We start from the raw sequence: 115,343 nt of genomic DNA, 5'->3' as shown, positions 1-115,343 counted from the left end.
GAATTTCAGCGAACGCGAGAAAGTCCTGCCCCGTGCCGGACACATCGAACGCGGCGAGTTTTTGTCCCGCCTCTTCAGTGGATTGCCCGAAATCATTAATCGCGTTGGCAGTCTCTTCCGCAGCGGCGCGCGCCTGGTCCAGCGCATACTCAGCCTGAGAGAGATGCTCTTCGGCCATCTCCTGGACCTCATCACCGGCACCAGCGACACTCTCCTGAACGGCTTCGAACGCAGCTTCGGCAGCGTCCAGGTCGGTTGCTGCCAGGCGAACGATCCCGTCGTTGATGTCGCCCAGGACTGTTTCGAGATTTCCGCCCTGGTCTGTCCACCCCGAGAAGGGATCATCGTTCCAGCGTACGAACAGGATTTTCGAAGAGTCGTCAACCGCGTTGATCCGGTCATCTAGCCTTCCCATCAGGTCGGTGGCAGCCTGACCGCCCGTACCTGCGATCTCTGACAGGGCGCGGTCTACCTCGTGCATCTCGGCGGATGCATCCGAGCCCAGCTTGCTGATCGCGCCGAGTCCGAGAGCGATCGCCGACAACGCCGCGATGGCCGGGTGTGCTCGCAGCAGATTCAATGCACCCGCCGCGCCACGAGCGGCGCGTTGTAGTGCGACAAAACCGGCCGCTGCGGCCAGTACCTCTGATGGGATATGCCCGATCACATCAGCTACTGCCTCGATCGCGGGAGCCAGAGCGAGAAACGCCTGGAGGGAGACTCCGGCTACTTCGCCCAGTGTCTCTGCCAATGGTGAGGCAGCCGCGATAAGATCCTGGATCTTGTCGATGTTGTCGTCGATGACGCTAACGAGCGGCCCGCCTAGGTCGGTCAGCAGCGCCTGAAACGATTGGCGTATACGATCTGTTGAGTCTGCCGAAGCTGCACCAGCGCCCCCTACACGCTGTTCCAGTGCCTCGAACAACGCGGCTTGTGCACCAGCAGTATCGCCCGCCTCAGCCAGAGACTGAACCAGATCCTTGGTGGCATCATCAAGAAAGATATTCTGCCGCTCTAGTCGCCGGAACGCGGCTTCTGGATCTTCCAGTGCCCTGCCTAAATCACGCGCCGCGTCCGGTATAGACCGACCCATCTCAGCAGCCAGGTCGATGGATAGTTCACGCATCCGGGTGAAGTCGATATCAACGTCGCCAGCGAACGATGCAATAGTTGCTTGCGCATCGATAAGTTCGGAAACGTCGATGCCAAATTCCAGTGATGCGGACTGAGCGAATTGTTCCATTTCGCCAGATACCAGACCAAGCTGGTTTCCCGTATTTTCGAGCTGATTTTCCAGCAGCGCCATCTCGGTATTGATCGCCTCAACAGTAGATACCGCTGAGCGAATCGTCGCCATCGTCGCGAACGCCGCAACGAGACGTGTAACTGACCCCTCTAGGGACCGTGCCCCATCATCGGCCTCATCGAACTCTGATGAGATATCTCCACCGACGCCATCAAAAGCCGCTTGTGTCCCTGCGGCAGCCGATTCCGCACTGGATTGCACACTGGAGAAATCAGCGTCAATTCCGGACAGATCAGACTCAATCGCGCTCGAAACACCAGCAAAAGCATCCTCAGACTGAGATGCAGCCGACTCAGCCCCGCTGGATATACCCGAGAAATCACCATCTATCCCGGAAACGTCTGATTCGACAGCACCCACCATAGAGTCAATGGCTGACTCTGCTTCAGATGCCGCCTGTTCGGCAGAGGCTGAAATACCGGAAAAGTCACCGTCGATGCCGGAAACCTCAGACTCAACCGTGTTCGCTAGGCCACTGACGGCAGCCTCGGCGTCCGATGCGGCTTGCTCGGCAGCATCAGAGATACCCGAGAAATCAGCAGAGCTTCCGATGTTGCTTAGTTCGCTGGCAGCCTGGTCCGATAGGCGAGAAAAAGCGTCGCTGAGTCGACGCGAGAATGCTTGAAGTTCTTGCTGGGCAGCAGAGCTATCGAGCGATACCTCTACGCTCGCGCTACCAACAACTTCGCTCATTTACGCTTAACCTTCTTACCAGCTAGCGGAGCATCCACGCCTGCCATGAACGCCGAAATATCGGCCTTGCTCTGCTTGCGTTTCTGCGGCTTCTGTTTGAGTCCTTTCGGTGGTGCATATAGCTGTTGCTCGAATTTCTTGCGAGCTGCATCATCTTTCCGATTATTCAGCAGGAACTGCTCGAAAAGACTCAGAAGTCTTCCGAGCTGTATTCCTCCTCCTCTTCGTCGTCCTCCGTAGAGGTCGAATCCGTGGCTGACACACCAGTAGTCGAAGCTTTCGAAGCTTTGGATGCAGGCGATACAGAGCCGTTCTGCGACCCACCATCTTTTCCCGACTGTTCCTCGGTCACCCACTGGACCAGTTCGCTGAGTAACGGAATGGGCATGCTCAAAGAGGCAAACTGTTCACGACTCTCTAGAGTCATCATCGATGAGAGTAGGGCTCGGAGTTTGCGCATCAACTCAACACTTGCTTGCGTCTTCTCCGCCTTGGATGATTCTTCATCCTTCTCAAGTTTTGCAGCCTTTTCTCGAGCTTCTTCGAACTCTGCGTAAGACGCGAGAGTCTCGATGCCATCCGGTGTAGGCTGAAAATAGAGTTTGATTCCATCGCCTAACTCAGCACAGATTTCCTCTGTACGGTAAGCGAACTTCTTAGTGGCCATGGACATCCCCTGGTCTCGACAGCGGAGATGCGGCCCAAACGCCAGCCATCCGAACTACAATCATTCTAACCGGAATTACTGGAGGTAGGCATGTCCGCACTACAGGAGATTAGGCATCTCTCCAGAATACGCCTGCGCGAAGAAGAGAAGAGTCTGCGTGAACACCCAAACTCGTTCTTTTCTAGGGTGATCAAGCAGCAGAGAGAAAGACGCAACCGCAAAGTAGAGACGGGGTTGCAGTTCCGTTCATGTGTCAGAAAGTGCGCACGTTAGAAGCGGGTGCTCCTAAGCGCATCAGTCAAAAATGGGCGACCATCGATATATCTCGTTCCATTGTGGATAAAGATCGCATAATCCGTGTTAGCCACAACCTTGTAGGTTATTGAGTCGGTCCCGACATCTGGACCATCAATGGTGATGTCTGAGCGCAATCTTCCAGAATCGACCGGTGCTGATGCGACCGCAGCGGCCTGCACTCGGCGTACATAGGCCAGCAGCCGCTGACCAGCAGGGCCACTCGGGTCGGTAGTCAGGCGACGGAACGCGTCGGCGTTGATGGTTACGGCCATGATTAGCTCTCCGGGCTATCAGACGGGCAGCCACACGGCCGACCGAGATCAACTGTGACGGTTCCGAACACAGCGGAGCAGCCGCCGTTTGGTGGAGCTACCTGTACTCGGCCGATCAGGTGCGGAAAGACGCGTTTGCGGCCTAGCGCTGGCTGTGCCAGGCAACACTGCACAGCCTCGTAAAGCACCTGTGCATCGGTGTGCATGGTCAGCGCGTGCTGGCTGAGCTGCTCACATGTCGGGGCGACACCCTGGCGGCTGACAGTTGGCGCACACCGTGTGAGTCGGTATCCATATACGACAGCCGTGGATTTCGCCGGATCACACCCGGCAGGTTGTCGGACGGTGTTGCTCGGCGTCGGGAACGTGTCCGATGGGTAGAGCGAGTCCACCCATACCCGAAGCTGACCGCCGTCCTTACAACAGTCGTCATCGACCGGTGTCCCGGCTACCACGCACGTACTCGATGGGCACCCTGGATAGTGCTCGATCTGGTCGGCGACCTGATCGAGATATGAGCAGATGCAGCTCAGTAGGTGTTCGGCCAGGAACGCTACGTCGTCGTGGTTTCTCATGGCCACACCTGCTGACGAGATCGGGGCAGGTCAGGCGAGTAGACACGCGCTGGTTGCGAAAGCCGTTCCGGATTCACCAGGTCTAGAAAGAGTGCGTCGATTTCGTAGATCCCGGTGCGGTCATTGGTCGAGTTGCGTTCGCGTTCGACTGTCACGCCCTGCCTGGTGATCCTGACCCAGTTCGACGGCAAGCGACACGAGTCGTCGCCTTCGCAGGCTTTGATCAGCTCGGCCACCAGTATCGACACGGCCATGACGCCATGCACCGGAACTGGCAGACCCAGCTCGTAGCGCACAACAAACGTGCCCGGCTCACCAGCTGGTTTCGTCATGTCCTGACACGCTGGCCAGCAGCGACCGTTCTGAGCGACCAGCAACGCTGGACTGTCGACGCGATAATCAGCCGGATCGACCACGGCACCATCGATGAGGACTTCGGTGATGCTCGCGACTGGTGCCTGTAGCTGGACTTCGCACATGTCCACGCACGAGCAGGAATCACGCGTTTTGCATCCACACGAACCGTAGTCGTTAAACCACTTGCCACCCTGAATATATGGCTGCATCACACCACTGCCGACCCAGATGGGGGTATCACCGCAACGTTTACGGCATGGCCGGACCTCTGCTGGACATGGACCGAACCGACGACCTGACATCTCATAAAGGATTTGAGAGGCGATCCATTCCATACGATCTAGCAGGTCGGGATCAACGTTTTCCGGATCGAGACTCGTGCATGAGTAGTCTGTTGGCCATTTCTGGCAGACATCAGTAGTCAGCATTGGCCTACCTCTCAAACCTACTCGGTTCTGGAAACCGCTGTCTGATAAACACACCAACCTGCCCGCGTTTGAACGAATCGTCACTGGTGGAGATGATTGGCCGTCTACGATCAAACGCACTCTTCGTAGCCACTTTTGGGTCTTGAATCCGCTGACCACCCAGACCAACGAGATTTCCGTAAAGCGACCGCTTATGAAGAGGATTCACATGCTTGCCGATCTCCAGCGCCTTGAGCATCAGCGTTTTGTCTAGGACCATCGGTACGTGAACCTCATAGGAGAGCGGTTGGTGATGTCCCAGCTCGGTGAGCAGTTTCAACGTGTTTTTCGCGCCCCGCAAATACGGACCAGCGAGCCGCCTGTTCTTGGCGAACTCAGACATTAATCCTCGGTGATACACGGGAACGTTATCGAACTCACGCATCAGAAACATGTCGTCGTTCAAATAGATGAACTGCTCAGAGACGCCGTCAGTTTCGCACGCCTTTTTTAACGCCGTGGTGGTGTTTTTGTATTTTGAGCCGGCCTGCGACGTGCGAATGTGATTCACATTTGCTAGCCAAGCCGGTTTTCCACCGATCACCCATACCTTGCTGAATGAAAGGTGGGCATCCCAACTACGCAGCGCGTACCGAAGCTCTTCGTTCTGACCACTGCGTAGCGGGATGACAATATCCACCTGTTTAGCTCTCCGGGCTTTCTGGGCTCTCGCAGGGCACGTCCAGATACGTGCATTCAGCTTCCGGCGGGGCAACAGTCGTCGGGAATCCGCCACGGTGGGCGTCTTCCGGCACCGGCTGAAGCAGCGGGCCGGGGTCGCCGTTCTCGTCGCGATCGACGTCGTTCCAGGGACCAACGCCCCAGCGCGACGCACGCTTGGTGCGACCGGTGTAGGTGAAGGTCACGCCGTCATCGCCCAGAGTCAGGTCACCGAGGCGACCGTTCGTCAGCCACGGCAGCAGGAAGTAAAACCAGACGCCCTCGCCTTCGTCCTCATCGTCTGGGCAGGCGACGTCTTCCGACATGTCGGCCCATGCCTCGATAGCAATACCACCACGGCAACGGATGGTGGTGTCCCACCATCCCTTAACGTTACCTTGTGCATCGAAATAGCCATCGTTGCCTGTCAGCAACTCGACTAGCTCCGGAGATGCGGCAAAAAACGACAGCGTGACGTCGTAGCCTTCGAATTCGACACAGCGTTCCCGAAGACCACACGTCTTACCATTCGCTGCGGTAAGGCGAATTTCACCGGGCTCGTTAATGCGAGCTGTCATACCCAGCTCAGCAACGCACTCCATCACAAACGCGTTGTTCGCGCCACACACTGGCCGACCACAGTTGTCTACCCTGGTGATACGAACCTTATCGAGATTAATAATTGCCGGACAATTGGACATATCCGATCCTTTCTTTCGAAAGGTTCGGCCCATTCGCCAGCAACCTGTTACTTTGCCTTCGTGATTGCAGATCTATCGCTTAAACCGGTCAAACAGCAGCTTGATAGCTGAAGCTGTAGTGAATACTATGCTGGTTTGTGTTAGCTGCCCGGAGCCAGAAGTTCACAACTTGGGGGTCGGTAGGGGTGTAGTTGACAGATCCAACTGTCACTGGTGCATCAACGACATTCTGGACGGCTGTGATGACACCGGTTACCAGATTGTTGCTGCCCGTCGAAGGGACGGGCAGATCTACACTGATAGATGAGAACGCATTCGCAGTGGCCACTGTTGCTCTAATAAAACCGTGCGCAAAGACTCGGTCATACACTCTAATCCACGAATAGTCGTACCCGATAGCCACGGACACGCCATTCTCGTTTGAGAATGTTGGTGCATGACTTCCCGCATCAAATGGTTTAGCCCACTCAACAGTAGTACCGTCGGTAACGAGAACTTCTCCATCAGCTCCAGGAGCTACACTAACAACAGGATCACCCTGAGTCGGTGTCACGTCGATGACTCCTTCTCCGGTGACGCTATCTACGAGTCCTCCACCTGGAGATTCTTCTCCACCGCCGGTATCAATGATGATTGGTGCCTTGCAGCATCCCATCACTCATCCCCCTTCTGGAACGGCTCCGGAAGCTCACCGAATTTCACGCTGACTGTTTCTGTCTCAGGCTTCGGAGCACGTTTGCGAGCAGCCTTTTTCACTGGCTTTGCTGTCAGGTCGTCTCGTACAGCCGGTGGGTCGGTTTCCACCTGAACCGTCTCTGGCTCAGCGGCAGGCTCATCAGGTGTGACGGCCGTTTGAGGCTCAGGCTCCGGATCTAACGACTTCACGACCACTTCGGCCGCACCGTCCTCGGTCTTGCGAAGCCTTACCTGGCCGTTTGTCGCCGGAACAGAGCTTGGCGAAGCTCCCCGATATGGCCTGCTGTCGATAATCGCACCCATTAAGAGATATTCAGGTACGACAGACAGCAGCCCCACAGGCAAACCGAACTCGGTAGAGGAGACGGTTCGCACGTTGTATTTGTTGGCAACCAGCCATCTCGCGAACGCTTGACGATCACGCGGTTTCACTCTCACGATTTGTTTAGCCATTTAGCACCCACAACAAGAGATATCGACTCGGATCGCCTCTACGACACACGCGACCTGGACGACAAAAGACCGCTCAGCCAGAACCATCCGGGCGTTGGTGCGGATGTCGATGGCGGCTGAGTCGTCATCGGGTACCAGGCTGGCTGGCTCGCGACGAACGATCATCGGCCCGGTCGCATAGATCCATGCCTGTCCTGGTGGAGCAGGCTGCCCGTCTGGGCCGATGTTCGCCGAGCCGTACCCAGCGCCGAACGCTACGCGGTGGCCCATCTCGGTGATCTTGCGCTGACCCTCGCGATGTGCCAGATGAAACCGGCTGAAGAACGCGCTCAAACCCGGTGGTACGTGAATCACACCCGTGCCACCGAAATCAATCGCAAGCTGGTTTTCCAGGTAGGCCAGCGCCTGTACCACTCCGAGCGGAGCATCACCGGCCGGAGTCAGGTCGTGTACCGGGATCTGGCCGTCTCCACCTGTTGCCAAAATGTCGACCAGCACTGCTTCTTCCAGCGCGCGTTGTTCACCAAGTAACAGACCCTGACGGGCAGCAGAGCGAGCCTCATTGAATGACTCGCCCATAGTGCTGCATTCGTGTCCGTAGTAGACATTTATTGCATCAGCGCTTCGATCGCTAGGCCGGTTGAACTGCTTGGCCGTGTCGAACGGTGACTCCGGCGCGCCTGGTGACTCGGGCGACTCAGGCGATTCCGGGTACACCGGAGACTCGTCCCCGATGCACTCGTCGTCCCAGGTGAACGCCTGACCACAGGTGGTGTCCATCCACGACACGCCAAGCATCTCGTGTACGTCGTCCACATCGACCACGGTCGCCACCGACAGCAGCCCGAAGGGCAGCGGTGTAGAAACTGGGCCATCGACCAGCTTGGTGATGGTAGGCATAGCTGCCCTCCTATCGAGGTAGTGGAGCTGGACGGTGTCGTGTGCGAGACCAGGGGGGTACGATCAGCGACACCGCCCAGCAGCTCATGGGCTTAGCTCTCTGCGCCGATGGACTCGAAGTCTGGCGCTGGGCAGTCCAGGATCGTCTGACCACCTGTGACGCCATCGGCGCAGACCGGGACTCTGAGCAGGCGAACCTCAGGCGAGCGGTCCACTAGCGCCACGCACTCCTCGGAGAACAGCGCCGTGTGGTCGTTCGTCTTCAGTTTCTCGGAGTCATAGATGACACCGAGCTCGATCTCTTCGCCACGGCCCAGTTGGAGAGATCCAGCGGCGTACATCAGCACATCGACCCCACCTGGCCATTCGGTGGCCGGTTCGTCGCGTCCGAGAGGCGATATGTCGCCGACGTAGAGCCCCTTGGCGAACTGGATGGCAACGCCCAGGCGGGCGAACGCCTGCGTGATCACAGCCGGGTTGACCTCATCAATGGACACACCGTTGCGGCGTGCGATGTCGGCGAGCATCTGGTTACGCAGCCACCAAGGTGCGACGATCTCGACACCGATCGAGTCGCACAGCGAGTACCGCTCGGTGTAGTCGCTGACCTGGAGCGCAACCGCGTTGAAGAACGCCGAGAACGCGCCGAATGTCTGCGGCAGCTCAACGATGGTGGCCTCGGACACAGCCTGGTCGAACAGCAGTTTGCGAAGTCGCAGTTCGTGCGCGACCATCGCGAGTTCGCGGTAGTAGTTGATCCGCTCCGGGAAGAACTTGTCAGACAGGATTCCGGATTCCAGGCACACGCCAACCGCATCACAGCGCACGTGCTCCGGGTCGGGGCACGGGATGTGATAGCAGGGCTTCTCACTACCCGCGATGTCGGCGGTTTCGGTGTGGACGAACACCAGCTCGGATGCGTCCAGAGGCACCGGCTTAAAGAATTGCAGGCCGCCACGGGTGAGCTGAATTTCTGGCAGGTTCCACTGCATATCCGCACAAGCGATCTGCTGGATATCGTAGATCGTCTCGGATGGCGAACACCAGCCGCCGCTGGCCACCAGATCTTTCTGAGGCAGGCGAGACTGGCTGGCAGCGTGGCGCACCAGCTCGGTCCCCTCGGTCACATCCGGGCCAGACGAGATCAGATCAGATGCGAACGGCAGCGCGTAGGTTGCGGCAAGGATTTTATGGCTCGACTTGCCACCTGTGCGCACTGACCTCGCAGCGGTGTGAATGGCCTGGCTGAGCGAATCCAGACCCAGCGCCTGGTTCGGCGCGAAACCATTAACGCTGCTCGATGCAGTGAACTCGACGCCGCGATTCGCGACCGTCAGCGGCCGGTTCTTCAGCGCTGGCGCGATGTTGATGCGCGGCCGACGCTCAACCGCGCCAGCCGAAGCGGTGACGTCGTCGCCATCAGCATCAGCATCAGCATCGCCTGGTTCATCATCGCCAGCATCATCTGCCGGGGCAGTCGCGGCTTTGCCGTGGAACCGGTCGGACAGCTTCGCGATCTGATCGGCTGTCGATTCGGCTAGCTCGACTCGTTTTCCCTGCTCAGCGCGAGCAGCATCAGCGAAATCGGCCAGCGCAGTAAGTCGAGACAGATGCGCATCATCAACGTTGGTTTCCGCAACCTTGGAGTTGAATTCCTCGGTGGCATCGGTGAGCGCCTGCGACAGATCCTCATCAGTCAGGGCGCTGAGATCAGTGGGGATCTCAAAAGACATGGTGCCTACCTCCGTGTAGCTAAAAGGTCGGCCCAATCGCCAGCACCAACAGTGGTGAATTGCTAAGCTGTTTTCTTTCGTACCTTAGAGCCTGCATTACGCTCGGAGATAGTCCGAGCAGTTTTCAGATTCGTTGTTTCGTAAGTTGCGGCGCCGTTAGGGAGAACAACTTCGTAAACGGTCGCCTTAGATTTCTGGCCACACTTACTACATGCCATCAGGCAGCCACCCCGTTCTTCTCGACCTGCCGAAGCTCGCCGGGCTCGAAATTTTTCATTCGAGCCTTCAATTCTTCCACTCTAGCAAGATTCTCAACTTCTATGCGCTTTCGGCTCTCCATCTCATCGACCACCATCGACGCCAGTCGCCGGTAATCGATGACGTTATCGGCTGGTGGTGTTTGAATGGCAGAAGCGGCGAGTTCCATTTCTGGCATCAACGCATGATTCGATCGGTCGATCACGGCAGATGCCGCAACTTCAGGCAAGAATCCAGGTTTCGGAACGCTAAGAAGTCCCTTGAGCTTCCAACGCCCGTTTTGCTCTTTCAGATGCAAAGATGGACGGCAAGACTCGAAAACCTGGCGGTCCCACTCGCTCAACCACGGAGCAGCCGCTCCGGAGAACCACATGCCGTCATCGTTGACGCCGACAGTGACCACTCCGGCCACCGTTCGGGAGTCATCGAACTGGCAGGCAGATGTTTCGCACTCCGCGCCGTCTCGGTGGTGGCCGACGTTCATGGTGAACGTGCCGACCTTGACTGTTGAGCCGTCGTCCAGCTCTTTCGGCGTCATCAGGAACCCGGTCAGGTCAACGTTTCCGAAATCTTCGATGGTGATGCGCCTGGTGTATCCCTCATGAGGCACGCCACTCTGCGCGATCCAGCCGTAGATTCTGCCATCATCGCAGGCCACCAGGCCGTTACTGGCTGCTAGCTGCTCAGCGGTTGGCTCTTTGAACCACGCGGCCGGGAGCGGCGGGGATTTCTTGAACTCTGTCCAGGCGCTGGCAACCAGCTCATCCGCATCTTCCAGGTCGGTGATGCCTGCTGCTGCCTCATCACGCACCCATGGAGCAACGATGGAGTCGTCATCGAAGTGTTCCGCTAGCTTTTCGTACAGGCTGGTCACGCGCGTGCGGATGCGTTCCTGATCAGCCTCGGGAAGATCCACGCCACCCATCGCGCCTTCGAGAACCCCGGCCACAGCGAAAACGCCCCTGGCGATGATCTCCAGGCGATCACCAACCACGTCGGCGTAGCCCAGTCGGTATGCGCCGACCGTTTCCGGGTTAGCGTCATCGTCTCTCCACAGGAACGCCTGTCTCAGGACTGATGCATCAACCTGACCGTCGTCATCGGTGGCGAACGCCAAGACTCGGCTGGCTGCTTCGGAGCCGTTCCACGCCCGTTCCCGGTCGTCGTTGATCGGCAAGTTGATGTCTCCGACCAGCGCGAACTCGTCATCGGCGCTGGCAGCTTGCGCGACAGCATCAGTCGCCGCCACGCTCGCCGGTTCGTGCGCTTCAGGTGCTCCATACTCATCGTCGTGCCACACCACCTGATCAGCGGGAATGTCATCCAGGTCAACGCTGACGCCACCAGCTAGGCCGCGCTCAATCAGTGCTGCCACAGCAGCACCTTCAGCGAAGGTCGTGTCGATCACGCCGGTCGCCAGGATCTGACCGTCTACGCGTTCGATCTCATCGATGCGGCCGACGACAACCGCATCGTCATGCCCGCCACGGTCGAACTTGGTCCAACGCAAGTCGAGAGGCAAGTTTTCCCAGCGCAGAGCGCCAAGTGCGATCTCTCGCCCGTCTCCGGTCGGGTCACCTTCGACGGCCAGCACACCAGACCAGCCCACGAAACCGTCTTTGTCGGGCTGCCCGGTCAGCTCAATTTTCGCTTCGATCAGCGCGGGGATACTCACCAGTGTTGCCGCACGGATTCGGGCACTGCCGATCGTGACCTCGGTTTCGGACATCGCATCCGCAGTCAGCTCTTTCAGGTCGGCCAATGGGCGCCCGAAATGCAAAATCTGATGGCGCTTTCTATCGCGCTCGAACGCGCGAACAGTGAATTTTTCTTTAGTACTCATATTCGCTCCTCCAGAGCTGGCGACGAAAGCATTTCGCGTCACACCCTGCTCTTCGAAATACCGAATCACTTCGTCGATACGTTCATCAGATAGGTATTGGCGTCCCGAGTCAGGTGGCGGCGGTGGAGCATTTCCGTCCACCGAATCGAGAACCACATGAGTGCACCGGCATTGAATAACGTTTTCAGCACTGGCGTTAGGATCACCCGGAAACATCAGAGCTTCGCCACCAACGTCGAAAGGCGCATCGATTTCGACTGTCTGACCGTCAGCTGCGAAATGTTCGGGCCTAGTTCTTTCATCGACAGCCGCAATCCAGCGCTTATATGAAGGTCTCAACTCTTCAGGCAAGTCAAGTTCGGTTTGCAGTTTCGCGTCGTTGGTTGCCGAAATGGTTTCGGTTCTGGCGATTCGTCGTGCCCGGCTACGCGATAGGTCACCGTGTTCGTCTGAGAAAGTGTCTTGGATCGACCGTGCTAGATCTTCGGAGCCCAGGCCCTGCTCAACCCCGGTAACCAGCGTTTCGCGGATCTCTCCCCACAACTCAGCGGCTGCGTCACGTAGGCGGTTGTGCGCTGTGCGTAGGTGTTCCTGCACACGTGAGGAGTCGTAGAGCTGGCCGAGTCCGGTGAGGTAGGACTCCCAGTCAGCGCCGGTCAGGTACCTGGCCGTCGACTCAGCACCAAGCGCATACGGGACCACCAGCGCCGGGATGATGCGGTCGAACAGCTCGGCGAACTCCGTCTCAAGGCTGAGCAGGAAGGTCAGGTCGACCGATGCGGCGGCTGAGACGTCGAAAATCGCTCCATTGACGCGCTTCGTGATCAGCTCTCGCGCCTCGTCAAACAGGTTCTCGACCTGCTCGGTGATCCAATCTTCGGTGCGCTCGTTGGCGCGATCTTCAGCGTTGAGCAGCCGACGCTCGATCAACGACAGGTCATCACGGGCAGCCATCACACACGCACCCGCCCAGAATTGGCAGTGGTGGCACTGGCGGCTGTCTGACCAGCAGCAGCCCTGAGCACCTGTCGCGCCATCACGACGGCGTTGCGCCATGAGTGCGCACGTCCCAATGTCAACAGCGCGCGCGTGTAGTCATCCAGCGTCTTGACCAGCGCGTTCGTGTCGAGTTTGTAGCGCTCGGCCACGTCCGGGACACGACGCCATGCGTGCTCCAACATCCTGAAGTCGCCGATGTGGCGCTCGGTGACACGGCGCTGTGTGTGAAATCCCGCCATGTCCAGCTCGTGTTTGTGTCCGGGGCGAGTGCTACGGTCCAACCGGGACCAGTAACGGTGATTCGCATAGGTGAGTGCTGAGTGGATCAGGGCGTCAATCGCCTCAGCCAGTGCCAGCTCGGCGCACGGGGATCGGCTCATCTGGCCTCCCGAGCAACACGCTCATGCGCCGGAGGTTCGTGCGTCTCAGAGACAGGTAGCTGCGCCGATGGGCCGCGTCTGCGCCCGGTCGGCAGACCCTGCGGGAACAGCAGGTCGGCGTCGTCGTCCGAGAAACCGGACTCGCGACGCAGCGCCTCGTCGTTGATGATCCCGCGATCCCACAACTCAAGGGCTGTCTGCGCCTTGGACGCCCGCGACCGAAGTTTTGACGTGTCATACCAAACGACGAAATTCTTAGCCGTTTCTGAGTCCAGGATTGGCCACAGCACTTCTCGTGTCAGCCCATCACACACAGTCGCCAGGTGCGGCTCAACACCAGCCTTGATCGCTTCTTCCGATAGCGCCCAAAGCGACCAATGGTTCGTGCCACCTAATCCCAGCAGATATTCAGCAGGCAGTTCGATACCAGCGGCGAATCTGCGAATGCATTCCTGCCGCAGGTCCATCAAGAACTTGTCAAATTCGGACTCAAACTTGATGTGTTTGATTTCCGCGATCGCTTCTTTGGGTACCTCGAACATCAACGGAACCGTGGCCGCAGCCGAATCCGGATCCCGGATGGCCGTGCTCATCGCCTCCTGGAGCACCGCCAGCGCGTCATCTTGTGCATCAGACTGGCCAGGTGTGGTCGGTGGCCTGATCCCCTGCGGCACCAGCAAGATGCCTCGCCCAGCAACGCGAGATTTGGCGATGGCTTGTACCGCAGCGCCGAGTAGTCCCAGCTCATCGAGCACACCCAGCGACGCTCTGACCGGCGAGTCGGCCTCGATGCGTCGGCGCGGGTGTGGTTTCCAGATGCGGAAGGCGTCGATGCCTTCGGCCTCGCCCTGGCGGATCGTCATCTCCTGGCCGTCGACTTCGGCGACGATCCGGCCGCGCTCAGCGCGTAGCTCCTGGTTGGACAGCACCCACCACTGTCCATCCACGACTGCTACATAAGCCTCGCCAGCAACAGCGAGTTGCGGTCCGAATGCTTGCAAGAATTGAGAACGCCCAACCGGGCTTTCTGCTATCTGCGCTACGACGTCATGCGCGGGATGCCCATCGGGCGCTTCACCGATGCTGCCGTCAGGTTGGATCTCACCGGCATAGAGGACGCCTTGAGACATTGCTCTGCCGATCCAGTTGGCAGCGAAATGCAACTCCGGAACATCATCGTAGAAATTCCACGCCAGCTCGCTCCAACTGGAATTGGTGTTCTTCTTCCAGCCGATCTTTTGAGCCAGCCTTTGCGAGGCAGCGGTGAAGAAACCCTTTGGTTGTTCGGGCCTTGTAGCCTCAGATAGTGCAACCGCGGACGCGATCAGGTTAGAACTTCTGCGATTGAGAAGTGGAATACTAACCATCACTGCTCCGGCTCGGGTAGACGCTATAACTCCCGATCCGGCCCAACCGCCAGCAATCTGCCACTATCGTAGCAAGGAATCCTGAATTGTGGTGGTGGCGATGGTTGAAATTCAGTTGCGGTTTGGAGAACTTCCAGCGATTGAGAGAGCGAATCGCAAGATCTCTGATGGACAGTTTGAGGAGATTGTCCAGCGATATAAGTCTGGCGTAACGTCAACAGACATAGCAAAAGAGTTCGGCGTGACTGCTGGGACGATTCTTCGATATCTGCATCTGCATGGAGTTTCCGTCCGACAAAGTGGCGGAGGGCCACCCCGTAAGACCATTGATATCGAACAAATCTCACAGATGTACGAATCCGGTCAATCGATATCCGAAATCGCTAGAAACTTCGATGTATGCAAAGACACAGTCAGAAAGCGCCTAATAGAAGCGGGTATTCATTCCAGTGAACCGAGACGGGTATGGCCGAAACCGGAGGCGGGGCCAGAGCAGGAGCAGGAACAGGAACAGGAACAGGAACAGCCAGAGTCCTGTGTCGCCGAGTGCCCGTTCGGAAATCTGAACTGCGCTCTTGTGGTCCATCTCTATATAACTGGCCATCCACTCAGATCGATAGCAAAACGCCTGGATACGGACGTCGGAACAATCAAAACCGTTATTGAACACCAGGAGAGTGCCGAAGAGCTGCACAGCCAGCGGCTTCGTGCCAAGGATCAGAAGTGAGCCGTAGAGTCGAGATCGATATAGACCGGGCCATCGAGCTTTATCAATCCGGGTTGACACTAAAAGAAGTCGGCGAACAGTTGGGGGTCAGTGGCAGTCTGATTCGGTTGCGGTTCAAAGAGCTGGGTGTAGACCGGCGGACCTTCTCAGAGTGCGCGAAGCTGCGGTTCGAGACGAAGCCAGGATCTCACGGTCGTATTCTGCGACATCTCGACACTGACGAGATCGTACGTCGATACCAGGAAGGCGAATCCGTCGATGACATCGCTGAGTCCTGTCAGGTCTCGTGTACGCCGATCAGGGACCGGCTGATATCAGCGGGTGTACAGATGAGGGGACCAGGTGAGCTGGTGGCGCAGCTACCAGTCGAGACCATCATCGCCCAGTATGAGGCCGGGGCTAGCATCTACGCGCTGGCCAGGCAATACGCCACCGGCTGGAACACCATCAAGAACGTGCTCGATGAGCAGGGTTGTCCGCCCCAGCGTGGCCAGCGGCTCATACCCGTGCCAGTACCCGAGTGGTCCAGAGCAGAGGTCGCCGAGCGGATGCGTATCCGCCAGGATCGTAGACGCCGGACCCCAGCGCGGCGGCGGCGCTATGAACGCAGAGTGGCGCGCAATGCTGCAGAGCGAGCAGTCGCGCAGGCACAACGGCAGGCGATAACAACAGCGGCGGCAACAGCCGCGCTGAGCTTGGATGAGCGCTATGAGCGTAGACGTCAGGGGCGAGATGCCAGCGCATATCGCGAGGTCGCCACAGCCGGGGTCGTTCGGGTTCTGTTAGACGCAGGTTTCGATGTACGCCGGGGAACCACCGTTGGCGATTACGTCACCATGTGCACCGTAGACAACCTCGCGATTGAGCTTCACTATGGACTACGTCCAGACATACGCGTCAGGAATGGCCTCGATCAGCGTGCGAAAGTATTCACAAAAGCCGGCTTTGGATTCTTGGTTGTGCTGGCTGTCCAGCGATTGTTGTTGCCAGATAACGACCTGGATCTGATCCGTGCCGTTGAAGAGTACCGGAACTCCGGTCCTGTTCCGGGAGGATTTTTGCTGCTGCGTGGAGAGGGAAACGCGCCCGGCCGCACACCTATTGAGCAGCGGTTTTGTCTGGTTCCCATTAAGTGGTGAGGCCACCGCAGGCGACCTCACCACCGGCGCCATTAGGGGCAAACTAATGGATGGTTTCACTATACCAGTGGCAGAAATGCGAGATGGCCCCAGAAGAACAAGCCAGAAGACTTCTGAGGCCATCTCTACCGAACATGCTCGGATTCCGATCAAGGAAAAATCCGAGATGCGTAGCCTTAACGAAGGACAATCCCGTGTCAAAAACGTTAAGAGCTGCGTCCAGTATATGTAGTGCCTCCGGTCGGGGTCAAGGCATTCCGAAGAATATCCGGTCGTAATAGGCGTTGATCTCTTCGTCCAGTCGTTCAAGTTCTGCTTGTTCCGGAATGTGTTTCCAATTGCTTCGCCTGGATATATGCCCAACGGCTTCTGTATGTACGCCGTAACATTCTGCGATATGTCTATGGTAAACGCCCATATCAGCTAGCGATCTTATGGTATGTACGTCGCTCAATTGTAGTTTTGACGCTGGATTATTTACACCTTTTTGGGAACCATCGTTCACTACATCTAGCATGTTCTGTCTTTGATCACCTAGCTTTAAGTGTCTTCCGTTTACACATCCACTCATTCCATTCCGGCACGTATGTAGTACTGACTGCTTGCCAGGATCGCCCCATCTAGCGAGCCAAACGAACCTTGATGCCAGCATGTTCTTACCTTGAAAGTGCACACTAGGTCGATTTTGGAAACCTTCCAAATAGATACATTTATCTATATCGGCATAAGCTGCTGCTCGTAGCTCTCTTAGCAGATCACCATTAAGACGGAACCGTCTTCTGCCTGATGGGTCTGCCCAATCATGTGTCCTAGACCATCCGTAGCAAGTCTGGCAGTATCCGCGTCCCTCAATGTCTGTTCTACTGCAATCATCAGATTTACACACGCTAGGTTTGGGTTGTAATCCTGGCCTTACAGACGGATCTATCCATCCGTATTTTCTTGAGTATGCACAGCAGGCCATGCACCAGCCATAGCCGTGTATCTTTGTATTATCACAATTAGACGTCTTGCATGTACGTACGTTAGACTCAGACACGTTGGTCTTCCTCTCAAAGATCAACCACAGCCCCGGACAGTTAGCGCTGTCGCGGGGCTTTTTCTTCGGATCTACATTAGCATGGAATCTATGCCCACTCCGCAGCTATCGCCACAAGACCGCAATGTTTTTGCGTTAGCAGCCGACCTTTTTCGACCTAAACCAGAGAACAAGTTCGTCAACGATCCGGTGGGTTTTATAGAGACAGAGCTAGGCGAACATCTCTGGAGTAAGCAAAAAGAGATCTGCGAGTCCATAGTCAGCAATAGAAAAACCGCAGTCCGTAGCTGTCACGACTCGGGAAAATCGTACATTGCAAGCCGTATCGTATCGTGGTGGATCGCGGTGCACGAACCAGGTGAGGCGTTCGTAGTCACAACCGCTCCTACGCATGCGCAAGTGGAGTCCATCCTCTGGCGAGAGATCGGTAAGGCGCACAAGTCCGGCAAGATGATCGGAAACATCGTTCGATCGCCATACCCCAAGTGGTACGTCGATGGTGAGCTAGTGGGGTTCGGACGCAAGCCGTCTGACTATGACGATTCCAGCTTTCAAGGTATACATGCGAGACACGTACTCGTCGTTGTGGATGAGAGTTCGGGTATCTCCAAAAACCTGTGGACAGGTGTTGAGTCGTTACTGACGAACGCTGACGCTAGAGTTTTGGCCATCGGGAACCCTGATGTTCCCAGTTGCGAATTCGAAAACTTCTTCAAGAACCGCTCCGGATGGAACAGCATCCACATCGACGGTTTGAAAACGCCAAACATCGACAAACGGTCTATGGCGCAAGCGTTGGATGATGTCGAATACGGTGTTGATGAAGAGAACCAAGCCGAAGTTGAACAGCGAGAGTTGTTACTCAGTCAGTGCCCGGACTCGCGAGAGTATGTACCAGACAACATCCGTCATCTACTCCTGAGTGCCGATTGGGTAGCTGACAAAGTCAGATCCTGGCAGGTTGACTCGCCTCTGTTCATCTCCAAGGTGCGAGGCAACTTCGCAGACTCCAGCGAGAACAGCGTCATACCGCTGTCGTGGATCAGAGCAGCACAGGCCAGGTGGAGAGAACGCAACAAGCCGGTTGAGGAGCTAAGCGCGCTAGGGCTAGATGTGTCAGGTGAGGGAGCAGACGAGACCGTAGCCGCCTACAAGCACGGTGCTCGTATCGATCGACTGGAAGTCATTTCTGGTGATGAGATGGCCGTAGCTAATCACGTGTCGGCAGTAGCGCCATCGGCAACGATCGTGGTTGATGCGATCGGTATCGGAGGTGGTGTGGCATCGAGACTCCGAGAGCTAGGCCGCGATGCACGCGCTTTCGTAGCGTCCAGAGCCAGCCACGCACGTGACAGATCTGGCGCGATGGGGTTTTCTAACCAGCGGGCGGAGATGTGGTGGTCAGCCAGAGAGGCACTCGACCCTTCCCACGGGTCTACTATCGAGATGCCAGACGATGACGAGTTGGTAGCTGAGCTGGTGGCGCCGAAGTGGAAAGTGCTGGCAGGTGGCAAAATCCAAGTTGAGTCCAAGGACGAAATCCGCAAACGGTTAGGCAGATCCACTGACCGTGCGGATGCTGTGCTGCAGGCGATGTTCACTGAGTCCAGTGGTCAGCGGATGGTCGTGAGGTCTCCAGTGTCAGCAGGGCACGATGGCAGAGGCGAGACGACAGCGGTCGGTAAGCGGTTATCGGCACCTATGCCGAAAATCCGAGACCGTAAGCCGAGCTGGCAACGTCATCAGTCGAGGTAAGAAAACGGCAGGCAAGCTGACCGGCGTGATGTGAGATCCTGGTGCCATGAGCACGCGAGAATCGGATGACGAGAACGTAGTCGTCAGTTCTGATTCGCTCTCGATCTTGCTGAACTTCGCCAAGCACGCGGACAAGCATCTAGCGAAGAAGCGCCTGCGCAACTGGCTACGGCCGTGGTTCTACCGGCAGGACATGGCCATCTGCTCACGAGCGCCGTACAGAGAACCGGAGTGTGCGATCTGCCAGGCGTTCACAGAGGCTGAGCGGCTGCTAGAGCCGTGGGAAGATCCGTACAACGTGTGAAATCAAAAACGCTGGTCAGCCGGGAATCGAAAATAGAAACCTGGCCTGACCAGCGTCTTTAAGTTTTCGATTCAGGCGACTGACAACGCTGGCTCAATCTTCGCGTTGACCAAGCCCAGGTCGTAAGACGCGACACCGATGGCCGCATGCAATCGAGACCATGCGCGCTGTAGTGCATCGGTCTCCGTCTGGCCACTGGCAAACAGGGAGATCGTGAGCTTGGAACCAAACAGCGTCACGGTGGAGTCACGAACCGATGGATCTTGAGCTTCGAGGTCTATCAACTGTTCTTCGATGGCGTCCATGGTGACTACCCGCGTCTCAACGTCGTCAGATGGGATCTCATAACCGGCGTCGATCTGAAGATGGATCATGGTCGTCCTCCCTTGCACTCTTCCATCATAGACATGAGCACCTGGTATCGCCGCTTGGCATAGTTCTGGTTGGGCGTGAGATGGATGCTGCCCTGGTGATCTCGCCTGTCACATGGGCAGTAGGCACGAGGGTAGCCGTTGCGGTCTTCATCGACACGCCAGCCTGCGTCTTTGAGCTTCTGTATCAGGTCGGCTATGTCTGGCCGATAGCGGTTCTTACCTCCCATCAGTCGGCGATATCCTTGCGTCGTCTGCCGCGTCCTGGCCGGTTGGCGTTCCACGCATCGATGGTTTCCGGCATCCAACCGGGTACGTCGCCGATCATCACATCTGGGTCTGGCAACACACCGCGCTTGCGGTAGGTCCGGATGGTACCTGTCTCCATCTCCAGTGCGCGTGCCACCTCAGCCATGCTCAGTGCCCTGATCATCTTTCCTCCATGGTGGTCAGGATAGACAAAACCCCCGTCCGATGACGGGGGTCATACGAGCGGGGATCAGATCCCCAACTCGTGCTCCAGTCGTTGCAGCGAGTACCACAGCCTCTTCTCGACCTCGATCTGCTCCTTGCTCGCAGTGGTCGAGCGCTGCAAGGTTTCGAGGTTGCCCTTGATCATCCGGTAGGTGGTCAGCTTGTGCTGCTGCTTGCGGGTGACGGTGGTGGTGTTGGCGTTCATGGTGGTGGCCCCTTCTCTCGATCGGTTGATGTCTCCATCATAAGCTACGGATCGGGTACATGCAAGTCCGAATCGTAAGTCGTCAACGAACTTGCATACGCTACGCATTGGGGGTATAGTAGGTATCATGATGAACGAAGCAAACGAGAGGGGTCAGACCATGGAGAAGACAGAAGAGACCAAGGTGCCGCGCGGCGTATCCGGCAAGCAGCGAGAGCTGTTCCTAAGCCTGACCGAGGAGCAGCGCCAGGTGTACCTCGAACACTTCGAGTACGGCCGTCTGGCGGCGCACTGCTACCGGATCGCAACCGGTCAGATGAGCGCCTGATCGAACAGCGAGGACCGGGCAAGGGATAGTTGCCCGGTCCTCTCCCCACACCATACGAGGAGAGGACCAAGATCATGAACACAGTCATCAAGCGTGACGGCAAGATCGTGGCGACGCTTAGCGAGGGTGACAGCCTGCTGAGCTGGTTCGTGCGCAATACGTCGCAGAGCATGGACTACGAGCTGAGGTACGGCGGCTACAGCGTTGAGGAGGTCAGCGAAGGCGAGTACCCGCGACGCAACGCCGATGGTGTGACCGTGTGGGCGTGCTGCGAATCGTCCATCGGTTCGAAGTGCGAGCACCAGAGCGAATAGGTAGCGCTTCAAAGGTGGCCCGTCCGGTTGGATGCCGGGCGGGCCATTTGCATGTCACCAATCTTTCTGACGCATCGTTTCTATGACCTCGGACGGATGCAATTGCCGAACGTAGCGGTCGGTGATCGCAAGTGATGTGTGTCGAAGCTGATCGCGGATCTCGTGCGTAGAGTCGCCATCTTGCGCCATCTGGAAAGCCAGCGAGTGCCGCAAGCCATGCGGATGAACGCGCTTTTCGATACCGGCCTTCGCTCCAAGCCTGGCCAGAGCGCTTCGCACGTAGCGCGGATCTAGCGGCTCGCCCACCTTGCCAATGGTGTATTGCGCGAAGATCGGGTGCCGACCGTTGAGCCCTAACGTCTTGCGTCGATCTAACCAACGGTCCAACAAGTCCGCACCACGTGGCGTGATCCCCACAGTTCCGTACTTGCCACCTTTGCCGTCTCGCACGCGCACCGTTCCGGCTTGGGTTTCAACATCCTTGGAGTAGAGGTCTAGGCACTCCTGAAGCCGGACGCCAGCGCCGTACAACACGCCGATGATGGCGCGTAGCCGGATACCCGACGACGAACGGTTAGAAGCGGTCTTGATCAGGACGTCAGTCTCTGACCGACTCAGCGGTTCCGGCACGAATTTGCGTCCGGCGTTCGTGGGTGGCGTGGGCATGGCAGCTCCGTGCAGGGATAGTACCGAAAAGGCTCGCATTCGGTACTATATTGCACGCTGCCAGGCATTGCAAAGCGAGAGCGGTACTATTCCTACTACTCGACAAGATCAACCGGCGCGGCAAACCAGCGCTCGTGCTCTGAGTCATACGCCGAGCGCCAGCGCTGTCCTGTAGCCGCTGATCGAGCCAGAGCGACCACGTACGCGCTGCGGTGGTCGGCACACCACAGGGGAGGCTCGCCAGCGCTCACGGTGCGGTCTACGGCCTGTAGCAGGCTTTGCTGGGCGTCGTCACTCATCAGATGGTGTCCACGCTTTCTAATACCTCGGCCGGAACCTCCGGCACGTTGCCGTTTGCCAGTTTCTCCAACTCCAACACCACAATCTCACCAGCGATAGCTTGCTGATCTGAAGTAAGGTTGAGCTTGCCAAGTACCGATTCAATGGCACCGGCCATCATCTGTGCCTGTTGCTCGGCTAGTTTCACCAGGCGCTCATTGAGGCCAGCTTTTACGCACTTCTCACTGAACTGCATCACCAGTTCACGTTCTTTTTGCTCTAAGCCAACCAGAGCACGTACGGATTCCTCAATCGGGATCGCTTCACCATCTTTCGAAATCCCTTTTTTATGTCCAACCAGTCCGCGAATCTCGTCCACAAAGTCGGCGTCAGGGTTGTCCCAATCCATCTGCTGACTGAGTAGACGCGAATAATAGTGTTGTCGGTAAGCAGTTACAGCGACCATCCGCAACAGTTGCTCACCGGGGTCAACCTCTGGAGTATTCAGTCTCCAGTTTTGAACCTCAGCAATTATGTCAGCGCGTTTGCGAACTTGTGGGCTACGTCCACCGTGATTTGAACAGACCGTGGTACCCGGCGCAACTCTCCGACCACATCTGTCACCCTGACGATTTTTCGCTTTACATCTTTCGTCATCAGCCAGGGGATATCCACCGTGACCCATCAACTACCTCACTATGTCAACACCCTTAAGCTGTCCATCACCCATGGGGTTTATCTTCCATGGGGTCCACTATATCGAGCAGTCTACAAACCTAAATCGAAAAGCGCTCAGCGCCTCTGTAAGCGCCGCTACCCCCGTGCCAAGGGGTGAGTGCCAGTCCGGGGTCCGTTCGCCTGTCAGCGCCCGATTCTGGCTCGCTCAGCCACAAAGCCAGAGAAGGCCGGGACTCCAGTGAGCCCCGACCCGACTAAAAGTTTCAACGCGCCATTAACCCTGCGATATGCACCACAGCTAACACCACCGCTAACGCCAATATTGCAACATCAACCTTTGCTGGCCGGCTTTTGGTTTTCAAGTCCCCTGGTCTCACCTTGGATCATGTCCTTAGCTGCCCCTATAACAAACCGCCTTTATTCAAACGTCCTTTCGACTAGCTCAAAGCCCTCACCCCCTCTCACTATCATGTAGCTGTCCGTCTGGCTGAGGTCTATCGGCTGATACCAGACCTGGACCTCTGATAGATACCCAGGCTGTTCGATCAGTTCTCCGTCCAACCCATGCACGGGCTTCAACACCACACTGCGCACTACCGGAACATCTACCGTGTCCGGTGCATCCAGCATCGCCTGTACATGAGGCATATCAACCGTTGCCAGTAGAACGAACAGACTCGATACCGTATGCCGTTTGATGACACACGAACCGTCATCCGACTGAGCTACCCTGCATAGAGCGTTTTGGTACCGGATCAACTCACCAGTCGTTTCATAATCTTTCTCATACACACCAGCTCCTACCCAGGTTGCTGACAGAGTTGGATTTAGGTTGGAGACTTCTGCTGGACTCTCTTCACTCACTGCTTTGCTCCTCCCATATTCTCAAGCACATCAGCGATTCGTTCTAGCTGTCCTCCGATATGTTGCAAGGCTCCTGCTTGCTCTTCTGATGACTCAGCTAAGGACTTACCGAACTCAGCCTCTCTGCCAACTAAAGCCTTTAGGATGTCATCCAGTCCTACCCCCTTATTGCTGCCATAAGTGATCGTCTTGACTGCTTCAATCAACTCACTTGCGCTCTCAGCTTTCATTTGCTCACTCACTCCCTATACTTACATTTGTAGCCCACTCAATAACAGCTCTATCGAACGCTTCATATGCTTCATCGATAGCAGGATGACAGTCTAGGTCTCTCAACACATACCTAACACCGGCCTTCATCTTGTCAGCGTCCGTATCTACGACATCCCATTCATTAGGCGTCATGAAATCTCTTGCTAGATCACCTACTGCCCAACGCCTACCGGTCTGCCTGGACAACCAATGTCCGAAGGTTTCAATCTGTGCTGTCATTTTCTTGAACACCTTTCTCGCTCACTTTTTACAAACAACACTAGACGTCGATTCGATCAGCAGATTTTCGTCAAAACGCCCTGACCTGCTGTTTTACAAAAATCCGCATAGTTTCGTTTTGCCCCCATAGTTCCAAATCGTAAACTATGCTACCCCTGACCTGCGGTTACATAGTTTCCATAGTTAGCATAGTTGGGTGCGCGGAGGAGCCGGGGGCGTGTGTGAGTGAGTGAGAGAACGGTACACACGGAAAGAAAGCCGTAAAAATATTCTCTCCTGTGTGTAACCTCTCTCCTAACTATGCTAACTATGGTAACTATGCAGATATTTATAAAGTAGCAGGTCACAGTAGATGTTGATCTCGCATAGTTTGGCCATCCTCGCACGTCAGCAAACCATGCGGAACTATGCATCAGCGTCTGTCTCCTGGCTCGACCTGAGAAGATCTTCAAATTCCGGCGAGTCAGTTTTCAAAATTTTGTAAGACTTGGCTCCTCGTCGAACTTTTACGTCTACCATTTGGACAAATGCCAAACCACCGAAGTCCACCTTCGCCCGATCCCTGATCCGGTTGCCGAGTTTCTGACTGACTGACAGCAGGGATTTGTCCAGTGCAAGCTGTTGCAACTCGTCATCAGGTAACAGCTCCTGGGACAGACCACCACTAGAGCCAGGCATCCCCGGCACGAACTCGAACAGGCTCAGGGCATCTTTGACCGTCCATGCCTGACTTCCCAGACGTTCGTAGAGAGCGTGGATGAACGCCGTCCAGCCCTCAGCCTCTGCGTCCTGACCGGAACCGTTGGTGCCGGTCGTCGGCTCCCCATCACCGAACCGGCCTTCGATCCCGCAAGCATCCAGAATCCCCTGCACAGTGCGAATCCAGTTCGTGTAGTCGTCCTGGCTGCCTCGCAGCTCCGCCAGCTCAGCACCACTGACATACCAGTGTCGGACCAGAGTGAGAAGTGCTCGAAGCAGCCCAGCCCTGTTTCGAGCTACCCAAACCGGCAGGTCATGTGTGAACTTTCGATTCTTTTGCTGTACGAGATCCACCCACAGAAGCCGACGTTTGAGGTCGCCTCCATATTTGAGGTTGTTTGCCGTGATCATCCAAAGTCGGTCATTTGCGAAAGACTCGTTTTCCGACACACCCTTTACACGGCCGGAATAGGTTGCCTTGGTTAGGAGTGCTTCGATGACGTGGTTGCTAAGCGGCTTTTCAGACCTGAAGTTGTCAAATAGCACCACAGGAGCGGTAGTCGTTCTGAGAATACTGAACACTGAATCGTCAGACTCTCGATTGTTCGTTAGGACACTTGCAGCCCTGAACACCTGCCCATGCAGGCTTTCTGATATACCAGCGAGGTACCCCTTACCAGAACCTGAGTTACTGGCATGGATTACCGCCAACTTGTATGGCGGAGGTACCAACTCCCGTAGCAGTGGAGTCAGTAGAAGGCCAACTGTGTTGGCGTAGTGATCCTGGCTAACGAACTTGAACTCACCAATAGCTTCATGGATAAGGGCAGCCGACTCCTTTACTTCAACTTTCGTTGGCACTTCGGGAATCTCTTCCATTTGAAGTCCCCTGTTAGGCAGGTATAGCAAGCCTGTAGCGTCGTCATATCCCGGTTCGGACAACACAGTTCCGTTGCTCCGTATGATCGGTGTATGCGTGACGCCTCGGAGGTACCGCAAATTTGGCAATTCTTCCGGAATGCCGATAACGTGAGCAACCGAATCGGCCGGAAACAGTCGAGCTTGGTATATCACCTTGGGTCCATTGGGTTCGCGATCTTCTTTCGGTATCTTCTGTACCGCGAACGTTTTGTATGATCCCCTGATTTTCGATAGTATCGGAGCTGACTTTTCAACTACTTTGAATTGCGCTGGCCCATCGTGCTTCTCATCACTTCGGGGATTCTTATATCCGTTTTCACCTTCCATTGGTGTGTAGGTCAGATCTGAACCTCTTAAGAAAAACCCTGACAGACCGTTCTTGCCGAGCTCATCCGCAAGCCAGTCAGCAGCCTGTTTATGGTTCGTGACGTCGACTTCTGGTTTGGTCGATCTGTCATCTTGGCTTGGCGATGGATTTAGGACACACCCGCACGTTTCCCCTTTGACCAACCATGGATCAACTGTTGGATCATCTCGCCAGACCAGGCATCCGCAGATCAGCGGAATGAGGTATAGACCTTTCATGATGAACTTTTCCTGACGCCCTTGTTCGATGAGCCTTTGCGTATCAGGGTCTAGGACAACATGATCATCATTCTTTTGAAAGCTACCTTTTTCGCGACGTCCGTATCCAGCTGCCTGTGCCGCCTTGACAGCCTCTAGCTCTTCGGCTGTGAACGCGATTTCCTCGAAGCGTCCGGTTGCATCAGGCCTGGGCTTGATGAGCGGATTGCCATAGACGTAGCCGACCTTGGCCAGTGCGGCCTCGATTCTGTGTGGCTTGCCCTCAGGTTGATCAAACTTCTGCCACGCTTGCGTGACCAGCTCTTTCGCGTCATCTTCCGAGATGCCGTTGAGCCGACAACCATGGGCCACCTTGTTCGCAGCCTCATCCCTCAAGCCCACTGGTGCACCGTGGGCGATGATGTCCACCGCTCTGGGAAGTCCTCCTGTGTCGAGATCGCGCAGTCGCCCGCGTCGATGGCTACCGTTGGCGGCTTTCCAGTCTGGTGTTGCGGTCTCTAGCGCCCTAGCCAGCAGCGGACCAGGTGCGGCAGGCGGCTTCGCCCTCTTCCACTGGTACCTCCTGCCGGAGGCGTGCACGCTCGGCGACACGACACCGTACTGGTGCCAGCCCTTCACATCTACGCATCGTTTCCAGCGATTGGCAGTTTTAGCCCGCTCAGATCCGGTGTGCAATATGTAGTAATGAGGGTTACCAGACCCGGATATACCGATCAGCGTATCTGGTGGTGATTCTCCTCTTAGGCCAAGCTGTGCGCAAAAGTTGAGAAATACCAACTCTCCGTCTATGGTCTCTACCTGATCACCATTGATGATTTCTTCAGAATCGCAATCTATCAATTGAAGGATTGCTTCAGATCTCGTTTCACCATCCTCACCTAGCAAGCTAAGTGGCTCACCCATGAGGACGCCAACATTTGGTTCAACACCGTCAACGCTAGCGCGTGTAAACATGTTCATTACGGTTTGAGCATCATCTGAAGCGTCTACGGTGTATTTCACCATCGGACACTTACCGATACTGGTGCATTCACCATCGTTGTCTACACGGCACTGTTTATTCTTGTAGCAAGTGCATCCCACACAGTTGCCGTCATTATCAAATATTGGCGCGCATGTCGGAAAGACTTTAAGGCCAAGTGTTGCATAATACGCCGCTGCGTCGATGCTGCTCATCGAGTCGGTAACGTGGAGATCTTGCCATGTCACAGAAATAGCTTCTTGGTCGGGCATACGATATACTCCAAATAACGGCAAACCCGGCCCAAGCGCCAGCGGTTGTTATCAGATCAGCGGTGGCTACCCGCAGACTTTCAGTCCGGCCCCGGTCCCCAAGACCGGGGTCATCTCATGTTCAGCTTCGCCATACGTTCACTTTCTCTGTACGCAAGACTTCCGCGCCATCAGGCCCCTTAACATATGAAGCAATCCATTGACGTCTGTGTTGTTTACGTCCAGGTCCGTATGGTTGATTGCGCCAATGTCCACGCACAACCCAACGGTGTTTATACTTTCGACCGAACTTAGTTCCCGTATCGGCGTTCTCATCAGTCGGTCTGTACTTCTTTCGTACATCGATGAGAACTACATCGTTACGTCTTTTTCGTGGCGATGCCCCACCCTTAACCTTCCGTCGCGCTTTATGTTGAGTACGTTCGACGATTTCTGGTTGAGACATTAAAAGCCAGGGTGCCTGTAGAGTTTTCAAGACGGTAGTCATGTGCATACTGTCCGGACCATCTACCGGATGGAATACGTCACCTAAAATTGGACGTAGCGTCGATCGATCAAAGGCGTCTCTATATAAATTGCCGCTCACACTCCTCTCATGATTGCCATCTGTGTAGTAGGTCAACTCCACACCTACTGTGTCAGCGGGATTACCGACAAGACGTTCAGATGTACCCCAGCAGATCGCATGAATAGGTATGTCAACCCTACTGAGAGTACCGGGAAACTGGTAATCTAAGCTTCCTATGCCGCCGTCAAAAAAGATGAACCCGTTATCACTAGGCTGAGCTTTGATGTCCCAAAATCCTTCGGTCTCTAGCTCTGACCCGGCCTGTACGGCTAGTGCAGACATTGTTTCTGTCACATAATACATGTCAGCACGTTTAAGTAGATTCACGACACCATGATGACCTTCGTCCATGGTCTGAAACTTTTTATACACATCTAAAACTTCATCACGTAGCTTCGGAAGCTCTCTTGGATACATAGTCTCTCGTATCAGTCGTGTGTCTGTCGGGTCTGCTCTACATTTTCCACCTCACTCATCTGTTGACATCCTCCAGTTCAGCAGACCTGACCGTTGTAACCTCACCCGGCCATATCATCCGCGAGAGTTCCGTTCTCTGCTCAACACTGAGGGCTGGTTCAGCCCGCAGGTAGCGGTTGATGTATCCGGCAAGTTGCAGTGCGTTCAAATCTCGCCTCAGCTCTTTTGCCTCATCGATCCGGCCATCCTTGGTAGCTCTCGCAATCGCGACATTAATCCTGCGCTGGTCTCGGACATGCAGGTCGTCGGCGCTCGGTATCCTGGTAGACATTGTGCCCTTTCCGGGTCTCGTGGTTAATGCCTAGCAATATTCAATATGCGCGCGCGGCAGTTTTCAACCTCAACCAAGGTTAAGGTAGTTCCATTCTGATAACAGCAATTTATGAATCCGCAGCTCAGCCTGTACAGCGGCCCACCAGAAATTCTCGAAAATCGCCTACCCGGTTTCAAATACTCTTCAGAAAATACTCACACAAAATAGAAAACCCCCTTCGGTTTTCACCGAAAGGGGTTCTCGTTTGCTAGCAACCAATGCGTTCGAACTCTTCATCATCACCGAAGTCGTGGCAGATACAGCCACACCGACGTTCGTAACAGTCTTTGTGCAGACTGCCTGCACACAATGCGCTTTTGCTCATACTCGCTCTTAAAAACTTGTCATCAGTTTGCCGGTTGCTGGATCACGTCGAATCGTGGGATCTGCTCTATCTAGGGTCGCGTTGGCGTGCTCCATGAGCCGCTCTAAATGCTGTGCGGCCTCCTGGTCGAAGATCACCACGTAGGTTGCAGTGCCTTGCCCTGTGACGATGCAATGCTGCCACTCACACAGCTCACGATCGCCCAGCGCCGCCTCGGGTATAACCGCCCAGCCCGCGTACCTGCGCGCCTGACTGCCGAACTCGCCACGTCCGAGGAACGCTGGCCAGCCGTCCACGTCGAGCTGCACCCAGTCGGGCGGCAGGTCGCGCGCATCCAGGCATTCGGCCCCCGCCACACTCAGCGGACAGTTAGGCTGCGCGGGCTTGTGCCGCCAGTGCCACTCTCGATGCTGACCACAGAAGGCGCGCACAGAACCTTCACACGATGGGCAAACCCCTTTCGCACCCGGCGTCGGCTCGACACGATATCCATCATGGATGGCGTATCTCATCTGTTTCTCACCTCGATTAAATCGCCGTCATCGTCTACGTGCCCGACGACCGGTTTAACAATGTATAGTCGCGATTTGCGATGGTACCCCTCGATAACCCTATCGCCGTCCCTGACCTCACCAACGACGATGCGTTCCACCACCCGGACAGACCACGGATAGTACCCAGCATCGACAGCGTCGATCAGCATTCCACAAAAAATATGAATATCACTTTCCGGAACTTTAGGCGGATTCTGCCCACCAGATTTCATCCGCCGAATTCGATGCTCGACCGTATACGTCAGAGTGGAAACGTCGTGCTCGACCAGGCAATTGTTATAAATATAGTGCAATCGCCCGTTATGCAGACACACGTCTTCGACGCTAGCTTCCCGTAAAATTGATTCCATCGTGGGAACCTCGTAACTCATCATGCTGCATCCCCTCCCTGATCTGCCTGCGCACGAACTGGCCCCAACAGAGCTGCGAGTTGCTCGCGATGCTCTTGTGTCAACGGGGGCGCACTCTCAACAACCCTGCGAATAGTTTTGTCGAGATTGGCATACGCTAATTCCTCGCGCAGCTTTATGACCTCTGGGTGGCCTTCACCTTTGGCACGAATAGTCGCCGCCAGGCGCCCCTTGATTGATGTCGGACTGCTCACGCGTCATAGATCCTCTACTGCCTCGCGATAGCCGCATCTGTCGCTTCTTGGGCCGGGATCTATGTCAACTCGTGCGGTGGCCTTTCCTCATTAATGCTCGCGCACTGGCACTGGCATTGTCAAGCCGAGCCGAATATTAGGACTACTCTTCAATTGAATTCGGTGAGTTTAATTCGTTGGTTTCTTTTCTCAGCAACACAACTCGTTCTTCGACAGGTGTTCCTCGTCTGCCTGGCACCGGGTTTGGCGTAACACGGAGCTGCCCGACGTATCCAGGTGACAGCACCAGCCGCGCGGCTTCGCGTTTCGCTGACATCGGCATATCCGCCCAGCGAGCAGCGATGTCGGCCCCAGGACCCAACAGCCGCCTGAGCACGCCCGGTGTGCTCAGCTCGATCTCGCGCTGCTGAGCCGTTTCTAGCCGTTTCCGGATGCCGGGCTCAGCGCGAGCGGCAAGCGCTGCCGTCAGATCACCACGCCCGACCTGATCCGCGAGGTCGTCCAGCTCGACCTGGATGGCTGCGATCTGATCACGCAGCGCGGCTAGCTCGGTGTCGGCACCTGGGTCTACGTGGGTGTTTCGCCGATCACGTAAATAGCTGATAATCAGCCTCTCGGCCACGTCATCTAGACCGGCCTTGCTCACCTGGACATGTCCGGCCTGCTGGCACCTATAGAACGGCGCGCGATTCGTGCGGTTCTCGGAGCCGACGATGAGGACGGAGCCGCAGGGGTCGCACACCGCGATCATGCTCAGGAAGTGTCTGCCCGCGCCACGACGGACGTTTCGCCCGTGGTTGGTCCTGCGTGTCGGATCACCGAGCAGCTTCTGGACTGCGTGCCACCGGGACATGCTAACGATCGCGGGCCATTGCCCCTCGGTCAGCGAGCCTTCGCCGGGCTTGACGCGACCGTTGCGGCGACCTGGCACGTGCAGACGCAGCCCGGCATAAGCGGGGTTGGTCGCGAAATGTCGCAGGAACTGCGGCGACATCGTTTTACCGGTGCGAGTCGTGATGCCCCGGCGCTCGTAGTCAGTGGCGATTGCGCGCAGCGAATCGCCAGCCTCCAGGCGGGCGAACAACTCCTCGATGACGGGAGCCTCAGCCGGATCTGGCTCCTCACCTGCGATCCGCCTGGTATCCGGGTCGTAGCGGCGTCGGTAGCCGAACCGCACGGGACCATGTGGGTGACCGGCCGCTGCCAGCGCGGCGGCATCACGGCGGACGCGTGTGCTGATCTTGCTCGATTCGTACTCGGAGTCCACCGCATCCTCGATGAGGCTTTTCCGGTCGCGGCTATTGCTGGGGTCGTAGATCCGGCCGTGCGTGGTGACGGCGATCTTGACCGACCGCTGCTCACACAGCTCCAACAGCTCGACCCACTCACCCACCTTGCGGCTACCCCTGCTGGACTCCCAGAGCACCAGATGCTCTGCCCCGAAGCGGTCGGTTCGGAGATCATCCAGCAGGTCATCAAAGCCGTCTCGCCGCGTTCGGCTGTGACGGCTGGCTGACCCCACATCACGATACGGTTCGCCGAAATCCGTCTCTGACCAGCAGCGACGGTTGTCTTCCTGCTGCTCATCGTTGGACTTCTGGCGCCCGGATCGATCGACGGATACACGCAAGTACTCGCGGCCTGTGGTCATGGTGTGTAGTATAGCGGTTATTAGGGAAGTGGATGGACCCTGCCGCTACTCGCCGGTGAGAACATCGGCAGCAGGTTCGTGGTGCCCACCGTCGCGGGCTGCGTTGACCTCGTCGTCCATGTCGAACTCGATCACGACGGGCACCGGCGGGTCCGGGAAATCGTGGCCGTGCCCGGGCGGGTGGAGGACGAGGTCGTCGAACTCGAGCAGATCTACCTTCGACAGCAGGACCGGCTGGTCCGGGCCGACGGGTACCCACCGCATGCCGAGCGGTTCGAGCGGGCCGGATTCGATCTCGGCACGCTGCTGGGACGTAGCTGATGGGAGCGCTGCTAGGACTCTCCCTCGGCACCGGCCTGCTGTTGATCTGGCAGGGGTGGCAGTACCCGGAGCGCGCACGCCGACGCCGTAGTCTCGGCATCCGACGCCGGCTCACCGACCTGATCGCCGAGGCCGGCCTCGAAGCCGTCACACCACGACAGCTGCTGTTGTCCAGCATCGGCCTGGCCACGATCACCGGCATGGTGTTCCTCGCCGTCTCCGGCACCTGGCCTATCGCTTTCGCGTTTGCCTTCTTCGGCGGATACAGCCCGACGGCGCTCGTCCGGATGCGAGCACGCGCCCGCCGCCGCGAGCTCCAGGACCTCTGGCCGGACGCGATCGACAATCTCGCCTCGGCGGTCCGCGCCGGGCTGGCCCTGCCCGAGGCGCTGACTCAACTAGGCGTGCGCGGCCCGGTACCGTTGCGCCGGCCGTTCCAGCGCTTCGGCGAGGACTACCGTGCGAGCGGCCGTTTCAACGACTGTCTCGACGCTCTGAAGAAGCGGCTGGCAGATCCCACCGGAGACCGCATCGTTGAGTCGTTGCGGATCGCCCGCGATGTGGGCGGCGCGGACCTCGGCCGGCTCTTGCGCACTCTGTCCACATTCCTGCGCGATGATGCCCGAACCAGGTCAGAACTCGAGGGCCGGCAGTCGTGGGTGATCAATGCGGCGCGGCTCGCCGTGGCGGCACCCTGGGTTCTGCTGGCTCTTCTCTCGTTGCGCTCCGCGTCGGTTCAGGCGTTCAACGCACCCACCGGATGGCTGGTACTGGCCGGCGGCGCCCTGCTGTGTCTGCTGGCATACCGGTTGATGATGCGGCTCGGGCAGCTCCCGCGAGAGGAACGGGTACTGCGATGAACCCCACCTGGACCACCGGAACCCTGCTGGGGTTGGCCGCCGGCGCCGGCTTACTGCTGATCTGGGCCCGGCTGCCGGCCCGCAACCGTCCCACCCTCGACGATCGCCTCGCGCCGTACGTCGGTGCACCTACCGACCATCGACTGGAACGCCTTCTGGCTGACCAGGTCGTCACTCCGTTTCCCACCCTTGAGCGGATCGTGCGGCCGTATCTCACCAAAGGCGCCGCCTCACTGGAACGCGTTCTGGGCGGCGGCGCATCGATCAGCCGGCGTCTCGAACAAGCCGGACGCGACCAGACCCTGCATCAGTTCCGCATCGAGCAACTCATATGGGGCGCGGTGGCCGGCACCGGCGCGGTCGCCATGAGCCTGGTGATGCTTCTCCGGGGTTACAGCGGCTCTCCTGTCCTCCTGGTGATCTTCTGCGCGGCCGTGGCCGTCGGCGGCATCGTCGCCTGTGATCATCGGCTCTCCGCTGCTGTTCGGGAACGCGAACGGCGCATGATGGCCGAGTTCCCCACCATCGCCGACCTCCTCGCGCTCTCGGTGGCCGCCGGGGAGGGTGCCGTTGGCGCGCTGGAGCGGGTGGCCAGATCAAGCCGCGGCGAGCTCGCCCGGGAGCTGTACCGGGCACTGGCCGACGCGCGCACCGGTGCCGGGCTGGTCGAGGCTCTAGACCGGATAGCCGACCGGACCAGCCTGACGCCCCTGGCGCGTTTCGTGGACGGCGTCGCCGTGGCGGTGGAACGCGGCACCCCCTTGGCCGATGTGCTGCGTGCCCAAGCCGCCGACGTCCGGGAGCTGCGCAAGCGTTCTCTGATGGAAATCGGCAGCCGCAAGGAACTCGCCATGCTTGTGCCGGTGGTGTTTCTCGTTCTGCCGGTCACCATCATCTTCGCGCTCTACCCCGGCTTCATCGCGATCAGCACCGTCGTCCCGTGACCTCCATGCTGTCGGGGCGAACGGGTCGTCCACACCTACGCGAACAAACGAAAGGAAGTCATCATGTCCATACTCCGAAACCGGGTCCGCGACGAGCGTGGCGACGTACCCGGCTGGGTCCTCATCACGATCATGTCCGCCGGCATCGTCGCCGTTCTGTGGCCTTTCGCCGAGCAGTATCTTCGGCAGGTTCTCGAGACCGCACTGGATCTCGTGCGGCCGTGACCCGCCGCCGGCCACCGGAACGCGGCGCTGCAGTGGTGGAGTTCACTCTCGTTTCGGTCCTGCTGTTGACCCTCTTTCTGGCGATCCTGCAGCTCGGCTTCGTGATCCACGTGCGCAACACTCTGGTGGCCAGCGCCGCGGAAGGTGCCCGATATGCCGCCAACGCCAACCGCGGACCGCACGACGGCACGGCGCGGACGCAGGCGCTGATCGCTGAGTCGTTGTCCCCACGGCTCAGCGGTGACGTTCAGTCACGCGTGATCGATGTCGGCGGAGCCTCCATGGTCGAGATCACCGTCACCACAACACTGCCGCTGGCCGGTCTGCTCGGGGTGGAGCGAGGGCTGAGTGTCTCGGCGCACGCGGTTGCGGAGCCCGGAACGTGAGCCGGGTCCGCGACGAACGTGGTGGCGCGATCGTGGAGTTCCACCTCCTCGGGCTTCTGCTGCTCGTGCCCGTCGTTTACATCCTGCTGACCGTGCTGGACGTACAGCGGTCGTCGTACGGCGTGACCCAGGCAGCTCGGGAAGCCGGCCGGCTCTATGTCACCACTGGCGATCAGCATGCCGCCCGCCTTGCCGCCGAGGTGGCCCTACGTGATCAAGGCCTCGACGCGGACGCCGTTTCAGTGGTCTTCTCCTGCTCGGCCACGCCGTGTTATCAGCCAGGCGCCGAGATCACCGTCGTCGTCGACACGGACGTCGCCCTCCCGCTGGTGCCCGACGTGCTCGCCGGCTCGGCGCACGCGCATGTGCCCGTCAGCGCCACCCACGTGGCAGTCGTCGACCGGTACCGGGCGCTGCAGTGACACCGGACCGCACACCTCCCGGCGTCCTGCAAAGCGAGGGCCATGACGCTCACCTTGCAGGACACAACCTGATGTGGAGCCGCCAGGAGGCCGGCCAGATCACTGTTCTGATCATCGGGTTGGCGATCATCCTGGGACTGGCCGTCGCTGTCATCGTCAACGCTTCGAATGTCTTCCTGGAACGCAGGTCCTTGGCCTCGTGGGCAGACGGCGCGGTCACGGCGGCAGCCCAGCAGGTATCCCACACACACCTCTACGGCGGCGAGTCGGTCCGGACGCTTCCGCTGTCCGAGGCAGCTGCCCGCCAAGCGGTGGCGGACTACGCCGTGCGCACCAACCTGACGTCGAGGCTCGACGACTTCGCCATCGTGGACGTCGCGGTCGAATCAGGCTCTGGGCGGGTCACCGTCGAGCTGGCGGCGTCCACCCCGTTCATGCTCGCCGGAGACCTGACCTCCGGCCTGACGTCGTTCCGGGTCACCGCCCGTTCGACCGCCGTCGTTCCCCTGGAGTAGTGGAGCGACGCCGATCTTCGGACCACGTCAGCCCCGGGCAAATACCCCAAGCCCAGAACTGCGCGACTATTCGGGCTGAATTGTCGCAATCAAGGGTACGTACGTGGCTCCTGACCACTACGTATGTGGGTCTCCACGACGCGGCGAACGCTGACTGACGGGCAAAGTCATGATCGTGATTCAGTGGGGGGACACAGACGAGCCAACAGCATTGCTCACCAAAGCTCGAACCGGTGACGATGCCGCCTTCGAAGTCTTGTACGAAAGCGTTGCACAAAACGCACGACGAGCCGCACATCGCATTGTTCGCGACGCCTATGCGGCCGACGACCTCGTACAGGAAGCTTTTTACCACATTCTCCGGGCCGTACGGTCCGGACACGGGCCGACTGACTCCTTCAGCGCCTACGTCATGGCCACGGTCAAACGCCTCGCCTATCGTTACTCGAAGACGCAAAGCCAGACGATGTGTTCAGATGACAACACCCTGTGGGAGCGGCTCATCGCACCCGTCGCGTTCGAATCGCCGCAGGCTGACGTCGTCGCCGCCGCATGGGAAACCCTCCCGAAACGATGGCAGCAGGTGCTCTGGCTGATCGAGGTCGACCGCTACTCCCCTGCCGAACTCGCCCCCCGGATGTCCATGACGGCGAACGCGGTGTCAAGTCTCGCCACCCGCGCCCGCAGCGCACTGCGCTCGGCCTATCTGGCTCAACTGCAAGAGGCATAGGGAACGCGCACTGAACCCGTGCCGAGCAGCAAGCTCGGGTCGGGTGTGCCGGCGCCAGGCAGGCGGGGAGCTGAGACCGATTCAGAGGCGGCACGGAAAAGCCGCGCCGCCCCTGGACACCACGCAAGTTCTTCACTCCTCGACTGCCTCGCCGGCGACGTCCTGAACCGCGGCGACCAGCCGGGCCAGCTCCGTCCTGGACCGGATCCCCAGCTTGCGGAAGATCTTTCCCAGGTGGGTCTCCACCGTCCGGACCGAAACGAATAGTTCCGCGGCGATCTCCCGGTTGCGCTTTCCGACGGCCACGAGCGCCGAGACCCGGCGCTCGGCTTCAGTGAGTTCCTCGACGCCGACGGCGGCCGATACCGGCGCCCGGCCGGCAGACCGCAGCTCCTCGGCCGCCCGGGAGACGAACACAGCGGCATCACTTTCCTGGGCAAGGACCATGGCACGGTACAGCCAGCGGGCCGCGTCCACCTTGTGCCCGAGCCGCCGTAGCCGTTCGCCGTAGCAGAGCATGGTCCGGGCCAGCTCCAAGGGAGACACGAATTCGTCCTGCTCCTCCACCGCCCGTTCGAAGAGTCCGACCGACTCCGCACCGACAGCGACGAGAGCCTGGCACCTGGCCAGCGTGTGCCGGGCCCAGGCTGTGGGGACCTTCCTGGCCCGCTCGTCGAAGTCCGCCAACGCGGCCTCCGCCCGCGCGGTGTCCCCCGCACGAACGCAGGCTTCGATGTAGTCAGGCTCCACCGGCAAGATGGAAGGATCAGAGTGTTCCAACGCGTACCGGCGGGCGTGCTCGAGTACCGGCACCGCCTCGTCGAGCCGCCCCGACAGGAGGAGGAGGGCGCCGGTCTCCGCTTGCACCAACGCCGTGGCCCACCAGTCCCCGTGGCGACGGGCGTTCTCGACCGCCTGCTGCCGGCATTCCCACGCCAGGTCCGACCTCCCACGCAACGCGTTCACCCTGATCATGTGGGCAGACACGAGAGCCTGCCAGACCCCTCCCGTGGCTGCCCGTTCCCAGGCGGACGCTGCTTCCTCGGCCGCCACCAGACGCCCGGCCAGCATCTCCAGTTTGATGGTCACCGACTGCGCGAGGCTCTGCACCAGAGAGACGCGGCCGAACCGGCCGTCGAGTGTGACATTGCGGACGAGACGGCGCGCCTCGTCGAAGCGCTCAGCGCGCACCAGAACCATGGCCCGCCAGATCGACCATTCGGCATCGGAGAGCACATCGGTCGAGGGCGGACTCTCCTCGATCAGCTTGGCCGCGCTGTGCGGTTCTCCGGAAATCGACGCGATCCACGCCGCTGTGCATCGATACAGGTCACCAGTGGTGTCATCGTAATGATCGGCATACAACTCGGCACGCGTGAGAAGTTGCCTCGCCTCGGCCTGCTCCATCCGCCACGCGAACCCGATGGCTCCGGCCAGGTTGAGCCGAGCGGCCCGGTTCGGGTCGACGTCGGCGATCTCCTCACTGTGCCGCGAGATCAGCCCGGTGGCGACATCACCGTCGAGGAGACTGCGGGCTCGGACCTCCAGCAACACGAGGTCAGCCCGTTGGATGGCGGTCGTGTCCCTGGTGAATCGCTCCCGCGCGATGTCGATGACCTCTTCGAACTTCCCTCCGGCCAGAGCAAGCCCTCCGGCGACGATCATCCGGTCGACACGCACAGCGGAATTGGCAGTCAGCCGGACCGATTCCCGGGCGAAAGCCAAGGCCCGTTCCACCTCACCGCGGTTGCGAGCGCGTTCCACGACCTTCTGGACATCGGCCGCCAGGTCCTCGTCTTCATCCACGGTGGCCAGCGCACGGTGCCACAACCGCTGGTCGTCGTCGTCAGGATACGACGCGGCCAGCCGCTCGTGGGCACGGCGTCGTTCGTTCAGCGACGCCACCTGCCATACGACCGATGCCACGGCGCGCGGGCGCAGCGTAAACGAGCCGTCGGAACGGTCGACGTGTTCGTTGAGCAGCCAAGCTACTGTCGAATCGCCGTGCTCTCGCAGCGCATGCAACACCGGAGCGATCCGGCCGTCGCCGCTGACCGCCGCGGTCAGCAGTGCGGTCCGGCGCGACTTGTCGAGCTCGGCGAGTTCCGGCAGGTACAAAGACTGCAACACCGGCGACCGAGGTAAGTAACGGTCCAGTTCGACCCGACCGGCCAGCTGCCCGTCCGGCACTCGTTCGCGCAGATCGATCAAGACTCCGGGGTTGCCGCCGGCCCGCGCGACGATCTGCTCGGCCACCCGCGGACGCACCGGCCGGCTGCCGGAACGGCAGAACAACCGGACGGCGTCGGGGGCGGACAACTCCTCCAGATGGATCGTGTCCAAACCCTGGAACACCGCCGAGTTCTCCGAGGGGTCGACAGCCAGTGCGACGACGAGGGGCGCTGACCGCAACCGGCGCGCAACGAAACCCACCGCTTCCTTGGAGCCCGAGTCCAGCAGATGGGCATCGTCGACCATGATCAGCATCGGGGTCTTGACATCGCCGATCATCGACTGCAGCCGGATCGCGACATCGTAGGGGGTAGCTGTGGTCTGCAACCCGCCGACGAACGTGCGGACGCGGCGCGCTGCGTCTTCGTAGCAGTGTGGCCGCAGTGAGTCCGCCACGGCGGACAACACAAGATGCAGTCCCGAGAAAGGCCAGTCCCGTTCCGCCTCCGCACCCACCACGTGCGAAACCGCGATCTCCTCACCAGCTGGCCGAACCTCGGACCGCGCGCCGCGTTCGATGTCTCGAAGCAACGCTGTCTTGCCGATACCCGCCGGGCCGGTCACCACGACCGCCCCGCCGGCTCCCGTTGACACCGACGTGAGCAACGCCCGTATTCTCTCCGTTTCCGCGACCCGGCCGATCGAGCCGTCCTTCTGTGTCTCCATCGATGCACCTCATGCGTGTTGGTCCCACCTATACCGACACGTTGCGAGCAGGAGCCCCACTAGCTGACTCGCCACGATACGAATCAAGACGCAGCAGGCGCAGGCAAATGACGAGATCGATGGGGTGGTGCGAGGGGTGATGGAATGGGTGACGATCCGGCCGGCAGCCCGGAGAGGCCAATGTCCGGCAGTTCGGCGCCGCGTGGCACGCCCAGGGGCTCGCACGGTGGCGAAGAGCTCGCTTGGCAATTCGAGGCGGCACAAAATCAGCGCGCAACTGGAAAACGCATCCGGCCCGGCCGCCAAGGGCCGGCCCCTATTCGTCAGAGCGTCGGCAAACAATTCGCCGGAAAGAAGCACAGCCTAAATTCCTGCCGAGTCACGCTGTGTTGCTGGATATCACGTTGCGTTCAAGTTGGCAATATCCAGATCCTCACTAGTCCACATTCGGCGTACGTATTTTCCACACGCATCATTCTGTAGCCCCAGATTCGGACATATCAGACCAAAGTTTCCGACATAGTTGGTTTGCGGCGCGCCACGGGCGGGACCAAAGCGCGCCACCATCCGCGGCAGCGTAGCCGCGGGAAACGGTCAGAGGGCGCGACAAATCACTGCGAGACCCGAATCGGGCTCCGTGGTGAATCACGCCACTGCTATTCGGCGCGATAAAGAGCCTTGCCCACGAGATGGCTGACAGGTGGGCGATATCCACGCCGTTCAGTATGTCTCAGTGATATTACCTCACGCTGCGTGAGATTGCGATATCACATTTCAACAAACCGGGGGGTGAATTGGCATGAGTACGATATCGCCGGCTGCGAAAGTGGACGACGTCCGCATCACCGTGCTGATACCAGCGCACAACGAGGAAGACCGTATCGCGGCGGCCCTGGAATCCGTGAATCACCAAAGCCGGCCGGCCGATCGGGTCATCGTGGTCGCCGACAATTGCACGGACGGCACCGCGACAACCGCTCAGCGCTTGGGCGCCGACGTCGTCGAGACGGTCGGCAACACACACAAGAAGGCCGGGGCGCTCAATCAGACTCTCGCCGCACTCCTGCCGGCGATGGCCGCGCACCACGTCGTTCTGGTCATGGACGCCGACTCCGCCATCGTGCCCAGGTTCCTCGAGACCGCGACGGAGACGCTGCACCGCGACCAGAAGATCGGCGCGGTGGGCGGCATCTTCCTCGGCGAGCCGGGTGGAGGGCTGCTCGGCGAACTGCAGCGCAACGAGTACGCGCGTTACCAGCGCCAGATCGCCCGCCGCCACGGCGACGCCCTGGTACTGACCGGCACTGCCACGTTGCACCGGGTCGACGTCCTGACCCGGCTGCTCGAAAGCCGCGGCCAGGTCTATGACACGTCGGCGTTGACCGAGGACAACGAGATCACGCTGGCCATCAAGAGCATGGGGCTGCGATGCGTGTCGCCGCCGGAATGCATCGTGGTGACCGAGGTGATGCCCGGCTGGCGTGACCTATGGAGGCAACGGCTGCGCTGGCAACGGGGAGCACTGGAGAACCTGCGGGCCTACGGCCTGACTCGGGTGACCCGGCCGTACGCGGTGCAGCAGGCCGGCATGGCCTTCGGCGTGCTCGCGATGTGGCTGTACCTCGCCTACACCGCCTACATCGTGACGTCTGGACAGTTCGGCCTGCAACCGATCTGGACACCACTGGGTCTGATCTTCGTGGCCGAACGCGTTGTCACGGTCTGGCATCGTGGCCCGAGGGCGCGCCTGCTGGCCGCACCGCTGGTCGTGGAGTGGGTCTACGACCTCTTCCTCCAGGGCGTACTCATGCGGTCGGCGCTGGACATCGCCCTGCGCAAGCCTGCCACCTGGCACCACGTCAAGGTGGCCGCGTGAACACGTCGTGAACGCTGGCCTCACCCCGGACCCAAGAACTCCCATGAACAACGGCACACACCAATAGTCCCCTCAACAGGGATCATCCGCAGAAAGGGAATCATGTATCAAGGCAACCCGTTGAACGCCTCGCCCGCGGTACTCGGCGTAGGAGGGGCCGCGGCGCTCCCGGACACCGGAGTGCCGGCTGTCTGGGCCATCGTGGCCCTCGCGGTCGGCCTCAACACACTCGGCTACCTACTCCTGGCGTCGCGCAATCTGCTGCCCACGCGCCGCCGGCAGTCGGCCTGAACCACGACGCCGCGCAACCCACGTGGCCGCAGCTCTCACCACCGGGGGGTGGTGGTGAGAGCTGCGGCCCAAGTCCTCACCCGCGACGGCTTGCCACCCTAGGCACCGTGGTAGAGGCGTTCCAGGTCTATCAGCTCGACGTCTGTCCGCTTGCTGGCTTCATTGCGCAGCTCGTCGCTGAAACCGGATCGTGAAAACAGGAGCAGGCGCGGCAACTCGGCGACCTTGGAGCTGGGCAACAACCCACGGAGATGATCGAGGCGTTGCAGCTGCGGCATCTCCACCGGCCGCTGCCGGTATTTCGCCTCGCCGATTGCCGTGACCCGATCTGACCCGAACGCTTGCGAATCGGTCACCACGATGTCCAGCTCGTGACCTCGCTGATGCTCCCGGCATGACAACGCGGTCGGCTGCACCCTGCTCGCCAGCCCGCCGAGCGAGCTCGGGTCGGCGTGGTCGAAGCACCAGCGACGGGCCAGGTCCTCGAAGTGAGGACCGTAGATCTTGGAAGCGACAGTGTCGCTCGATTGATCCCAGACACGAGCGGCTCGACCCGCGATCAGCTGGGGCTCGTGACGCCGGACAAGAAGCTGGTGAAACCGCACGACCGGCTCGGCGATCCGGTATACGCTTCGCTTTTCTCGCAAGGCATCGTCGACCTGTTCAACCAAACCCACGTCCTTCAACCCAGAGAGCAAGTGGTTGATCGCGGTAGCCGGGCGACCCAGTGCCGCCGCGATTTCAGAACGACGATGATTACCAGCACTCAACGCGGCGAGAGTTGCCGAATAGGACGTCGGGTCGGAGATCGATGGCTCTTCCCTCAGGACAAACCAGCCCTCTCGGAACATCGCTGAGGCCGGATTGAGCAAGCGGTGGCGGACCCAATCCGCGAGCGCATCGGAGGTGTCAGGACCGGAACCGCCGCACATCTCCAGATAAGCCGGCGTACCCCCCACCAGCGCATGCAGCTGGAACGCAAGTTCTGAATCGTGGCCCGCGTTCCAGAACTCGGCAGCCTCACGATACGAGAAGGGCCGAACCACAAGCTCGAGCGACGCCCGCCCGCGCAACGGAGCACCGCTGCCGAGAAGTTGGGTCATTGTCGTGAGTGCACTGCCACACAAGATCATCCTGGTCTTGGTCTGCTGCTTGGCGAATCCCATCGGGCTCAGTACCTGCTGCACGTACGAGGGCAGTGCCGGGGTGGTCGCTACGAGATAAGGAAACTCATCGATGATGACCGTCTTCGGCCCAGACTCGCCCACCCGCACGATTTCCTGCAGGGCTTCTGGCCATGAGTTGAACGTGATCGGCTGCCGCAACCCGAGGTAGGCGGCATAGGCCGCTCCGAGATCAGCCAGGTTCTGCCGCTCGGTCTGCTGGGTGGCGGCGAACAACAAACCATCGGTTGCCCGAGCAAGAAGCTCCAACAACATCGTCTTGCCCTGTCGACGCCGACCATAAACAAGACCAAGCGCCGCGCCCACCTGGGACGATGCGGCGAACTCATCTAGCTCCCGCCATTCCCGATCCCGCGCGAACAGTTCCTGCGGCTTCGCTACCATCTGCGTCCAATCTGGCCCTGAATTTCTCTGGGTTTATTATAGCTCTAACTATAATAAACCCAGCACTCATCCGGTGATACATTGCGCTGGACTTGACCGTCGCACCGGGGGCAAGGGCACGGCCTGGCTCCGCCTCCTGGACATGGCGGTGCCCCCACCCCTGGAGAGGGGTGAGGGCACCGCGGTTGTGGATCAGACGAGCGTGTCGGTCGGACCTCCCGTCACGGTCGTGCGGCGGCGAGTGGTGGCCGCCAACGAGAGCCCGGCGAACAGCAGCACCAAGCCAGCGATCAGCACCCAGCCGGCTAGCCCAGACCCGGTGTCCGGCAGCGTCGGCTGCCGCGGCGGCTCCTTACCTGGCGGCTCCTCGCCCTCCGGCGTGTTGTGCTCGGTGGTGCAGTCGGCGTTACCGTCCTCTGCTGGAACGCACGCTGCGCGGTCGTCGTCACTGGTCACGACGTTGCGCATCGTGGCATTCGGGCTGTCGCCCACCGTGACGGAGTAGGTCAACGTGACGACCTCTCCGACCTCGAGGTCGCCCGTCCAGGTCAACGTGGTGCCCTCGCGAGTGATCTCTCCGGACGACGCCTTCGCGTCGTCGTTCCACTTCGCGACATTGCTCACCTCGGACAGGTCGTCCGTCACAGTGGCGCCCTCCACGGGTGCCTCACCGATGTGCTCGATGAGGACCGTGTAGGTGACCACGTCGCCCTCCTTGACTTCGGACCCGGATTCTGGGTCAGAAGTCTTGGAGTAGGTGTACGCGGCGTTGAAGTGCTCAGTGGTGCAGTCCGGGTTCTCATCCGGCGCCGGCACACACACGCCCCGCCCATCCGGAGACGTCACCACGTTGAGCAGGCTTGCGCCCATCTCGTCGCCCACCGTCACCGAATAGGTCACCGTCACCACCTGGCCGACGTCCAGATCACCCGTCCAGGTGAGCGTTGTGTCGTCCAGGGAGACGTCGCCCGACGACGCCTCGGCGTCATCGTTCCAGGTGGCGTCGTCGAGGACGTCGGACAGGTCGTCCTCGACGATCGCCCCCTCCACTGGCGCCGTACCGATGTGGTTGATCTCCACGGTGTACGTGACCACTTCACCGGCCTCGACCAGCGAACCCGGCTCCGGGTCCGCGGTCTTGGAGAACGTGTACGCACCGTTGATGTGCTCAGTGGTGCACGCCTCATCTTGACCCTCGGCAGGAACGCACTGACCGTCGGTGGTCACCACGTTCTTCAGGAACCGGTCACCTTCAGCGGTCACCGTCACCGAGTAGGTCACCGTCACCACGTCGTCGACCTCGAGGTCCCCGACCCAGCTCAGAACCGGCTCGTCGTACGAGATCCCACCCGCCGACGCCTCGGCGTCGTCGTTGTAGACCGCGTCGTCGAGGACCTGAGACATGTCGTCCTCGAACGAGCCCGTGAGAGGCCCGAGACCGACGTGGCGGACCTCGACGGTGTAGGTGATCACGTCACCCGGCTCCACCGCCGAACCCGACTCCGGGTCCGAGGTCTTCTCCACCTCGTAGTCGCCGAAGATGTGCGTGGTGGTGCAGTCCGGGTTCTCATCCGGTGCCGGCACACACCGCGACCGCTCCTCGTCCGGGCTGGAGACGACGTTGGTCAGCTCGTAGTCGCCCACGTCATCCACCGTCACCGTGTAGGTGAGAGTGACGACGTCGCCGACGTCGAGATCACCAGTCCAGGTCAGGATCGGTTCCTCGTAAGACACCTCACCGGACGAGACTTCGACATTGTCGTCCCAGACGGCGTCGTCGAGCACCTCGGTGAGGTCGTCAGTGACGATCGCACCCTCGATGGCACCCTCACCGCGCTGAGTGATCTCCACGTTATAGGTGATCACGTCACCCAACTGCACCGTGGAGCCCGGCGTCGGGACCGCAGTCTTGGAGTAGTCATACCAGCCGACATACACCGGAGGCGGGTTGCAGGGATCGTCCTCGCCCTCCTCGACCACCGGGCATCCAGGCGACCACACGACGTTGTCCACGATGGTGTCGCCATCGGCCTCAAGGCCTTCGATGTCCTTGATCGTCACCGAGTAGGTGATGGTCGCGGTACCACCGACAGGGATATCCCCCTCCCAGTACAGGATGCCGTCCTCGAACGTCGCATCGCCGATATCAGCGGCGACGTCGTCGTTGTAGATCGCATCATCCAGCACATCGGAGAGGTCGTCCCGGAAGACCGCGCCCGCAGGAACCTCACCCTGCTGGGTCACTGTCACCGTGTACGTCACCACGTCACCTGGCGCCACCACCGAACCCGGCTCGGGGTCCGAGGTCTTCTCCACCAGGTAATCGGTCACGATCAGCACGGCCGACGTGCGCATCACCAGTTCGGTGTGCTCGGCCCGTGCCTGCGCCCGGTTCACATACACATCCTGCGGCTCCGCGCCATCAGTAGTGATCACCACCTGGAAGGAGAACGTCCCACCAGACAGCAGCTCACCACCGATCACCCGGACAGCGGTCGGGTTCTCCGGACGATCCGTGGTCCACAACGCCGACGGCGCATTCGGAGCACCATTGTCCGGATGCTCCGGGTCGTCAGACAACGTGGCCGGGTCCGCATCGGTGTAATACACCGTCCCACCGTCGTTCAGCACCACATCGTCCAGCGTGTACGTTCCGTTGAACGACGTCCCCCGCTGGTCACCGTTATAAGGAAGGATGTCGATCGTGTCCGTGAACGCCTGCGCAATCGGGTCATTCGACTCGATCGCCACCGTCCACGAACCCGTACCCACACCATCACCCTCACGGTTCGGGATGTACTCCACATCCGCCGTCTTCAAGATGATCGTGTACCCGTTGGTGGTAGTGGTCACCGTCTCGGTGACCTCCCGCGACGACTCACCATCGTAGCTGGACACAGCCGTGTTCGTCAGCTGCGTACCCGGCTCGATGCTGGTATCCGCCACTGCCTGGTACGTGAGCGTGTTCTCCGTGTTCGTCGCCACGCCGTCCAGCGTCCATGTCAAAACCTGACGACCCTGAGCATCCGTCGTCACCACCGGCTCCGGATCAGCCGAACCCGGCTCGTACGTCATGCCCAACGGCAGCGTATCCACGATCTCGTAGCCGTCCACGGTGTCCGGGATCGCGCCCGCGCCGGTAGCCATGTACATCAACGTGAACTCCGACGGCACGCCCGGCGTCACCGTCGCCTGCGCCGAGTCCTTCTCGATGTACGGCACAGCTCCGATGATCCGCAGCATATCCCGCGAGCTGGTCGTGTACGGATAGCGGGCACCAGGCGTCTCGATCCTGGGGCCTTCCTGCACGGCCCACACGCCGTCGCGCAGTGTCGAGCCGAACATCCACACGTCCTGCCCCACCGGCACGTCATCGTTGATCGTCGGGAAGGCAAACAGCTGGATCGTTTCGGCGTTCTCGTCGGCGTACTGCTGGTGCGGGTAGAGGATCCGCACTGCCTTGATCGCCGAGGGGTCCTGTGGCGTCGTGATCCAGTTGGCGGCATCGCCACCGCAATTGAACAGGTGCGGATTGTACTGCCCGCTGTTCGGGTCCAGACGCGGGTCGTTGCCCACGTAGTACTCCACCGGGATCGTGTCGATGTCCCGGCCCCCCGCCACATTGGACGCGACAACTCGGGTGGTACTGGGGTCCTCGAGCGTCACGAACCGGGTGTCGAACGGAAGACAGCTGCCGTACTCGCTGTCCGGCGGAACGTCATCCGCAAACCAGCGGCTGCTAATACGGTTCATCACCGTCGTCCCGGCTGACACCCGGTACGTGTCGTCCCAGGGGGTCCCGCCCGAGCCGGTGTAGCTCCGCTGGTAGTACGCAGACCAGTTACCCGGCAACGTGTACACCTTGTTGGTGGTGTTGTTGTCGGCCGGGTCGTCGTACTCCTGCCCGGTGGGCGCCTCGTACGTCGGTGCGGAGGACTCGAGGGTGATCGAACCGGCTTCGGTGGTGTGCACCCGGAACCACAGCGTGCCGCTGGCGACGTAGTCCCACTCGGGGGGCAACAGGCGATTGGTCGAGTCGTGGGTGGGCACGTTGAGCAGGTCGTAGTTGATCCCCCGAAGCGTCAGGTCAAACTCACCGGGCTGGCCGGCAACCGGGGTGAGGATGCACTCGTCGACGAACGAGGTGTTCTGTCGATGCTCCGGCGGAATGTCGGACCTGGACCATGGATGCCCGTCGGCCAGCTGGGTGAGGTCGTACGGCGAGCACCCAAGCTCCCCCGAGACCGGGTGCGGTCCCAGCTCGATGGTGCCCCCATTCAAGTCGGCGACAGTGAGCCGATAGGTCACCTCGTCCGGGCCGGGGTCCGAGCCGTTTCCGAGCCGCAGCGACCACTGCACGTCAACGTCCACGTGAGTGAAGTCGTCGTTCCACTTACCAGTGAATCCGGTGTTCGTCCCGTAGTGGATATCCATAATAAAGGGGTTGTCGATCGGGATGGGGTCGAGCTCGACGGTCTCGCCGCCGGGGCTCGTGCCGTCCAGCACGACTTCCTCGCCGGTGATGCCGTTCGCGACCACCGGGGTCTGCAGCACGATCGCGGTGCCCATGTTGACCGTGCCGAAGTTACAGGTGAGCTCCGTGCCGTCGGCGGAGAGGCTCGACGCCGGGTCGACACCGTCGGTAAGACACATGTCCGGGATCTCGTCGAAGAACGCCTTGTCCACCGTGAACGTCGCAGTGACGTTGTCCACCGGGTCGTTGCTCGGCGGCTCCTCGTCGTCGTTGACGTTGATCCGCCATTCGCCCACCACCGGGTTACCCCGGGAAATCGTGTCCGGCTGGTCGACCCAGCGCCCTTTGATCTCATACACCGGAGTTGCGGCCGCGATCTCGAAATCAGACTCGACACTACGGGGACCCTTGGTGTCGTCCTCGTTGGCGGGACCGTCACGGGAGTTCTCCGTCGAGGCTTCCTCTTCGGCAGCCTCCTCATCGGCCGACTCCTCGACCGCCTCGTCCTCCGAAGCCGGCTCCTCGGCCGCTTCCTCCTCGGGGGCCGGCGCGTCGCCGGCGCCCTCGTCGGCAGCCGCCTCGGCCGACGCGTCGGCGTTAGAGCCCTCGGTCTCAGGGTCAGTCGCCTCGACGTCGTCCGCGTCGTCGGTGAGCGTGGCGGGTTCGATGGGCTCATTGGCCGCTTGCGCCGCCCAAGCCGGTGCGATCCCGACGAGCAGCGACCCGAGTAGCACCATGGCGAGTGTGATCGCCGCGGAACGTTTCATACCTGTGGCCGCTCTACGCGGCCGAGCCGCGGCCATACGTTTCCAGAATCCGCGCCGCCCCCCGGGCGGGACTCTGTACTTCCCCTTAATCGACGTTGTCATGTCCAGGTCTCCCTTACCTCGGTACACTCCTGGCCCCACAAGAGGTCCAGCACAACGCCCCCCAAGGTGTCCGAGTCCGCCTGAGCCGCTCAGCTATGTCCGCCTTGCGACGAGGTGAACGTATAGGCACCCTCGTCCGCCTAAGAGTCACTAAGAGGCTTTGGTCGCACGAACATGTTTTGTGACGTACGTCACACGCTGCGAGTGGGAGTGGCATCCGCGTCTCTCCCGGGACCGTACGGCTGTCAAAGATCGCGATCGCGCCTCTTCGAGTAGATCGCCCAGCCACCAGCGACAACCAGCACGAGAATTCCCACTCCGAAGACGTGTGCCGGCACCCGCGGGTCAGCGGGCGCGTCATCGGGGTCGACGATCACGAGCTCGGCCGGGACGGACAGCGTGGCGCTCGCGGATGGTACGGCGGCGAGCAGAACCACTAGCACCACAGTGGCCAGGAGGATGGATCGCCAAGGCGACGGCATGCGCACGCAGAGCATGGCTGTCCCCCGGTCCCCTCGACTGCCCCTCGGCCAGACCGCGGTCTCACCCCGGTTGGACACACCGTGCAGCGTGAGTACCGCTTGGTACCGCGCACGGTGCGACCGAGACTGCGGCCTGGCCGAAATCCACTCTGCATGACGAGCGGAGAGAATGCCTGATCAAATCAGGTCAAGCGAAATAAATTGTGGAGAGCACGTATGCCTACAGTGCGTCAAGGGCGCACAACCGGGCTAGGCGAAGAGGTCCTCGACCGATTCCGCGGTGAGCGCTCGGTCAAGCCACAACTCGAGCGTCGCGTGGTCGTTGCACGACATGATGCGCTGCCGCGCATCCTCGGACACCTCGACCCCACGCCGATCGAGCACCCGCAGTACGAAACGCGCCTCACCCTCAACCCGGCCTTCTTGACGGCCTTGGGAGCGCAGTTGGGATACATAGGGGTAGGTCATGGTCGTCATCAACGTCCTCCACATGTCGCATGCGGCCGCTCCGGCCAATCCTACCTCGGTGAATTCGGCCAGGTAGGCGGCTGATTGCGGATCGATAGTGCTCAAGGCTCTGGCGAGCGCCTCGAGGATCTTGCCTGCCTCCGCTGCTCCCTTGTGGGTGAGCGCAGAGAACACCGCCAGGACCACGTCTTCGGCAGCCTCTTCCACTTCGAGGATGACCGGGACGTTGTCAGGCCCCAGGACCAGCGGATAGGCAACCAACGACGGCTGCTCAGTCAACCCGATCGGGATCGGCGCCCGTGCCCACGCAGCCGTCGCCTCGCTCGAACACACCACGAGCAGCGTCACCGGGACTTTGTACTTGTTGTGCAGAAACGTAATGTAGTACGGCCACGATCGACGCTTGTCGTCGTCATCCCGGGTCTGCGACTCGATGATCAGCAGATGTTCACCATCACCCGTCTCAACGAGAAGCACCGTATCCGCGCGACGCTCGACCGGCTCCATTTCAGTGAGATCACTGTTGATCACCGAGATGGTCCGCGGCTCCGGGAACTCGACACCGAGCAGCTTCTGGAACGCTCGCGCGAACAACGTGGAGTCGTCTTGAAAGATCCGGTGCAGGGCCTCGTGAGACGACTTGACCATCCTGCCTCCAAACTCACGCAACTGCTGCGATCCAAGGAGCATATGGATGACGACTGACAATGTTGGCGCTCGATAGCGCAGAAACGATCGCAAATGACAGCGTCCTGCAAAGTGAGCGCGAGAGGCCTCGGATTGCAGGACGCAACTGTGACGCGGCGGCTGCTCAGGCGGTGAGCAGCGTCGAACCGAGCGGGCGGTCCCGGTCGAAGCCCGGCAGCATCAGGAACGTGCCGCTGGCTGTTGTGGTGACGTACTCCATCATCCGGTCCTGCTCGTCGAGCCGCTGCTGGGTGACGACGAAAGTGCGCAGGTCACGCTGGAAACACACGAACATCAGGCCGGACTCGTCGCCCTCGGCATAGGCGTAGCCCCGGCGCAGCATCAACGCGCTGCCGGTCAGGGCCGGATGCGCGGCCCGCGCGTGCGAGCTCACAGGCGTCAAGTACTGCCCGTCGGCGGTCTTCGCCGTCAGGCTCACCTCGTCCCGGGCAGACCCGCCCGACAACGGCGCACCATCCCGCTTGCGCCTGCCCACCAGCGCCTCCTGTTCCTCAACCGGGAGGTGGCTGAAGCCCGCCACGTCGGTGCGCAGCCGTCGCACGACGGCGATGGTGCCGCCGGCCACTCGCGGGTCGTCGCGCAGCCAAACGTGTTCGGCCAGCTCATCGTCGCCGCGCGGGACGATGATGCCGTCGTGGAAGCCGAACGGGTTGCGGACAATGCCGTCGCGCCCGGGACCACGGAACCCGAACTGCCGCCAGCGCTGGGTACAGTCCGGCAGCGCATCCAGCAGGGCTTCGACTGCGGGCCCAAGCACGGCGGGTTCGCTGGCGCTGGCGATCAGCAGGAGGTCACCGCCGACGCGTTCCGCGGCCATGCCGGCGTCGGAATCGAATTCGGGCAGGGCTTCGGCGCCGGGCAAAGCATCGTCGACCGAGGACACCACCCGCGGACCGACACCAACCGCCACCGTCAGGTCGCCACTGTCGTGTGCGTCGTCGTCCAGGAAATCCAACAGCCGTTCCCCGACGGGCGCCAGCACGGACATGTCGGCAGCCGCCAGGTCGGAGACCACGGTCAGCGAGTACGGCTGCGGATCGGTGGGCAGAGCGATGCCCGCCTGGTGCTCCCCAATCGCGGGAACAGGCCGCCCACCGGGTGGCCCTTCAGTCTCGGACGACGCCGGCGACGGTTCCGCGGCCACCCCGGCGGTGCTCCTTCCGAGCAAACCACCCGTGGTGATGCCGCCCGCGCCGATGGCCAGCCCGGCGAGCAGCCGCCGCCGCGACGGTCGTGTCACCACGTCGTTCCCCTTCTGAGCTTTTCTACGTAGCAGTAGTACGGCACATGGGGTGCGTGCCCGCTGGAACAGCCGGGCACGCACCCCATGCAGGGTGAATCAGAACAGGTCGTCGATCCTAACGCTCTGTTCCGTGTTTGCCATGCGGGTGCGACGACGCGCCGCACCAGCGGTGGTCACACCGCCCAGCACCAGAACCAGTCCGGCCGCCAGCAACCACAGCGACACGGTCGAGCCGGTGTCGGCCAGGTCATCACCTGGATCGTCGGGGCTGTCCGGATCGCCCGGAGCGTCCGGGTCATCCGGGTCACCCGGCTGCTCCGGCTCGACCGGCTCGCATGCGTCGGCGTCGAGCTCGTGCCCGTTGTGGTCAAGCAGACCCACATTGAGCAGACCCGATCGGGTGCCGTCGCCAGGCTCGTCCGCACACTGCGCGGACTCCACCGTGAGCGTGTCGCCGTCCAGCGTGAACAGCACACCCACTTCGTACGTGTGGGTCGCACCGGCACCGATAGACACCTCCTCGGTCAAGGCGTTCTCCGCCGCGTTCGGCTCGTCGCCTTGTCCGGTGAACGTGTCCAGCACCTCGATGTCACCCGGGGCGGTGTTGGACGCCCGCACGTCGAGGATCTCGATGCCCTCGCCGAACCGGAACTGGTCGTACAGCACGTACTCCCCGCTGGCACCGCCGTCGTTGGTCACCTCGAGCTCGTAGGTGATCACGTGCCGGTCGTTGTTGATCCGCTCCGGCCCGCCGGCGACGGTCTTTTCCAGCTCGATCGACGGCAGGTCAGCACAGTCGGTGTCGACGAGTTCGTCGCCGCCTTCCGTGTACAGCGTGGCGACGTTGTTCAGACCGCCGTTCTCGAAGTTGCCGCCCTTCTCGTCCTGACACAGCGCCTGCGAGTTGCCGTCCTCATCGATCGCGAACGACGGCGGCACGTCGGCCACGACCCGCACCGTATATACGTGCGGCGCGTAGCCGTCGTCGTTCATGCCGCCCAGTGCGACGTCCTCGGCGATGACCAGCTGGTCGACACCATCCCAGTCGTCGCGGACCGCGACACCGTCCGGCGCGGAGACGATGGCAGCCTCGGCCACCTCGACACCCTCGCCGTAGAGCAGTTCATCCTCGAGGTCGTAGACCGTCGCACCCGGCAGCAGGTTGCGCACCACGATGTCGTAGTGCACCTCCCACTGGCCTGCGCCGATCGGCTGTGCCGAGACCAGGTTCTTCTCCAGGTCCGGCTGGCCGAGCGACACACACACCTCGTCGGTGTCGGTGAGGTCGTTGTGCTCCAGGCCGGTGCTGTTGGCCAGGCCGCCGTACTCACCCGAACCCGGCGGCGGGCAGGTCATCGACTCCTCGGTCAGGGTGTCCTGGTCGAGAGAGAAGACCACCTCCACCTGATAGAGGTGTTCACCACCGGCCTCCAGCGGCACGTCCACAGCGATGACGTTGACCGGGTCGCCCTCGGGCCCGCGACCGGTCCACGTGTCCAGCACGTCGGCCACGTCCGGCGCGGTGATCACCTCGGACTCTTCCACCACGATGCCGTCGCCGTAACGAAGCTGATCGGTGACGGTGTATTCGCCGTCGGCCGAGCCGTCGTTCGTCGCGACGATGTCGTAGGTGATGGCCCAGGTGCCGTCACCGTTGCTCACCGGTCCGTCGCTGATGGTCTTGTCGATGGTGAACGACGGCAGCTCAGCGCATGCGTCGTCCTCCTCGACCAGGCCAGCTTCGTCGGTCAGCGTCGAGCCGTTGTTGAACGCGGTGTTCACCGACGGATCACCAACCGCCGCGGAGCAGCTGGTCGGGTCGTTGCCGTCCGCGTCCAGCTCGAACGACAACGGCACATCGGCGATGACGGTCAGCACGTACTCGTGTGGTGCGTAGCCGTCGTCGGCGGTGCCCAGCAGCGGCACCTCTTCGGCGATCCGCAGCTGATCCTCACCATCCCAGGCTGGGTCGTACAGGACCACCCCGTCCGGAGCCGACGTGACGTCGGCGGAGACGATGTCCACCTGATCGGTGAAGCGCAGCTCGTCGTCGAGGTCATACCAGGTGGCGGCGACGCCCTTGTTGAACACCTCGATGCCGTAGACAACCTCCCACTGGCCGTTGCCGATCGGGTTGGCCGAGATCAGTGTCTTCTCGTGGGACGGCTGGCCGACCTCACGGCACTCGTCGTCGAAGTCGGGGTAGCCGTTGAACGACGAGTTGGCGTCGTTGTACAGGCCGGTGCCGTCTTCTTCACCATCGACGAGTGTGCAATCGGACGGGTCGGGGCCTTCCGGTGGATGCGGCAGGTCGATGGTGAACCGGACCGCCACGGTGTACTGATGGGATTCGCCACGGTCGATCGGCACATCTTCGACGATGAGCGTGTCGGTCAGCCCGTCGAATTCCGGCCGGGTGGTGATGTCGCCCGGATCCGTGTTCTCGGCGACGACGGAACCGTCGATGATGTCGATACCGCTGCCGAAGCGCAGCCGGTCTTCCAGGTCGTACTCCGTCGGCACGTCGGTCTCGTTGGTGACGGTCAGACCGTAGACAATCTCCCAGACGCCGGGCAGGTTCTCCCGGTCGACGACGTACGGCTCGACCTCGACGGTTTTGTCGAGGGTGACCAGCGGCAGTTCGCTGCACTCGGCGTCCACCAGGTCGTCATAGTTCTCCGGCGACATGGTGGCGACGTTGAACAGTCCGGTCGTGTTCTCAGCACCCGGTCCGGCATCCGGCACACAGGCCAGCTGGTCCAGGTCGACCAGCGCCTCACCCGTCTCCGGATCCGCGTTCAAGGCGACCGTCACAGTCAGCGTATAGATGTGCTCGGTGCCGTTGTCCACGGTCGACTCCGCGTCGATGTCGACGTAGTCGGTGACCACCCGCTGGTCGTCGATACCATCCCAGTCCGCGTTCAGCAGCCCGTCGGCCTCCGGCGGTCCGGACACCACCTCGGTGCCGACGATCTCGATACCCTCGCCATAACCGGTCAGGTCATCGGTGAGCAGGTACGAGCCGTCGATCATCCCGGTGTTCTCGGCGACCAGCTCGTAGGTGATGGTCCAGGTGCCGTCCTTGTCCGGCGACTGGATCGGGCCCTCCACCATCCGCTTGTCGAACTCGTAGCTGATCTGCGAGTACCCGAAATCGATCGAGTGGTCGTTCTCGCCCGGCCCGCCGGTAGTGACCAGCGCGAACGGGAACGGATCGGTGGAACCTTCGGGAACGATCCCGTTCGAGTCGTTCTCCTCCGGGTTCACACTGTCCTCGTCACCGGTGTGTGGCACGGTCGGGTACCACCGGTACAGCGGACCGCCCTCGGCGTAGTCGTCCGGGTTGTCGATTCCAACCTCGTAGTCGGTGTTCGTGCGTAGCTGGTAGTCCTCGTCGAACGAAGAGAAGTAGTACTCGCCCTTCTCGTCGGTGACGGTGGTGTTCACCAGCGTGCGGGTACCGTCTTCGGCCACCTCGTAGAGGTTGACCGTGGCGCCTTGCACCGGGTCCTCGTCCGGATCCTGGATACCGTCGTTGTTGACGTCGTACCAGACGTAGTTGCCGATCTCGATCGGGGCCGCCGACGCCAGCACGGACGCCGACCCGAGGCCATTGCCCTTCGCCGTGACCATGTTGCCGACGGTCCGCCGGATCATTGCACCGTTGCCCGAGTAGGCAGCTCCGGTCTCCTGATAGAGGCGGTATGTACCCTCCTGGAGGCCGCCGTGCACAACGTGGACCCCGGTGGTCATGACACCGTCGTCGCGGCTCGGGTTGATCACGATCGAACCCGTCGACTCGTTGTCCTGGTTAGCCACACCGAAGCCGGTGTTGAAGTACCGCAGGCCGCCAGGGCCCATGTGGCCGAGCTGGGCGCCCTGTCCGGTGACACCCTTGTGTACACCGTTGTTCTCCAGGGTGAAGGTCCCATCACCGTTAGGGGCGGCGATGAAGACGTCACCTTCGGACCGGACCGACGTGGTGCGGTTGTCGCCGTCGTCCGGGTCACCCGACAGGAACGTCGTCGCCCCCATGACGTCACCGGTGAGGTCCCGGATGGGGATAATGAGGTCGCCGTGCAGCACCTTGACACCGGCCACCACGGGCTGGTTGAGCCGGGCAGCTGAACCGTTCCCACCCGGTTGGTGGTAGTGGGTACTCTGCGTCGCCCACGGCTCGAACGTCGGCATGAAGCCGCTACGTGCGAAGTCGAGTGGGAAGTCCAGCACTGTCGTCAAGGAGCCCGGCGCGTCCGCGTCGAAGCTGTACACATAGCCATTGAGGTCGCTGACCGACCGCGTGGTCTCTGCGGTGTCGGTCGCGCTGAGGTACATGGTTCCGGTCAGCGCGTCCGCTCCAACACCGTAAGGCCGGATGTCCCCGGTGAAGACGTCATCGAAGAAGAACTCATCCACCGCGACCGGCGCACCGCTCGGGTCACCACCGGTGTCGATCCGAACCAGCGAGCGGTTGTGGAGATTCACGGCGAACAGATAACGCTCGTCCGGGCTCATCGCGATCTCGCCGATCCCGGCCCGGCCAACCTTGTTCCACGCCTGCGCGTCTCGGGTCCAGAGGTAGTCGGGGTTCTCCGAGGTCACGTTCGGACGGAACCCGTCTGGGTTCCCGACGGGTGCGTCCGGGTCGGGCCCACCGAGGTCAATACCCTCGGCGACAAGATCCACGTACACCTCTGCCGAGGCGTTCGGGGCAGACCAATCCGCGCCGTCCGGTGTCACGCGATAGATCGCACCGATGCCACCCGGCCCAAACGCCGAGTGCCGGCGCAGGTACGCGGCCGTGAACACGGTGGGCAGCCCACCCACCTCGTCCGCGCGGATCATAGCCGAGCCGTTGGTGGCCCCCACCTCGCTGAACGGAACCCGTCCAGTCTGTGGCACCGGGCTGTCCTGGTTGGGGCTTTCCGCGTCCCACCAGATGACGCCCGAGGCGGCAGCGTCGGCGTTCGGACCGTCGCTCGTGCCGAAATGGACGATCGGGATATACACCTGAGGGTTGTCATCGACGAATGCTGTGGGCACGTGGAAGGAGAAATCCACGCCGTCCACGTCGCCGTCGCTGACGTCGACGAACTGCACTGTGGTGCCGTTCGCGGTGCCGTCGCCCCGACCCACCACGGTGTCTCGCCACTCTGCCCACTCCGGCGTATCCGGCACGTTCGCCTCGACCCGCCACTGATCGGCGTCACTGGTCACCGGCAGTGCGTACCCACCGTCTGCGTCAGTGACCACTGGACCGGCGACGTTACCGGCGCCGTCGTACGCATAAACCTCGATCCCGGCAAGTCCCGACTCATACGAGTCGAACATGCCGTTGGAGTCGTAGTCCTGCCAGATCGTGCCGGTGATCTCGTCACCCTCCGCGGCCGTCGCCGCCGGTGCCGCAGCGATGCCCACGAGCATCGAACCGAGGAGGCCAAGCGCGCTCAGGCCGGCGGTCCCCCTTCGCGCTGCGGACCAGCGCTCCGGAACCGGACGGCCATCACCACCCTGGCCCAACGCTCGCTGACGTTGTCGTCTCACTGAATCGCCCCTATCTCTTTCATTACGCGACAGAAGTCGCCCCCCAAATGTCCGCACGACGAACACCGTCCAGCGGTCGATACATCTATGCGTCCAAGCGCCAAGAGTCATCCGGCGAACAGATTCGCACGCGACGTGACTTAGATCACATTTTTTGAGGTTTCAAGACGGCGGCAGCCCCTTGTGCTGGCACGACGCAGCGCGATAAGTGTGCTTAACTCTCGACCATGGGGATGTGCGGAGCGGCCGCGCGGGGGCGCCGGCCGGGTATCACGGTGATCGCTGCGCTCGCGTTGCTGGCCGCGGGGTGTGGGTCGGACAACTCCGGCAATGTCGCCGAGCCGCAGCCGGATGAGCCCGGCGCTCAACTGGTTCGCGTACCCGAGGACGCCGACACCATCGCTGCCGGTGTGGAGCTGGTGACGAGTGGAGGAATGGTGCTCGTCGGCCCCGGTACGTACGCCGAAGAGGTCACCATCGACAAACCGGACGTGACGCTGCGCGGCACCGATCGCAACGGCGTCATCATCGACGGTGAGGGCACCCGCTCGTTCGGCGTGTTCGCGTCGGCCGATGGAGTCCGGATCGAGAACCTGACCGTGCACTCGACTCTGTTCTACGGAGTGCTCGTCACCGGGATGCACGACGAGAACGGTCCGCTGGCGCATGGCGGCCCCGGCTACACCGAGCTGGATCCTGCCGAGTTCCCGCCGGTACAGCGGTTCTCCATCGACCACGTCACCGCCCACAACAACGGGCTGTACGGAATCTACGCGTTCAATGCCCGGCACGGCTCGATCACCAACTCCTACGCCTCCGGCTCGGCCGACTCCGGGTTCTACGTCGGGCAGTGTGAGGAATGCGACATCCTGGTCGCCTCGAACGTCGCCGAGCGCAACGCCGTCGGGTTCGAAAACGCCAACGCCTCTGACTCGCTGATGATCGCCGGCAACCGGTTCAGCGGAAACCGGATCGGGCTGACGCTGTTGTCCAGCTACCAGGAAGCGTTCACCCCGCAGCGGGAGAACGTCGTCGTCGGAAATCTGATCAGCGACAATACGAGCGACGACTCCCCCGCCCATGCCCATGGCGGCTTCGGCCTCGGCTTGTCCATCGGCGGCGGCCAGCGAAACGAAATCGTCGCCAACCGGATCGACGGCAATCCAGTGGCGGGCATTCTGCTGAGCAATACCGAAGACATTTCCGCGCTGGACAACAGCTTCGCAGAAAATGTGCTCACCGGGAACGGAATCGACGTCGCCGACGTTTCGGCCTCCCGCGCCCCATCGGAAGGCAACTGCTTCGAGGACAACACGGCCGCGACCGCGTCACCCGAAAGCCTCCTGGCCGCGAGTTGCCCGGAAGGAAACAGCCGGGATGAGGCAGGCACCGTGCCGTCGGTCTCCGAGCCGGCCGGGATGAGCTTCCTTCGGGTTCCGCCGCCGCCGGATCAACCGGCCCTGTCCGATGTCGAGACTCTGCCCGAACCGCTGCCGGACGCCGTCCACATGCCGTCGGAATCCGACTATCCGGTGCCCGATGACACGTTCCTGTCAGATCGCGCAGGTACCGCGTGAAGGGCAGCCGAACCGTGACGATCTGGCTGGCCTGCACCGCGGTAGCCGCGGTGCTGGGTTGCTCCAGCTCTGCCGAGCCGGACGAGACGTCGCACGGCACCGCCGCGGATGTCACCGAGCATCCTTCGCCGCGACCCTTGACCACCGACGAGGCCCAGCGCCTGGCGATGATGCGCTTCTCGAACTTCGACGCGGGCACGCGCGCCGTCCAGTTCAGCGTCCGCGACTCCGGGCAGGAGTACACGCTCAACGGCTGGGTGGATTTCACGGCCAAGCTCGGATACGCGAACCTGCACGGCGGCTCCGGCGACGACGCGCCACTGCTCCTCGCGTGGACCAAGGAGACCGTCAGCTCCCACGAGGGCGCAGTCACCGGTGACCTTCCCCCTCTGCCACCCCCGAACCGCACGGCCGGCAACGATGCCTGGACGTCCTCCGCACTCGCGCCGGAGGCGTCCCGGCTGCATACCGTGCTGGCGATCGTGCTCTCCACCAGCAACGACCGACCCGACAACCCACTTCTGCTGCAGCAGACCGATGCTCGGTGGCTGCGCTCTGACGAGCTGGACGGTGTCGCGGTGGATGTCCTGCTCGGCCCCACCTCCGACGAGCCGTACGACGCCGCGGCCTCCGATTCTGCCGGCGACGGCAGCGACGCCACCGTGCGCTACTGGATCGACGACGCCGGTGTTCTGCAGCGGATGGAATTGCGCCTCGGTGGTGGTGGCGAGTGGACTGTGGTCGACTTCACAGAGGCTCCCGACATCGATTTCGCGGGCACTCTTTTCTCCGACCTATAGGCCTACGCTGCGGTTTTTGGACAATGGCCCGCGTTCTCAGTAACCGGCCGAAAGGTAGGATGAACGCGCAGGGTGGGCCTTTAACAAGCCGGGATTCCTGGTTTGGCGTGCAGTTCCGTGCGCAAAGGGGCTGTTCACCCGGGGGAGGGCGATATGGCGCGGCGCGAGTCCGGTGGTGAGGCCGGCAAAGGAACGACGTCACGCACTGACGTGATGCGCCGCCGGCTGGTCGATGCGGTGATTGGCTCACGCGCCGCGCCCCTGACCGTCGTGCAAGGTCCCGCGGGTCTCGGCAAGTCCGTTCTCCTCGATCAGGTGGCTCAAACGGCGGGGCGCTCACAGGTACTCCGCATCACCTCAACCGATCAACTGGCCGCTTACGCCAGGCCCACGAACTATCCGGACGATGAGCTACCTGATCTGATCCTGATCGACGATATCGGCGGCGTCACGACCCCCGCGATTCTCGACGTTCACAGCCGGGGTCCACGGGTCGTCGTGGCTACCCGGAACCCGCTCACTGCGGTCTCCAGCGGCATGTTGCTGGATGGCAGCGCTCACATCATCTCCACCGAAGACCTGCTCTTGACCAGCAACGAGGTCACTCAGCTCGCGTCCAAACGCAAAATCCAGATCAGTGCGGACGAAGCCGCCGACCTGCATCTGGCGACAGACGGCTGGCCCGCGATGGTCGATGCGGCCCTGCGCTTGCGCCGGCCGGACGAACCAGTCATGCATCGCCGCCTTCACGAGCTCATCAATCAATTCGTCCGCGAAGAAGTGTTGGCGACCGTCCCCGGCGACGAACTCGCAAAGCTCACCATGACCGCCGCGTTGCCCCAGTTCGACGCCCACCTCCTGGCGGCGACTCTCGCTGACCTGACCGATTACACCGAACCGGACGCGGCGCTGCTCATCGAACACTGGTCCGCCGCCGGGTGGGTGATCCGCGCAACGAGCGCACACTACTGGCGAATGCCGCAGCCGGTACGGCAGAACCTGCTCACTGAGTTGGGCATCAAACATCCCTCCCGGAGAGTCGAACTCGTCGATCGGGCGGTTCGCACTCTCGTCCAGGGCAACCGGACATCCGAAGCGCTGCCCTACCTCGTGGAGGCCTCTCAGGATGTCGTCTCCGACGTGCTACGCGAGCAGGAGAATCAACTCGGCACTGACGCGTCCTGGGCCCTGCTTCCTTCGGTGAAATCGCTGGCCGACGACGATCTCGTCAACCATCCCGCCCTGCTGCTGGTCGCTGCCATCTCCGCGCTACTCCAGCCGGCCGACCTCGCCACGTTCAAACTCCGGCTCACCCAGGCGGAAGCAGTGGTTGACCGCAGCTCACTCAATGCCAGCCTGCTCACACTGCACTCTCTCCAGATCATGCTGGCACGCTTCGAAGGCGCGATCGACCGGGCTCGAGAGGTCGAGCGCTCCGGCCGGACGTTCATCGACGCCGCCACGGAGGAGCAACGACGCGAATGCGCCACCCGGCTGGCATTCTTCAACCACCAAGTGGGCGCCTCGCGGCTTGCTGAAGGAGACTTGAGCTCCGCAGAGGCAGCCTTTCGGCTGGCCAGAACCCTCGCTCACCACAACCAGGCACATTGGTACCTGGCCGCCAGTGAGGTGCTTCTGGCGTATACCGCCTTTCAGAACGGAGATCTTCCCGTCGCGGCACGAATGACCGAGTCGGCCACCGCGCTCATCCGGCGTTCAGGGTGGTCCCACCTGCAGTTCACCGACCATCTCTACCTCACCCAGGGTCTGCTCGACCTCGAGTACGGCCGTGGCCACCGGGCGACCGCTCTGCTCCACCGGGCACAAGATCGGCTCGAATTCGATGTCGAGCCGCCCGCGGCGCGCCTCGCCGCCGCTTGGTCGGCTCTCGGAATGCTGCTCGCCGACCCCGTGTCCGCCGAGCATGCATTGCTGCTCTGCGGCTCGGAGTTCGCCACCAACAAGTTGCCGTACAACCGCTTCCTCACCGCTATTGCCCGCGCCCAGACGTACCTTGTTCACAACGACCCGAAAGCCGCCCTGGCCGAACTCGACGGCGTCGAGGCTCCGTCTGGCCACGAGGCGTATCTGGCTATCACGCGGGCTCGCGCCCAGCTCGTTGCCGACGCGGTTGACCAGGCAGAGTTGGAGGTCGCCGCAGCCGAACAGAAACCTGACCTCTCGATGACCATCCGTGCTGATCTACACGCGATCGCGGCCGAATGCGCGCTACGCCGGGGCCACGACGCTCTGCCCGCGTTCCGGCGGCTGCTGGCGTCGATCGAACGCACCGGGGCACGCAGACCCATCCTGTTGCTGCCGCAGCTCAGCCATGCCATCGCCACAGGTGTCCTGACCCCTCCGAACTCCGGGCGGTCGGCGGGTCTCGTGGCGGAGATCGTAGCGTTACGGCGCGCCAACGTAGACGGAATGCCGGGGCTGTCGGAACGCGAGACGGAGATCCTGACCGCACTCGCTGGTTCCGACACCCTCGCGAGCACCGCCAAGCGGTTGTATGTCTCGAGCAACACCCTGAAAACGATCACCCGGGCCGTGTACCGGAAGCTCGGCGTCGCCGACCGGCACTCCGCTGTCAGCATCGCCCGCACGCTCGGCCTCTTGCCGCCCGCGTAAACCCGCCCCCGGGTCACAGGTCAGTCGCGGCCACGAAACTCGCTCACCAGGACGGCCGACATCACCCCGGCTGCACGTCCCAGAGGCTTGTCGCGTCTTGTTCGGCGGAATGCTCCGTCTCCGTCATGGCAGACATAAGTGTCGCCAGGGGGCTGACGGAAACGGAGCATGATCCCCCGTGCAGAAGCGCGATCCCTTCTCGACCGGCTACCCGGCCGAGTGGTTCATCGCCTTCTGATCACACAAGAGTCGCCAAACGAGTGGATCAGCACGCGGCCGACCAGATTTTTCCGATTCATACCCTTTGGCTCGCCCCGAGCGCACAGCCGGAACTCCGGCCCGCCCGGGCTCGCGGCCGCAAACAACTGACCCCCACCGTTCACAGCCACGAGCCCTTGACACCCCCTCACCCAGACAAGACGGACATCTTGCCACTTTCTGACGCGTCGATAGGGCGACGTTTGGGTGAGATACGCAACCCGGCTCATGATCATTGTGCTCGTTTAGGTGCCATAGCCCCTAAACGAGCACAATGATCAAGGACGCGCGGAGCGAGCGAGCCCGGAGAGATAGGCTGCCTCGATCTCGGCGAGCACGTTGCTCGGCTCTTCCCGGATCCGGCGAGGCGCCACGGGCAAGACTGTCCACCCCAGCGACGCAAAGCGGGCACGCCGGCGCTCGGTTCGCTCGGGAGCATCGCCGAACCCGTGGAATGCGCGTGAGTCGACCTCTACCACGAGCCGGGCTTCCGGCCAGCACGCATCGGGATAGATGCCACGAACGCCCGGGAGCGGCTGGTTCCAGCGAGGCGACGGGAGAACGGCGCTGCCGGCAATGAGGTCACGCAGTTCACACTCGGGAGCCGAACGGCACCCGGCTTCCACATCGTCGAGTACGCGGCGGGCGATCGCGGAATTGTTGCGCGGCGCGGCGCGAATCTCCACGACGAGATCCCTGACCGTGCACGCGCCCCGCTGCACCGCCTCGCACATCAACGCACGGACGTTTCGCAACGCGCTCACCTCGTGCGACGTGCGCAAATAGTGCGGGCAACCATTCCGGGCGACGCACGAGGACTGCCAGTCGGGCGGCAGCCACCGGGGTCTGGTGACCGTGTGCACCACGGCGCACGCGGCGGAAACCATCGGGATGACTCCGGGCCGCGCGGCGCCGCTGATCTCGTCATCGGGCTCGTACGCCCTGGCGATCGAGATACTGACGTCGCCTGCGGCTGCCTCGTCGAACCAATGGCTGTCTATCTCCACTCCGCGAGCGCTACGGGCAACTCGAACGAAGCCGCCGGACCGGCGATGAGAGGTCCCGGGTATAACCGTATCGACCAGTTCGCCGCGTGGTGGACCGTACGTCAACCCGTGCATCCAGCAGGCCCAGGGCCCGGTGATTGCCGCGTCGGGACCGCTGTGCAAGATGGCGGCGCGCAGTCGGTGGATGTCCCCCAACGGGCCGGAGAACGTGGCGTAGATCCCGCGCAATACGGGCTGCCACGGACCGCCCTTCCGGGTCGCGTGCCTGATGGCGTCCGTCGTCATGCCCGCCGCAAGCGCCTGCGTCCGGGTGATGATGCCGTCCTGACTGCGGGCGACGTAAGCAACACGATTGCCGATCATGGTCGAGCAGCATGCCGCACATCGCGAGAGTCCGGCAGGTCGAATCCGTGAACTGTGGATAACCTGCCCTGTGCTTCTTGATCATTGTGCTCGTTTAGGTGCTATAGCCCCTAAACGAGCACAATGATCAAGGAGGCCGGTCCGCACGATCAGCGATAGCCCGTCACGTCCGCCGGCTTGCCGGCGTCCTGGACTTCCACGATGTACCGCCACGCATCAGGCTGACTGCCGTCCACGTCGGTAAAGCCGTACACCTGGGCCAGCTGGCCACTCGACAACGATGCGCCATTCCAGCGCTGCCGCTCCAGATCGGTAGCCAGGGCCGCCACCGCACGTCCCACGAATGCCGGGGTCTCGGAGATGGCGAAATGAGGCACATTGGTGAGCGCGTCGCGCCAGTTCTCCTCGGAGACACCGAAATGTTCCAGCATCATCTCCGACCGCAGCCATCCCGGTGTGAGGGACACAGCTGTGGCGCCGCGCGGCGCCAGTTCTTTGGCCTGGGCGAACGCCATCCGGGTCACCGACACCTTGGCGAGGTCGTAGAAGAAGGACACCCGGTAGTTGGTGGCGTTGTACTCGACCGTGCCATCGGTGACCTCCACGACGAGCCCGCCCGGATGCTTCAACAGCAGCGGCAGGGCGTAGTGGCTGGTGATGACATGCGTGTCGATCGCCAGCCGAAGGAGCCGGAAGCCGTCGTCGAGCGAGTGCTCCCACAACGTGTCGGTCCAGCTGAACAGCAGCTCGCCACCCCAGATGTCGTTGACGAGCACGTCAAGTCGCCCTTGTTCCCGGTCGATACGTTCTACCAGCGCTTTTACTTGATCGCGCTCCAGGTGGTCGGTCGGCACCGCGATGCCGCGACCTCCTGCTGCGGTCACTAGTTCGGCTGTCTCGTCGATGGTCTCGGGGCGGTCCAGCTCCGAACGCCGCTCCCGAGTGCTCCGGCCGGTCACGTAGACCGTCGCCCCAGCCGCACCCAGTTCCACCGCGATACCTCGGCCTGCTCCGCGCGTCGCGCCCGCCACCAGGGCCACACGACCTTGTAGTTCGTTGCTCATAGATCGATCGTCACAGCTATCGCTGACAGATCGCGTCAGGAATGGCTGACAATTAGGCCGACGACATCCGAGCGCGCTGGAAATGGTTCAGGCCGGGCTGGATCGGATCAACGCACGCACGACGCGCAGTCCGACCGACAGCCGTGCCAGGTCGAACGTCTCGCCCTCGATGATCTCGCCCAACGTCCTGCGCACCCTGGCCACCACGGCCTCGTCACTGGCCGACCAGACCTCCACTCGTTCTTCGGCTGCGGCATCCTCGTCGGTGTGCTGAAGAATCTGGGCGGTAAGCGCCGTCTGTGCAGCGTGCAGGTCGTCACGCAAAGCTGCCCTGGCCATGGTCTGCCAGCGGTCGTCGCGCGGCAGCGCGATGATCCGCTCCAGCAGCCGGCCGAGGCCGAGGTGCTCGCCCAACGAAAAGTGCACCCTGGCCACTTCGAGTAGATCGGTGCCGGTGGCCAGCGAGTTCTCGACCATCCCGAGACCGGAGTACGCGGGAGGCAGCACAGCGACACGCACGGCGAGGTCCTGGGGCACGCCTTCCTTGATCAATTCGTCGCGCCGGCTGGAATAGAGATCCAGCTCCCGACCGACCAGGACGTCAGGCAACGTCTCGAGCAGCCGCCCCAGAGGCGCCTCGAAGAATCCGATCTGCCACGCGATGTCAATCGGTGGCCTGCGGTTCACGACGAGCCAGCGAGTGGCTCGCTCGGTGATGGTGCGCCCGGCCAGGCGCATCCGGGTCTGAACCTCAGCGGGGACGAGGTTGTCCAACGCCGAAACAGCCGCGTACAGCTCTGGCATCCGGAAAACCGCGCTGGCTACGGTGTGCGCCCGGGCGAGGTCCTCCGCCGAGCCGCCGGTCTCCATAGCCAGTCGGAACGCGAATGTGGTCCCAGCCTGGTTGACGAGCTCATTCACCAGTGTGTTGGTGATGATCTCTCGTCTGAGCGGGTGCGCGTCGATACGCGCGCCGTACCGGTCGCGTAGCGCGCTGGGGAAGTACGCGTGCAGGATCGCCGCCAGATGGGGATCGTCCGGCAAGCTGGTTTCCAGCAGTTCGGAATAGAGGGTGTTCTTCGTATACGCGAGCAGGACCGCGAGCTCAGGCGCCGTCAGCCCGCGGCCGGCATTCATCCGCTCGTTCATCTGCCGGTCAGTGGGCAACGCTTCTATCGCGCGATCGAGCAGCCCCTTGCTCTCCAGTTTGCTCATGTAGGCGCGATGTACATGAGCCAGGTTGGGCGCGTGATGAACGCCGGCTGCCAGCGCGACGTTCTGTCCGTAGTTGGTCGCGAGTACGAGTTCGGATACCTCGTCGGTCATCTCGGTCAGCAAGCTGTTGCGCTGCTTTTCCGTCATGTCCCCGGCCCGGACCACTCCGTCGAGCAAGATCTTGATGTTGACTTCGTGGTCCGACACATCGACGCCGCCGGAATTGTCGATGGCGTCGGTGTTGATGTGGTGGGTCTGCTCTGCGTTCACACCACCGGCCAAGGCGTATTCGACCCGGCCGCGCTGGGTGAATCCGAGGTTGCCGCCCTCGCCGACGCACCGGCAGCGCAGTTGGTTGGCGTCGATCCGGATCGAGTCATTGGCCTTGTCACCGACCTCGCTGTGCGATTCGGTGCTGGCCTTGACGTAGGTGCCGATTCCGCCGTTCCACAACAGGTCGACCGGTGCGGACAAGACGGCGCGCATCAACGCCGCCGGTGTCATCGACGTGATGGATCCGTCGATGTCGAGCCACTCGGCCACCTGCGGCGTGATCGGGATCTTCTTCGCCGTGCGCGGGTGTACGCCTCCGCCGTCGCTGATCAGCTCGCGTGAATAGTCGTTCCAGGTGGATCGCGGCAGCTCGAACAGACGCCGGCGCTCGGCATACGATGTCGCCGCGTCCGGGTTGGGATCGAGGAAGATGTGCCGATGGTCGAACGCCGCCACCAGCCGGATGTGCTCGGAGAGCAGCATTCCGTTTCCGAACACATCGCCGGACATGTCACCGATGCCGACGACAGTGAAATCCTCCCGTTGGCAATCCCGGCCCATTTCCCGGAAATGTCGTTTGACCGACTCCCACGCCCCCCGCGCCGTGATACCCATCGCCTTGTGGTCGTAGCCCGCCGATCCCCCCGAGGCGAACGCGTCGCCCAGCCAGAATCCGTACTCCTTCGACACCTCGTTCGCGATGTCGGAGAACGTCGCCGTGCCTTTGTCCGCGGCGACGACCAGGTAGGGATCGTCACCGTCGTGGCGGACCACTCTTGGTGGCGGCAGCACGGCACCGTCGTCGGCACGATTGTCGGTGATGTCGAGCAGCCCACGGATGAACATCTTGTAGCACTCGACGCCCTCCGCGAGCCACGCCTCCCGATCCGTGCTCGGATCCGGCAGCCGCTTACCGACGAAGCCCCCCTTGGCGCCCACCGGCACGATGACGGAGTTCTTCACCGCCTGAGCCTTGACCAGGCCCAATATCTCTGTCCGGAAGTCCTCACGACGGTCGGACCAACGAAGCCCGCCCCGGGCAACCGCTCCGTATCGCAGATGGACGCCTTCCATCCTGGGCGCGTAGACCCAGATCTCGAACTTCGGCCGCGGCGCCGGCAGTTCAGGGACCGCGGCAGAATCGATCTTGAAGCTGATCGCGGCCTGGGCCTGGTTCGCCGACGTGTCCGGGTGGAAGAAGCTGGTGCGCAGCGTGGCCTGAATCAGGCTGAGGAACGAACGCAGGATCCGGTCCTGGTCAAGACTGGCAACTTGGTCAAGCGCCTCCTCGATCCGTGCGCTGACCTGGGTGGTCGCCGCCTGCCGCTCGTCCGGCCCATCGGCTGAGTCGGGATCGAAACGCGTCTCGAACAGTTCGAGGAGCATGCGGGCGATGTCGACGTGCGCAGACAAACACTCCTCGAGATAAGCCTGACTGAAGGTGGAGCCGGCCTGCCTCATGTACTTGGCATATGCCCTCAGCACCGATGCCTGCCTCCAGGACAGACCGGCCAACGGCACCAGAGCGTTGAAGCCATCGCTCTCCGCCTGGCCACTCCACACCGCCACGAACGCTTCCTGGAACAGATCCTTGAGCCGGTCACCATCGCCGGCATGCAATCCCTCGAAACGCAGCCCGAAGTCGTAGATGAAAGCGCTCGACTCGGCTTCGCGGCGGATGATCTCGTACGGGCGCTCGTCGACCACCTCGACGCGCATGCGAGACAGCAGCGGCAGCACCTGGGTGAGCGAGATCCGGCTTCCCGTGCGATAAATCTTCAGCCGACGGTCGGTGTCCGGAGCTCCCACCGGCCGGTAGAGATTCAGGCCGAGGCCGTCCACATCAGGGAGGTCCTCGATTCGCCGGACGTCAGTGGCCGCTGTCCGCGCCGGGAAGTCTTCCTTGTAACCCTCCGGGAAACCATCTTTGTACTTGCGGAGCATCCGCGCCGCGGACTCCTCCCCCATCTGCTCGGCCAGCGCATCCGAGAAGTCGTCCGTCCATGCCCTGGTGGCGGCGAACAGTTGCTTTTCGAGCGCGGCGGCGTCGATCTCCGGCAGCGGCTGTTCGGCCGGTTTGCGTACCACGAAATGCAGTCTGGCCAGCATCGACTCGCCCACTCGAGCGGTGAAGTCAATGGAATCTCCGCCGGTCGCGGACAACAGCAGCCGCTGGATCCTTTCCCGCACGTCGGTGTTGTATCGATCACGGGGGAGGTAGACGAGGAACGAAAGATAGCGGCCGTAGTCGTCGCGGCGGACGAACAGGCGCAACTGGCGGCGCTCCTGAAGATTGACCACGGCCAGAGCGATGGGAAGCAGTTCGTCGGCCGACGTCTGGAACAGCTCGTCCCGCGGATACGTCTCGAGCACCTGGAGCAGATCCTTGCCGGAGTGGCTGGCCGGGGTGAAGCCGCTGCGCCGCACCACCTCGTGCACCCGGCGACGCAGCACCGGGATGCGCAGCACACTTTCGATGTAGGCCGCCGAGGTGAACAGGCCGAGGAAGCGACGCTCGCCTACGACTTCACCGGACTCGTCGAAAACCTTGACGCCGATGTAGTCCAGGTAGGTGGATCTATGAACCGTGGCCTTGGAGTTGGCTTTGGTCAGAACCAGCAGTTCCTTATCGCGGGCCTTCGCCCGGACCTCTGCCGGCAATTTGGCGAACGAGCCGGAGACGTCCTGGTCCGCGCGGAGAATGCCCAGGCCGGTCCCCGTCACCGCCCGCAAGACGTCGTCGCCGTCGATCTCTTCCAACGCGTACTCGCGATAGCCGAGAAAGGTGAAGTGGTCGTCAGCGAGCCAGTGCAGCAGTTCCCGGGCTTCCTCCACCTCTTCCTCGGGTACCGGCAGCACATCGGCGTCGAGAGTGGTGGCGATCTCCTCGCAGCGCTGCCGCATCCGCGGCCAATCCTCCACCGCGTCACGCACATCCCGGAGGGCATTTCCCAGCTTGTCCTCGATCTGACGCTGTTCTTCCGGATCGTCGCGGCGATCGATCTCCAGGTACATCCAGGACTCGACGACAGCATCCGGCATGTCCGCAAGCCGGGGGTCGTTGTCATCGGTGTCGACGATTTCCAGGAGCCTGCCGGTGACATCGCGGCGGACGATGATCTGCGGGTGCACCACGAGGTGGATGATGTTGTCGTTGGCGTGCAGCGCCATCGTCACCGAATCCACGAGAAACGGCATGTCGTCGGTCACGACCTCGACCACGGTGTGTCCGGACGACCACCCGTGCTCGTCGACCGTCGGCGTGAACACATGCACGATGGACGTGCCCTGCGGCCGCAATTCGGCTACGCGGCGATGTGACGCGGCTGCGCTGAAAATGTCCAGCGGATTGCGCTCTACCAAGTCCTCGGGAGCGACATGACGGTAGTAGCGCTTCAAGAACGACACTTCGCTTTGCACTGTGTCGGCCGGATGCTCGGTGTCGCCCATCTCGCCGTATCGGGTCCGGCGGCTCGTCGAGCCCCGTCCGGCGGCCGCGGCCGCTTTGGTGAGCAGGTCCGATTTGGCTTCATCGAGGCGATTACGCATAGTTGTCAACCCCCGGGGCAGGCGCCACGCACGTCGTTGTGCACAGCTACCTCCAACACTAGTGTCCCGTCTCGTCGGCTGGCCGCCACGGGGTCACTCTCGGCCACGAGCCTCGGCATCCGGAACCCCTCGGCGAAGGTCTCCCCACCTTCCGTACCCGCCGTCGCCAACGACACACGCCGGCAAGGCCCCTCGAGCGGGGTACCGGCACGAACCGGCTCGGAAAATGAACCACATCGCGCGCCGGGCTCGGCAATACGTCAAGATGGGCGCATGGATCTGCACAGTGAACTGCGTTTCGACGCTGACCCTTATGCCGTGTTCGGCATGCTCACCGACGAGGCCTACATCGTGAAGAAGACCATCGCGGCCAAGGCGATCCGGTATCAGGTCTCGGTGAACCGGAACGACGACCATGTCACTATCGAGCTAGTGCGGATCATGCCCCCGGACGTGCCCGACTTCGTGCGCAGATTCGTCGGCGAGACAATCGACGTCAAGCAGACCGATATCTGGGAACCCGCGGACCCCAGCGGCGCACGCGACGGACGCATCTCGCTGGAGATGGTCGGCATGCCGGTCACATGCAGCGGGAAGATGCGCCTGGCGCCCGCGGGGGCCGGCACATCGGTCACCATCAGCGGCTCGATCAAAGCCAGCGTTCCCCTGTTCGGCGGCAAGATCGAAGAGGCGGTTCATCAAGGCCTGACCGAGGCAGCCAAGATCGAGGAGAAGGTCGGGCAAGCCTGGCTAGCCGGCGAACGCTGAACCGCACGAGCGGCCCCGCGGACAAGGCCAGCTCAAACCGGCTGGCCGACCGGCTGGCCGACCGGCGGGCAGAGCGCACCGTGCACGCGCAGACCTTACCTACCGGGTATACCTCCGTCGACCGCCCGTAACGGGACGCTTCGCTCGGACGCCGCCGTCCGGCGGCCGGCCTGGCGCGGCGTCGAGGGTGTCTCCACCGGCCGCGACGACGCCGTCGGCTCCGAGGAATCACGCTCCACCAAAGCCTGTGCGAGATCGGCTGGACCGGTGACGCTCATGGCGAGCGCGCGGCCCAGATCATCGCGGTCGAGTGGCTCTTCGGCGGTGCGCCGCAGGCGGTCGGACAGATCGATGACCTTGTCGGCAGACCCCAACGCCGCCCGCGCGGCTGTCAGGTGCCCGCGTTGCAACGGCCGGCCGGCGATTAGCTGGGCCAGGGCATCGGCGGTGTCGCTCCAGTCCGAAGCCGACACCTGCTGTTCTCCCACCAGCCCCGCGACGCCGGAGATGACTCGGTCGGCAGCGTTTACCAGCTTCTCGGCAGTCTCGCTGTCGCTGTCGAGCGCCGCCAGGCGGAGTGCGACAGCCGTGACCAGTGCGCTGTCCGCCGGGCTGCGGCGGGGCTGCGAGAGCAGCCGCACCGCCCGTGCGACGTATGGCCGGGTAGGCAGCCGATCTTCCATAGCTGTGACACCTCGTGTTCGTTGATCGAATCGTTTGGCCTTCTCGAACCCAAGTGCTGGGCTCAACCCAAGTATCTGGGTTCAACCCTGGGATCGGGGCTTAACCCATGTGCGGGTATTCGTGCCGGCGTGGTGGAACGAACGTCTCTTTAATAGCACGTGCGCTGGTCCATCGCAGGAGATTCTGCACAGATCCGGCTTTATCATTCGTTCCGCTAGCCCTGCCTCCCCCGAACGGCTGCTGCCCCACGATCGACCCAGTGGGTTTGTCGTTCACATAGAAGTTACCCGCAGCAAAGCGCAACGCGGTGGTCGCGGCCGAGATGGCGGCTCGCTCCTGCGCGATGATCGCACCGGTCAATGCGTACGATGCCACACTTTCCATCTGTGCGAGTACGCGATCGTAGTCTCCGTCCTCATACACATACACGCCGAGGATCGGTCCGAAGTACTCCGTGGTGAAGATCTCGTGCTCCGGGTCCGAGCTTTCGAGCACCGTGGGCCGGACGAACCAGCCCTCGGAATCGTCCAGTTGGCCACCGGCCAGGATGTCCAGCGACGAATCGGTCTTGGCCCGTTCGATAGCCGCGGTGTGCTTGGCAAAGGCACGATCGTCGATGACCGCTCCCATGAAGTTGGAGAAATCGGTGACCGGGCCCATCGGCAGGGAGTCGGTCAGTGACAAGAAGTCGTCACGCATCCGGTTCCACACGCTGCGCGGAATGTAAGCGCGCGAGGCCGCCGAGCATTTCTGGCCCTGGTACTCGAATGCCCCCCGGACCAGCGCCGTGCGCAAGACCTCGATATCGGCGCTCGGGTGAGCGACGACGAAATCCTTGCCTCCGGTCTCACCGACGATTCGCGGGTAAGCGCGATAAGTGGAGATGTTCTCCCCGATAGTGCGCCAGAGTGTCTGGAATGTGCGCGCGGACCCAGTGAAATGGAGTCCGGCCAGGGCCGGATCCGCCAGCGCCACCTCGGAAACAGCGACACCATCGCCGGTCAGCATGTTGATCACGCCCGGCGGGAGGCCGGCCGCCGCCAAGATGCGCATGGTGATCTCCGCCGACAGCTGCTGCGTAGGACTGGGCTTCCAGAGGACGGTGTTGCCCATCAGGGCCGGGGCCGTCGGAAGGTTCCCGGCGATAGCGGTGAAGTTGAACGGGGTGACCGCGTACACGAAACCTTCCAGCGGCCGGTGATCGACGCGGTTCCACACGCCCGGAGCATTCCTGATCGGCTGCTCCTCGAGAATCTGCCGGCCGAATGCGACGTTGAACCTCAGGAAGTCGATGAGCTCACAAGCGGCGTCGATTTCGGCCTGAACAATCGTCTTCGACTGGCCGAGCATGGTGCTCGCGTTGAGCCACGAGCGATATGGTCCGGCTGCCAGCTCGGCTGCCTTGAGGAACACCGCGGCACGATCGTCGAAAGACAGTGAACGCCAGCCCGGCGCCGCCTCGCGAGCGGCATCGATGGCCGCTCGGGCGTCAGCCTGGGTCGCGTTTCGCATGGTGCCGAGCACATGGTGTCGCGCATGTGGTTGGACGACGGGGATCTCCGCGCCACCACCCGCTCGCTGTTCGCCACCGATAGTGCAGGTCAGATTCTTATTGTCGGCGAGCAGGTCGCTCAGCGCGGTGTCCAGCTCGGCACGCTCCGACGAACCGGCCTCGTAGGTCAGATTCGGCTCGTTCAGCGGCGTTGGCGCATGTGTGACGGCGTCGATTCCGCCGGGTGCGGGAATGCTGGCAGACATAGTGCAGGGGCTCCGTTCATCATCGAGCGGTTGATGCCTCGGATCCAGTATCCCCCGGACGGCTGGAAGACGAGAATGCAGTACCTAGTGCCCCGTAAAGCCGGTCGCTTGACGCCTGTGGCGCCCAGGCGGCGCCTCGCGGCGTTGCCGTCGTCGTCCGATGTACCAGCATCGACCTCCTCCGGCGCCTTGCGAGGCATCCACCTGGAACACCACAGCCGTGTCAAGGAACCGGCTTCACGGGACACTAGGCAGCTTTCGCTCGCGTGCTCAATGCCGCTGCCGACGTGCGAATGGACGTCTCGAGAACCCGCAACCGGCGCCCTGTGTCCATGACGTTGCCACCGATCTCGGCCAGGTCTTCGGCACCCGGCCCCAGCACGACGACACGAGTTCCGCCAGCTCGAAGTTTCGCCACCTCATGCGCGCATCGACGGGTGACTCTGGAGCGCCACGCGCGTTCCATCCGCGGCATCAGCCCACGCGGCTGATCGGTTTCGAACGACACCCCTGGGGCCACCACGTAGACCTCGTCCAAGCCTAGCCCGGCCAGCAAGTCGACCGAGGTCACGGAGCAGGCGCCGCCGTCGATGTAGCGCCGCCCGTTGATGGTGACCGGAGCGAACCAGCCAGGTATGGCGCAGGAGGCCATGACAGCGTCGGGAAGTTCGGCGGGCGGTGCATCCGGCCGGCCGAACGCCACCCGGCGGCCGGACTCATAGTCCATGGCGACCACCCATACACCGGTGTGCGGGGACCATCCGCCCTCCGGGTTCACGGCGGCGACCAGCTCACCGACGGCGTTCAAAGCCCCCCTGCCTTCAGGCAAGAGGGCGGACAAGAGAACCGCCGGCGGCATCTTCCGCAGCCGCCTGATGTTCCGCGTCACCAGCCGCGGAGAACCGATGCCCAATCTGGGCCGCTGGGGGCGGCGCCCTCCGGTGGCGATGTCGTAATCCCAGTCAGAGCTCTCGAGCGGACCGTCGACGGACTCGCCGAACTGGTGCCGTCGTAGCTGATCCACGCTGACCCCGGCTCCGAGCAGAGCCGCGCTCACCGCACCAGCCGACGTTCCGACCAGGTGATCCACCGTACGAAGATCGATTCCGGTGGCGCCCTCGATGGCCGTGAGCGCACCAACCGACCATGCCGCGCCGAGCGGGCCACCCCCGCCCAGGACCAGACCCCGCCGGGGCTCACCGCGATGATGCGGACGTTGCATGCTTCAAGTGTGCACGAATGTCCGGGAAAGTCATGGCATTTGAATTAGTACCTGTCTACCTGCGGATATTCAGGACCGCATCCGAGCCGGGCCTAGCCGGCCGGTGGCCGCATCCGCGGTCAGCAGCCGCCGGGACAGCTCCGCGACGGCCTGCCGTACCGGGGTGCGCGGAGCCGCCTCGGCAAGCGAGAGGCCACTCAGCAAGCCGGCGTCCAGCACTTGCGGCGCGTCCGGCACGAAAGCGAACGGCTTGACTCCCGCGTAGCGGTTCAGGGCGGCACTGATCTGCTGTTCCGGGTCCGCTCCGGCGACGGAGCGCCGCACCCGGTTGACGACGACGTGCACAGTTGCCTCCGGTGCAACCTCAGCCAGGTCGGACAAACCCCGCACGAGCCGGCCGAGCCCGACGGGATCCCCCGATCCCACGGCCACCACCACATCGGCAGCCTGCAGTGTGCTGAGCGTGGCCCCATTGCGCCGCGGCGCCGCCGAGTCGAAACTGATGGACTCGTCGTCCTCCAGGCAGAATCCACAATCCACGACAGTCATCGCCGCGACCGAACGAGTCTGCTCCCACACCATCTCCAGCGCCGACGGCCGCAGCTCTGTCCAGCGTGAGGACCGGACGACGCCGGTCAGCACATGTAGCTTCGGAGTGATCCTGCGGGCGTACCGCGCCAGCGAGATGGCGTCGAGCTGACCGTTGTTGGCCAGCCGCGCCGCTCCGGCCAGGCCGGGCGCCTCGTCGAGCAACCCGAGCACTTGAGCGACGGAGGCACCATAGGTGTCGGCATCGGCCAGCATGGTCGCCCGCCCAAGCAACGAGAACTCCATGGCCAGGTTCACCGCGAGGGTGGTCCGCCCAGGCGCACCGCAAGTGCCCCACACCGCGAGCAACCGGCCCCGCTGGCCGCTGCCTTCGACGAAGTCGACGGCGCTCGCGTCCTCGTCGGCCGGGCGCACGGCGCCGCCGGAACGGATGGCGTCCTCGATCCCGGCTGGGCCGTTGGCGATGGCCGCCTTCTCGGCCCCGCCGAGATCGGCTTGCGACTCGGTGGCGGCCGTGAGTATCACCTCGGCGAGCTGCCCGGGGTCAGCATCAACACGTACCCGGTGCCGCACGCCGAGTTGCGCCAAGCGCGCCGCGTCAGCTGTGGACTCACCCGACGGGAGCACACCGACCACGGCCAACCGGTTGAGGCGCAGGCTACTGATCGCTTCTCGGTCGAGTCTCCGCAAATCGGCCGATACGAGCGCCACCTGGCCGAGGCCGGCACCGGCCACCGCCATCAGATCGGCCAGGTCCACGCAGCGCCGCGCCACGCCGATCCGCCCAGGAGCGATCTCGAGCGTCTTCACCAGGCTCGAGTCCCACCCGGCACCGCTCACAGCGATGAGCACTTGGAGCTGACTCATCGGCGCCCCGGGAGCTTGGACAAGTAGACACTTCCATCCCGGCTGGCAGCGATCAGCTGACCGACCAGGTCTTCGAGGTCATCGGGATCGTCCGCCTGGACGACCAGGGTGACGGTGGCGTGACTTCCGCTCAGGCCAAGGGCGCCTCCGTCGTCGGCATGGGCGACGGTGAGTCCGGGGGCCAGCTTTTCTGCCTCACTCGCACTGTCACCGGGGCTGGCGAGCCAGACGTCGACGGCATCGCCCACGCTCAGCCCCGCGGGCGCCTCGGCAGCGGGCACGGACAGAGTGAGGTAGCGCATCGCTTGCGCGCCCGAGACGACCTCCTCAGCCTCCACAACCACCGACCTCGGCAATAGCTCACCTTCGCGCACGTCACGGAGGACGACGTGCCCTTCCCCGAGCGCCTCCGTGAAGTACAAGCCCGTGTCGTTGTCCAGTGCCACGTGGCGGATCTCGAGCATGTCGGCGGCAAGCGGCTGTCCCGAGCTCAGGTTCTCCGCCGCGACCAGCACCGGTTGGGTGTCGTTGGCCGCCGCCACGACGCGGGCGCCGATCACTACCGGCACCAGCACCAGCAAGGCGCCGACGATGATCTGCGGGCTGTGCCACCGGGCCCGGCGAAGCCGCGCGGCAGGTGGCGCGGACAGCTCGGCCTGCCGCCTCTGCGGCGTTTCCGTGGTGTTGTTGATCACCATTCGCGACAGCGTAGCCGTGGCGAGCAGCGGGTGCGGGGAACTTCCGTCAACTCGCTCCCATCGAACCCCGGTGTCGTGGCAGAAGGACTGGCGCAGCCCGGCCGCCGGCGACCTACGTACGGCGGATCACGGCGATGCCGCCGAAAGACACGCTGGCCGCGGCATCATGGCGCGGTCCCCGCCGTTCCTCGGGAGAGCGAGGGGTGAGGTCGATGAAATCGGCGCCCACAACGTCGATCGTGCCTGCTAGTGCCGACCCGTCGGTGAGCGTGAGGTGTACGTGAGAACGGTCTCGGGAGATCACCGAGAGGGCATAACGCAAGCCCATACTCCAGATGACAGGCCGGCCTTCCACCGCCACCGCAGCTTTCGTCCCGGCCCCGCTCACGACAAGGGCAGCGGCAAGCGGGACCAGCAGTTCACCACCGCTCTCACCGTCCAGCATGAACCAGTCCGACCCGGCGTGATGAAGCACCCCACGTACGATCCCGGCCCCGGCAACCCGGACGTCAAGAGTGTTTCCTCCGGCAAGTCGCAGGCGATCGACGAGTTGCACAGTCTTGCGCTCACTCCGGATCCGATCGGCAACCTCACCCTCCAGTTCCAACCGGTCCGCTTCGTCCAGCTGAGCTTCCACATCAGCGAATAGTCGTGTCCAGCGCATCGCCCAACCGTACGTGCAGCCAGCCGTTGTCTAGATTCCGCTTGACGGCCACCAAGACAAGCGATTGCATGGTCTAACGAAAGCAAACATAAGCAAATGAACGTGAACCTAGGACTCAATCGCCATGACGCACCCCCCACAGGCTGAGCATCTCCCCGGACCGCGAGGACACGGGCGTCCCACCATCGCCAGATTGACCATGAGATTCCTCGTGGTCTCCGCGGGATACGTCCTGACGCTGAGCGCCCTGTGGTGGGGGACAACCGGTCCGGCGAAGGCCATGGCCGAGGGCAGCGCCACATTCGACGACATCATCGCGCTGGGCGCGGCCTTGGCCGCATGGGCACTGAGCGGATGGATCTTGCTCACCATGATCCTCAGCGCGGTGGCGGCCGTCCCTGGCCAGCTGGGCCGCGCGTCGAACTGGTGTGCCGACCGGGTTGTCCCACCCTCCGCCCGGCGCCTGGCGCATGTGGCACTCGGACTGGCCGCGGTGGCTGCTCCGCTCGGCGCAGCCGTGCCCGCGGCCGCGATGACCTCGCCCACTCAGTTCGCAGCCACCGCGGAATCGCCCCCTGCCAGGTGCGCTTCTGACGGATTCCGCACGGGGCCCATTCCAGGCATCGGCCGGCCACCGGTCACCCCACCGTCCCACCGGCAAGCACCCAGTGCCGAGCCGGAATCCGAGCCCGCAGCCGAACCGCCCGCCACCACCGGGCTCCACGACCCCGTCGTCGTCGAGCCCGGGGCCACTCTCTGGAGTATCGCGGCGGATCATCTGGGACCGGACGCCACACCAGCCGAAATCGCCCGCGAGTGGCCACGGTGGTTCATCGCCAATCACGAACAAATCGGCACCGACCCCGACGTTATCCAGCCCGGCCTACGGCTTTCCCCACCAGAGTCCTGAACGGAGCCACCTAGTTGCGCACATCCACGAGGCCCGCCGGCGTCCGGCGGCTGCCGCTTCCGGTCACCGAACCGCCCTACGATGACGAGACCGCCGAGTTGCGACCTCCCCTGGCGCGGACCCGCCGCGCGACGGACGGCGTTCCGGTCCAAGGCACCCTCGCCCTGTCGGCCCGCACCCGGGCCGCGAACAAGCGTGCTCGCCGGCCGGCTGGCGCCATCCCGCCACCGATCGCGGCCGCGGCGGGCCCACCAGAGCCACGCCGCTGGTGCGCGATGATCGTGCAGGCCTTGATTGAGACGTTGTACGGGCGTCGCCCGGTTCAGCAGCTGTCACGGTGGACCAACGACGCCGTCTACCAGGGCCTGGAACACCGGATCGCCGCCCGGCCGCGAGCCGTCTCGACGGCGACACCTACCGTGCGCGCGCTGCGCGTCTGTGAGGTCAACCCGGCCGTGGTCGAGGCATGCGCCGTCCTTCAGATCGGAAGCAGGGTGCGGGCACTGGCTCTACGCCTGGAAGCCACCGGGGACCAGTGGCAATGCACAACGCTCCAGTTTGTCTGACGACCCGCGCTTCGACGCCGCCCAGGCTGCCCTGCGGCTGCGAATCAGCGGCACTAGTGGGTGCCCCACACCGTAGTGAACGCATCGGCGTAGCCGGCTTGGCCAGCCACGTTCGGGTGGAACGACTCACGCACGAAAGAGGCGAACGCGTCCCAGCGGGTCTCCGGTGCGTCTGGGTCTGGCTCCTGTGACCCGCTTCCCAGCTTGAGGCCGTTGAGCCAGTCATCCGGGCCGTTGGCGCACGCCTCGTGCCCGTCGAATACCGCCTCGAGCTGCGCGCCCGCCGAGCGCACACCGGCCGCCGACGCGGCTTCCTCGATCGCTTGGTTGAGTGCGACGCCGAGGCGCCGGATCATCTCCCGCTCCGCGGTGCTCAGCAACGGAGTGAGCGCCCGGCAGCTGCTGCGGACTTCAGGATCAGGCACCAGCAACGGGTAACCGCCCACGATCAGCACGTCGCCCGGGTTGGCCGCCTGAACATCGACATACAGCTCGGTCAGAGGGTCGACAAGTGCGTCGATGCGGTTCATCAACGTCGTCTCACGGCCCGCACAACCGACAAAAGGAACGAAGCAACTCGCCAGCTCGCCGGCGAAGCCGATGTCGTTACCTCCTACGGTCAGCGTGATCAGCCTGCCGCCAGAGGGGCCGGCCTCCGCCAGATCGTCGAGCTGGTCGTAAACGTCGTCGACGACGGCGCCCGAGCATGCGAGTAACAACCGGTCTTCACGCGACACCTCGTCGGCGAAGATGAGCATGCCCCACGCCTGCGGCGTGCGATCGCAATCGTCGTCGTAGCTCCCCGCACCCAACCCCGACGAGTACGAATCCCCGAGCGAGACGACGCCGGCCGGCGCGGTATCGATGAACTGATCGTTCCGGACAACGCGGATCAGCGACTTCTCGAACCCGTCCCCCGGCTTGGCGGCCAGCGCGGCGGCCGCACCGGCCGGTACCAGCAGTGCCAAGCCCGTGACGATCGCGAGGGCAACGACGAACACGGGGCGGCGGACGCGACTTCTACTGACGAGGGGACGATCTACCATAACGAAACGATAAAGGACGATCTTCTATCGCGATACCCATTCGGTAGAACTGGCCAGAAGTCCGCCTCCGCCCGGGGCCGCGGACCCCCTCAGTTCATCGCGGCGCGCTGCTTCGGATCACCGTGGCAACGCTTGAACTTCTTGCCGGAACCACACGGACAAGGTGCGTTGCGGGACACACCGTCAAACTCACCGTCGCCGTCTTCCTGTGTCGCCGCGTGCGCCCCCCGTGCTCCCCCGGGTCCTGAGGCCACCGGCGCGGTGCGCTCGGTTCGGCGCTGAACACCCGCGTCGCCGTCCACGGTGGGCGCGGTGTATTGCAACTGTGCCGGACGGCGGGCCGGGGTGAGCCCTTGGGCTTCGACGACGGGGGTGGAATCGTCAGCTGCCTGCTCGCCGTCTTTCGGCTTGACCTGGACTTCGAGGTTGAACAGCAGCCCAACCGATTCCTCTTTGATGCCGTCCATCATGGCGGCGAACAAATCGAAGCCCTCGCGCTGGTACTCCACGAGCGGCTGCTTCTGAGCAAACGCCCGCAGCCCGATGCCCTCCCGGAGGTAATCCATCTCGTAAAGGTGTTCACGCCATTTGCGGTCGATAACCGTCAGCAGCACCCGGCGCTCGAGCTCGCGCATGACCTCAGCGCCGAGTGTCTCCTCACGGTTCTTGTAGGCGGCCTGGGCGTCGGCCCGGACCTTCTCGACCAGTGACTCCGACGAGAGCCGTTCGCGGCCACCGGCTTCGCCGATCAGCTCGTCGATGTCGAGCGAGATGGGATAGAGGGTCTTCAACGCCGTCCAGAGTTGCTCGAGATCCCATGTTTCCGGGAATCCGTCGCTGGTGGCGGCGCGGACATACCCGCCGACCGCGTCGTCGATCATGCCCAGAACCTGCTCATGGAGGTCTTCGCCGCCCAGGACACGGCGACGCTCTTCGTAGATGACCTGGCGCTGGCGGTTCAGAACGTCGTCGTATTTCAGGACGTCCTTACGCATCTCGAAGCTCTGGGCCTCGCGCTGAGACTGAGCACTCTTGACCGCACTGCTCACACGCTTGTGTTCGATGGGCGCGTCGTCCGGCTGGTTGAGCGTACGCATGATCATCTCGACCCAGTCGGACTTGAACAGCCGCATGAGGTCGTCTTCCAGCGAGAGGTAGAACCGCGACTCACCAGGATCGCCCTGCCGGCCGGACCGGCCGCGCAGCTGGTTGTCGATCCGCCGGGACTCGTGCCGCTCGGTGCCGAGCACGTAGAGTCCGCCCAATTGCCGGACCTCGTCGCGTTCCGCCGCGACCTGCGACTCGTACTTCTCGAGAATCGCCTTCTCAGCGGCGCTGTACTCTTCGGGGTTCTCCACGGGGTCCAGGCCACGCTGTTTGAGCTCGGCGGCGGCCATGAACTCGTGGTTTCCGCCAAGCATGATGTCGGTACCACGACCGGCCATGTTGGTGGCCACCGTCACCGCACCCCGGCGACCCGCCTGGGCGATGATCGCGGCCTCACGGTCGTGCTGCTTGGCGTTGAGTACCTCATGCGGGACGCCACGCTTGCGCAGCATCTGCGCCAGCCGCTCCGACTTCTCGACACTGGTGGTGCCGACGAGCACCGGCTGGCCCTTCTTGTGCCGTTCGGCGAGGTCGTCCGCCACGGCATCGAACTTCGCGCTCTCGGTGCGGTAGATCTGGTCGTCGTTGTCGATCCGGGCCAGCGGACGGTTCGGTGGGATCGGGATCACGCCGAGGTTGTAGATCTTGTCGAACTCGCTCGCCTCAGTCATGGCGGTTCCGGTCATACCGGACAGCTTTTCGTAGAGGCGGAAATAGTTCTGCAGGGTCACCGACGCCAGGGTCTGGTACTCCTGCTTGATCTCCACACCTTCTTTGGCCTCGATCGCCTGGTGCATGCCCTCGTTGTAACGGCGTCCGGACAGGACCCGGCCGGTGTGTTCGTCGACGATCAGGATGGCCCCGTCGACGATGACGTACTCCTTGTCGAGCCGGTACAACTCCTTGGCCTTGATCGAGTTGTTCAAGTATTGGATAAGCGGGGTGTTCGCACTCTCGTAGAGGTTGTCGATGCCGAGCCAGTCTTCGACCTTCTCGATGCCCGGTTCGAGCACACCCACGGTGCGCTTCTTCTCGTCGACCTCGTAGTCGCTGTCGCGGTGCAACCGCTGGACGAACTTGGCGAACTCGCTATACCACTTGGTCGGCTGATCGGCTGGTCCGGAGATGATCAGCGGTGTACGGGCCTCGTCGATGAGGATGGAGTCCACCTCGTCGACGATCGCGAAGTTGTGGCCGCGCTGGACCATGTCTTCCGTGCGCTGCGCCATGTTGTCGCGGAGGTAGTCGAAGCCGAACTCATTGTTGGTTCCGTAGGTGATGTCCGCGGCGTATGCGGCGCGGCGCTGGGCTGATGTCAGGCCGTTGAGAATCACGCCGACCTCGAGGCCGAGGAAACGGTGGATGCGCCCCATCCACTCGGCGTGGAAGCCCGCGAGGTAATCGTTGACCGTGATGATGTGCACGCCGTCGCCGGACAACGCGTTGAGGTAAGCGGGCAACGTGGCCACCAGGGTCTTGCCCTCACCGGTCTTCATCTCAGCGATGTTGCCGAGATGCAGCGCGGCTCCGCCCATGATCTGAACGTCGAAGTGCCGCTGCCCGAGCGTACGTTTCGCTGCTTCACGCACGGTGGCGAATGCCTCGGGCAGGAGATCGTCGAGCTTCTCGCCGTCGTCGTACCGTTTGCGGAACTCGTCGGTCATCCCGCGAAGCTCGCCGTCGGACAAGTCGACGAAGTCTTGTTCGATGCTGTTGACCTGCTTGACTATCGCCTCGAGACGTTTGAGAGCCTTGCCTTCTCCGGCGCGAAGAATCCTGTCGAGAAGAATGGGCACGAGGGTCAACTCCTAGGCGATGTTTCTGCGAGGCGGCATGGGGTACCTCAAGCTGGTGGCCCCAACCCCCCATGGTACGTGGCGAACCCCGAATCGATAACGGCTCGGATAGGCGCCCAGTTTCCTGCGCGCCCACATCCGCCACCACGACGGGCCATGCGATGAATTCTAGTTGCCCTCGGTACACCCGTCATGGGCACTATACGAGCCATGGAACCATTCGAGCTCAAGAGCGAGCGCGTACTGCTGTCGATGCCGGTCCGGGCCGACATCGATCGCATCACCGAACTCTGCCAGGACCCGGCGATTCAGGACGGCACCACCGTGCCGTCCCCGTACACCAGGGCCGATGCTGAGACATTCGTCAATACCGTGGTGGCCGGCGGCTGGGCAAACGCGACCTCGCTCATTTGGGCCATCCGGGAGCCTCTCACGGGCCGGCTGGACGGAACCATAGGTGTCACCCTGACCGGCGACGGCCTTGGGGAGATCGGATTCTGGACCGATCCGAAAGCGCGCGGGCGCGGGCTCACCTCCCATGCCGTGCGGCTCGTCGCCGAGCGGGTCCTGAACCACCACTCCCTCGGCCTGACCCACCTCGTATGGTGGGCATACGTGGGGAACTGGGCTTCCCGGAGGGTGGCATGGGCCACCGGTTTCCGCCACGAAGGGCTCGTCCGGGGCGGGCAGCCCCAACGCGGCAAGCGGCGGGACGCCTGGGTGGCGACGCTGTGCGCCGGCGATCCGATGACGCCGGCCTCGCGCTGGCTCGATGCGCCGGTGATTCGCGGGGAGCGCGTGACATTGCGCCCGCTCGAGGACACCGACGCCGGCGCCGTGGCCGAGGCATGCAGCGACCCACAGACTCAGTACTGGCTGAGCGGCCTGCCGAGTCCCTACACCATCGACGACGCCGTGAATTTCATCCACAGCACCCGGGAGGACGCCGCTTCGGGCCGGATAGTGCATTGGGCCGCGGTCCGTCCCGAGGGCGGACCGTCCATCGGCACGTTCGGGTTGCGACTGTTCGGTCACCGCAACGATCAAGGCTCGATCGGCTACCACGTCCATCCGTCGGCGCGCGGCCGCGGTATCGCCTCAGAGGCGACCCAGATGGTGATCCGGCATGCGTTCCTCCCGACCGAGGACGGCGGCCTCGGCCTTCGGCGGCTCATCATCGAACACGCGGAGGGAAACGAGGGGTCCCGCAAGGTGATCGAGCGGGCCGGCTTCCGCTACATCGGCGCGCAACGAGCCGACCTGATGCGCAGCGACGGCAGCACAGCCGATCACCATCGCTACGATCTCCTCCCCACCGATCTCGCTTGACCCTTGGGTGTAGAACACCAGGTGCGACGCGAGGGAAGCCGGCCGGCCGAGAGGTGACCACTCGGGAAGGCCACGATGTGGTGCGGGGTGCGGACTAAGAACGACGGACCGCTACGTCCAATGCGGGCGCGAGATCACCGTGACCTGCGACGGCGACGTCGTCCAGCTCGAGCCACCGGGCCATGGAGATGAGTTCTGCCGAGAGCTCCGCGGCAGTCTCACCAGGGGCCTCCGGCTCGGCCCAGGCGGCCTGGACCCGGAGGACACCGGCCTGCCGGTCCGCTTTGAGATCGACCCGGGCCACCAGCTGATCGCCGAGCAAGAATGGCAGGACGTAGTAACCGTGCACGCGTTTGGGTTTGGGCACGTAGATCTCGAGCCGATACCGGAAACCGAACAGCGCTTCGGTGCGAGCGCGTTCCCAGACGAGTGAATCGAACGGGCTCAGTAACGCCCGGGCGTTGATCCGTCTGGGCATGCGCGCGTCCCAGAAAAGGAAGGCCGGCCGTTTCCAGCCCTCGATCTCGACCGGCAGCAGTTCTCCCGCCTCGACAAGCTCGGCCACAGCGGTGCGCGCTTGTTTGGGTGACAGGCGGAAGTAGTCTCGGAAGCACTGCTCGGTGCCTACGCCGTGCGCCCGGGCAGCCAGTCGGATGAGCTCGCGGTAGCTTTCTTCGGCCGACGGCGTCGGCGCGGCGAAGACTTCGGCAGGCAGCACCCGTTCAGGCAGGTCGTAGAGTCGGGCGAATGAGCTGTTGCGGCCGGCTGCCGTAACTCGGCCGGCCCAGAACAGGTATTCGAGGGCGGACTTGGTGTCCGACCAGTTCCATCCCCAGTGGTCCTTGGACGCCGGCGCGTCGTCCTGGATCTCACCGGCAGTGACCGGGCCTAGTCTCTTGACTTCGTCGAGCACCCACTCGACGAAGTCCGGCTTCTCCCGCGCGAGCTGCCGCATCCGTCCCCACGAGGCATCGTCGGCCTCGGCCATCCGGTGCCGGAGCAGCGGCTGGTAGCGGACCGGAACGAATGAAGCCTCATGCGCCCAGTATTCGAACAGCAGCCGCGGCGATCGGTTGGCGGCCTGATCCAGCAACGAACGCGGGTAAGGCCCAAGGCGGGAGAACAGCGGCAGGTAATGCGCGCGCGACAGCACGTTGACCGAGTCGATCTGGAAGAGCGCGACCCGGTCAAGGACGCGGCGAAGGGTGCGCCGGTCCGGCCGCACCGGCCGTGAATCAGCGAACCCTTGTGCCGCGAGCGCGATACGACGTGCGGCCGCCTGGCTGAGTGTCTCAGGTCGTGCCATGCCGCGGACGTTACCAACGCCAACCGACAGCGTCGGGCTGGTGTCTCGGTGATCGTTGGCGGCTTCGGGTTGCTACCGCACCGCCACGGCCCGCCAACGATCACGTTGCGGCGGCACAGAACCGCCAACGATCACCGATCAGGGGCTCGTCTAGACGTCGAGCCGGATCACTCCGTAGTCATAACCGTGCCGGCGGTACACCACGCTCGGCATCTTGGTATCGGCGTCGACGAAGAGGTAGAAATCGTGACCGACGAGCTCCATCTCGTACAGCGCCTGATCCCGCGTCATCGGGGTGGCCTTGTGCGTCTTCTCACGCACGACCATCGGCCCGTTTCGCTCGATCCGTACGTCCGGGTCGAACTCCGCGATAGGCTCCGACATCGGCGCCGGCTCGTACTCCGGGGCCGGCTCCACCACCGTCGGCGGCGCCGGTACGGCGGCCGGGCCGGAGGACTGGTAGCTGGCGCCGGCCGGCTCAGCCAGCGAAGCGGTCGCGGCGGCTACGGAGGTGGGCGTGCGGTTGCCTCGATGCACTCGGCGTCGATCGGCAGCCTTACGCATCCGTGCGGTCAGTTTGTCGAGCGCGAGATCCAATGCGGCGAATTTGTCCGCGGAGGCGGCCTCCGCACGGATAACCGGTCCCTTGGAGTAAACGGTGAGCTCGACACGGTCGCACTGGCCCGACTGACGAGGGTTGCGCTCTTTGGATACTTCCACGTCAACACGCATGACTTTATGGTCGAACTTCGTCAGCTTGGAGAGCTTCTCGGATACATGATCGCGGAAGCGTTCCGGCACGTCTATCCGACGGCCCTTAACGACGATATCCACTCGGGACCTCCCAATCTGGGGTACGCGGTCGAGGGAGCACCCGCGAGCAGAACAGCGACCCGGGCGTCCTGCCGAATCGACGAACGGACAACGGGTGCCATGCACAAACGTTAGCTCGTCGACGCTAGCTATACACGTCCATCTCGAATGTTCGTCACGTCACAGCAACCAGGGCGGGTGTCAGCGGGCGACGGCGACGACGGCTGCGCCGCAGGGTACGAGCCCGGAAGCGGTCAGGGCCCGCACACTTTCACGCAATGTCGACCCGGTGGTGACGATGTCGTCGACGACGATTCCGCACCGGCCGTTCAGCAGTTTGGGCACCGGGGCACGCACCGCCATCGCGCCACAGAGGTTGGCCGCCCGGGCAGTCCTGCCGAGGCTCGCCTGGTCGTCGACCTTTCGCACGTGCCGGAGTCCAGCCACCACCGTGGCGTCCTGCCCGGCCCGCCGGAGAACCGACGCGGCCCTTCGCGCCATCCGCAAGACCGGATCATGTCCACGTTTGCGCGAAGTGGACCGCCGGGAGGGGACGGGAATCAGCGCGACCGTGCGCCGGCCACACTCGGCACAGCCGCCGTCGCCCGCGAGGACAGCGGTCACCGCGATCGCCAGGGCATCACCGAGCGGCCGGCTGAGCGCCAGCCGGCCACGTTCCTTGTGCTGGACGATCATCGCTCCCACGGCACCGGCATAAGCCGCCGTGCCCGCGAACTGGATGCCTTCCGCGCCCGGCAGCTCCTGCCCCGCGGCGGCTGGACCTAATAGCTCGGCGCGGCAGTCGGAGCAGATCAGGCCAGGCTCAGCACCACATCCGGCACAGGCCGTACCGAGCATGAGCTCCCCGCCGGCCGAAGCCAGCGCGCTCAAACGTTCACGCAGAAGCATCTGGCGTCACACCTGTCGCTGGCCAGGAACAAGCGTCAAGGATACGCAGTGCTCGTTCCGTCGCCGATGTTGACCCAATGGGTCCGGGAGTCGTTCTCCATGATGTGGCCGCCTTCGGTGACCGCCACCAGCTTCTGCTGAGCCCCGGCGGAGATCGAGACAGCACCACCGGGCACCGGGCCACGGGGAGACCGCACGGCGCCGAAAACATCGAGGATGTACGACTCCGGGACTTCTTCCGCATCTTCGTCCTGGACGAGAACGACGATACGTTCTGACCCCGCCCAGCTCACATCCAGTGCGACACCGTCGGGACCGATCCGGCGCAGCTGCTCGATCGAGACGTAGTCCTGCGCCTCGCCGTCGTAGACCACCACCGCCAGGTAGGCGATACCGTCGATCACCAGCGCCATCCTGGTCCCGTCCGGCGAGATCGCGAGCCGGTCCACGTCCCGCATCTCGAGGTCCGGACCCCGGACGGCAACGGGCGTCGCGTCAGGACGCACAGCCACGACTTCACCTTCGTTGCCGTCCTGATTGACCGCCCAGATCAAGTCGTTGCGGTCCCAGGCGGGCGAGGTCAGCCGGCTCCCGTGCAGGATGGTGCTGAGAGGAGCCTCGGCGTCGAGGCCGGCGACCTGGAGTTCGTCACCCCAAGCCCCGACGGCCACCGCGCGATCGCCGTCCTGGTGAACGGCCACCTCGACAAGGTCTTCCGCGGTACCGAGCGGCCCCGGCACCGGCCGGAATTCGTCGTCCACGCGCAGGTTCATACCGCCGTCCTGAACGGCGAAGAGCCGTCCGCCAGCACTGGCCCGATCCGGATCGTAGCGTTCATAGTCCACGGTGCCGCCCGCGCCGTCGTCCTGGGACAGCAAAGACACGCCGGCGGCGTTCAACTGCACCTGCGTCACCTCGGACAAGCCGGCCAGGGTGCATGCGAGCTGCGCGGCCATCCGTGCCCGCTCGATCGGCTCGGTGTCTTGCGCGTTCTCCGACAGGTCGACCGTGGCGATACCGGTCTCGATCGGCACGCTGGAGACGCTCAGGCTCGCGTTCTCCGGGAACGCCGAGCGCACCGCCGGATCCAGCCAGTCAGACGGACCGTCGAGCAGCTGTTGCGCGAGCAGCGTGGCGACATGGCCGCGTTTGGGCACGTAGACCGGATCAGGCAACAGCACGTCGAAGGCTGGGTCGAAGAAGCAGACGTTGTGCGGCTCGAACTCCCGTTGGAAGTTGTCCTCGGAGATGATCGTGCCCGCCGGCGGATCCGAGATACGCCACTCGCCCGCCACCCGTTCGACAGGAAGGTCCAGCTCACGGGTCAAGCCGGCATCCTCGACGGAGTACGAGCCGTCGTTGCCCACCTCCCCGGAGACCGTCATGGTCACCTGGACGTAGGAATCGTCGACGACGTCGAGTGTCGGGCGTGAGCCGCGATGCACGGTGATGCCCTCCGTCGGATCCCATGCGGCCGCCGCATCCGGCGTCAAGAACTCTCGCGCGATCTCGTATCCGGGCTGGTAGGCGCTCAGGGCGTCCAGGAAGCCGTAGACGATGCCCGACGGATCGTCACCCGCGCGTGGAGCACCCGGGCTGAACGCCATCGACGACGTCTGTTCCTGCGCGCGCACCGGGTTCCCGGCGACAATCGGGCCGGACGTCGGAATCCCCGAACACGCCGTCAGCAGTCCTGCCGCTGTCAGGACAGCCAGGCACCCCAGGAGTCCACGCGGACAGGAGTGCCGGCAAGAGTGACGGGAAGCTTCATCCACCTCGGCTCACCTCCGCGGCCGGGACGTCGGCCTCTCCCGGCCCGCCAGTAGAGGCGTCGGCCTGTACTTCTTCGGTCTCGGTCCACGAAACCCCGCCGGACGGACTCAGCTGCCGGTACGCCGATCCGACACCGGGCGCCTGAACCACTTGCCCGCCCAGTTCCTCAGGCACCAAGCTCAACGGTGATGAGGTCAGCTCCGCCTCGGCCCGTCGCGGCAGCGTCAGACGGAACCTCGAGCCTTCCCCTGGCTCGCCCCAGGCCTGTAGCCAGCCACCGTGCAGCCGGGCGTCCTCGAGAGAAATCGACAGGCCCAGGCCGGTGCCGCCAGTGGTTCGGGTTCGTGCCCGGTCGGCCCGCCAGAACCGGTGGAAGACCAGCGAGGACTCACCCGGCTTCAGCCCGACTCCGTGATCCCGGACGGCCACCGCGACGGCGTCGTCGTCGGCTGCCACCCGGACCACCACATCACGGCCTTCACCGTGTTCCACGGCATTGACGACGAGATTGCGCAGAACTCTCTCGATGCGCCGGGCGTCGATCTCTGCCACGCAAGGATAGGACGGCATGTCGACGATGATCCGGCTCGCCTTCCGCTCAGCCAGCGGCTCGGCCGCGTCTACGACGGCATGGACCAAGTCGCGCAGGTCATGTCGTTCAGCGCTGAGGACGGCCGCACCGGCGTCGAACCGGCTGATCTCCAGCAGATCGTTGAGCAACGACTCGAACCGGTCCAGTTGCGTCTGCAACAGCTCCGCCGAGCGGCGCACCACTGGATCGAAGTCGCCTCTGGACTCGTGCAGAACGTCGGCGGCCATCCGGACGGTTGTGAGGGGGGTCCGCAGCTCGTGCGACACGTCGGACACGAACTGCTGCTGCATCCGGGAGAGCTCCTCGAGCTGCCCGATCTGGTGTTGCAGGCTAGCGGCCATCTGATTGAAGCTGCTCGCCAGCCGGGCGAGGTCGTCGTGCCCGCGTACCACCATACGCTCGGCCAGTCGGCCGGAAGAGAACCGCTCGGCGATCCGTGCGGCCAGCCGCACCGGCGTCACCACCTGCCGGGTGACCAGCCAAGCCAGCGCCCCGAGCAGGAGGAGAAGCAACAGCCCCGCGGTGACCAGAGCGGTACGGACCAGATCGAGCGCGTCCTGCTGTTCGGTGAGCGGGAACAGGTAGTACAGCTCGTAGTCATCACCGGTCGGAGTGGTGAGTTGTCCCCCCACCGCGAGGACGGGCAGACCGTCGTCGTCCGCCTCAACGGCATCGCCACGTGGAATGGCCGTGTAGGTCCGGAAGACCCGGGGCTCACCCTGCACGCTCTCGCGAAGCTCCTGCGGCACCACCTCACGGGCCCATTGGAGCTCGACACCATCGGAGGTGATGGACACCGCGTTGTCTTCCGATCCGAGCAGGACAACCTCGTAGAGCGCCTCGTCCGAGCCGGACTGGCTGCCGCTGTTGGCCAACCGGTCGCCGATGTCTCGTAACAGCGGGCTCCAGGAGCCAGTCGCGGTGTCAGCGGCGGCGTCGAGGTGACTCTGCGCGAAGTCGATGCCCGCCGACGCCTCGGCCACGGCGGAGTCGGCTTTGGCGTTGAGCAAGCCGTCGCTGATCTGCCGCATGAGAGTGGCGCCGAGGAGGATCACGACGACGAGCGAGAGCGCAAGCGTCGCCGTGATGACCCGAACCTGAATGGACCGCTGCCATGCCCCACGCACCGCCTGCCATGGACGCGCGAGCGCGCTGGCCATTTGCCTAACCTGCCCCTGCCTTGTAGCCCACGCCGCGAACAGTCACGACGATCTCAGGGCGTTCCGGATCGTTCTCGATCTTGGAGCGCAGCCGCTGGACATGGACGTTGACCAATCGGGTGTCCGTGGCGTGCCGGTAGCCCCACACCTTCTCGAGCAGTTCCTCACGGGTGAAGACCTGCCACGGGCGACGGGCGAGACACGCCAGGAGGTCGAACTCCAGCGGCGTCAACGAGACCGGCTCGCCGTTGCGCTTCACCGAGTGTCCGGCTACATCGATGGTGACGTCGCCTACCTGAAGCGTTTCCGGCTTGGGGTCGTCGGTGCGACGCAACCTGGCCCGGACCCGGGCCACGAGCTCCTTGGGTTTGAACGGTTTGACCACGTAGTCGTCAGCCCCGGATTCGAGACCGACCACGACGTCGACGGTGTCCGTCTTGGCGGTGAGCATGACGATCGGCACCCCGGACTCGGCGCGGATCTCCTTACAGACGTCGATACCGTCGCGGCCGGGAAGCATGACATCGAGCAGGACGAGGTCGGGTTTGAACTCCCAGAACGTCGGCATGACGTCGTCGCCACTCGTGACTATGGCGTGCTCATACCCCTCCCCGCGCAACACGATCCCAAGCATTTCCGCCAACGCGGTGTCGTCGTCGACGATGAGCACACGTCCCTTCATAGTCCATATGGTGACACTCCCAGCGCCCAACTGCGAGCACATGCCCTCCCAAGTGCAATGATGACTTCGGAAACGGCACACTTGGAGACAACCAACGGCGGGCGATCCGAGAGAGAGGAACCGATGTCGGGAACCGATGGCCCCCACGGGTGGGGTGAGCCTGACGGCGGTCGCGGGTGGGAGCAGCCCGGTGGCCAACCCCCTGCCAGTGGCCAGCCCTCTCCCGGTGGTCCGGGCCAACCGCCTGCCGGTGGTGCACACGATCAGCAGAACGGCTGGACCAATGCCCCTGGCTGGTCCTGGCGTGCCCCTGACGTCAAACCCGGCGTCGTACCGCTGCGGCCGCTCGGTGTCGGGGAGATTCTCGACGGTGCCGTCACCACCATCCGGCGCAACCCACGGGTGATGCTCGGGCTCTCGGCTGCCGTGGCGGTCGTGACTCAGCTCATCGGCATGCTCGTCATCTGGGTGCTGTTGGGCGAGGCCACCGCCCTGGACGATCTCGGCCGCGACATCACCGCGGATGAAGCTCTCGACTTCCTCGGGACCACCCTGGGCGGCGCCGCCATCCTGTTGTTCGTCACCTGGGTGGGCACCGTTTTCCTCACCGGCATGCTGACCGTCGTCGTCGGCCGGGCCGTCATCGGACAGGATCTCACTCTCGCCGAAACGTGGCAGCACGCGAAGCCCCGGTTGCTCCGCCTGTTCGGGCTGACGCTTCTCTACACCCTGATCTGGAGCGGCGCGATCTGGGCCGTGATGGCCGGAGCCATCGCGGTAGCCGCTGGCGGCAACGCCGGCGCTGCCGTCGCGCTCCTTGTCTTCGGCGGGCTCGCGGCCATGCTGATCGGCATCTGGCTCTACGTCCGGTTCGCGCTGTCTACCCCGGCGCTGATGCTGGAGACCACGTCACGTGGCAACGGATACCCCGTACCGATCGGCGTCATCGAATCCTTGCGGCGTTCCAGCCGCCTGGTCACGGGCTCGTGGTGGCGAGTGTTCGCCATCCTGCTCCTGGTGATGATCATCGTCTTCATCGTGGCCCAGGTGGTCAACGTGCCGTTCAGCCTGCCAGCAACGTTCGGCGACGGAGACATGTTCACCATGGCCGGGATGTCGTTCGGCGCATTGATGATCAGCACCCTGGGCGGCATCGTCAGCACCACGATCACCGCGCCGTTCAGTGCCGGCGCCACGGCGCTGCTGTACGTCGACCGCCGGATTCGCCGCGAGGCACTCGACATCGAGCTTGCTCGCGCGGCCAACGTGGAGCTCCCTGGCCGGCACGAGGGTTACGACCCAGGAGGGACGCAGCCGGGTTCGCAATGACTTTTTTGGCCAGCGCTCCGGTCGAACTCGACCGGGAGGAGGCACAAGACCTCGCCCGCCATGAACTGTCGCAGCCGGGTTACCAGCGAGAGGCGTCGCTGCCGGCACGGGTACTGGAATGGATCTTGGAGCAGTTCAACCGCCTGATCAGCGGCGCTTCCGATTTGATCCCCGGCGGCCTGGCCATCGTGCTGATCATGGTCGCCATCGTGACGGCCGCGGTGCTCGTCGTCCTGCGCACCGGCCCGCTGGCCCGGCGCAAGGCGGCAAGCGATCCGATCTTCGCCGGGAAACGCCGCACGGCCGCGGATCACCGCAAGGCCGCCGACGCCGCGGCCGACGCCGGTGACTGGACAACAGCGGTGCTGGAACGCTTTCGAGGCGTCGTCGTCCACCTCGAAGAGCGGGTTGTCATCGATCACCAGGTCGGACGTACGGCAGACGAGGCCGCCCGCAGCGCCGGTGAACGCCTGCCGGAGGCGGCCTCCGCACTCGCCGGAGGCGCCCGTCTCTTCGACCAGGTCCTCTACGGCGGCCGGCAGGGCACGTCCGACGACGACGCCGTGCTGCGCGAGCTGGACCGCCTTGTGCGTGGCGCCCGGCCGCAAGAGCCTGGCGGCACCAGCCCTTCGCTGGCGGTACCCCGATGAGCGCATCCGCGACCACAGCTCAGGCGCCGCCTGCCGCGTCGCCCGCCCCAGCGCCCCCGACTCCCGTTGGCCCTGATCTGCGCGAACGGCTCCGGCGATGGCGCTTCCCCATCCTGATGGTGGCGGTCCTCATCGTGTTCTCCTCGGTCATCACCATCCTGCAAGGAACCGGCCGTGGCTTCCTCGATCCCGACGGGGTCAATGCCAACGGCGCCCGCGCACTGATCCGCGTGCTGGAGCAACAGGGAGTCGAAGTTACGCCGGTACGCACCAACAACGACGCCGTGGCTGCCGCGGGAACCGATAGCACCATTCTCGTCACCGAGCCGGACCGGCTGCACTCAGAACAATTCGACGAGCTGGCCGCCAGCAGTTTGGACCTCGTGCTGGTCGCGCCCACCCGGCTCGACGAGTTCACGCCCGGTTACACCGTCTCCGGCGAGTCGTTCGACGAGGTCCTGGCGCCCAACTGTGACCTGCCCGTGGCCGAACGGGCCGGGACGGTCCGGCTCGGCGTGCGGTATTACGACGGCCCGGCCGGTACAACCACGTGCTACGACGGTTCGCTACTGATCGGCAGCACCGCCGGCGACGCCCGGCTCGTCCTGCTCGGCTCACACGCACCGTTGATCAACCGGTACCTGGACCAGGACGGGAATGCCGCGCTGGCCATGGGGCTGCTCGGGCAGAACGACCACCTGATCTGGTACCGGCCCAGCTACCAGCCACCGCCGGGCACCGAACAGAGCGTCGCCGAGCTGCTTCCGGACTGGGTGGTGGCGGTGTCGTGGCAACTGGTGATCGCGGTCGCCTTCGCCGCCTGGTGGCGGTCCCGGCGCCTCGGTCCCGTCGTCGCCGAACCGCTGCCGGTCGTCGTCCGGGCCGCGGAGGCCACGGAGGGGCGTGCTCGTCTGTACCGCCGCGGCCGCTCGCGGGGGCATGCCGCGGCCATACTCCGGGACGCCACCATTCGCCGGCTGCAGCAACGGCTCGGACTTCCCCCGGGCGCTCCCGCCCACGAGGTCGTCGCCGCCGTGACCGCTCACTCCACCTGGGCACCCCCCGACGTCGCCGATGCACTCATAGGCTCCGACCCAGCAGACGACGCCGCACTAGTCCGCCTCGCGGACACGCTAGATGCACTCGAACAGGAGGTACGTTCATCGTGACCGAAGCGTCCGATGCCGCAACCAGCTCGTCCGGCTCCCCGGAGCAAGCCAGGTCCGCGCTAAGCGCCGTGCGCGAGGAGGTGGCCAAAGCCGTCGTGGGGCAGGACTCCGTCGTCAGCGGCTTGGTGATTGCGCTGCTTTGCCGCGGCCACGTGCTGCTCGAAGGTGTTCCCGGGGTGGCGAAGACGCTGCTCGTGCGCACTCTGGCCGCGTCGTTGGAAGTGGACACCAAGCGAGTCCAGTTCACCCCGGATCTCATGCCCGGTGACGTCACCGGATCGCTGGTCTATGACGCGCGCACCGCTCAGTTCTCGTTCTCGGCCGGGCCCGTCTTCACCAATCTGCTGCTCGCGGACGAGATCAACCGGACGCCACCGAAGACGCAGTCCTCCCTGTTGGAGGCGATGCAGGAGCGGCAGGTGTCCGTCGACGGGACCCCGCGGGCACTGCCCGATCCGTTCGTCGTCGCCGCCACCCAGAACCCCGTCGAATACGAGGGAACGTACCCGCTGCCGGAGGCGCAGCTGGATCGGTTCCTGCTCAAGCTCACGGTGTCGCTGCCCGGTCGTGACGACGAGATCAGCATCCTGCAGCGGCACGCGGAGGGGTTCGATCCCGGCGATCTGGCCGCCGCCGGTGTGCGGCCCGTCGCCTCTCCAGCGGACCTGGAAGCGGGACGGGCAGCCATCTCCGGGGTTCGTATCGCCCCTGAGGTGATCGGGTACATCGTCGACGTCTGCCAGGCGACCCGGGATTCGCCGTCGGTGCAGCTCGGCGTCTCACCACGTGGCGCCACGGCGTTGCTGAAGACCTCACGCGCATGGGCGTGGCTGTCCGGGCGGGACTTCGTGACCCCCGACGACGTCAAAGCGCTGGCCGGGCCCACATTGCGGCACCGGCTGGCGCTGCGCCCCGAAGCGGAGATGGAGGGCATCGGCGCCGACTCCGTGCTGGACTCGATTCTGGCGACAGTCCCGGTGCCGCGCTGATGGTTCTGTCCGGCGGAGTCGCACTGCTGGCGGCGCTGGCCGCCGTCGTCGTCGGTGTCGCGATGCCGACGTTCACGGGCATCCTCGCCGCCACCGGTGTGGTCCTGCTGATCGTCGTCGTCGACGCCGCGCTGGCCGGCCCGGTGCGTCCGCTGCGGTTCACCCGGAGCGGCGACACAACCGTGCGCCTGGGTGCCTCTGCGACCGTCACACTCACCGTGCTGAACCAGGGCCGCCGCCGGGTTCGGGGCGTGCTACGCGACGCCTGGCCGCCGTCAGCGGGTGTGGTGCTTGACCGCTTCGACGTCGATATCCCGCCCGGGGAACGGCGTGTGGTCACCGTGGAGCTGCTCCCCTCCAGACGAGGTGACCGGCCCGCCGACCGCGTCACCGTCCGCAGCATGGGCCCGCTCGGATTGGCGGGGCGACAAGGCTCACATGTGGTGCCGTGGACCGTGCGGGTGCTGCCTCCGTTTCATGCCCGCCGGCATCTGCCGTCGCGGCTGGCACGGTTGCGCGAGCTCGACGGCCGCTCGGCGGTGCAGATCCGCGGCGCGGGTACCGAGTTCGATTCCCTACGCGAGTATGTCGTCGGCGACGACACCCGGTCCATCGACTGGCGGGCCACCGCGAGGCGCGGCGACGTCGTCGTACGCACATGGCGCCCGGAACGCGACCGGCACGTGCTGGTCGTGCTCGACACCGGGCGCACGTCGGCCGGCCGCGTCGGCGACGCGCCGCGACTGGACGCCGCCATGGATGCCGGACTGCTCCTGGCCACCCTGGCCGCCCGGGCGGGCGACCGGGTCGAACTCCTGGCATACGACCGCCGGGTGCGGGCGGCGGTCGAACGGCCGGCGGCCAGCGAGGTGCTACCGCGAATGGTGAACGCGCTGGCCACCGTCGAGCCCGAACTGCTGGAAACCGACTATCGCGGTCTAGCCGCCGAGATCCGGGCCCGGGCCGGGCGGCACGCGTTCGTCGTCATCATCACCGGGATCGATTCAGGCACCGTTGAGCAGGGTCTGCTCCCGGTGGTGGGGACACTGGCCGGGCGGCACACGGTCCTGGTCGCCGCGGTTGCCGATCCCCGGCTGGCCGAGATGGCTGCCGCGCGTGGCGATTCGGCCGCCGTTTACGCGGCCGCGGCCGCCGAACACGACCGCCGCGGCCGCGAACACGTGGCACAGATGCTGCGGCGGCGCGGTGCACACGTGGTCGACGCCGATCCGGACGACCTACCACCGGCTGTGGCCGACGCCTACCTCGATCTCAAGGCCGCCGGCCAACTCTGACCCTGCCCCGCCTAGATGATCATGTTTGGTGGGTTTTCCCTTGCGTCACCATGCCTGCAGGCCTATCAAGGCACGAGAAACCCGAGCAATGATCAGGCGCGGGCCCATCCTCGGCGCCACCCGGCTTATCCAGCCGGCGAGTCATGAGCATGGCGCAACCGGGTGGGGTGCGTATTTGCTTCGGAAAAATATGTCGGTATTATTTTTCCATGACACGACACCTCTCCGAGAACGACCGCCGGCGCCAGGTCGCTGATGCGCTGCTCCACAGTGTCGCCGAGCACGGACTGGACCGCACCACCATCCGGCGCGTCGCAGATACTGCGGGCGTCTCCGTCGGGCTCGTGCAACGCTACTTCAAGACCAAAGATGAGCTGCTGCGCTTCGGCATCGAGCACGTCTACCAGCGCACGATCCAACGTGTCGACTCGGTACCGATCGAACCCCCGGTCCGCAATGTAGTCGTCGGCATAACAGAGGCACTGCTCCCACTCGACGACGAACGAGAGCGCGAGAGCCGAGTATGGCTGGCGTTCGTACAATCGTCACTGAGCGATGACGCACAGCAGCAAACACATCTGAGCGCGGTCGCGTCGCTCGTCGACGGGTTACACCGTGCATTCGAAGGCGCCCAGCGGGCCGGCGAACTGGCTGAATCCGTCGACGCAGGCCTGGAGGCGCGCACGCTGGCCGCCTTCGTCGACGGTCTATCGCTCAATCAGGTGGCCAGCAAGTCACACTACGATCGGGCCGTCATTCGGGCCGCGCTTCACACGTACATCGACCGCCTTTTCCGGGACGGTGCGCCATGAGCGGCGGGCTCGTCGCCGCACTTGCCGGGCTCAGCCTGATCGACAGCACGAGCTTCGGGACTCTCCTCATTCCCATCTGGCTTCTACTCGCACCAGGCCGGATCCGCCCCAGTCGCATCGCCGCCTACCTCGGGACGGTGGCCGCGTTCTACTTCGTCATCGGCCTCGCCCTGGCCGCAGGTGCCGACGCCGCACTCCAGGCCGGGCAGAACGCGCTGGGAAGCATCCCCGAGACACCGTTGCGCCTGGCACAACTGGTGCTGGGGTTGGCGATCATCGCGCTCAGCTACTGGCTCGAGGCGCGCATCAAGCAGCGGGGCGACTCCCCCGGACGGCTACAATCCTGGCGTTCCAAGGCGATTACGGAGAACCGTCAGGGTGGCACGGGCACCCTGACGAAGCTTGCCGTGACCGCCACCAGCATTGAGGTGGCCACCATGCTGCCATATCTCGTGGCCATCGGACTTCTCACCGCCGCAGACCTCAGCCCCGCCGCCTACGGCACCGCTCTAGCCGGCTACTGCCTGCTGATGATTATGCCCGCGGTTGTCCTCACCGTCGTCCGGATCGCCTGGCACAGTAAGGCGGAAGCGACACTGACCAAGATCAATGCCTGGTTTACACGCCACAACGCCAAGGCCGTGGGGTGGACCGTCGGCGGCATCGGTATCGGGTTGAGCGTCAATGCCATCATCAATCTGCTCGTCGCCTAGCCACGTCCCCTGCCCATGGCGGTCGGCCGACACAGGTTTTCTCGTGCATCACCATGCCTGGACCCATGGTGCTGCACGAGAAAACCCACCAAACATGATCATCTAGGCGGAGCGACAGCGGGTCAGGCGGCTGTGGGGAGGGCGTCGCCGCGGGCGGCGCGGTCGAGATCGCCGACCTCACCGGCGGCCACCGCACGCCGTCCGTAGGTCCAGACGTAGGCCAGAAACGCGACCAGCGCGGCCACACCCACCGCGATGCGTGCCCACGTCGGCAGGCCCGAGGGCGTCACGAACGCCTCGATGATGCCGGAGATCAGCAACACCCCCACCAGGCCGACCGCCAGCCCCACAGCTGAGCGGCCGGCACGGGCCAGCGCATCGGTACGCCGCAGCGGCCCGGGATCAATCACCGTCCACCCGACCTTCAACCCCGCGCCCGCAGCGATGAACACGGCCGTGAGTTCAAGTAGCCCGTGCGGAGTGATCAGCCCGAGGAAGATGTCCAGCCGCCCGGCCGAGGCCATCAGACCGCCCGAGACGGCGACGTTGGCGACGTTGAGCAACAAGATGACGACAACCGGCACGCCGAGGAACACCCCGAGAATCAGACAGGCTGTGGCAACCCAGAGGTTGTTGATCCACACCTGCGTGGCGAAGGAAGCAGCTGGCTGTGCCGAGTAGTAGTCCTCGAAATCATGCTCGACGAGCTGGCGGATCTCCTCCGGAGCCGCGATCGCCAACTGCACGTCCGGGTTCGCCGCGACCCACCACGCCATGACCGTGGTGAGTGCGACGAAGGCGACAGCCACGGTGATCCACCAGCGCCGGTTCTGGTAGACGGCAGCCGGGAAACTCACCGTCAGGAACCGGACGACGTCGTTCCACCCCGGGTCTCGCGCGCCCGTCACAGCCGAGCGTGCCCGGGCCACCAGGCTCGACAACTTGCCCAGGAGCACGGCGTCCGGCGCGGACGAACGCACCATGGCCAGGTGAGTGGACACCTGGCGATAGAGCCCGACCAGCTCGTCAGCCTCAGCCCCGGACAACCGGCCGCGGCGCCGCAGCAGCGATTCAAGCCGGTCCCACTCATGCTGGTGAGCGGCCACGAATGCCTCGACGTCCACACGTGTCCCTTCGACGATCAAACAACGCTACCGGCACACAGGCCCGATTGACGGCCACACAGCCAACGCCCTTGACGCTACCAATCCCCGGCTGATGACGGAGAAGCTCATCACACGGAGTTGCGCGTGCGCGGAGAAGCCAGGCGTTGTTCGAGGAGGCTCCGGGTTTCCAGTTGCTGTCCCGTGCCCGGGAAGATCCGCTGGTGCGGCAGACTGGTCGGTATGAACGACGTGGTGACCGGCGAGGCAGTACCCCTCGAACTCCGACTGGCCAAGCTTCCGTCGCGGGCGCTGTCCATCGCCATCGACGCCGCGGTCTACGCGGTGTGCGGCCTGGGACTCTACGCGCTCGCCGGCGCCGTACTGCCCGCGCTCGACGCGGCTCTGGCCACCGCGCTCGGTCTGGCCACCACGATCACCCTGCTGGTGGCCGTCCCTGCGACGATCGAGACGCTTTCCCGCGGCAAGTCGTTCGGTAAGTTCGTCCTCGGGCTCCGGGTGGTTCGCGACGACGGCGGACCGATCCGCGCCCGTCATGCGCTGGTGCGGGCCCTGAACGGTGTCTTCACCGACTTCGTCGTCACCTTCGGTGTCGGCGCCATCTTCTGCTCACTGCTCAATCAACGCGGCAAACGGATCGGCGATGTCATGGCCGGCACCGTCGTACTGCGCGAACGGATCCCGCAACAACCCGGGCTGCCGGCCGTCCCATCGGAACTCGCGGGCTGGGCCCGCACTCTCGACCTGTCGCGGCTGCCCAATGATCTCGCACTCGACGCCCGGAACTATCTCATCCGCTGGCAGCAGATGGCGCCGGAGATCCGCGACAGTCTCGGTGCGAGGATCGCCGGACAGGTGGCCTCGGTGGTCAGCCCTCAGCCACCACCGGGAGTTTCCGCGCCGGCGTACCTGGCAGCTGTGCTGGGCGAGCGAGGCCGGCGGGAAACTGTCCGGCTGTCCGGGCAATCCACACCTCCACCACGGGCCGACGCGCCGACCGGCTCGCCGTTTCACACAACACCCGGCGACGCATCGCCCGGAACCGGATCCGCGCCAGAGGCACCAGCCCACCCTGCGGGCATGTTGCCCGCACTACCCGGCGCTCCCGCCGGCAACACACGACCGAACGACGATTCCCCCTCGCGGGACGCCGGCCGCGAAGAAGGCCCGGCCCATTCTGACCGGTCGGCCGGCCAGAATGCCGAGACGACGCGCAACAGCAGCGGCTTCGTGCCGCCGGCTTGATCCAGCTCCCTCGAACGACAGTCTTCATGGCCGCACGGCCGGAAGGCTGTCGTGAGCGGCGGCCGGGCTAGGCCGTAACCCGGTCGATGATCAACGGCAGCAGGTCCGGCCTGGCATTGGATGGCGCGATCTCGTAAGCGCCCTCAAGTGCTTCCAGCGCCCGCTCGAACCGCTGTGGCTCGTCGGTGTGCAACGTCAGCAGCGGCTCACCCCCAGCGACATGTGCTCCGGGCTTGGCATGGATCTCGACACCGGCTCCGGCCTGGACAGTGTCCTCCTTGCGAGCGCGTCCCGCGCCGAGGCGCCAGGCGGCTACGCCGACCCGGTAGGCGTCGAGCTGAGCGAGCACGCCGCTGGCGGGGGCCAGCACGGTGTGAGTCTCCCGCGCGCTGGGCAACGGCGCGTCCGGCGCCCCGCCTTGCGCCATCACCATCCGCCGCCAGACGTCCATGGCTGAGCCGTCCTTGAGCGCGTCGGCCGGATCGGTTTCACCGAGGCCGGCGGCGGCCAGCATCTCGCGTGCGAGCGTCACCGTGAGCTCCACGACGTCCTCCGGCCCGCCACCGGCGAGCACCTCGACGGATTCGCGCACCTCCAGCGCATTGCCGACGGTGAGGCCCAACGGCGTCTGCATGTTGGTCAGCAGCGCAACCGTGCGCACCCCGGCATCGGTTCCGAGCTGGACCATGGTGCGCGCCAGTTCCGTAGCGTTTTCGGCATCCTTCATGAACGCGCCCGAGCCGACCTTGACGTCTAGCACCAAAGCACCGGTGCCCTCGGCGATCTTCTTGCTCATGATCGAGCTGGCGATCAACGGGATCGACTCGACCGTGCCGGTGACGTCGCGCAGCGCATACAGCCGTTTGTCCGCTGGCGCGAGGTCGTCGGTGGCGGCACACACCACAGCACCGGCCTCCTGGACCACGGCCAGCATCTCGGCGGCGGACAGCGACGCCCGCCACCCACTGATCGACTCGAACTTGTCCAGGGTGCCGCCCGTGTGTCCAAGCCCGCGCCCGGAAAGCTGCGGGACCGCCGCACCACACGCCGCGACAGTGGGCGCCAGCGGCAGCGTGATCTTGTCGCCTACGCCACCGGTGGAGTGTTTGTCCGCGGTGGGCCGGGCGACTCCGGACCAATCCATCCTGGTGCCCGAGCGGACCATCGCATCTGTCCATCGCGCGATTTCCCGCCGGGACATCCCGTTCAGCAGGATGGCCATCGCCAATGCGGACATCTGCTCGTCCGCGATGGCGCCGGATCGGCCGTCACCAGCAGCAGCGCCGCGCGCGTAGGCCTCGATGACCCAGTCGATCTGGGCGTCGGACAATTCCTCGCCGTCGCGCTTGGACCGGATGATGTCGACCGCGTCGAAGTCAGATGCGCTGCTCATGACCTAACGATGCCCGACGCCGGCCCGGGTGACCAGCGCGTCAGCAACGAGCGAACACGCAGCCTCTGGTTCCGTGTATTAGGGTCGCGCGCTTGTGTCGTCGTCGAGACCCGCCCGCTGCATTCCATCGGCCGTCTGGACCGGCGCCGGCGAGCGCGCTCCAGCCCACCCGGAGTCTGCGAACCGGTAGCCCGCCGCCGTGAGCCCGAACCCGGCGGCGATCACGCCGAGAGCTATGTACGAGTGCCCGGACGCGGGCATGAACAGCGCCGCGACACCGGCAGCGGCCACGAAGGTGGCGTTGAACGCCACGTCGTAGAACGAGAAGACCCGGCCGCGAAACTCGTCGTCGACGTTCTCGTGGATCACCGTGTCGACGACGATCTTCACCCCCTGGGCGGCTACCCCGAGCACGGTGGCCACCACCGCCAGTGCCGGGACGGTCAGCAACACACCGGGAGCGAGAGTGATCATCCCCGCCGCGGCGAGCAACGTCACCGCCCAGGTCTGTTTGCTCATCCGGCGGGTCGCCGCGGGTGTGATCACTGCGGCGAGCGCGAAGCCCGCCCCGGAAAGCCCCAGCAGCATCGCCAGCGTGCCGAGACCCGCGTCGACGTCGTCGGGATGGTGGAAATGATTCCGGGCCAGCAAGATCGCCATGACGAGCGTCAGGCCGTAGAAGAAGCGGCTCGACGCCATCACCGCCAGTCCCAGAAACGCCGGCCGGCGCGCGACCACGTGCCGCGCGCCCGAGACCATGCCGCTGGCCACCTGCCGCACCGCGTGCCCGACGGCGATCTGCACGGCGCCCGGTTCCGGGCCGAGCGATCGCCGCCCGAGCCTCAGTGCCAACAGGCCGGCCAGCAGATAGACGGCCGCGCCGACCATCACAATCGGGCTCTCGGCAGAATTTTCGGCCTCCGACCCGAGCAGCCAGCGCTGGGTCACATACCCGACGCCGACGCCGGTCATGACAGCGACCGCGCCGGCGGTCGGCGCGATCGAATTCGCCATCACCAGCTCACGACGCGGCACCACACGCGGGACCGAGGCGCCGAGGCCGGCCAGGATGAACCTGTTCAGCGACAACATGAGCAGCACGGTCGCGACGAACAGCAAGCCGACGTTGTCGCTCATCACCTGCCATGCGACCACCAGCGTCAGTCCGGCGCGGAGCAGGTTGACGTACAGCAGGACCTGACGTCGCTGCCATCGGTCGAGCAGCACGCCGGCGAACGGCCCGACAAGTGAATACGGCAGCAGGATGACGGCGAAGGCCGCGGCGGCGGCCGGTGCCGTGGTCTGGCGCTCCGGGGAGAAGAACACGAACGAGACCAGGGCGACCTGCAAGACGCCGTCGCCGAGCTGCCCGGCGATACGTACGGCGAACAGCCGCCTGAACCCGGGCCGGTGCAGCAACGTCCACACGTCGGAGCAGACCCTGCTCATGGTTGCTCATCTCCGTGACGCCGGCCGGACGCGGTCACAGGCTGAACGCCTGCGGAAGCACCTGCGACATGCTCAGCACGCCCTCGGGGGTGTCTACGAGCAGTTCCGGGCCCCCGTGCTCCCACAGCAGCTGCCGGCAACGCCCACACGGCATGATCGTCTCACGCTCTTCACCACCCACACAGCTGAACGCCACCAGGCGGCCTCCGCCGGTGGCGATCAAGGACGACACCAAGCCACATTCGGCACACAACGTCAGCCCGTACGACGCGTTCTCCACGTTGCAGCCGGTGACGAGGCGGCCGTCGTCGACCAGTGCGGCCGCGCCCACAGGGAACGACGAGTACGGCGCGTATGCCCGGTACGACGCTTCCGCGGCCGCCGCGCGCAATCCCACCCAGTCGAAAGTCTCGTTCATCCCTCATGTCCTCCCGTCATCCCCGCCCGTGATCATGAGCGGAAATCTGCTCCACGTCCGGTGATCGTGAGCAAATCTGAGTCACCATAGCGGCCGGATATTGCTCACGATCACCGGCGCCGCCAGCGCGAATCAGCTCATGATCACCGGTTAATGTTCTTCGCCCCGGCGGTACCGCATACCGTCGGCCGCCGGCGGCCTGAGCCGTTGAGTGGCAGTCGCCAGCACAGCCAGGGTCACCAGGTACGGCGTCATGGTGGTGACCTCACGCGGCAGCGCGTCGAGTGTCCCCCACGCCAGGATGGTTGCCCCGGCAAGCACCAGCAGGACAGCGCTGAGCACGTACCGGCGCCGGTAGAGATCCCACACGCCCACAGCCGCGAGGATCAGCCCGACAAGCAGAAGCAGCGCCAGCACTGCCGCGGACGTCGATGCCCGCAGCCGAACCGCATCCGCGTAACCGAACAGCCCGGAGCCGGCGAGGAGACCGCCTGGTCGCCAGTTCCCGAAGATCATGGCCGCCAGACCTATGTAGCCTCTCCCCCCGGTCTGCCCCTCCCGATAGGACTGCTCGAACATAACCAGCATGAACCCACCGAGGCCGGCCAGCGCACCGCTGGCGGTCACGGCCAGATACTTCATCTTGTAGACATTGACACCCAGCGATTCCGCCGCGACCGGGCTCTCCCCGGCCGAGCGCAGCCGCAGCCCGAACGCCGTGCGCCACAGCACGAACCACGCGAGCGGGATCATGGCGACGATGATCAGCGTGAACACCGTAAGACCGCTGGTGAGTCCGTGCAAGATGCCGCCGAGGTCGGAAAGCACCGGCAGATCGGTATCTTCCAGCCGTCTGAGCAGGTTTGGACCGGACGACAGGATCGGAATGTTGAACGTGTCCACCGAACCCAGCGGCGGAGACATGGTTGGCCCGCCGCCCTCTGTGCTGTCGGCGTACACGGCTTCGGACAGGAAGCGCACCAATCCGGCTGCCACCAGGTTGATGGCCACGCCGCTGACGATGTGGTCGACACCGAAGGTCACAGTGGCCAGCGCATGCAGCAGCCCACCGAGCGCGCCGCCGATGAGCGCGCCGAGCAGCGCTCCCCACGGGCCGTACTGCCAGCCGCCGAACCCCGCACCCCAGGTGCCGAGGATCATCATTCCCTCGAGACCGATGTTGATGACACCGGCCCGCTCGGCGACCAGTCCGCCCAGCGCGCACATCGCGATGGGCAGGGCGAGCGTGAGCATCGCGCGCGCCGTCCCGCTGCTGGTCAATACCGTCTCACCGGTGATGACACGCACCGCCGAGATGGCCACCAAGCCGAGTCCGGCGATCAATAGCGCCTTTTGCACCCGCGACACTTGGTACTTGACGCCGTCGGGCTCTGTCTGAATCGGCATGGCGGGTTGACCGGTCACGACGGCACCTCCTCGGTCACGGCATCCCGATCCTGGTTCCGGGCCCTTCGTTCCTCGCGGCGCAGAAGCCCACGCCGGGCCACCTCGTCGACGATCAGCACCGACAACACGACGATTCCCTGCATGATCGTCACCGCGGCGGGCGGAATACCCTCGGACTGCAAGCTAGGACCGGCCCGGTCGAGGAAGGCGAACAGCAAGGCAGCGAAGGCGATCCCGACAGGGCGATTTCGTCCCAGCAGCGCTACCGCGATGCCGGTGAATCCGTACCCCGCGACGAACGAGTCAGCATGGAATCGATGCGCCGATCCGAGCAGATCCGGCAAACCCACCAGTCCGGCGAGGGCTCCCGACAGCAGCATCGCTTTCAGGATCATCGCCTTCGACGAGATACCGTTGGCGGTGGCGGCCAGCGCGTTGAGGCCGCTGGCCCGTAACTCGAATCCAAACCGCGCCCGGCTGAGCACGATGGCCATGATGATGCCGACGACGATCGCCACGATGACGAAGCCGTGCACCGGGCGCCGGGGCTCTTCCAGGCCAATCACACCGAACAACTCGTTCAGGCCAGGGAAGTGCCCTGACTCCTCGATCCGGCGGGTGGCGACGATCTCACCCGGGCCCAGCTCGGGATCGACGAAGGGCACCCGGACCAGCCAGGCGACCAAGCCGATCGCGATGGCGTTGAGCATGATCGTCGAGATGACCTCACTGACGCCACGGGTGACCTTGAGGACGGCCGGGATGGCCGCGTAGGCGGCGCCGGCAGCCATCGCCGCGATGACGATCACGAAGACGTGCAGCGGAGCTGGCAAGACGATCGCGGCGCCCACCCCGGCTGCCACCACGGTGGCCACCCGATACTGACCCTCGACGCCGATGTTGAACAGGCCCATCCGAAAGCCGATGCTGACGGCTAGCCCGGCGAGAAACAGCGGTGCGGCCCGGTTGATCCATACACCGATCGAGTTCGCCTGAGCTACCGAGGTGTCGCCGAAGTCGAACAACGCGCCCACCGCACGCAACGGGTTCTCACCGATGATCAGGATGAACAACGCGGTGACGACCAGGGCCACCCCCAGCGCTACGAGCGTCGGCACGACGCGGCGCAACCATCCCACCACGCGGGTCATGTCGGCTCTCCCGCCTCGTCGGGTCCGGCCGCCGCACCAGTCATGTGCGCGCCCAGGATCTCAGGGGTGACAGCGGCCGGATCGAGCTTGGCGACGATCCGGCCGCTGAACAACACATAAAGGGTGTCGGACAGGCCCAGCAGCTCCTCCAGGTCGGCCGACAAGAGCACCGTAGCCAAGCCGGCGGCCCGGGCTTCGCGCAGCCGGTCCCAGACCGCCGCCTGCGCCCCCACGTCGATCCCCCGAGTGGGGTGGGCGGCGACCAGCACCCTCAGGTCGGTGCTCATCTCCCTGCCGATCACGAACTTCTGCTGGTTACCACCGGACAATGCGGTGGCCAGCGTCTCTGGGCCGGGTGCGCGGACGTCGTACTCTTTCATGATCTTCACGGTCTCGGCACGCGCGATCGCCGGGTTGATCCAGAATCGTCCGCCAGCCGGCGCCTGGCTGTGCCATCCGAGCAGCCGGTTTTCCCACAATGGCGCCTCGAGAAGTAATGCCTGCCGATGACGGTCCTCGGGTATGAATCCGACTCCGCTCACCCGGCGGCGGTGCGACGACCAGCTGGTGACATCCTGACTACCGATTTCGATGCTTCCAGCATCAAGCGGACGCAACCCCATGATGGCTTCGACGAGTTCGCTCTGGCCGTTGCCTTCGACACCGGCGAACCCAACGATCTCCCCGCGGCGCACGTCAAAGCTGATGTCCTGGAGGAGGTCCGGCCCGTCGTCTGCGCCGATGGTAACTCCACGCACGGACAGCTCGACCTGCTCGGTCACGGTGGACTCGGTGGTCTCCGGTGTCGGCAGTTCGCTGCCAACCATCAGGTGCGCCAGCTCACGCGACGACGTCGCACGCGGGTCGACGGTGGCCACCGTCTCGCCGCGACGGATCACCGTGACCCGGTCGGCTACCTGGCGCACCTCGTCGAGCTTGTGGCTGATGAAGATGACCGAGAGGCCCGCTTCTCGGAGTTGTCCTAGATTCGAGAACAGCGCGTCGACTTCCTGCGGCACCAGGACGGCGGTTGGCTCGTCCAGGATGAGCACCCGGGCACCACGGAACAAGACCTTGGCGATCTCGACGCGTTGTCTGGCCGCGACGCTGAGTTCCTCTACCAGCCGCCCAGGGCGTAGTCCCAGTCCGTAGCGTTCGGAGAGCTCGATGATCTGGCGCCTGGCGGCAGCGAAATCGAGCCGGATACCCCGCCGAGGCTCGGCGCCGAGCACGATGTTCTCGAGCACTGTGAAGTTGTCGGCCAGCATGAAATGCTGGTGCACCATGCCGATACCGGCCGCGATAGCGTCTTTCGGCCCATGGAAGTCGACCGGTTTGCCATCCACCGCGATGACGCCCTCATCCGGCCGGTACATCCCGTAGAGGATCTTCATCAGCGTCGACTTGCCGGCACCATTCTCGCCGACGACGGCATGCACCTCACCACGGTTCACCTGAAGATGAACATCCCGATTGGCGATCACGCCCGGGAACCGTTTGGTAATGCCCGTGAGCTCGATGGCAGTCTCGCCAGCCGCTTCAGCAGGTGCATCACCTGCGTTCTCGGCGTTGTCCATGACCCCCTATTTCACCGCTCCGCGTGACCATTGTCCTGCGCCGGCAGTCGGTTTGCGGACTACCAGCGCAGGACGATGGCGTCGCTGTGCGTTGGTCTGCGGTACGCGACCGTCACTCGGTGGAACTGACCTCGATCTCGCCGTCGATGATCTGCTGTTTGTATTCCTCGAGCTCGTCAGTGATGTCATCGAGGAATCCGCCACTGGTGGCATACCCGACGCCCTCGTCCGACAAGTCGTACGCCTTGGACTCGACTGAACCCTCGTCAGCGTAGGTGCTGATGCTCTCGAATACGGCGGTGTCGACGCGCTTGAGCATGGACGTGAGAATGACGTCCTGCAGCTCGGGGTCGCCGACCGTCTCGTACTGGTCGGAGTCGGTTCCGATCGCCCAGGCACCTGCGTCCGCGGCCGCCTGGAACGTCCCAACGTTCGAGTCACCCGCAGGGGTGTAGATGACGTCGATTCCGCGCTCGTACATGGCCTCAGCCGCAACCCTCGCACCAGCTGCGTCCGCGAACCCGCTCGGGTCTTCACCCGACGCCAGGCGCTGGTCGGTGATCTCAATCCCCGGATCGGCCGCTTCAACTCCCTGCTTGAAACCGGCGCCGAAGGCATTGATGACCGCACCTTCGTTACCGCCGATGATGCCGACCTCGCCGCTCTCCGTGGTCAGCGCAGCCGCCACACCCATCAGGAAAGAACCCTCGTGGTCGGCGAACGTCATCACGGCGACGTTGTCGAGATCACTCGGGGGCCCGTCGACGCGAACGAACTGCACCTCCGGATACTCCTCGGCGACGGTGTCCATCTCTTCGAAGAAGGCGTACCCGATACCGAAGATGGGATCGTGCCCGCCGTCCGCGAGCTCCCGTAGTAGTTCACCTCGATTGGAACCGTCCGGGTTGGGGGACAGTTCCTGGAATTCGATGCCAAGCTCGTCACGAGCCCGCTCGATCCCGGCTGCCGCCGAATCATTGAACGACCGGTCTCCCCGACCCCCGATATCGAAGGCAAGCCCTACTTGGAGGTCCTCGCCCGAACCGTTCGAATCGCCTGCGTCATCATCATCACTTGCGCACGCTCCGAGCAACAACGCCAAGCCGGCGACGCCCGCAGCAACCTTCAGAACCCGTGGCACGGGCCGCTCCCTCCGCTGAACATGCTCGGGCAGACAGTATTGGCCCGAGAACGGAGAGCGTATCCGCAGAATCCGCACCAAGCGACACGGATTCGACGTTGTTACAAGAACGAAAGCGAACTGCGCGTGTCACGTTCACCGCAGGTCAGCGCAGACCCCGGACAATCGACTGGATCTCGGCCACCGGTACGTCGACGCTCGTTTGGCGAGACAGCGGCGCGAGGTCCCCACCGACCCCTTCGCCGTCCTGGGTCACGCCTTCCCACGTCGCCGACCACTCCGTGGACGCGGTGACCGGGTAACCGTCCGGGTAGCTGACCGAGGCCCGGCTGAAACTCACCGTGCACGCATCGTCGTCGCTGGCGCCATCACCCCACGCGACCACGGCCACCGACGGATCACAGAATGTGTTCCCACTCGGTGATGAGATCGACAGGCCACCCGTCCGCGCCGTCACCTCGGCCCACACGTCGCCACCAACAACCTCCGCACGAATACTGCGCTCGCCATCCGGTCCACCCACACTGTCCGGATTGGTCACCCAGAACCAGGTCGGCACATTGACCAGCGTCGCCCCCGCGTTGGAGCCAGCCATCTTCGGATTGCGATCGACCTCCGGCCGATCGATCACCATCCGATCTCGAGCCGCCTCCGCCAGAACCTCCGGATCCACCGCCGGCTCCGGCGGCTCGTTGTGCGCGAACGGGGAGTAGATCACGATCGCGTTGTTCCAGCTATCCCCGTAGTCACGTATCTGCGGCGAACACGGAGCCCGATTGGCCGAGCGGTGGGAGATCCAGTACCAGGTGATGTTCTCGCCGTTCTCTTCCCGCTCGATAGCATCGAGGAAGACTTCTTCGTCCGGCCACTGGAGAACTTCTCTGGGGGTACGACCACCGCCCCTGATTTCTTCCATGTAGTACTCGTAGACCGCTTCCGGATCGGTGGGGTCCACGTTGTTGCTCGGCATCTGTTCCCACCAGCAGATGGGCGGTACGTAGACCGTATAGCTGCCACCGCCGCCCGGCGCGGCGTCGCCGCTGAACCGGACATTGACGGCCACCGTGTACCCGTCGTCGTCACCGCCTCCGGGCAGATCGGCCACGGCGATCCCGGGCAAAGCCAGCGAAACCGCGGCCGCGAGCGCGAGCCCAGTTCCGCTGCTAATGGTCCTCCGCTTGCCTGGTGCAGGTCTCGGCATCTCGGCTCCGAATCCTCAACGCAACCCGCGCACGATCGACTGGATCTCCGCCACCGGAATATCAACCGGAGCGGCTTGCCGGGAAAGGGGCTCAAGATCGCCGCCGACCGCCTCACCGTCCTGGGTGACACCTTCCCAGGTCGCCGACCATTCGGTGGACGCGGTGACCGGGTAGCCGTCCGGGTAGCTGACCGAGGCGCGGCTGAAACTCACCGTGCAGGCGTCGTCGTCACTCGCGTCGTCACCCCACTCGATCAGGGCAACCGACGGATCACAGAACGCGCTGCCGTTCGGCGAGCCGATCGACAACCCCCCGGTCTGGGCTGTGACCTCCGCCCACACATCACCGCCGACTACCTCCGCGCGGATATTGCGTTCACCATCCGGGCCACCCACGCTGTCCGGGTTGGTCACCCAGAACCAGGTCGGAATGTTGACCAGCGTCGCGCCCGCATTGGAACCAGCCATCTGCGGATTGCGATCGATGTCCGGGAGGTCGATCACCATCTCATCCCGAGCCGCCTCTGCCAGATCCTCGGGGTCGATCAGGATCTCGGGCTCTTCGCCCTGAGTCCGCAGGCCGGTGAGTAGCGCGCCGCCGTTGTACTCCCCATCGGCGAATTCGATGGCGCGCTCGTCTCCGTAGTGAATGTTGCAGTATAGGGAGTACCAGATGAGGTCCTCGCCATCTTCTTCCCGCTCGAGGGCTTCTTCGTAACGACTCAACGGCCCGTAGTACGGCACCCAATATCCGGAGCCATCCTTCAGCGGGATGTTATAGGCGTACTCCATGTAGTCCAGAACCTTCTGCATGTCGGTTCCGTCACCATGATCCGGCCCGTCAGCCAAACCTCGGAACGGACCCCAATAGCACAGCGGCGGGATATAGAAACTGTAGTAACCCCCGCCATCGGGCGCGGCGTCGCCGCTGAGATCGACGCCGACTTCGACGTAGTACCCAGACTCGCCATCGTTGTCCCCGCCAGGCAGATCGGCTGCGGCCACCGTAGTCAACGCCAGCGAGCCCCCGGCAACCAGTGCGACACAGGCTGCGATACGGGACGTCCTGCGCATATCTCCATACACCTCGACATGTCGGGGTCCGGACCACGGTAGAATAACAGCCCTTGATCCGGTGTGGGACGCTGTCGGTCGCTCAAGCCCACTCTGCGCAGAGGACTAAAAGTCGCACTCGGCGGTGTCTTGCGAGGTCGCGTCCGTCACCATCCACCGGCCGTCTTCCATCCACAAGCTGATCAGATACCGCTCCACACTGCCGAACGGTGCGCCGACGCCGCCACGGATCTCGATCCAGCCTGGCAGCCCGATACAGAGATCGGCCTCGGCCTCGCCGCCTCCCACACTCACGCTCAGCGCCTCAAGTTCCATCGGCTCGCCGACAAAAACCCACTCATCTTCGGCCATCTCGTCGATGAGAGAGGTGAGACGGTCGAGCTGGACGCCCGTGGTCGTGTCATACAGGCGCGAGTGTTCCGCGTCGGCGCCGAACAGCACGGCTTGCCAGGTGGCCATGAACCGGCCGGCCGCTTCCAGGACCTCGCGTTCGTCGTCGCTGACATCGCCTGGCGGCTGTACCGGGAGTTCGTCGTCGAGTTCGATGACGCTCGGCTCTTCGGTGGGCAGATGCGGCTGGGTGAACGACGCCTCCGGCTCGGCAGTCGGATCGACGTCGTCCTCGTCAGAACCGGGCGTGGCGTCCGCATTGCCGGTCGCCTCACCGGTGGGGTCGGCGGCCGGATCCGTTGCCGCCGGCGTTTCGGTACCCAGCCCTTCTGGCTCCTCCCGGTCCGCGCCGCACGCCGTGACGGCCAGCGCTGCCACCGTCGCACAGGCCAGCGCATGCTTCGCGATCCCCGTGCCGGCTGCCATCAAGTTCCTCCCGTTGCCCTGCGGACAGCGCCACACTCTATCGCCACAGCCGGTGATCGTGATCAGGATCCCGCTCCACACGCCCGTGATCATGAGCGGATCCTGGACGCCATGACGACGTGATCGCGCTCACGATCACTGGGGAAAGGGCAGGAAACCACTCACGATCACGGTGGTCAGAGGGTCGACGGGGGCTGGTACACGCCCCAGGTCTCGCGCAGCGCATCACACACCTCACCGACGGTGGCGCGGGCGGCGAGTGCCTCACGCATCGGGTCCATCACGTTGGCTTTCCCGGCCGCGGCATCTCGCAACGCCCCGAGGCAACGCTCGACGTCGGCGGCCGACCGTGACTCACGAACCCGCGCCAGCCGCTCGATCTGCTGAGCCTCGAGCTCCGGGTCCACCCGCAGCGGCTCATACGGCTCCTCGCCGTCGGAGTTGTAGCGGTTGACCCCGACGACGACCCGATCGCCGTGGTCGATCTCCTGCGCTACGGCATAGGCGGACCGCTCGATCTCCTGCTTCTGGAAGCCGCGTTCGATAGCCGCGACCGCACCACCGAGGTCGTCGACCTGGCGCATGAGATCCCGGGCAGCTTCTTCGAGATCGTCGGTCATCGACTCGACCGCGTAGGAGCCCGCGAACGGGTCCACCGTGCGGGTAATGTCGGTCTCGTGCGCCAGCACCTGCTGCGTGCGCAGAGCCAGTCGCGCCGCCTTCTCCGTGGGCAGAGCGATGGCTTCGTCGTAGGCGTTGGTGTGCAACGACTGCGTTCCGCCCAGCACCGCCGCCATCGCCTGGACCGCCACCCGGACCAGGTTGACCTCCGGCTGCTGTGCGGTGAGCTGGACACCGGCGGTCTGGGTGTGAAACCGGAGCATCTGCGACTTGGGGTTCTTGGCGCCGAACTCGTCCCGCATCATCTGCGCCCAGATCCGGCGGGCGGCGCGGAACTTGGCGACCTCTTCGAGGAACGAGGTCCGCGAGACGAAGAAGAAGGACAACCTGGGCGCGAATTCGTCGACCTCGAGTCCGGCCGACAATGCCGCACGCACGTATTCCTTGGCGTTGGCCAGCGTGAACGCGACCTCCTGCGCGGGATTGGCACCGGCCTCGGCCATGTGATAGCCGGAGATCGAGATCATGTTCCAGCGCGGGAGTTCCCGCCGGCAGTAGGCGAAGATGTCGCTCACCAGCCGTAGCGAGGCCGCGGGCGGAAAGATATAGGTGCCCCGGGCGATGTATTCCTTGAGTACATCGTTCTGGATGGTCCCGGTGAGTTTGTCTCCGGCGACCCCCTGCTCGGCGCCGACGAGTTCATAGAGCAATAGGAGCAGCGCGGCTGGAGCGTTGATGGTCATCGACGTCGAAACCTGGTCCAGCGGGATGCCGTCGAACAGGGTCCGCATGTCTTCGATCGAGTCGATGGCGACGCCGACCTTGCCTACCTCACCCTTGACCAACGCGGCGTCGGAGTCGAAACCCATCTGCGTCGGCAGATCGAAGGCCACCGACAGCCCTCCCGTACCGGCCTCCACCAGCTGGTGGTAGCGCCGGTTGGACTCCGCGGCGGTCCCGAAGCCGGCGTACTGCCGCATGGTCCACGGCCGGCCGGTGTACATGTTCGGGTACACACCCCGGGTGAACGGATAAGCTCCCGGCTCCCCCAGCTTCGTGTCAGGATCCCAGCCATCCAGTGCTTCCGGGCCGTAGACGGGTTCGATCGGCAGCCCGGACTCCGTTGTCGCGCTCATGGTTGCCTCGCTTTGGCAGATGGGTCACATCCGATGGAGGACGTCGCACTCAAGCATCGCCCAACCGTAGTGATAGGCCCCACGCTATGGCCGTGACAATGTGCACACCAGGAGATTCTTCACACTCTCGCAGCTGGACCGGCGGAGATAGCCTACGGCGCCGTGCACGTCGACACATTTTACGTCTATCCTGACCCTTCGTCGTAACGGGGACAACAAGGGAGTCACATGCGGTTCATACTGCGCACCATGGCGATGGCGGCAGTAACGGTACTCACACTGGCAGCATGCGGCTCAGGCGACGAGCCAGCTGGGCTCGACGCCACCGAACCCTCCACCGCAGAGCCAACGGCCCCGGCGGCGGAACCCGAGACTACGGACAGCCCTGAGCCCACCGCCGATCCCACCGAAGATCCCACATCCGACGACCCCACGCCCGTCGCCACCTTCACACAGCCTCACCTGCCACAAGAGAACATCGTCGAACTCCGCGAAGTTATACCAATAACTCCACCCGACGAGGTCAGCGACGAGGAAATGGAGGTAATCGAGGCGTACGGGCGGTTTGAAGCATCCTGGGAACAGATCCTGTGGGGCGTGCCCCCCGAAGACTCCGGTATCGAGGATGCTGCGATAGATCCCAACCTGTCGCGCATCCGCGACTATGCCGAGGAATCGGTTGAGACCGAGCGCGTCTCCACCGGACCACCTTCCTCGATCGTCGCTCTAAGCGTAGACGTCAACGGCGACGAGGCGACCCTAGAAGCGTGTATTGACACCCGCGGATGGTTTACAGGTACCGCAGGCTCCATGCCAAACGAAAGCGAGCCCTACTACCTTTCGGTCCCCACACTGCGCCTGATCGACGGCGTCTGGTACACGGCAGACACCGACATTGGTCCTGACAAAGACACATGCGAGGAGTATTTCGAATGAGCGTTCGGTCGAGACTCTTCGCAACGATTCCCGTCGCATTCTTCATCACTGCCGCCATCTCCGCACCCGCGTCTGCAGACCGAGATGGCTACGTCGACGACGACGAGAACACCGTGGAAGGCACGGTCACCGAGACTGTTGTCGTCGAAGGTGACACTATCCCCGGCGGCAGCAGGACCGAGACGATGTCGATTCCCGCACGGTGCTGGTGGAATGCGTTCGAGAGCGACGAAGAGTTTCTATCCTGGTGGTTCACGATCATGATGTGGTTCCCGGGCGGCTGGGTCTTCTTGCCTGACCCGGACTACATCATGGAGATATACGAAGAGAGTGACCCGAAGGACGGTCGCTGGTATAAAGCGCGATGCGTGGAGGATGCGACGCTGGACGACTTCGAGACCTTCCTCGGAAGCTGTCAGGCCTGGTACCCGGACGCCTGCATTCCGCAACTGGCGGTCTGGTGGGAGGACACTGAGTCCGAGCCACCGGTGGTGATCCAGCCAGAAGAGCTTGCTCTCGCCGCTAGCGCCTTGATCGAGATTCCCAACCCGGAAGTGGACCAGAACCCGAAGGCAGCCGGTACCGAGAACACCACTGTGGTGAACATCCCCACCGGCTACTGGGTGCTCGACCCGGACGCCGTGGGCGGCGAGGACGGCCTCGTCGAAATCCGCGCCACCATCCCGGAGACCGGCACCTGGGTCCAGGTGTGGGCCAGCACCGATGGGCTGCGTATCAGCTCGCC

The 115,343-nt window shown here is 63.4% G+C and carries 96 protein-coding genes (2 of these 96 cut by a window edge); 33 read left to right on the top strand and 63 right to left on the bottom strand.

The genetic code is table 11. The features are described 5' to 3' along the window. From F7O44_RS16380 to F7O44_RS16320, 13 genes are all read right to left on the bottom strand, one after another. Positions 1-1,999, bottom strand: partial view of a phage tail length tape measure family protein gene (locus F7O44_RS16380; RefSeq protein ID WP_162451334.1) — the 5' portion only. Its footprint begins 2,078 nt before the window's first position; 1,999 of the gene's 4,077 nt are visible here — the first part of the coding sequence; the start codon lies at positions 1,997-1,999; the stop codon falls past the left edge of the window. Positions 2,000-2,189: 190 nt separating this feature from the next. Then, positions 2,190-2,666: a hypothetical protein gene (locus F7O44_RS16375; protein ID WP_162451333.1), complete on the bottom strand. Its 477-nt coding sequence runs from the start codon at positions 2,664-2,666 to the stop codon at positions 2,190-2,192. Between the two features lie 269 nt (positions 2,667-2,935). Beyond that, on the bottom strand, positions 2,936-3,235 hold the full coding sequence (locus F7O44_RS16370) for an HK97 gp10 family phage protein (protein WP_162451332.1): 300 nt from the start codon (positions 3,233-3,235) through the stop codon (positions 2,936-2,938). A gap of 571 nt (positions 3,236-3,806) precedes the next feature. After that, positions 3,807-4,595, bottom strand: a complete 789-nt coding sequence (locus F7O44_RS16365; protein WP_222851421.1) for a hypothetical protein — start codon at positions 4,593-4,595, stop codon at positions 3,807-3,809. 4 nt (positions 4,596-4,599) lie between these two features. Then, positions 4,600-5,274 carry a hypothetical protein gene (locus tag F7O44_RS16360; protein ID WP_162451331.1) on the bottom strand — a complete coding sequence of 225 codons (675 nt, stop codon included), beginning with the start codon at positions 5,272-5,274 and terminating at the stop codon, positions 4,600-4,602. A gap of 4 nt (positions 5,275-5,278) precedes the next feature. Next, on the bottom strand, positions 5,279-5,872 hold the full coding sequence (locus tag F7O44_RS16355; RefSeq protein ID WP_162451330.1) for a hypothetical protein: 594 nt from the start codon (positions 5,870-5,872) through the stop codon (positions 5,279-5,281). 211 nt (positions 5,873-6,083) lie between these two features. Continuing rightward, on the bottom strand, positions 6,084-6,650 hold the full coding sequence (locus F7O44_RS16350; protein WP_162451329.1) for a hypothetical protein: 567 nt from the start codon (positions 6,648-6,650) through the stop codon (positions 6,084-6,086). Continuing rightward, entirely contained in the window at positions 6,650-7,144 is a 495-nt protein-coding gene (locus F7O44_RS16345; protein ID WP_162451328.1) for a hypothetical protein, read from the bottom strand. Before F7O44_RS16345 ends, F7O44_RS16350 begins: the two co-directional genes overlap by 1 nt. Continuing rightward, entirely contained in the window at positions 7,145-8,044 is a 900-nt protein-coding gene (locus F7O44_RS16340; protein WP_162451327.1) for a cupin, read from the bottom strand. A 92-nt stretch (positions 8,045-8,136) separates the two neighbouring features. Further along, positions 8,137-9,777: a major capsid protein gene (locus F7O44_RS16335; RefSeq protein WP_162451326.1), complete on the bottom strand. Its 1,641-nt coding sequence runs from the start codon at positions 9,775-9,777 to the stop codon at positions 8,137-8,139. Between the two features lie 217 nt (positions 9,778-9,994). Continuing rightward, the gene (locus F7O44_RS16330; protein WP_162451325.1) at positions 9,995-12,832 is read right to left on the bottom strand and encodes a phage minor head protein; all 2,838 of its coding nucleotides are present in this window, start codon (positions 12,830-12,832) and stop codon (positions 9,995-9,997) included. Then, on the bottom strand, positions 12,832-13,257 hold the full coding sequence (locus F7O44_RS16325; RefSeq protein ID WP_162451324.1) for a hypothetical protein: 426 nt from the start codon (positions 13,255-13,257) through the stop codon (positions 12,832-12,834). Before F7O44_RS16325 ends, F7O44_RS16330 begins: the two co-directional genes overlap by 1 nt. Further along, complete coding sequence (locus F7O44_RS16320; protein WP_162451323.1) at positions 13,254-14,624, bottom strand: hypothetical protein; 1,371 nt, start codon at positions 14,622-14,624, stop codon at positions 13,254-13,256. The genes F7O44_RS16325 and F7O44_RS16320 overlap by 4 nt, the downstream gene beginning before the upstream one ends. A gap of 88 nt (positions 14,625-14,712) precedes the next feature. Here F7O44_RS16320 and F7O44_RS16315 point away from each other — a divergent pair, with 88 nt between their 5' ends. The 4 genes from F7O44_RS16315 to F7O44_RS16300 all read left to right on the top strand — a co-directional run bounded on the left by F7O44_RS16315 (position 14,713) and on the right by F7O44_RS16300 (position 19,588). Next, the gene (locus F7O44_RS16315) at positions 14,713-15,351 is read left to right on the top strand and encodes a helix-turn-helix domain-containing protein (RefSeq protein ID WP_162451322.1); all 639 of its coding nucleotides are present in this window, start codon (positions 14,713-14,715) and stop codon (positions 15,349-15,351) included. Then, the gene (locus tag F7O44_RS16310; RefSeq protein ID WP_162451321.1) at positions 15,348-16,490 is read left to right on the top strand and encodes a hypothetical protein; all 1,143 of its coding nucleotides are present in this window, start codon (positions 15,348-15,350) and stop codon (positions 16,488-16,490) included. Before F7O44_RS16315 ends, F7O44_RS16310 begins: the two co-directional genes overlap by 4 nt. A gap of 1,129 nt (positions 16,491-17,619) precedes the next feature. After that, on the top strand, positions 17,620-19,284 hold the full coding sequence (locus tag F7O44_RS16305; RefSeq protein ID WP_162451320.1) for a hypothetical protein: 1,665 nt from the start codon (positions 17,620-17,622) through the stop codon (positions 19,282-19,284). A 46-nt stretch (positions 19,285-19,330) separates the two neighbouring features. Next, positions 19,331-19,588 carry a hypothetical protein gene (locus tag F7O44_RS16300; RefSeq protein WP_162451319.1) on the top strand — a complete coding sequence of 86 codons (258 nt, stop codon included), beginning with the start codon at positions 19,331-19,333 and terminating at the stop codon, positions 19,586-19,588. A gap of 71 nt (positions 19,589-19,659) precedes the next feature. Here F7O44_RS16300 and F7O44_RS16295 read toward each other — a convergent pair whose 3' ends face one another. The 3 genes from F7O44_RS16295 to F7O44_RS16285 all read right to left on the bottom strand — a co-directional run bounded on the left by F7O44_RS16295 (position 19,660) and on the right by F7O44_RS16285 (position 20,638). Beyond that, complete coding sequence (locus F7O44_RS16295) at positions 19,660-19,962, bottom strand: hypothetical protein (protein WP_162451318.1); 303 nt, start codon at positions 19,960-19,962, stop codon at positions 19,660-19,662. Between the two features lie 226 nt (positions 19,963-20,188). After that, positions 20,189-20,392, bottom strand: coding sequence for a MerR family transcriptional regulator (locus F7O44_RS16290; protein WP_162451317.1), 204 nt, complete (start codon positions 20,390-20,392; stop codon positions 20,189-20,191). A gap of 66 nt (positions 20,393-20,458) precedes the next feature. Further along, the gene (locus F7O44_RS16285) at positions 20,459-20,638 is read right to left on the bottom strand and encodes a hypothetical protein (RefSeq protein ID WP_162451316.1); all 180 of its coding nucleotides are present in this window, start codon (positions 20,636-20,638) and stop codon (positions 20,459-20,461) included. A 127-nt stretch (positions 20,639-20,765) separates the two neighbouring features. Here F7O44_RS16285 and F7O44_RS16280 point away from each other — a divergent pair, with 127 nt between their 5' ends. After that, the gene (locus F7O44_RS16280) at positions 20,766-20,966 is read left to right on the top strand and encodes a hypothetical protein (RefSeq protein WP_162451315.1); all 201 of its coding nucleotides are present in this window, start codon (positions 20,766-20,768) and stop codon (positions 20,964-20,966) included. 74 nt (positions 20,967-21,040) lie between these two features. Then, complete coding sequence (locus tag F7O44_RS16275; protein ID WP_162451314.1) at positions 21,041-21,280, top strand: CBS domain-containing protein; 240 nt, start codon at positions 21,041-21,043, stop codon at positions 21,278-21,280. Positions 21,281-21,334: 54 nt separating this feature from the next. Here F7O44_RS16275 and F7O44_RS16270 read toward each other — a convergent pair whose 3' ends face one another. The 11 genes from F7O44_RS16270 to F7O44_RS16220 all read right to left on the bottom strand — a co-directional run bounded on the left by F7O44_RS16270 (position 21,335) and on the right by F7O44_RS16220 (position 32,189). Beyond that, positions 21,335-21,946 (bottom strand): tyrosine-type recombinase/integrase, encoded by a 612-nt coding sequence (locus tag F7O44_RS16270; RefSeq protein ID WP_162451313.1) that lies wholly within the window; start codon positions 21,944-21,946, stop codon positions 21,335-21,337. A gap of 95 nt (positions 21,947-22,041) precedes the next feature. Then, on the bottom strand, positions 22,042-22,245 hold the full coding sequence (locus tag F7O44_RS16265; RefSeq protein WP_162451312.1) for a hypothetical protein: 204 nt from the start codon (positions 22,243-22,245) through the stop codon (positions 22,042-22,044). After that, entirely contained in the window at positions 22,245-22,634 is a 390-nt protein-coding gene (locus F7O44_RS16260) for a hypothetical protein (protein ID WP_162451311.1), read from the bottom strand. The genes F7O44_RS16265 and F7O44_RS16260 overlap by 1 nt, the downstream gene beginning before the upstream one ends. Before the next feature lie 686 nt (positions 22,635-23,320). After that, complete coding sequence (locus F7O44_RS16255) at positions 23,321-23,767, bottom strand: hypothetical protein (protein ID WP_162451310.1); 447 nt, start codon at positions 23,765-23,767, stop codon at positions 23,321-23,323. Next, positions 23,764-23,997, bottom strand: a complete 234-nt coding sequence (locus F7O44_RS16250) for a hypothetical protein (RefSeq protein WP_162451309.1) — start codon at positions 23,995-23,997, stop codon at positions 23,764-23,766. The genes F7O44_RS16255 and F7O44_RS16250 overlap by 4 nt, the downstream gene beginning before the upstream one ends. 4 nt (positions 23,998-24,001) lie before the next feature. After that, positions 24,002-24,259: a hypothetical protein gene (locus tag F7O44_RS16245; RefSeq protein WP_162451308.1), complete on the bottom strand. Its 258-nt coding sequence runs from the start codon at positions 24,257-24,259 to the stop codon at positions 24,002-24,004. Between the two features lie 405 nt (positions 24,260-24,664). Further along, positions 24,665-27,697, bottom strand: coding sequence for a bifunctional DNA primase/polymerase (locus tag F7O44_RS16240; RefSeq protein WP_162451307.1), 3,033 nt, complete (start codon positions 27,695-27,697; stop codon positions 24,665-24,667). Between the two features lie 121 nt (positions 27,698-27,818). Further along, entirely contained in the window at positions 27,819-28,682 is an 864-nt protein-coding gene (locus F7O44_RS16235) for an AcrVA2 family anti-CRISPR protein (RefSeq protein ID WP_162451306.1), read from the bottom strand. 706 nt (positions 28,683-29,388) lie between these two features. Next, positions 29,389-29,892 carry a competence protein CoiA family protein gene (locus tag F7O44_RS16230; protein ID WP_162451305.1) on the bottom strand — a complete coding sequence of 168 codons (504 nt, stop codon included), beginning with the start codon at positions 29,890-29,892 and terminating at the stop codon, positions 29,389-29,391. After that, a complete protein-coding gene (locus tag F7O44_RS16225; protein WP_162451304.1) occupies positions 29,889-30,308 on the bottom strand; it encodes a hypothetical protein in 420 nt (139 codons plus the stop codon). Before F7O44_RS16225 ends, F7O44_RS16230 begins: the two co-directional genes overlap by 4 nt. Positions 30,309-30,680: 372 nt before the next feature. Continuing rightward, the gene (locus F7O44_RS16220) at positions 30,681-32,189 is read right to left on the bottom strand and encodes a recombinase family protein (protein ID WP_162451303.1); all 1,509 of its coding nucleotides are present in this window, start codon (positions 32,187-32,189) and stop codon (positions 30,681-30,683) included. Positions 32,190-32,270: 81 nt separating this feature from the next. Between F7O44_RS16220 and F7O44_RS16215 the strand changes: the two genes are divergently transcribed. The 8 genes from F7O44_RS16215 (at position 32,271) to F7O44_RS16185 (ending at position 36,592) form a co-directional block, all read left to right on the top strand. Further along, positions 32,271-32,510 carry a CpaF/VirB11 family protein gene (locus F7O44_RS16215; RefSeq protein WP_222851420.1) on the top strand — a complete coding sequence of 80 codons (240 nt, stop codon included), beginning with the start codon at positions 32,271-32,273 and terminating at the stop codon, positions 32,508-32,510. Continuing rightward, positions 32,510-33,370: a type II secretion system F family protein gene (locus tag F7O44_RS16210; protein ID WP_162451302.1), complete on the top strand. Its 861-nt coding sequence runs from the start codon at positions 32,510-32,512 to the stop codon at positions 33,368-33,370. The genes F7O44_RS16215 and F7O44_RS16210 overlap by 1 nt, the downstream gene beginning before the upstream one ends. Continuing rightward, positions 33,367-34,314, top strand: coding sequence for a type II secretion system F family protein (locus F7O44_RS16205; RefSeq protein ID WP_162451301.1), 948 nt, complete (start codon positions 33,367-33,369; stop codon positions 34,312-34,314). The genes F7O44_RS16210 and F7O44_RS16205 overlap by 4 nt, the downstream gene beginning before the upstream one ends. A 63-nt stretch (positions 34,315-34,377) precedes the next feature. Continuing rightward, positions 34,378-34,539: a hypothetical protein gene (locus tag F7O44_RS29350; protein ID WP_174255940.1), complete on the top strand. Its 162-nt coding sequence runs from the start codon at positions 34,378-34,380 to the stop codon at positions 34,537-34,539. Next, a complete protein-coding gene (locus F7O44_RS16200) occupies positions 34,536-34,925 on the top strand; it encodes a TadE/TadG family type IV pilus assembly protein (protein ID WP_187361424.1) in 390 nt (129 codons plus the stop codon). Before F7O44_RS29350 ends, F7O44_RS16200 begins: the two co-directional genes overlap by 4 nt. Next, positions 34,922-35,347, top strand: a complete 426-nt coding sequence (locus tag F7O44_RS16195) for a pilus assembly protein (protein WP_162451300.1) — start codon at positions 34,922-34,924, stop codon at positions 35,345-35,347. Before F7O44_RS16200 ends, F7O44_RS16195 begins: the two co-directional genes overlap by 4 nt. A 71-nt stretch (positions 35,348-35,418) precedes the next feature. Beyond that, on the top strand, positions 35,419-35,862 hold the full coding sequence (locus F7O44_RS16190) for a pilus assembly protein TadG-related protein (protein WP_162451299.1): 444 nt from the start codon (positions 35,419-35,421) through the stop codon (positions 35,860-35,862). Between the two features lie 175 nt (positions 35,863-36,037). Next, entirely contained in the window at positions 36,038-36,592 is a 555-nt protein-coding gene (locus F7O44_RS16185; RefSeq protein WP_162451298.1) for a sigma-70 family RNA polymerase sigma factor, read from the top strand. A 132-nt stretch (positions 36,593-36,724) separates the two neighbouring features. On the opposite strand, the gene F7O44_RS16180 is transcribed toward F7O44_RS16185, so the two are convergent. Beyond that, positions 36,725-39,490 (bottom strand): helix-turn-helix transcriptional regulator, encoded by a 2,766-nt coding sequence (locus F7O44_RS16180; RefSeq protein ID WP_162451297.1) that lies wholly within the window; start codon positions 39,488-39,490, stop codon positions 36,725-36,727. Positions 39,491-40,289: 799 nt separating this feature from the next. On the opposite strand from F7O44_RS16180, the gene F7O44_RS16175 reads away from it, so the two are divergent. Then, positions 40,290-41,366: a glycosyltransferase family 2 protein gene (locus tag F7O44_RS16175; protein ID WP_162451296.1), complete on the top strand. Its 1,077-nt coding sequence runs from the start codon at positions 40,290-40,292 to the stop codon at positions 41,364-41,366. A gap of 102 nt (positions 41,367-41,468) precedes the next feature. After that, complete coding sequence (locus F7O44_RS16170) at positions 41,469-41,657, top strand: hypothetical protein (RefSeq protein ID WP_162451295.1); 189 nt, start codon at positions 41,469-41,471, stop codon at positions 41,655-41,657. 98 nt (positions 41,658-41,755) lie between these two features. On the opposite strand, the gene F7O44_RS16165 is transcribed toward F7O44_RS16170, so the two are convergent. The 6 genes from F7O44_RS16165 to F7O44_RS31925 all read right to left on the bottom strand — a co-directional run bounded on the left by F7O44_RS16165 (position 41,756) and on the right by F7O44_RS31925 (position 57,013). Beyond that, positions 41,756-43,225 carry an AAA family ATPase gene (locus F7O44_RS16165; RefSeq protein ID WP_162451294.1) on the bottom strand — a complete coding sequence of 490 codons (1,470 nt, stop codon included), beginning with the start codon at positions 43,223-43,225 and terminating at the stop codon, positions 41,756-41,758. A gap of 192 nt (positions 43,226-43,417) precedes the next feature. After that, positions 43,418-48,466, bottom strand: coding sequence for a DUF7927 domain-containing protein (locus F7O44_RS16160; protein WP_222851419.1), 5,049 nt, complete (start codon positions 48,464-48,466; stop codon positions 43,418-43,420). Between the two features lie 347 nt (positions 48,467-48,813). Then, positions 48,814-49,050 (bottom strand): hypothetical protein, encoded by a 237-nt coding sequence (locus F7O44_RS16155; protein WP_162451292.1) that lies wholly within the window; start codon positions 49,048-49,050, stop codon positions 48,814-48,816. Positions 49,051-49,299: 249 nt separating this feature from the next. After that, the gene (locus F7O44_RS16150; RefSeq protein ID WP_162451291.1) at positions 49,300-50,166 is read right to left on the bottom strand and encodes a hypothetical protein; all 867 of its coding nucleotides are present in this window, start codon (positions 50,164-50,166) and stop codon (positions 49,300-49,302) included. Positions 50,167-50,329: 163 nt separating this feature from the next. Next, positions 50,330-51,469 carry a Dyp-type peroxidase gene (locus F7O44_RS16145; RefSeq protein WP_162451290.1) on the bottom strand — a complete coding sequence of 380 codons (1,140 nt, stop codon included), beginning with the start codon at positions 51,467-51,469 and terminating at the stop codon, positions 50,330-50,332. A gap of 96 nt (positions 51,470-51,565) precedes the next feature. Continuing rightward, entirely contained in the window at positions 51,566-57,013 is a 5,448-nt protein-coding gene (locus F7O44_RS31925) for an SdrD B-like domain-containing protein (RefSeq protein ID WP_162451289.1), read from the bottom strand. A gap of 227 nt (positions 57,014-57,240) precedes the next feature. Here F7O44_RS31925 and F7O44_RS16135 point away from each other — a divergent pair, with 227 nt between their 5' ends. The 3 genes from F7O44_RS16135 to F7O44_RS16125 all read left to right on the top strand — a co-directional run bounded on the left by F7O44_RS16135 (position 57,241) and on the right by F7O44_RS16125 (position 62,024). Then, the gene (locus F7O44_RS16135) at positions 57,241-58,590 is read left to right on the top strand and encodes a right-handed parallel beta-helix repeat-containing protein (RefSeq protein WP_162451288.1); all 1,350 of its coding nucleotides are present in this window, start codon (positions 57,241-57,243) and stop codon (positions 58,588-58,590) included. 14 nt (positions 58,591-58,604) lie between these two features. Further along, positions 58,605-59,390, top strand: a complete 786-nt coding sequence (locus F7O44_RS16130; protein ID WP_162451287.1) for a hypothetical protein — start codon at positions 58,605-58,607, stop codon at positions 59,388-59,390. 153 nt (positions 59,391-59,543) lie between these two features. Further along, entirely contained in the window at positions 59,544-62,024 is a 2,481-nt protein-coding gene (locus F7O44_RS16125; RefSeq protein ID WP_162451286.1) for a LuxR C-terminal-related transcriptional regulator, read from the top strand. Between the two features lie 536 nt (positions 62,025-62,560). Here the strand turns inward: F7O44_RS16125 and F7O44_RS16120 are convergent. The 3 genes from F7O44_RS16120 to F7O44_RS16110 form a co-directional block, all read right to left on the bottom strand. Next, positions 62,561-63,652, bottom strand: a complete 1,092-nt coding sequence (locus tag F7O44_RS16120) for a type IV toxin-antitoxin system AbiEi family antitoxin domain-containing protein (protein WP_162451285.1) — start codon at positions 63,650-63,652, stop codon at positions 62,561-62,563. Between the two features lie 149 nt (positions 63,653-63,801). Continuing rightward, positions 63,802-64,716, bottom strand: a complete 915-nt coding sequence (locus F7O44_RS16115; protein ID WP_162451284.1) for an SDR family oxidoreductase — start codon at positions 64,714-64,716, stop codon at positions 63,802-63,804. A gap of 87 nt (positions 64,717-64,803) precedes the next feature. Next, positions 64,804-69,753: an NAD-glutamate dehydrogenase gene (locus F7O44_RS16110; RefSeq protein WP_162451283.1), complete on the bottom strand. Its 4,950-nt coding sequence runs from the start codon at positions 69,751-69,753 to the stop codon at positions 64,804-64,806. A gap of 273 nt (positions 69,754-70,026) precedes the next feature. Here F7O44_RS16110 and F7O44_RS16105 point away from each other — a divergent pair, with 273 nt between their 5' ends. Further along, the gene (locus tag F7O44_RS16105) at positions 70,027-70,521 is read left to right on the top strand and encodes a DUF2505 domain-containing protein (RefSeq protein WP_162451282.1); all 495 of its coding nucleotides are present in this window, start codon (positions 70,027-70,029) and stop codon (positions 70,519-70,521) included. A gap of 95 nt (positions 70,522-70,616) precedes the next feature. On the opposite strand, the gene F7O44_RS16100 is transcribed toward F7O44_RS16105, so the two are convergent. From F7O44_RS16100 to F7O44_RS16075, 6 genes are all read right to left on the bottom strand, one after another. After that, positions 70,617-71,204, bottom strand: coding sequence for a hypothetical protein (locus tag F7O44_RS16100; RefSeq protein ID WP_162451281.1), 588 nt, complete (start codon positions 71,202-71,204; stop codon positions 70,617-70,619). 100 nt (positions 71,205-71,304) lie between these two features. After that, positions 71,305-72,933 carry an L-glutamate gamma-semialdehyde dehydrogenase gene (pruA, locus tag F7O44_RS16095; RefSeq protein WP_162451491.1) on the bottom strand — a complete coding sequence of 543 codons (1,629 nt, stop codon included), beginning with the start codon at positions 72,931-72,933 and terminating at the stop codon, positions 71,305-71,307. Positions 72,934-73,210: 277 nt separating this feature from the next. Further along, on the bottom strand, positions 73,211-74,185 hold the full coding sequence (locus F7O44_RS16090) for a patatin-like phospholipase family protein (RefSeq protein WP_162451280.1): 975 nt from the start codon (positions 74,183-74,185) through the stop codon (positions 73,211-73,213). A gap of 69 nt (positions 74,186-74,254) precedes the next feature. Further along, positions 74,255-75,601 carry a CpaE/TadZ family protein gene (locus F7O44_RS16085; RefSeq protein ID WP_162451279.1) on the bottom strand — a complete coding sequence of 449 codons (1,347 nt, stop codon included), beginning with the start codon at positions 75,599-75,601 and terminating at the stop codon, positions 74,255-74,257. Next, positions 75,598-76,299 carry an SAF domain-containing protein gene (locus F7O44_RS16080; RefSeq protein ID WP_162451278.1) on the bottom strand — a complete coding sequence of 234 codons (702 nt, stop codon included), beginning with the start codon at positions 76,297-76,299 and terminating at the stop codon, positions 75,598-75,600. The genes F7O44_RS16085 and F7O44_RS16080 overlap by 4 nt, the downstream gene beginning before the upstream one ends. Positions 76,300-76,411: 112 nt before the next feature. Next, the gene (locus F7O44_RS16075; RefSeq protein ID WP_162451277.1) at positions 76,412-76,963 is read right to left on the bottom strand and encodes a hypothetical protein; all 552 of its coding nucleotides are present in this window, start codon (positions 76,961-76,963) and stop codon (positions 76,412-76,414) included. Positions 76,964-77,156: 193 nt separating this feature from the next. On the opposite strand from F7O44_RS16075, the gene F7O44_RS16070 reads away from it, so the two are divergent. Both F7O44_RS16070 and F7O44_RS16065 read left to right on the top strand, forming a co-directional pair. Then, entirely contained in the window at positions 77,157-77,873 is a 717-nt protein-coding gene (locus F7O44_RS16070; protein ID WP_162451276.1) for a LysM peptidoglycan-binding domain-containing protein, read from the top strand. Positions 77,874-77,887: 14 nt separating this feature from the next. Beyond that, positions 77,888-78,439, top strand: coding sequence for an Rv3235 family protein (locus F7O44_RS16065; protein WP_162451275.1), 552 nt, complete (start codon positions 77,888-77,890; stop codon positions 78,437-78,439). Between the two features lie 53 nt (positions 78,440-78,492). On the opposite strand, the gene F7O44_RS16060 is transcribed toward F7O44_RS16065, so the two are convergent. Both F7O44_RS16060 and secA read right to left on the bottom strand, forming a co-directional pair. Continuing rightward, positions 78,493-79,485: an SGNH/GDSL hydrolase family protein gene (locus F7O44_RS16060; RefSeq protein ID WP_162451274.1), complete on the bottom strand. Its 993-nt coding sequence runs from the start codon at positions 79,483-79,485 to the stop codon at positions 78,493-78,495. A gap of 89 nt (positions 79,486-79,574) precedes the next feature. Beyond that, positions 79,575-82,388: a preprotein translocase subunit SecA gene (secA, locus tag F7O44_RS16055; RefSeq protein ID WP_162451273.1), complete on the bottom strand. Its 2,814-nt coding sequence runs from the start codon at positions 82,386-82,388 to the stop codon at positions 79,575-79,577. A gap of 210 nt (positions 82,389-82,598) precedes the next feature. Between secA and F7O44_RS16050 the strand changes: the two genes are divergently transcribed. After that, on the top strand, positions 82,599-83,717 hold the full coding sequence (locus F7O44_RS16050) for a GNAT family N-acetyltransferase (RefSeq protein ID WP_222851418.1): 1,119 nt from the start codon (positions 82,599-82,601) through the stop codon (positions 83,715-83,717). A 94-nt stretch (positions 83,718-83,811) separates the two neighbouring features. Here the strand turns inward: F7O44_RS16050 and F7O44_RS16045 are convergent, their stop codons facing one another. From F7O44_RS16045 to mtrA, 6 genes are all read right to left on the bottom strand, one after another. Then, positions 83,812-85,023: a winged helix-turn-helix domain-containing protein gene (locus F7O44_RS16045; RefSeq protein WP_162451271.1), complete on the bottom strand. Its 1,212-nt coding sequence runs from the start codon at positions 85,021-85,023 to the stop codon at positions 83,812-83,814. A 150-nt stretch (positions 85,024-85,173) separates the two neighbouring features. Then, positions 85,174-85,857 (bottom strand): ribosome hibernation-promoting factor, HPF/YfiA family, encoded by a 684-nt coding sequence (hpf, locus tag F7O44_RS31920; protein WP_162451270.1) that lies wholly within the window; start codon positions 85,855-85,857, stop codon positions 85,174-85,176. A 180-nt stretch (positions 85,858-86,037) separates the two neighbouring features. Then, a complete protein-coding gene (locus F7O44_RS16035) occupies positions 86,038-86,745 on the bottom strand; it encodes a ComF family protein (RefSeq protein ID WP_162451269.1) in 708 nt (235 codons plus the stop codon). 35 nt (positions 86,746-86,780) lie between these two features. Further along, the gene (locus F7O44_RS16030; RefSeq protein ID WP_162451268.1) at positions 86,781-88,520 is read right to left on the bottom strand and encodes an LpqB family beta-propeller domain-containing protein; all 1,740 of its coding nucleotides are present in this window, start codon (positions 88,518-88,520) and stop codon (positions 86,781-86,783) included. Next, entirely contained in the window at positions 88,513-90,270 is a 1,758-nt protein-coding gene (gene mtrB / locus F7O44_RS16025; RefSeq protein WP_162451267.1) for an MtrAB system histidine kinase MtrB, read from the bottom strand. The genes F7O44_RS16030 and mtrB overlap by 8 nt, the downstream gene beginning before the upstream one ends. A gap of 4 nt (positions 90,271-90,274) precedes the next feature. Next, positions 90,275-90,952, bottom strand: coding sequence for an MtrAB system response regulator MtrA (mtrA, locus tag F7O44_RS16020; RefSeq protein ID WP_162451266.1), 678 nt, complete (start codon positions 90,950-90,952; stop codon positions 90,275-90,277). 123 nt (positions 90,953-91,075) lie between these two features. Here mtrA and F7O44_RS16015 point away from each other — a divergent pair, with 123 nt between their 5' ends. The 7 genes from F7O44_RS16015 (at position 91,076) to F7O44_RS15985 (ending at position 97,909) form a co-directional block, all read left to right on the top strand. Next, positions 91,076-92,281 carry a DUF7847 domain-containing protein gene (locus tag F7O44_RS16015; protein WP_162451265.1) on the top strand — a complete coding sequence of 402 codons (1,206 nt, stop codon included), beginning with the start codon at positions 91,076-91,078 and terminating at the stop codon, positions 92,279-92,281. After that, a complete protein-coding gene (locus F7O44_RS16010) occupies positions 92,278-92,931 on the top strand; it encodes a DUF4129 domain-containing protein (RefSeq protein WP_162451264.1) in 654 nt (217 codons plus the stop codon). The genes F7O44_RS16015 and F7O44_RS16010 overlap by 4 nt, the downstream gene beginning before the upstream one ends. Beyond that, entirely contained in the window at positions 92,928-94,100 is a 1,173-nt protein-coding gene (locus tag F7O44_RS16005) for a DUF4350 domain-containing protein (RefSeq protein WP_162451263.1), read from the top strand. The genes F7O44_RS16010 and F7O44_RS16005 overlap by 4 nt, the downstream gene beginning before the upstream one ends. Beyond that, on the top strand, positions 94,097-95,089 hold the full coding sequence (locus F7O44_RS16000) for an AAA family ATPase (protein ID WP_162451262.1): 993 nt from the start codon (positions 94,097-94,099) through the stop codon (positions 95,087-95,089). The genes F7O44_RS16005 and F7O44_RS16000 overlap by 4 nt, the downstream gene beginning before the upstream one ends. After that, a complete protein-coding gene (locus F7O44_RS31175; RefSeq protein ID WP_162451261.1) occupies positions 95,089-96,384 on the top strand; it encodes a DUF58 domain-containing protein in 1,296 nt (431 codons plus the stop codon). The genes F7O44_RS16000 and F7O44_RS31175 overlap by 1 nt, the downstream gene beginning before the upstream one ends. A gap of 209 nt (positions 96,385-96,593) precedes the next feature. Beyond that, positions 96,594-97,196 carry a TetR/AcrR family transcriptional regulator gene (locus F7O44_RS15990; protein ID WP_162451260.1) on the top strand — a complete coding sequence of 201 codons (603 nt, stop codon included), beginning with the start codon at positions 96,594-96,596 and terminating at the stop codon, positions 97,194-97,196. After that, positions 97,193-97,909, top strand: coding sequence for a GAP family protein (locus F7O44_RS15985; RefSeq protein ID WP_162451259.1), 717 nt, complete (start codon positions 97,193-97,195; stop codon positions 97,907-97,909). The genes F7O44_RS15990 and F7O44_RS15985 overlap by 4 nt, the downstream gene beginning before the upstream one ends. A gap of 122 nt (positions 97,910-98,031) precedes the next feature. Here the strand turns inward: F7O44_RS15985 and F7O44_RS15980 are convergent, their stop codons facing one another. Then, entirely contained in the window at positions 98,032-99,033 is a 1,002-nt protein-coding gene (locus F7O44_RS15980; RefSeq protein ID WP_162451258.1) for a stage II sporulation protein M, read from the bottom strand. A gap of 222 nt (positions 99,034-99,255) precedes the next feature. On the opposite strand from F7O44_RS15980, the gene F7O44_RS15975 reads away from it, so the two are divergent. Continuing rightward, complete coding sequence (locus F7O44_RS15975; protein ID WP_162451257.1) at positions 99,256-100,278, top strand: RDD family protein; 1,023 nt, start codon at positions 99,256-99,258, stop codon at positions 100,276-100,278. A gap of 67 nt (positions 100,279-100,345) precedes the next feature. Here the strand turns inward: F7O44_RS15975 and F7O44_RS15970 are convergent, their stop codons facing one another. From F7O44_RS15970 to F7O44_RS15920, 11 genes are all read right to left on the bottom strand, one after another. Next, positions 100,346-101,671 (bottom strand): thymidine phosphorylase, encoded by a 1,326-nt coding sequence (locus F7O44_RS15970; protein WP_162451256.1) that lies wholly within the window; start codon positions 101,669-101,671, stop codon positions 100,346-100,348. Positions 101,672-101,749: 78 nt separating this feature from the next. Beyond that, positions 101,750-103,120 (bottom strand): MFS transporter, encoded by a 1,371-nt coding sequence (locus F7O44_RS15965; RefSeq protein ID WP_162451255.1) that lies wholly within the window; start codon positions 103,118-103,120, stop codon positions 101,750-101,752. Positions 103,121-103,154: 34 nt separating this feature from the next. After that, positions 103,155-103,538: a cytidine deaminase gene (locus F7O44_RS15960; protein WP_162451254.1), complete on the bottom strand. Its 384-nt coding sequence runs from the start codon at positions 103,536-103,538 to the stop codon at positions 103,155-103,157. 150 nt (positions 103,539-103,688) lie between these two features. Next, complete coding sequence (locus F7O44_RS15955; RefSeq protein WP_162451490.1) at positions 103,689-104,945, bottom strand: ABC transporter permease; 1,257 nt, start codon at positions 104,943-104,945, stop codon at positions 103,689-103,691. Between the two features lie 14 nt (positions 104,946-104,959). Then, positions 104,960-106,096 (bottom strand): ABC transporter permease, encoded by a 1,137-nt coding sequence (locus F7O44_RS15950; protein ID WP_162451253.1) that lies wholly within the window; start codon positions 106,094-106,096, stop codon positions 104,960-104,962. Continuing rightward, positions 106,093-107,673, bottom strand: coding sequence for an ABC transporter ATP-binding protein (locus F7O44_RS15945; RefSeq protein ID WP_162451252.1), 1,581 nt, complete (start codon positions 107,671-107,673; stop codon positions 106,093-106,095). Before F7O44_RS15945 ends, F7O44_RS15950 begins: the two co-directional genes overlap by 4 nt. 112 nt (positions 107,674-107,785) lie before the next feature. Beyond that, positions 107,786-108,814 carry a BMP family lipoprotein gene (locus F7O44_RS15940; protein ID WP_222851416.1) on the bottom strand — a complete coding sequence of 343 codons (1,029 nt, stop codon included), beginning with the start codon at positions 108,812-108,814 and terminating at the stop codon, positions 107,786-107,788. A 145-nt stretch (positions 108,815-108,959) separates the two neighbouring features. Beyond that, complete coding sequence (locus F7O44_RS15935; RefSeq protein ID WP_162451251.1) at positions 108,960-110,015, bottom strand: hypothetical protein; 1,056 nt, start codon at positions 110,013-110,015, stop codon at positions 108,960-108,962. Between the two features lie 15 nt (positions 110,016-110,030). Then, positions 110,031-111,089 (bottom strand): hypothetical protein, encoded by a 1,059-nt coding sequence (locus tag F7O44_RS15930; protein WP_162451250.1) that lies wholly within the window; start codon positions 111,087-111,089, stop codon positions 110,031-110,033. 105 nt (positions 111,090-111,194) lie between these two features. Beyond that, positions 111,195-111,905, bottom strand: coding sequence for a hypothetical protein (locus F7O44_RS15925; protein WP_162451249.1), 711 nt, complete (start codon positions 111,903-111,905; stop codon positions 111,195-111,197). Between the two features lie 176 nt (positions 111,906-112,081). Next, positions 112,082-113,662, bottom strand: coding sequence for an acyl-CoA mutase large subunit family protein (locus F7O44_RS15920; protein ID WP_162451248.1), 1,581 nt, complete (start codon positions 113,660-113,662; stop codon positions 112,082-112,084). A 249-nt stretch (positions 113,663-113,911) separates the two neighbouring features. Between F7O44_RS15920 and F7O44_RS15915 the strand changes: the two genes are divergently transcribed. Together F7O44_RS15915 and F7O44_RS15910 are read left to right on the top strand one after the other, a co-directional pair. Next, entirely contained in the window at positions 113,912-114,598 is a 687-nt protein-coding gene (locus F7O44_RS15915) for a hypothetical protein (protein WP_222851415.1), read from the top strand. Further along, positions 114,595-115,343: the 5' portion of a hypothetical protein gene (locus F7O44_RS15910; RefSeq protein ID WP_162451246.1), read on the top strand. 259 nt of this gene lie beyond the right edge of the window; 749 of the gene's 1,008 nt are visible here — the first part of the coding sequence; its start codon is at positions 114,595-114,597; its stop codon lies off the right edge, out of view. The genes F7O44_RS15915 and F7O44_RS15910 overlap by 4 nt, the downstream gene beginning before the upstream one ends.

The organism is Phytoactinopolyspora mesophila, from assembly GCF_010122465.1.
GTDB classification, from domain to species: domain Bacteria; phylum Actinomycetota; class Actinomycetes; order Jiangellales; family Jiangellaceae; genus Phytoactinopolyspora; species Phytoactinopolyspora mesophila.
The sequence above is the reverse complement of the archived record's forward strand: the minus strand, read 5'-3'. Positions and strand labels throughout refer to the sequence as shown.

Bases quoted from the DNA above. Each gene is read 5' to 3' on its own strand.
- F7O44_RS16375 (WP_162451333.1), bottom strand. From the start codon at position 2,666: ATGGCCACTAAGAAGTTCGCTTACCGTACAGAGGAAATCTGTGCTGAG.
- F7O44_RS16370 (WP_162451332.1), bottom strand. From the start codon at position 3,235: ATGGCCGTAACCATCAACGCCGACGCGTTCCGTCGCCTGACTACCGAC.
- F7O44_RS16365 (WP_222851421.1), bottom strand. From the start codon at position 4,595: ATGCTGACTACTGATGTCTGCCAGAAATGGCCAACAGACTACTCATGC.
- F7O44_RS16355 (WP_162451330.1), bottom strand. From the start codon at position 5,872: ATGACAGCTCGCATTAACGAGCCCGGTGAAATTCGCCTTACCGCAGCG.
- F7O44_RS16350 (WP_162451329.1), bottom strand. From the start codon at position 6,650: ATGGGATGCTGCAAGGCACCAATCATCATTGATACCGGCGGTGGAGAA.
- F7O44_RS16345 (WP_162451328.1), bottom strand. From the start codon at position 7,144: ATGGCTAAACAAATCGTGAGAGTGAAACCGCGTGATCGTCAAGCGTTC.
- F7O44_RS16340 (WP_162451327.1), bottom strand. From the start codon at position 8,044: ATGCCTACCATCACCAAGCTGGTCGATGGCCCAGTTTCTACACCGCTG.
- F7O44_RS16335 (WP_162451326.1), bottom strand. From the start codon at position 9,777: ATGTCTTTTGAGATCCCCACTGATCTCAGCGCCCTGACTGATGAGGAT.
- F7O44_RS16330 (WP_162451325.1), bottom strand. From the start codon at position 12,832: ATGGCTGCCCGTGATGACCTGTCGTTGATCGAGCGTCGGCTGCTCAAC.
- F7O44_RS16325 (WP_162451324.1), bottom strand. From the start codon at position 13,257: ATGAGCCGATCCCCGTGCGCCGAGCTGGCACTGGCTGAGGCGATTGAC.
- F7O44_RS16320 (WP_162451323.1), bottom strand. From the start codon at position 14,624: ATGGTTAGTATTCCACTTCTCAATCGCAGAAGTTCTAACCTGATCGCG.
- F7O44_RS16305 (WP_162451320.1), top strand. From the start codon at position 17,620: ATGCCCACTCCGCAGCTATCGCCACAAGACCGCAATGTTTTTGCGTTA.
- F7O44_RS16300 (WP_162451319.1), top strand. From the start codon at position 19,331: ATGAGCACGCGAGAATCGGATGACGAGAACGTAGTCGTCAGTTCTGAT.
- F7O44_RS16295 (WP_162451318.1), bottom strand. From the start codon at position 19,962: ATGATCCATCTTCAGATCGACGCCGGTTATGAGATCCCATCTGACGAC.
- F7O44_RS16290 (WP_162451317.1), bottom strand. From the start codon at position 20,392: ATGATCAGGGCACTGAGCATGGCTGAGGTGGCACGCGCACTGGAGATG.
- F7O44_RS16285 (WP_162451316.1), bottom strand. From the start codon at position 20,638: ATGAACGCCAACACCACCACCGTCACCCGCAAGCAGCAGCACAAGCTG.
- F7O44_RS16280 (WP_162451315.1), top strand. From the start codon at position 20,766: ATGATGAACGAAGCAAACGAGAGGGGTCAGACCATGGAGAAGACAGAA.
- F7O44_RS16275 (WP_162451314.1), top strand. From the start codon at position 21,041: ATGAACACAGTCATCAAGCGTGACGGCAAGATCGTGGCGACGCTTAGC.
- F7O44_RS16270 (WP_162451313.1), bottom strand. From the start codon at position 21,946: ATGCCCACGCCACCCACGAACGCCGGACGCAAATTCGTGCCGGAACCG.
- F7O44_RS16265 (WP_162451312.1), bottom strand. From the start codon at position 22,245: ATGAGTGACGACGCCCAGCAAAGCCTGCTACAGGCCGTAGACCGCACC.
- F7O44_RS16260 (WP_162451311.1), bottom strand. From the start codon at position 22,634: ATGGATTGGGACAACCCTGACGCCGACTTTGTGGACGAGATTCGCGGA.
- F7O44_RS16250 (WP_162451309.1), bottom strand. From the start codon at position 23,997: ATGAAAGCTGAGAGCGCAAGTGAGTTGATTGAAGCAGTCAAGACGATC.
- F7O44_RS16245 (WP_162451308.1), bottom strand. From the start codon at position 24,259: ATGACAGCACAGATTGAAACCTTCGGACATTGGTTGTCCAGGCAGACC.
- F7O44_RS16240 (WP_162451307.1), bottom strand. From the start codon at position 27,697: ATGCCCGACCAAGAAGCTATTTCTGTGACATGGCAAGATCTCCACGTT.
- F7O44_RS16235 (WP_162451306.1), bottom strand. From the start codon at position 28,682: ATGTATCCAAGAGAGCTTCCGAAGCTACGTGATGAAGTTTTAGATGTG.
- F7O44_RS16230 (WP_162451305.1), bottom strand. From the start codon at position 29,892: ATGAGATACGCCATCCATGATGGATATCGTGTCGAGCCGACGCCGGGT.
- F7O44_RS16225 (WP_162451304.1), bottom strand. From the start codon at position 30,308: ATGATGAGTTACGAGGTTCCCACGATGGAATCAATTTTACGGGAAGCT.
- F7O44_RS16220 (WP_162451303.1), bottom strand. From the start codon at position 32,189: ATGACCACAGGCCGCGAGTACTTGCGTGTATCCGTCGATCGATCCGGG.
- F7O44_RS16210 (WP_162451302.1), top strand. From the start codon at position 32,510: ATGGGAGCGCTGCTAGGACTCTCCCTCGGCACCGGCCTGCTGTTGATC.
- F7O44_RS16205 (WP_162451301.1), top strand. From the start codon at position 33,367: ATGAACCCCACCTGGACCACCGGAACCCTGCTGGGGTTGGCCGCCGGC.
- F7O44_RS29350 (WP_174255940.1), top strand. From the start codon at position 34,378: ATGTCCATACTCCGAAACCGGGTCCGCGACGAGCGTGGCGACGTACCC.
- F7O44_RS16190 (WP_162451299.1), top strand. From the start codon at position 35,419: ATGTGGAGCCGCCAGGAGGCCGGCCAGATCACTGTTCTGATCATCGGG.
- F7O44_RS16180 (WP_162451297.1), bottom strand. From the start codon at position 39,490: ATGGAGACACAGAAGGACGGCTCGATCGGCCGGGTCGCGGAAACGGAG.
- F7O44_RS16175 (WP_162451296.1), top strand. From the start codon at position 40,290: ATGAGTACGATATCGCCGGCTGCGAAAGTGGACGACGTCCGCATCACC.
- F7O44_RS16170 (WP_162451295.1), top strand. From the start codon at position 41,469: ATGTATCAAGGCAACCCGTTGAACGCCTCGCCCGCGGTACTCGGCGTA.
- F7O44_RS16165 (WP_162451294.1), bottom strand. From the start codon at position 43,225: ATGGTAGCGAAGCCGCAGGAACTGTTCGCGCGGGATCGGGAATGGCGG.
- F7O44_RS16160 (WP_222851419.1), bottom strand. From the start codon at position 48,466: ATGAAACGTTCCGCGGCGATCACACTCGCCATGGTGCTACTCGGGTCG.
- F7O44_RS16155 (WP_162451292.1), bottom strand. From the start codon at position 49,050: ATGCCGTCGCCTTGGCGATCCATCCTCCTGGCCACTGTGGTGCTAGTG.
- F7O44_RS16150 (WP_162451291.1), bottom strand. From the start codon at position 50,166: ATGGTCAAGTCGTCTCACGAGGCCCTGCACCGGATCTTTCAAGACGAC.
- F7O44_RS16135 (WP_162451288.1), top strand. From the start codon at position 57,241: ATGGGGATGTGCGGAGCGGCCGCGCGGGGGCGCCGGCCGGGTATCACG.
- F7O44_RS16125 (WP_162451286.1), top strand. From the start codon at position 59,544: ATGGCGCGGCGCGAGTCCGGTGGTGAGGCCGGCAAAGGAACGACGTCA.
- F7O44_RS16120 (WP_162451285.1), bottom strand. From the start codon at position 63,652: ATGATCGGCAATCGTGTTGCTTACGTCGCCCGCAGTCAGGACGGCATC.
- F7O44_RS16115 (WP_162451284.1), bottom strand. From the start codon at position 64,716: ATGAGCAACGAACTACAAGGTCGTGTGGCCCTGGTGGCGGGCGCGACG.
- F7O44_RS16110 (WP_162451283.1), bottom strand. From the start codon at position 69,753: ATGCGTAATCGCCTCGATGAAGCCAAATCGGACCTGCTCACCAAAGCG.
- F7O44_RS16105 (WP_162451282.1), top strand. From the start codon at position 70,027: ATGGATCTGCACAGTGAACTGCGTTTCGACGCTGACCCTTATGCCGTG.
- F7O44_RS16100 (WP_162451281.1), bottom strand. From the start codon at position 71,204: ATGGAAGATCGGCTGCCTACCCGGCCATACGTCGCACGGGCGGTGCGG.
- F7O44_RS16090 (WP_162451280.1), bottom strand. From the start codon at position 74,185: ATGCAACGTCCGCATCATCGCGGTGAGCCCCGGCGGGGTCTGGTCCTG.
- F7O44_RS16085 (WP_162451279.1), bottom strand. From the start codon at position 75,601: ATGAGTCAGCTCCAAGTGCTCATCGCTGTGAGCGGTGCCGGGTGGGAC.
- F7O44_RS16080 (WP_162451278.1), bottom strand. From the start codon at position 76,299: ATGGTGATCAACAACACCACGGAAACGCCGCAGAGGCGGCAGGCCGAG.
- F7O44_RS16075 (WP_162451277.1), bottom strand. From the start codon at position 76,963: ATGCGCTGGACACGACTATTCGCTGATGTGGAAGCTCAGCTGGACGAA.
- F7O44_RS16060 (WP_162451274.1), bottom strand. From the start codon at position 79,485: ATGGTAGATCGTCCCCTCGTCAGTAGAAGTCGCGTCCGCCGCCCCGTG.
- F7O44_RS16050 (WP_222851418.1), top strand. From the start codon at position 82,599: ATGGAACCATTCGAGCTCAAGAGCGAGCGCGTACTGCTGTCGATGCCG.
- F7O44_RS16045 (WP_162451271.1), bottom strand. From the start codon at position 85,023: ATGGCACGACCTGAGACACTCAGCCAGGCGGCCGCACGTCGTATCGCG.
- F7O44_RS16035 (WP_162451269.1), bottom strand. From the start codon at position 86,745: ATGCTTCTGCGTGAACGTTTGAGCGCGCTGGCTTCGGCCGGCGGGGAG.
- mtrB (WP_162451267.1), bottom strand. From the start codon at position 90,270: ATGGCCAGCGCGCTCGCGCGTCCATGGCAGGCGGTGCGTGGGGCATGG.
- mtrA (WP_162451266.1), bottom strand. From the start codon at position 90,952: ATGAAGGGACGTGTGCTCATCGTCGACGACGACACCGCGTTGGCGGAA.
- F7O44_RS16015 (WP_162451265.1), top strand. From the start codon at position 91,076: ATGTCGGGAACCGATGGCCCCCACGGGTGGGGTGAGCCTGACGGCGGT.
- F7O44_RS16010 (WP_162451264.1), top strand. From the start codon at position 92,278: ATGACTTTTTTGGCCAGCGCTCCGGTCGAACTCGACCGGGAGGAGGCA.
- F7O44_RS16005 (WP_162451263.1), top strand. From the start codon at position 92,928: ATGAGCGCATCCGCGACCACAGCTCAGGCGCCGCCTGCCGCGTCGCCC.
- F7O44_RS31175 (WP_162451261.1), top strand. From the start codon at position 95,089: ATGGTTCTGTCCGGCGGAGTCGCACTGCTGGCGGCGCTGGCCGCCGTC.
- F7O44_RS15990 (WP_162451260.1), top strand. From the start codon at position 96,594: ATGACACGACACCTCTCCGAGAACGACCGCCGGCGCCAGGTCGCTGAT.
- F7O44_RS15985 (WP_162451259.1), top strand. From the start codon at position 97,193: ATGAGCGGCGGGCTCGTCGCCGCACTTGCCGGGCTCAGCCTGATCGAC.
- F7O44_RS15975 (WP_162451257.1), top strand. From the start codon at position 99,256: ATGAACGACGTGGTGACCGGCGAGGCAGTACCCCTCGAACTCCGACTG.
- F7O44_RS15970 (WP_162451256.1), bottom strand. From the start codon at position 101,671: ATGAGCAGCGCATCTGACTTCGACGCGGTCGACATCATCCGGTCCAAG.
- F7O44_RS15965 (WP_162451255.1), bottom strand. From the start codon at position 103,120: ATGAGCAGGGTCTGCTCCGACGTGTGGACGTTGCTGCACCGGCCCGGG.
- F7O44_RS15960 (WP_162451254.1), bottom strand. From the start codon at position 103,538: ATGAACGAGACTTTCGACTGGGTGGGATTGCGCGCGGCGGCCGCGGAA.
- F7O44_RS15955 (WP_162451490.1), bottom strand. From the start codon at position 104,945: ATGCCGATTCAGACAGAGCCCGACGGCGTCAAGTACCAAGTGTCGCGG.
- F7O44_RS15950 (WP_162451253.1), bottom strand. From the start codon at position 106,096: ATGACCCGCGTGGTGGGATGGTTGCGCCGCGTCGTGCCGACGCTCGTA.
- F7O44_RS15945 (WP_162451252.1), bottom strand. From the start codon at position 107,673: ATGGACAACGCCGAGAACGCAGGTGATGCACCTGCTGAAGCGGCTGGC.
- F7O44_RS15935 (WP_162451251.1), bottom strand. From the start codon at position 110,015: ATGCCGAGACCTGCACCAGGCAAGCGGAGGACCATTAGCAGCGGAACT.
- F7O44_RS15930 (WP_162451250.1), bottom strand. From the start codon at position 111,089: ATGCGCAGGACGTCCCGTATCGCAGCCTGTGTCGCACTGGTTGCCGGG.
- F7O44_RS15925 (WP_162451249.1), bottom strand. From the start codon at position 111,905: ATGGCAGCCGGCACGGGGATCGCGAAGCATGCGCTGGCCTGTGCGACG.
- F7O44_RS15920 (WP_162451248.1), bottom strand. From the start codon at position 113,662: ATGAGCGCGACAACGGAGTCCGGGCTGCCGATCGAACCCGTCTACGGC.
- F7O44_RS15915 (WP_222851415.1), top strand. From the start codon at position 113,912: ATGGCGATGGCGGCAGTAACGGTACTCACACTGGCAGCATGCGGCTCA.